The 111,356-nt window shown below is 68.7% G+C and carries 112 protein-coding genes and 1 tRNA gene (2 of these 113 cut by a window edge); 76 read left to right on the forward strand and 37 right to left on the reverse strand.

Going from position 1 to position 111,356, the window contains the following annotated elements; all coding sequences use genetic code 11:
* Positions 1–339: the 3' portion of a hypothetical protein gene (locus ACJMKZ_RS07975; RefSeq protein ID WP_405232658.1), read on the forward strand. The gene continues 24 nt to the left of window position 1, outside the view; the window shows 339 of its 363 coding nt (coding positions 25–363); its start codon lies off the left edge, out of view; its stop codon occupies positions 337–339.
* 49 nt (positions 340–388) lie between these two features.
* Here ACJMKZ_RS07975 and ACJMKZ_RS07980 read toward each other — a convergent pair whose 3' ends face one another.
* From ACJMKZ_RS07980 to pspA, 6 genes are read right to left on the reverse strand one after another with little or no spacing between them, the layout of a single operon-like run.
* Complete coding sequence (locus ACJMKZ_RS07980; RefSeq protein WP_405232659.1) at positions 389–853, reverse strand: DUF6231 family protein; 465 nt, start codon at positions 851–853, stop codon at positions 389–391.
* A 4-nt stretch (positions 854–857) separates the two neighbouring features.
* A complete protein-coding gene (locus tag ACJMKZ_RS07985; protein ID WP_405224659.1) occupies positions 858–1,085 on the reverse strand; it encodes a hypothetical protein in 228 nt (75 codons plus the stop codon).
* The gene (gene pspC, locus ACJMKZ_RS07990) at positions 1,082–1,495 is read right to left on the reverse strand and encodes an envelope stress response membrane protein PspC (protein ID WP_405232660.1); all 414 of its coding nucleotides are present in this window, start codon (positions 1,493–1,495) and stop codon (positions 1,082–1,084) included. Before pspC ends, ACJMKZ_RS07985 begins: the two co-directional genes overlap by 4 nt.
* Positions 1,492–1,782: a PspC domain-containing protein gene (locus ACJMKZ_RS07995; RefSeq protein WP_405232661.1), complete on the reverse strand. Its 291-nt coding sequence runs from the start codon at positions 1,780–1,782 to the stop codon at positions 1,492–1,494. Before ACJMKZ_RS07995 ends, pspC begins: the two co-directional genes overlap by 4 nt.
* On the reverse strand, positions 1,779–2,006 hold the full coding sequence (gene pspB / locus ACJMKZ_RS08000; protein WP_405232662.1) for an envelope stress response membrane protein PspB: 228 nt from the start codon (positions 2,004–2,006) through the stop codon (positions 1,779–1,781). The genes ACJMKZ_RS07995 and pspB overlap by 4 nt, the downstream gene beginning before the upstream one ends.
* Complete coding sequence (pspA, locus tag ACJMKZ_RS08005) at positions 2,007–2,705, reverse strand: phage shock protein PspA (protein WP_405232663.1); 699 nt, start codon at positions 2,703–2,705, stop codon at positions 2,007–2,009. It lies immediately after the preceding gene.
* 190 nt (positions 2,706–2,895) lie between these two features.
* On the opposite strand from pspA, the gene pspF reads away from it, so the two are divergent.
* Both pspF and purT read left to right on the forward strand, forming a co-directional pair.
* Positions 2,896–3,978 (forward strand): phage shock protein operon transcriptional activator, encoded by a 1,083-nt coding sequence (gene pspF / locus ACJMKZ_RS08010; protein ID WP_405232664.1) that lies wholly within the window; start codon positions 2,896–2,898, stop codon positions 3,976–3,978.
* 158 nt (positions 3,979–4,136) lie between these two features.
* Positions 4,137–5,318, forward strand: a complete 1,182-nt coding sequence (gene purT / locus ACJMKZ_RS08015) for a formate-dependent phosphoribosylglycinamide formyltransferase (RefSeq protein ID WP_405232665.1) — start codon at positions 4,137–4,139, stop codon at positions 5,316–5,318.
* Between the two features lie 31 nt (positions 5,319–5,349).
* Here the strand turns inward: purT and ACJMKZ_RS08020 are convergent, their stop codons facing one another.
* From ACJMKZ_RS08020 to ACJMKZ_RS08035, 4 genes are all read right to left on the reverse strand, one after another.
* Positions 5,350–6,282: a hypothetical protein gene (locus tag ACJMKZ_RS08020; RefSeq protein WP_405232666.1), complete on the reverse strand. Its 933-nt coding sequence runs from the start codon at positions 6,280–6,282 to the stop codon at positions 5,350–5,352.
* Positions 6,279–7,136, reverse strand: coding sequence for an ABC transporter ATP-binding protein (locus tag ACJMKZ_RS08025; RefSeq protein ID WP_405232667.1), 858 nt, complete (start codon positions 7,134–7,136; stop codon positions 6,279–6,281). Before ACJMKZ_RS08025 ends, ACJMKZ_RS08020 begins: the two co-directional genes overlap by 4 nt.
* On the reverse strand, positions 7,133–7,516 hold the full coding sequence (locus ACJMKZ_RS08030; RefSeq protein WP_405233157.1) for a GntR family transcriptional regulator: 384 nt from the start codon (positions 7,514–7,516) through the stop codon (positions 7,133–7,135). The genes ACJMKZ_RS08025 and ACJMKZ_RS08030 overlap by 4 nt, the downstream gene beginning before the upstream one ends.
* 111 nt (positions 7,517–7,627) lie before the next feature.
* Entirely contained in the window at positions 7,628–7,807 is a 180-nt protein-coding gene (locus tag ACJMKZ_RS08035) for a hypothetical protein (protein ID WP_405232668.1), read from the reverse strand.
* A 218-nt stretch (positions 7,808–8,025) separates the two neighbouring features.
* Here ACJMKZ_RS08035 and ACJMKZ_RS08040 point away from each other — a divergent pair, with 218 nt between their 5' ends.
* The 6 genes from ACJMKZ_RS08040 to ACJMKZ_RS08065 all read left to right on the forward strand — a co-directional run bounded on the left by ACJMKZ_RS08040 (position 8,026) and on the right by ACJMKZ_RS08065 (position 16,250).
* Positions 8,026–8,655, forward strand: coding sequence for an RNA polymerase sigma factor (locus ACJMKZ_RS08040; RefSeq protein ID WP_405232669.1), 630 nt, complete (start codon positions 8,026–8,028; stop codon positions 8,653–8,655).
* Positions 8,648–9,280 (forward strand): hypothetical protein, encoded by a 633-nt coding sequence (locus tag ACJMKZ_RS08045; RefSeq protein WP_405232670.1) that lies wholly within the window; start codon positions 8,648–8,650, stop codon positions 9,278–9,280. The genes ACJMKZ_RS08040 and ACJMKZ_RS08045 overlap by 8 nt, the downstream gene beginning before the upstream one ends.
* A 60-nt stretch (positions 9,281–9,340) precedes the next feature.
* Positions 9,341–10,318 carry a malate dehydrogenase gene (locus ACJMKZ_RS08050; RefSeq protein WP_405232671.1) on the forward strand — a complete coding sequence of 326 codons (978 nt, stop codon included), beginning with the start codon at positions 9,341–9,343 and terminating at the stop codon, positions 10,316–10,318.
* A gap of 165 nt (positions 10,319–10,483) precedes the next feature.
* A complete protein-coding gene (locus tag ACJMKZ_RS08055) occupies positions 10,484–13,084 on the forward strand; it encodes an acyl-CoA dehydrogenase (protein ID WP_405233158.1) in 2,601 nt (866 codons plus the stop codon).
* 68 nt (positions 13,085–13,152) lie between these two features.
* Positions 13,153–14,595 carry a DUF4286 family protein gene (locus ACJMKZ_RS08060; protein ID WP_405232672.1) on the forward strand — a complete coding sequence of 481 codons (1,443 nt, stop codon included), beginning with the start codon at positions 13,153–13,155 and terminating at the stop codon, positions 14,593–14,595.
* A gap of 182 nt (positions 14,596–14,777) precedes the next feature.
* Positions 14,778–16,250, forward strand: a complete 1,473-nt coding sequence (locus tag ACJMKZ_RS08065; RefSeq protein ID WP_405232673.1) for a hydroxymethylglutaryl-CoA synthase — start codon at positions 14,778–14,780, stop codon at positions 16,248–16,250.
* Here the strand turns inward: ACJMKZ_RS08065 and idi are convergent.
* From idi to mvaD, 4 genes are read right to left on the reverse strand one after another with little or no spacing between them, the layout of a single operon-like run.
* Positions 16,238–16,837 (reverse strand): isopentenyl-diphosphate Delta-isomerase, encoded by a 600-nt coding sequence (idi, locus tag ACJMKZ_RS08070; RefSeq protein ID WP_405232674.1) that lies wholly within the window; start codon positions 16,835–16,837, stop codon positions 16,238–16,240. The two genes, ACJMKZ_RS08065 and idi, sit on opposite strands and share 13 nt — an antisense overlap.
* Positions 16,834–19,083, reverse strand: a complete 2,250-nt coding sequence (locus ACJMKZ_RS08075; RefSeq protein WP_405232675.1) for a hydroxymethylglutaryl-CoA reductase, degradative — start codon at positions 19,081–19,083, stop codon at positions 16,834–16,836. The genes idi and ACJMKZ_RS08075 overlap by 4 nt, the downstream gene beginning before the upstream one ends.
* A 16-nt stretch (positions 19,084–19,099) precedes the next feature.
* On the reverse strand, positions 19,100–20,101 hold the full coding sequence (locus tag ACJMKZ_RS08080) for a mevalonate kinase family protein (protein ID WP_405232676.1): 1,002 nt from the start codon (positions 20,099–20,101) through the stop codon (positions 19,100–19,102).
* The gene (gene mvaD / locus ACJMKZ_RS08085; protein WP_405232677.1) at positions 20,098–21,075 is read right to left on the reverse strand and encodes a diphosphomevalonate decarboxylase; all 978 of its coding nucleotides are present in this window, start codon (positions 21,073–21,075) and stop codon (positions 20,098–20,100) included. The genes ACJMKZ_RS08080 and mvaD overlap by 4 nt, the downstream gene beginning before the upstream one ends.
* Before the next feature lie 182 nt (positions 21,076–21,257).
* On the opposite strand from mvaD, the gene ACJMKZ_RS08090 reads away from it, so the two are divergent.
* The 6 genes from ACJMKZ_RS08090 to ACJMKZ_RS08115 all read left to right on the forward strand — a co-directional run bounded on the left by ACJMKZ_RS08090 (position 21,258) and on the right by ACJMKZ_RS08115 (position 29,012).
* Positions 21,258–22,148, forward strand: a complete 891-nt coding sequence (locus tag ACJMKZ_RS08090) for a polyprenyl synthetase family protein (RefSeq protein WP_405232678.1) — start codon at positions 21,258–21,260, stop codon at positions 22,146–22,148.
* Between the two features lie 21 nt (positions 22,149–22,169).
* Positions 22,170–23,357: a DNA polymerase IV gene (locus tag ACJMKZ_RS08095; RefSeq protein WP_405232679.1), complete on the forward strand. Its 1,188-nt coding sequence runs from the start codon at positions 22,170–22,172 to the stop codon at positions 23,355–23,357.
* Positions 23,358–23,467: 110 nt separating this feature from the next.
* Positions 23,468–25,216: an ExeA family protein gene (locus ACJMKZ_RS08100; protein WP_405232680.1), complete on the forward strand. Its 1,749-nt coding sequence runs from the start codon at positions 23,468–23,470 to the stop codon at positions 25,214–25,216.
* A 16-nt stretch (positions 25,217–25,232) separates the two neighbouring features.
* The gene (locus ACJMKZ_RS08105) at positions 25,233–25,997 is read left to right on the forward strand and encodes a general secretion pathway protein GspB (protein WP_405232681.1); all 765 of its coding nucleotides are present in this window, start codon (positions 25,233–25,235) and stop codon (positions 25,995–25,997) included.
* Between the two features lie 10 nt (positions 25,998–26,007).
* Positions 26,008–27,843 carry a DegV family protein gene (locus ACJMKZ_RS08110; protein ID WP_405232682.1) on the forward strand — a complete coding sequence of 612 codons (1,836 nt, stop codon included), beginning with the start codon at positions 26,008–26,010 and terminating at the stop codon, positions 27,841–27,843.
* Positions 27,840–29,012, forward strand: coding sequence for a trans-sulfuration enzyme family protein (locus tag ACJMKZ_RS08115; protein ID WP_405232683.1), 1,173 nt, complete (start codon positions 27,840–27,842; stop codon positions 29,010–29,012). The genes ACJMKZ_RS08110 and ACJMKZ_RS08115 overlap by 4 nt, the downstream gene beginning before the upstream one ends.
* Here ACJMKZ_RS08115 and ACJMKZ_RS08120 read toward each other — a convergent pair.
* The 3 genes from ACJMKZ_RS08120 to ACJMKZ_RS08130 are packed head-to-tail and all read right to left on the reverse strand — an operon-like array spanning position 29,004 to position 31,454.
* Complete coding sequence (locus tag ACJMKZ_RS08120; protein ID WP_405232684.1) at positions 29,004–29,711, reverse strand: SOS response-associated peptidase; 708 nt, start codon at positions 29,709–29,711, stop codon at positions 29,004–29,006. The two genes, ACJMKZ_RS08115 and ACJMKZ_RS08120, sit on opposite strands and share 9 nt — an antisense overlap.
* Positions 29,712–29,715: 4 nt before the next feature.
* Positions 29,716–30,489 (reverse strand): ABC transporter permease, encoded by a 774-nt coding sequence (locus ACJMKZ_RS08125; protein ID WP_405232685.1) that lies wholly within the window; start codon positions 30,487–30,489, stop codon positions 29,716–29,718.
* 2 nt (positions 30,490–30,491) lie between these two features.
* Complete coding sequence (locus ACJMKZ_RS08130; RefSeq protein ID WP_405232686.1) at positions 30,492–31,454, reverse strand: ABC transporter ATP-binding protein; 963 nt, start codon at positions 31,452–31,454, stop codon at positions 30,492–30,494.
* A 35-nt stretch (positions 31,455–31,489) separates the two neighbouring features.
* Between ACJMKZ_RS08130 and ACJMKZ_RS08135 the strand changes: the two genes are divergently transcribed.
* A complete protein-coding gene (locus ACJMKZ_RS08135; RefSeq protein WP_405232687.1) occupies positions 31,490–32,104 on the forward strand; it encodes a DNA-3-methyladenine glycosylase family protein in 615 nt (204 codons plus the stop codon).
* A gap of 34 nt (positions 32,105–32,138) precedes the next feature.
* On the opposite strand, the gene ACJMKZ_RS08140 is transcribed toward ACJMKZ_RS08135, so the two are convergent.
* Complete coding sequence (locus ACJMKZ_RS08140; protein WP_405232688.1) at positions 32,139–32,762, reverse strand: hypothetical protein; 624 nt, start codon at positions 32,760–32,762, stop codon at positions 32,139–32,141.
* A 125-nt stretch (positions 32,763–32,887) separates the two neighbouring features.
* On the opposite strand from ACJMKZ_RS08140, the gene ACJMKZ_RS08145 reads away from it, so the two are divergent.
* The 5 genes from ACJMKZ_RS08145 (at position 32,888) to ACJMKZ_RS08165 (ending at position 36,245) form a co-directional block, all read left to right on the forward strand.
* The gene (locus tag ACJMKZ_RS08145; protein WP_405232689.1) at positions 32,888–33,475 is read left to right on the forward strand and encodes a hypothetical protein; all 588 of its coding nucleotides are present in this window, start codon (positions 32,888–32,890) and stop codon (positions 33,473–33,475) included.
* A 105-nt stretch (positions 33,476–33,580) separates the two neighbouring features.
* Positions 33,581–34,009 carry a large-conductance mechanosensitive channel protein MscL gene (gene mscL, locus ACJMKZ_RS08150; protein ID WP_405232690.1) on the forward strand — a complete coding sequence of 143 codons (429 nt, stop codon included), beginning with the start codon at positions 33,581–33,583 and terminating at the stop codon, positions 34,007–34,009.
* A gap of 74 nt (positions 34,010–34,083) precedes the next feature.
* Positions 34,084–34,563, forward strand: coding sequence for a ribonuclease E activity regulator RraA (gene rraA / locus ACJMKZ_RS08155; protein WP_405232691.1), 480 nt, complete (start codon positions 34,084–34,086; stop codon positions 34,561–34,563).
* Positions 34,564–34,573: 10 nt separating this feature from the next.
* On the forward strand, positions 34,574–35,482 hold the full coding sequence (gene nudC / locus ACJMKZ_RS08160) for an NAD(+) diphosphatase (protein WP_405232692.1): 909 nt from the start codon (positions 34,574–34,576) through the stop codon (positions 35,480–35,482).
* The gene (locus ACJMKZ_RS08165) at positions 35,460–36,245 is read left to right on the forward strand and encodes an NRDE family protein (RefSeq protein ID WP_405232693.1); all 786 of its coding nucleotides are present in this window, start codon (positions 35,460–35,462) and stop codon (positions 36,243–36,245) included. Before nudC ends, ACJMKZ_RS08165 begins: the two co-directional genes overlap by 23 nt.
* Here ACJMKZ_RS08165 and ACJMKZ_RS08170 read toward each other — a convergent pair.
* A complete protein-coding gene (locus ACJMKZ_RS08170) occupies positions 36,226–36,897 on the reverse strand; it encodes an alpha/beta hydrolase (protein ID WP_405232694.1) in 672 nt (223 codons plus the stop codon). The two genes, ACJMKZ_RS08165 and ACJMKZ_RS08170, sit on opposite strands and share 20 nt — an antisense overlap.
* Positions 36,898–37,060: 163 nt before the next feature.
* Between ACJMKZ_RS08170 and ACJMKZ_RS08175 the strand changes: the two genes are divergently transcribed.
* The 11 genes from ACJMKZ_RS08175 to polA are packed head-to-tail and all read left to right on the forward strand — an operon-like array spanning position 37,061 to position 48,674.
* A complete protein-coding gene (locus ACJMKZ_RS08175) occupies positions 37,061–37,540 on the forward strand; it encodes an arginine repressor (RefSeq protein ID WP_405232695.1) in 480 nt (159 codons plus the stop codon).
* Positions 37,537–38,775, forward strand: a complete 1,239-nt coding sequence (argG, locus tag ACJMKZ_RS08180; protein WP_405232696.1) for an argininosuccinate synthase — start codon at positions 37,537–37,539, stop codon at positions 38,773–38,775. Before ACJMKZ_RS08175 ends, argG begins: the two co-directional genes overlap by 4 nt.
* The gene (locus ACJMKZ_RS08185) at positions 38,772–39,836 is read left to right on the forward strand and encodes a hypothetical protein (protein ID WP_405232697.1); all 1,065 of its coding nucleotides are present in this window, start codon (positions 38,772–38,774) and stop codon (positions 39,834–39,836) included. The genes argG and ACJMKZ_RS08185 overlap by 4 nt, the downstream gene beginning before the upstream one ends.
* On the forward strand, positions 39,833–40,921 hold the full coding sequence (gene argC / locus ACJMKZ_RS08190) for an N-acetyl-gamma-glutamyl-phosphate reductase (RefSeq protein WP_405232698.1): 1,089 nt from the start codon (positions 39,833–39,835) through the stop codon (positions 40,919–40,921). The genes ACJMKZ_RS08185 and argC overlap by 4 nt, the downstream gene beginning before the upstream one ends.
* Positions 40,922–40,929: 8 nt before the next feature.
* The gene (locus ACJMKZ_RS08195; RefSeq protein ID WP_405232699.1) at positions 40,930–42,105 is read left to right on the forward strand and encodes an aspartate aminotransferase family protein; all 1,176 of its coding nucleotides are present in this window, start codon (positions 40,930–40,932) and stop codon (positions 42,103–42,105) included.
* A gap of 22 nt (positions 42,106–42,127) precedes the next feature.
* On the forward strand, positions 42,128–43,135 hold the full coding sequence (locus ACJMKZ_RS08200) for an N-acetylornithine carbamoyltransferase (protein ID WP_405232700.1): 1,008 nt from the start codon (positions 42,128–42,130) through the stop codon (positions 43,133–43,135).
* Positions 43,132–44,076 carry an acetylglutamate kinase gene (argB, locus tag ACJMKZ_RS08205; RefSeq protein WP_405232701.1) on the forward strand — a complete coding sequence of 315 codons (945 nt, stop codon included), beginning with the start codon at positions 43,132–43,134 and terminating at the stop codon, positions 44,074–44,076. Before ACJMKZ_RS08200 ends, argB begins: the two co-directional genes overlap by 4 nt.
* Positions 44,073–45,260 (forward strand): argininosuccinate lyase, encoded by a 1,188-nt coding sequence (gene argH, locus ACJMKZ_RS08210; protein WP_405232702.1) that lies wholly within the window; start codon positions 44,073–44,075, stop codon positions 45,258–45,260. Before argB ends, argH begins: the two co-directional genes overlap by 4 nt.
* 48 nt (positions 45,261–45,308) lie before the next feature.
* Positions 45,309–45,758 carry a hotdog fold thioesterase gene (locus ACJMKZ_RS08215; protein WP_405232703.1) on the forward strand — a complete coding sequence of 150 codons (450 nt, stop codon included), beginning with the start codon at positions 45,309–45,311 and terminating at the stop codon, positions 45,756–45,758.
* Positions 45,755–45,970, forward strand: a complete 216-nt coding sequence (gene lptM / locus ACJMKZ_RS08220) for an LPS translocon maturation chaperone LptM (RefSeq protein WP_405232704.1) — start codon at positions 45,755–45,757, stop codon at positions 45,968–45,970. The genes ACJMKZ_RS08215 and lptM overlap by 4 nt, the downstream gene beginning before the upstream one ends.
* 10 nt (positions 45,971–45,980) lie before the next feature.
* Entirely contained in the window at positions 45,981–48,674 is a 2,694-nt protein-coding gene (gene polA / locus ACJMKZ_RS08225; RefSeq protein ID WP_405232705.1) for a DNA polymerase I, read from the forward strand.
* A 218-nt stretch (positions 48,675–48,892) separates the two neighbouring features.
* Here the strand turns inward: polA and yihA are convergent, their stop codons facing one another.
* The gene (gene yihA / locus ACJMKZ_RS08230; RefSeq protein WP_405232706.1) at positions 48,893–49,516 is read right to left on the reverse strand and encodes a ribosome biogenesis GTP-binding protein YihA/YsxC; all 624 of its coding nucleotides are present in this window, start codon (positions 49,514–49,516) and stop codon (positions 48,893–48,895) included.
* Between the two features lie 220 nt (positions 49,517–49,736).
* Here yihA and ACJMKZ_RS08235 point away from each other — a divergent pair, with 220 nt between their 5' ends.
* The 4 genes from ACJMKZ_RS08235 (at position 49,737) to ACJMKZ_RS08250 (ending at position 53,745) form a co-directional block, all read left to right on the forward strand.
* Positions 49,737–50,351, forward strand: a complete 615-nt coding sequence (locus ACJMKZ_RS08235) for a c-type cytochrome (RefSeq protein WP_405232707.1) — start codon at positions 49,737–49,739, stop codon at positions 50,349–50,351.
* A gap of 100 nt (positions 50,352–50,451) precedes the next feature.
* Entirely contained in the window at positions 50,452–51,306 is an 855-nt protein-coding gene (locus tag ACJMKZ_RS08240; protein ID WP_405232708.1) for a thiol:disulfide interchange protein DsbA/DsbL, read from the forward strand.
* A 211-nt stretch (positions 51,307–51,517) separates the two neighbouring features.
* Positions 51,518–51,838: a hypothetical protein gene (locus ACJMKZ_RS08245; RefSeq protein WP_405232709.1), complete on the forward strand. Its 321-nt coding sequence runs from the start codon at positions 51,518–51,520 to the stop codon at positions 51,836–51,838.
* The gene (locus ACJMKZ_RS08250) at positions 51,808–53,745 is read left to right on the forward strand and encodes a DUF885 domain-containing protein (RefSeq protein WP_405232710.1); all 1,938 of its coding nucleotides are present in this window, start codon (positions 51,808–51,810) and stop codon (positions 53,743–53,745) included. The genes ACJMKZ_RS08245 and ACJMKZ_RS08250 overlap by 31 nt, the downstream gene beginning before the upstream one ends.
* Before the next feature lie 31 nt (positions 53,746–53,776).
* On the opposite strand, the gene ACJMKZ_RS08255 is transcribed toward ACJMKZ_RS08250, so the two are convergent.
* Positions 53,777–54,784, reverse strand: coding sequence for a YeiH family protein (locus ACJMKZ_RS08255; protein ID WP_405232711.1), 1,008 nt, complete (start codon positions 54,782–54,784; stop codon positions 53,777–53,779).
* Between the two features lie 224 nt (positions 54,785–55,008).
* On the opposite strand from ACJMKZ_RS08255, the gene ACJMKZ_RS08260 reads away from it, so the two are divergent.
* The 7 genes from ACJMKZ_RS08260 to ACJMKZ_RS08290 all read left to right on the forward strand — a co-directional run bounded on the left by ACJMKZ_RS08260 (position 55,009) and on the right by ACJMKZ_RS08290 (position 58,948).
* On the forward strand, positions 55,009–55,311 hold the full coding sequence (locus tag ACJMKZ_RS08260; protein WP_405232712.1) for a DUF883 family protein: 303 nt from the start codon (positions 55,009–55,011) through the stop codon (positions 55,309–55,311).
* Between the two features lie 11 nt (positions 55,312–55,322).
* Positions 55,323–55,832, forward strand: coding sequence for a phage holin family protein (locus ACJMKZ_RS08265; RefSeq protein ID WP_405232713.1), 510 nt, complete (start codon positions 55,323–55,325; stop codon positions 55,830–55,832).
* A gap of 36 nt (positions 55,833–55,868) precedes the next feature.
* Positions 55,869–56,288 carry an AI-2E family transporter gene (locus tag ACJMKZ_RS08270; protein ID WP_405232714.1) on the forward strand — a complete coding sequence of 140 codons (420 nt, stop codon included), beginning with the start codon at positions 55,869–55,871 and terminating at the stop codon, positions 56,286–56,288.
* A gap of 27 nt (positions 56,289–56,315) precedes the next feature.
* Positions 56,316–57,407 carry a VOC family protein gene (locus tag ACJMKZ_RS08275; RefSeq protein ID WP_405232715.1) on the forward strand — a complete coding sequence of 364 codons (1,092 nt, stop codon included), beginning with the start codon at positions 56,316–56,318 and terminating at the stop codon, positions 57,405–57,407.
* A 52-nt stretch (positions 57,408–57,459) separates the two neighbouring features.
* On the forward strand, positions 57,460–58,047 hold the full coding sequence (locus ACJMKZ_RS08280; RefSeq protein WP_405232716.1) for a HupE/UreJ family protein: 588 nt from the start codon (positions 57,460–57,462) through the stop codon (positions 58,045–58,047).
* Complete coding sequence (locus tag ACJMKZ_RS08285) at positions 58,044–58,643, forward strand: HupE/UreJ family protein (protein ID WP_405232717.1); 600 nt, start codon at positions 58,044–58,046, stop codon at positions 58,641–58,643. Before ACJMKZ_RS08280 ends, ACJMKZ_RS08285 begins: the two co-directional genes overlap by 4 nt.
* A 101-nt stretch (positions 58,644–58,744) precedes the next feature.
* Positions 58,745–58,948, forward strand: coding sequence for a hypothetical protein (locus ACJMKZ_RS08290; protein WP_405232718.1), 204 nt, complete (start codon positions 58,745–58,747; stop codon positions 58,946–58,948).
* Positions 58,949–58,963: 15 nt separating this feature from the next.
* On the opposite strand, the gene ACJMKZ_RS08295 is transcribed toward ACJMKZ_RS08290, so the two are convergent.
* Positions 58,964–59,662 carry a hypothetical protein gene (locus tag ACJMKZ_RS08295; protein WP_405232719.1) on the reverse strand — a complete coding sequence of 233 codons (699 nt, stop codon included), beginning with the start codon at positions 59,660–59,662 and terminating at the stop codon, positions 58,964–58,966.
* A 274-nt stretch (positions 59,663–59,936) separates the two neighbouring features.
* Between ACJMKZ_RS08295 and ACJMKZ_RS08300 the strand changes: the two genes are divergently transcribed.
* From ACJMKZ_RS08300 to ACJMKZ_RS08315, 4 genes are all read left to right on the forward strand, one after another.
* A complete protein-coding gene (locus ACJMKZ_RS08300; protein WP_405232720.1) occupies positions 59,937–60,503 on the forward strand; it encodes a CIA30 family protein in 567 nt (188 codons plus the stop codon).
* 268 nt (positions 60,504–60,771) lie between these two features.
* Positions 60,772–61,656 (forward strand): LysR substrate-binding domain-containing protein, encoded by an 885-nt coding sequence (locus tag ACJMKZ_RS08305; protein WP_405232721.1) that lies wholly within the window; start codon positions 60,772–60,774, stop codon positions 61,654–61,656.
* A gap of 102 nt (positions 61,657–61,758) precedes the next feature.
* Positions 61,759–62,115: a hypothetical protein gene (locus tag ACJMKZ_RS08310; protein ID WP_405232722.1), complete on the forward strand. Its 357-nt coding sequence runs from the start codon at positions 61,759–61,761 to the stop codon at positions 62,113–62,115.
* Between the two features lie 731 nt (positions 62,116–62,846).
* A complete protein-coding gene (locus tag ACJMKZ_RS08315) occupies positions 62,847–63,923 on the forward strand; it encodes a porin (protein WP_405232723.1) in 1,077 nt (358 codons plus the stop codon).
* 80 nt (positions 63,924–64,003) lie between these two features.
* On the opposite strand, the gene ACJMKZ_RS08320 is transcribed toward ACJMKZ_RS08315, so the two are convergent.
* Entirely contained in the window at positions 64,004–64,681 is a 678-nt protein-coding gene (locus tag ACJMKZ_RS08320) for an exonuclease domain-containing protein (protein ID WP_405232724.1), read from the reverse strand.
* Positions 64,678–66,516 carry a putative nucleotidyltransferase substrate binding domain-containing protein gene (locus ACJMKZ_RS08325; protein WP_405232725.1) on the reverse strand — a complete coding sequence of 613 codons (1,839 nt, stop codon included), beginning with the start codon at positions 66,514–66,516 and terminating at the stop codon, positions 64,678–64,680. Before ACJMKZ_RS08325 ends, ACJMKZ_RS08320 begins: the two co-directional genes overlap by 4 nt.
* A gap of 203 nt (positions 66,517–66,719) precedes the next feature.
* Here ACJMKZ_RS08325 and acs point away from each other — a divergent pair, with 203 nt between their 5' ends.
* The gene (gene acs, locus ACJMKZ_RS08330; RefSeq protein ID WP_405232726.1) at positions 66,720–68,660 is read left to right on the forward strand and encodes an acetate--CoA ligase; all 1,941 of its coding nucleotides are present in this window, start codon (positions 66,720–66,722) and stop codon (positions 68,658–68,660) included.
* 18 nt (positions 68,661–68,678) lie between these two features.
* Positions 68,679–69,332 (forward strand): response regulator, encoded by a 654-nt coding sequence (locus tag ACJMKZ_RS08335; protein WP_405233159.1) that lies wholly within the window; start codon positions 68,679–68,681, stop codon positions 69,330–69,332.
* A 27-nt stretch (positions 69,333–69,359) separates the two neighbouring features.
* Here ACJMKZ_RS08335 and ACJMKZ_RS08340 read toward each other — a convergent pair whose 3' ends face one another.
* Complete coding sequence (locus ACJMKZ_RS08340; protein WP_405232727.1) at positions 69,360–73,223, reverse strand: hybrid sensor histidine kinase/response regulator; 3,864 nt, start codon at positions 73,221–73,223, stop codon at positions 69,360–69,362.
* Between the two features lie 110 nt (positions 73,224–73,333).
* Between ACJMKZ_RS08340 and ACJMKZ_RS08345 the strand changes: the two genes are divergently transcribed.
* From ACJMKZ_RS08345 to ACJMKZ_RS08365, 5 genes are all read left to right on the forward strand, one after another.
* Positions 73,334–73,588 (forward strand): DUF4212 domain-containing protein, encoded by a 255-nt coding sequence (locus ACJMKZ_RS08345; protein ID WP_405232728.1) that lies wholly within the window; start codon positions 73,334–73,336, stop codon positions 73,586–73,588.
* A gap of 9 nt (positions 73,589–73,597) precedes the next feature.
* A complete protein-coding gene (locus ACJMKZ_RS08350; protein WP_405232729.1) occupies positions 73,598–75,328 on the forward strand; it encodes a sodium:solute symporter family protein in 1,731 nt (576 codons plus the stop codon).
* A 100-nt stretch (positions 75,329–75,428) separates the two neighbouring features.
* Positions 75,429–75,896 carry a hypothetical protein gene (locus tag ACJMKZ_RS08355; RefSeq protein ID WP_405232730.1) on the forward strand — a complete coding sequence of 156 codons (468 nt, stop codon included), beginning with the start codon at positions 75,429–75,431 and terminating at the stop codon, positions 75,894–75,896.
* 118 nt (positions 75,897–76,014) lie between these two features.
* Complete coding sequence (locus ACJMKZ_RS08360; protein ID WP_405232731.1) at positions 76,015–77,625, forward strand: peptide MFS transporter; 1,611 nt, start codon at positions 76,015–76,017, stop codon at positions 77,623–77,625.
* A 10-nt stretch (positions 77,626–77,635) separates the two neighbouring features.
* Positions 77,636–79,495, forward strand: a complete 1,860-nt coding sequence (locus ACJMKZ_RS08365) for a DUF885 domain-containing protein (RefSeq protein ID WP_405232732.1) — start codon at positions 77,636–77,638, stop codon at positions 79,493–79,495.
* On the opposite strand, the gene ACJMKZ_RS08370 is transcribed toward ACJMKZ_RS08365, so the two are convergent.
* Together ACJMKZ_RS08370 and ACJMKZ_RS08375 are read right to left on the reverse strand one after the other, a co-directional pair.
* Positions 79,496–80,194, reverse strand: a complete 699-nt coding sequence (locus ACJMKZ_RS08370) for a DUF3047 domain-containing protein (RefSeq protein WP_405232733.1) — start codon at positions 80,192–80,194, stop codon at positions 79,496–79,498.
* A gap of 3 nt (positions 80,195–80,197) precedes the next feature.
* A complete protein-coding gene (locus tag ACJMKZ_RS08375) occupies positions 80,198–81,631 on the reverse strand; it encodes a M20 family metallopeptidase (RefSeq protein WP_405232734.1) in 1,434 nt (477 codons plus the stop codon).
* A gap of 52 nt (positions 81,632–81,683) precedes the next feature.
* On the opposite strand from ACJMKZ_RS08375, the gene ACJMKZ_RS08380 reads away from it, so the two are divergent.
* Positions 81,684–82,196, forward strand: a complete 513-nt coding sequence (locus ACJMKZ_RS08380) for a hypothetical protein (RefSeq protein WP_405232735.1) — start codon at positions 81,684–81,686, stop codon at positions 82,194–82,196.
* Positions 82,197–82,210: 14 nt separating this feature from the next.
* The gene (locus ACJMKZ_RS08385) at positions 82,211–84,790 is read left to right on the forward strand and encodes a tetratricopeptide repeat protein (RefSeq protein ID WP_405232736.1); all 2,580 of its coding nucleotides are present in this window, start codon (positions 82,211–82,213) and stop codon (positions 84,788–84,790) included.
* Positions 84,791–84,860: 70 nt separating this feature from the next.
* Here the strand turns inward: ACJMKZ_RS08385 and ACJMKZ_RS08390 are convergent, their stop codons facing one another.
* From ACJMKZ_RS08390 to ACJMKZ_RS08420, 7 genes are all read right to left on the reverse strand, one after another.
* Entirely contained in the window at positions 84,861–85,190 is a 330-nt protein-coding gene (locus tag ACJMKZ_RS08390) for an antibiotic biosynthesis monooxygenase family protein (protein ID WP_405232737.1), read from the reverse strand.
* Between the two features lie 125 nt (positions 85,191–85,315).
* On the reverse strand, positions 85,316–85,909 hold the full coding sequence (locus tag ACJMKZ_RS08395; protein WP_405232738.1) for a peptidoglycan-binding domain-containing protein: 594 nt from the start codon (positions 85,907–85,909) through the stop codon (positions 85,316–85,318).
* The gene (locus ACJMKZ_RS08400) at positions 85,906–87,579 is read right to left on the reverse strand and encodes a PEP-CTERM sorting domain-containing protein (RefSeq protein WP_405232739.1); all 1,674 of its coding nucleotides are present in this window, start codon (positions 87,577–87,579) and stop codon (positions 85,906–85,908) included. Before ACJMKZ_RS08400 ends, ACJMKZ_RS08395 begins: the two co-directional genes overlap by 4 nt.
* Positions 87,580–87,686: 107 nt before the next feature.
* Positions 87,687–90,593 carry a tetratricopeptide repeat protein gene (locus tag ACJMKZ_RS08405; protein WP_405232740.1) on the reverse strand — a complete coding sequence of 969 codons (2,907 nt, stop codon included), beginning with the start codon at positions 90,591–90,593 and terminating at the stop codon, positions 87,687–87,689.
* Between the two features lie 100 nt (positions 90,594–90,693).
* Positions 90,694–91,116 carry a hypothetical protein gene (locus tag ACJMKZ_RS08410; RefSeq protein ID WP_405232741.1) on the reverse strand — a complete coding sequence of 141 codons (423 nt, stop codon included), beginning with the start codon at positions 91,114–91,116 and terminating at the stop codon, positions 90,694–90,696.
* A 61-nt stretch (positions 91,117–91,177) separates the two neighbouring features.
* Entirely contained in the window at positions 91,178–91,399 is a 222-nt protein-coding gene (locus tag ACJMKZ_RS08415) for a hypothetical protein (RefSeq protein ID WP_405232742.1), read from the reverse strand.
* A 161-nt stretch (positions 91,400–91,560) separates the two neighbouring features.
* Positions 91,561–91,637: transfer RNA gene (locus ACJMKZ_RS08420), tRNA-Arg, on the reverse strand.
* A 152-nt stretch (positions 91,638–91,789) separates the two neighbouring features.
* Between ACJMKZ_RS08420 and ACJMKZ_RS08425 the strand changes: the two genes are divergently transcribed.
* Positions 91,790–92,296 carry a c-type cytochrome gene (locus ACJMKZ_RS08425; RefSeq protein WP_405232743.1) on the forward strand — a complete coding sequence of 169 codons (507 nt, stop codon included), beginning with the start codon at positions 91,790–91,792 and terminating at the stop codon, positions 92,294–92,296.
* Here the strand turns inward: ACJMKZ_RS08425 and ACJMKZ_RS08430 are convergent.
* Together ACJMKZ_RS08430 and ACJMKZ_RS08435 are read right to left on the reverse strand one after the other, a co-directional pair.
* Entirely contained in the window at positions 92,293–93,828 is a 1,536-nt protein-coding gene (locus tag ACJMKZ_RS08430) for a YifB family Mg chelatase-like AAA ATPase (RefSeq protein ID WP_405232744.1), read from the reverse strand. The genes ACJMKZ_RS08425 and ACJMKZ_RS08430 overlap by 4 nt on opposite strands.
* Before the next feature lie 64 nt (positions 93,829–93,892).
* Positions 93,893–94,162 (reverse strand): accessory factor UbiK family protein, encoded by a 270-nt coding sequence (locus tag ACJMKZ_RS08435; protein ID WP_405232745.1) that lies wholly within the window; start codon positions 94,160–94,162, stop codon positions 93,893–93,895.
* Positions 94,163–94,444: 282 nt separating this feature from the next.
* Between ACJMKZ_RS08435 and ACJMKZ_RS08440 the strand changes: the two genes are divergently transcribed.
* The 11 genes from ACJMKZ_RS08440 to ACJMKZ_RS08490 all read left to right on the forward strand — a co-directional run bounded on the left by ACJMKZ_RS08440 (position 94,445) and on the right by ACJMKZ_RS08490 (position 104,629).
* The gene (locus ACJMKZ_RS08440; RefSeq protein WP_405232746.1) at positions 94,445–95,065 is read left to right on the forward strand and encodes a TorF family putative porin; all 621 of its coding nucleotides are present in this window, start codon (positions 94,445–94,447) and stop codon (positions 95,063–95,065) included.
* A 66-nt stretch (positions 95,066–95,131) separates the two neighbouring features.
* Positions 95,132–95,470, forward strand: coding sequence for a P-II family nitrogen regulator (locus ACJMKZ_RS08445; protein WP_405224929.1), 339 nt, complete (start codon positions 95,132–95,134; stop codon positions 95,468–95,470).
* A gap of 29 nt (positions 95,471–95,499) precedes the next feature.
* Positions 95,500–96,774 (forward strand): ammonium transporter, encoded by a 1,275-nt coding sequence (locus ACJMKZ_RS08450; RefSeq protein ID WP_405232747.1) that lies wholly within the window; start codon positions 95,500–95,502, stop codon positions 96,772–96,774.
* A gap of 322 nt (positions 96,775–97,096) precedes the next feature.
* A complete protein-coding gene (locus ACJMKZ_RS08455) occupies positions 97,097–97,561 on the forward strand; it encodes a DUF4124 domain-containing protein (RefSeq protein WP_405232748.1) in 465 nt (154 codons plus the stop codon).
* Between the two features lie 62 nt (positions 97,562–97,623).
* The gene (locus tag ACJMKZ_RS08460) at positions 97,624–98,679 is read left to right on the forward strand and encodes a sensor histidine kinase (protein WP_405232749.1); all 1,056 of its coding nucleotides are present in this window, start codon (positions 97,624–97,626) and stop codon (positions 98,677–98,679) included.
* Positions 98,676–99,407, forward strand: a complete 732-nt coding sequence (locus ACJMKZ_RS08465) for a LytR/AlgR family response regulator transcription factor (RefSeq protein ID WP_405232750.1) — start codon at positions 98,676–98,678, stop codon at positions 99,405–99,407. The genes ACJMKZ_RS08460 and ACJMKZ_RS08465 overlap by 4 nt, the downstream gene beginning before the upstream one ends.
* Entirely contained in the window at positions 99,404–100,321 is a 918-nt protein-coding gene (hemC, locus tag ACJMKZ_RS08470; RefSeq protein WP_405232751.1) for a hydroxymethylbilane synthase, read from the forward strand. The genes ACJMKZ_RS08465 and hemC overlap by 4 nt, the downstream gene beginning before the upstream one ends.
* A complete protein-coding gene (locus tag ACJMKZ_RS08475; RefSeq protein WP_405232752.1) occupies positions 100,318–101,103 on the forward strand; it encodes a uroporphyrinogen-III synthase in 786 nt (261 codons plus the stop codon). The genes hemC and ACJMKZ_RS08475 overlap by 4 nt, the downstream gene beginning before the upstream one ends.
* On the forward strand, positions 101,100–102,482 hold the full coding sequence (locus ACJMKZ_RS08480; protein ID WP_405232753.1) for a uroporphyrinogen-III C-methyltransferase: 1,383 nt from the start codon (positions 101,100–101,102) through the stop codon (positions 102,480–102,482). The genes ACJMKZ_RS08475 and ACJMKZ_RS08480 overlap by 4 nt, the downstream gene beginning before the upstream one ends.
* On the forward strand, positions 102,479–103,693 hold the full coding sequence (locus ACJMKZ_RS08485) for a heme biosynthesis HemY N-terminal domain-containing protein (protein ID WP_405232754.1): 1,215 nt from the start codon (positions 102,479–102,481) through the stop codon (positions 103,691–103,693). The genes ACJMKZ_RS08480 and ACJMKZ_RS08485 overlap by 4 nt, the downstream gene beginning before the upstream one ends.
* A gap of 39 nt (positions 103,694–103,732) precedes the next feature.
* Positions 103,733–104,629: an SDR family oxidoreductase gene (locus tag ACJMKZ_RS08490; RefSeq protein WP_405232755.1), complete on the forward strand. Its 897-nt coding sequence runs from the start codon at positions 103,733–103,735 to the stop codon at positions 104,627–104,629.
* Positions 104,630–104,663: 34 nt separating this feature from the next.
* On the opposite strand, the gene ACJMKZ_RS08495 is transcribed toward ACJMKZ_RS08490, so the two are convergent.
* A complete protein-coding gene (locus tag ACJMKZ_RS08495; RefSeq protein ID WP_405232756.1) occupies positions 104,664–105,302 on the reverse strand; it encodes a nucleotide-binding protein in 639 nt (212 codons plus the stop codon).
* 118 nt (positions 105,303–105,420) lie between these two features.
* Between ACJMKZ_RS08495 and dapF the strand changes: the two genes are divergently transcribed.
* The 8 genes in view from dapF to ACJMKZ_RS08535 are tightly spaced (at most 29 nt apart) and all read left to right on the forward strand, a layout consistent with a single transcriptional unit that may run on beyond the window.
* Complete coding sequence (gene dapF / locus ACJMKZ_RS08500; RefSeq protein ID WP_405232757.1) at positions 105,421–106,272, forward strand: diaminopimelate epimerase; 852 nt, start codon at positions 105,421–105,423, stop codon at positions 106,270–106,272.
* Complete coding sequence (locus ACJMKZ_RS08505; RefSeq protein WP_405232758.1) at positions 106,269–106,976, forward strand: DUF484 family protein; 708 nt, start codon at positions 106,269–106,271, stop codon at positions 106,974–106,976. Before dapF ends, ACJMKZ_RS08505 begins: the two co-directional genes overlap by 4 nt.
* A gap of 12 nt (positions 106,977–106,988) precedes the next feature.
* Positions 106,989–107,894, forward strand: coding sequence for a tyrosine recombinase XerC (gene xerC, locus ACJMKZ_RS08510; protein WP_405232759.1), 906 nt, complete (start codon positions 106,989–106,991; stop codon positions 107,892–107,894).
* Between the two features lie 29 nt (positions 107,895–107,923).
* Positions 107,924–108,481, forward strand: coding sequence for an ATP-dependent protease subunit HslV (hslV, locus tag ACJMKZ_RS08515; RefSeq protein WP_405232760.1), 558 nt, complete (start codon positions 107,924–107,926; stop codon positions 108,479–108,481).
* 1 nt (position 108,482) lies between these two features.
* Positions 108,483–109,820, forward strand: coding sequence for an ATP-dependent protease ATPase subunit HslU (gene hslU, locus ACJMKZ_RS08520; RefSeq protein WP_405232761.1), 1,338 nt, complete (start codon positions 108,483–108,485; stop codon positions 109,818–109,820).
* A 12-nt stretch (positions 109,821–109,832) separates the two neighbouring features.
* Complete coding sequence (locus ACJMKZ_RS08525; protein ID WP_405232762.1) at positions 109,833–110,195, forward strand: gamma-butyrobetaine hydroxylase-like domain-containing protein; 363 nt, start codon at positions 109,833–109,835, stop codon at positions 110,193–110,195.
* A 14-nt stretch (positions 110,196–110,209) separates the two neighbouring features.
* Positions 110,210–110,968 (forward strand): bifunctional demethylmenaquinone methyltransferase/2-methoxy-6-polyprenyl-1,4-benzoquinol methylase UbiE, encoded by a 759-nt coding sequence (gene ubiE / locus ACJMKZ_RS08530; protein ID WP_405232763.1) that lies wholly within the window; start codon positions 110,210–110,212, stop codon positions 110,966–110,968.
* 12 nt (positions 110,969–110,980) lie between these two features.
* Positions 110,981–111,356 carry the 5' portion of a ubiquinone biosynthesis accessory factor UbiJ gene (locus ACJMKZ_RS08535; protein ID WP_405232764.1) on the forward strand. It continues 236 nt past the right edge of the window, so 376 of the gene's 612 nt are visible here — the first part of the coding sequence; the start codon lies at positions 110,981–110,983; its stop codon lies beyond the right edge, outside the window.

Raw genomic sequence — 111,356 nt, forward strand, 5'->3', positions numbered from 1 at the left:
GTTCTCGGTCTCGCGGGCTTCGCTGTCGCCGCGCAGGCGGAATGCGTGTACCCCGAGCAGAACGTGGAGATGCCGGACGGCACGACGGCCACGAAGGAAGAGATGATCGCCGCGCAGAAAGCCGTGAAGGTCTACATGGCGGACATGGAAACCTACCTCGCCTGTCTCAAGGAAGAGCATGCCGCCGCGGCCGCCGAGGCCGGCGACGTAGACGAGGAAGTCGCCGCCAAGCGCGAGGCGATGTTCACCAAGCGCCACGATGCCGCGGTGGACCAGATGCACCTGGTGGGCGCCCGCTTCAACGAGCAGGTCCGCGCCTACAAGGGCCAGAGCGAGTAGAGACACCGACCGGCCCGGCCGGCCGTGGCGACAGGCGGCCGCGGCCGGCTCACCAGCGGTACTTGTCGAAATTCTCGGGATTCGCCCAGTTCTCGGGCGAGTTCCATTCCCGCTCCCGGTTGAAGCTGTCGCGGTCGTAGAGATACGCACCGCCGTCCGCGTCGGGGCTCGGGTGGCGCTCGAATCCGAGGGCGAGCATCCGGCGGGGCTCGAAGCGCCGGGCGGCCTCGCCGGCCACCAGCAGACGCCGGGTGTGCAGATCGCGCAGGCGCCCCAGCAACGTCTCGTCCGCGGCCGCTAGCTCGAGCACGAGCCCCAGGTCGTAGACGCCCAGGCCGTCCAGATCGGCAACACCCGCGTCGGCAGGCAGGCTGTCGCAGTCCCGTCCGGCCAGCGCGTGGGCCCCGATCACCAGCAGGGATGCGGTCTCCGGCAGGGCCTCCAGCTCACCGGCCACCGTCAGCGGCGCGTCGTCCGCGCCGCCGGCCTGCCCGTGGGACGGCTCCCCGCTCATGCCCTCAGAGCCGGTTGATCTCGCGGCGGAGGCCTTCCTGGGGATCGGTCACGATGCGCTCCAGCACCCTCACACGCTCCTCCAGTTCCCGGAGTCGTGCGAGCGTGGCTTCCCACTCCTCGTCCCGCTTCGGGTCCTCTTCCCGCCGGTGATGGCGGAGGTACTCCTTCGCGATGCCCGCCAGCAGCACTATCGCGACCAGAGCAATGACGAAGATATGGGCAGAACTCATCGGTCAATACCTCCCGGTCCGCGGCGCGCCTCCAGTTCCCGGAACTCCCGGTCCAGGTCGAAGCGCGGCGAGGTGACGTAGCGCTCCATGCGGGCGAGGCGGCTGTCCAGCCGCTGGAAGCGGCGGCGTATCTCCGCCATGGTCGCCTGGGGTGACGAGCGCAGCGCCCGGCGGAAATCCGGATCCTCGCGCGGCGCTTCCGGCGCCATGGACCGGTAGGGTATCAGCAGTGCGATGCCGAAGTAGATCAGCAGCGTCATCGGCGCCGATATGAAGAACGCGACGACGGCGAGGATGCGCGTGACTTTCAGGTCGAAACCGAAGTAGTCCGCGATACCCGCGCATACGCCGAAGATCATGCCGCGCTCGCGGTCGCGGAAGAAGCGTCTCTCCTGGATTCTCTCACTCACAGACGGTCTCCCATGCTCGTGCCGCGACGCCAGAACTCACGTTCGCGGTGATGATCGCGCACGCTCAGCGGCCGGTCGCGCAGCAGCAGGGCGGCCACCAGGTAGGTGAGCCCGACCGGCACCGGCGCGACCAGCAGGGCGACCAGCGCCACCCCGCGTACGAGCAGAATGTTGACGTCGAAGTAATCGGCGATGCCGGCGCAGAGGCCTAGTATCAGGCCGTTCTCCCGGTCCCGATAGAGTCGCCGCAGGCGGCCGCCGAGCTCGTGGAACGGGTTCTGGTTCATGTCTTTCTCCTCCAGTCCGGCACCTCGTCGTCCAGGATGGTCTCCAGCGCGTTCAGCCGGCTCTCCATGTTCTGCGACAGCGTCCAGATCTCCTCGAGCATCTCCTCTTCGGTGCCGGAGAGCTCGCGGGACTTTTTCCACTTCGTTACGTAGTGGAGGATGATCCACAGCGGCAGAACGATCGTGACGAAGAGGATTCCGAGTATGTACATCGTCTCGCCCATTTATGCCTGATTCCCGCCTTCGGTCGCGCTGCCCGCCTGCTTGCCTGCACGCCGGCGCTTCAGCTCGGCGAGCTCCCGGTTCACCGCTTCCTCGGCTTCGAGGCTGGCGAACTCGTGCTCCAGCCCCTTCGGCTGGCCCATGTCGTAGGCCTCGACGCGCCCTTCCACATCGTCCATGCGGCGCTCGTACTGCTCGAAGCGCACCAGCGCGTCCTCGATCTTGTAGTCGTGGATCTTCTTGCGGGCCGCCAGGCGGCTGGTCGCGGTCTTGTGGCGCGAGACCAGCGTCTTCTGCCGCGCCTTCGCGTCCTTGAGCTTGGCCTCGAGCCGCGCGATGTCCTCGTTCAGCCGGGTCAGGCCCTCGTCCACCTGGGCATAGTCGGCCCGCACCTGCTCGGCCGCCGCGGCCACCTGGGACTTCTCCACCAGCGCCGCCTTGGCGAGGTCCTCGCGTCCTTTCTCCAGCGCCAGCTCCGCCTTGCGCTCCCAGTCCACCTGCTCCTCCTCCAGAGCGCCCAGCTTCCGGTTGAGCTCCTTCTTGTCGGCGATGGAGCGGGCCGCCGCCGAGCGCACCTCGACGAGGGTGTCTTCCATCTCCTGGATCATCAGCCGGACGATCTTCTCCGGATCCTCCGCCTTCTCCAGGATGGCGTTGATGTTGGAGTTAACGATGTCGCTGAATCGCGAAAAAATGCCCATAGCGCATTCCTCAGTTGTTTGCCTTGCCTCCTGGATATAGCAGGTTCCGTGCCAGATCGGCCGAATGATCACAACCCATTGATTTATATATCAATAACGTCCCGGAACGCAGTATCTGAAATAGTACAAGAATAGTGGTTTACGCTAACTATTAGTATAAATAGAAATTTTATAGCAAAATTGGCGAATAATGGACGACCGCCAGAAACAACCCATCATCGGCGAGGCCCCGGCGTTCCTGGAGATGCTCGAGCACGTCTCGCGGGCCGCACCGCTCGCGAAGCCGGTGCTGGTGGTGGGCGAGCGCGGCACCGGCAAGGAGCTGGTCGCCTCCCGGCTGCACTTCCTGTCGGAGCGTTGGGAGCAGCCCCTGGTCAAGGTGAACTGTGCGGCGCTGACCGAGAGCATCCTGGAGTCGGAGCTGTTCGGACACGAGGCCGGTGCGTTCACCGGCGCGGTCAGAAAACACGTCGGTCACTTCGAACGCGCAGACGGCGGCACGCTGGTGCTCGACGAACTGGCCACCGTCCCCATTCGCACCCAGGAGAAGATCCTCAGGGTGATCGAGTACGGAGACTTCGAGCGCGTCGGCGGCAGCGAGACCCTGCAGGTGGACGTGCGCATCGTCGGTTCGACCAACGAGGACCTGCAGGCCCGGGTCGCCGACGGCCGCTTCCGGGCCGATCTCCTGGACCGGCTGGCCTTCGACGTGATCACGGTACCGCCGCTCAGGGAGCGGCTGGACGATATCCTGCCGCTGGCCTACACCTTCGCGGTCAACATGACAGCCGAGCTGCGCCGCTCCTACTTCCCCGGCTTCACGGCCCGCGCCGCCTCCGCGCTGCTCCGTCACCACTGGCCGGGCAACGTCCGGGAGCTGAAGAACACCGTCGAGCGCTCCGTATACCGGAGCGAGGACCCCGATGCGAAGATCGCGGAGATCGCCTTCGACCCCTTCGACTCCCCGTTTCGGCTGCGCGCGGAAGCGGACGAAGAAGAGTCCTCCGCGCCATCGCCCCCTGCGGCCCGGGACAAGCCGCGTCTGCCCACCGACCTCAAGGAGCGGCTCGCGGAGCTGGAGATATCGCTCGTGCGGACCGCGCTCGAGAAGGCGCGCTACAACCAGCGCGTGGCCGCCGGCCTGCTCGGCCTGACCTACCACCAGTTCCGCGGCTGCCTGAAGCGCCACGACATCCCATCCCGGCCGGACGGGGCCGTACGGCGCCAGTCCCGCCGCCGCAGGCCGGCCGCTACACCTGCGGAAACCGACTGAGCGCGACACTAGAGTGAGCGCACCGTGAATCGGGTTTCGGCAGCCGGGTCTCGATGGGCTACTATCTCACTTCAGGCTCCTCCGGCCCTCCAGGCCACCAGGGCACCGACACTCACGCAGACGACGCCAGACCGCGAGCAGCGACACCAAGACCGCCCATGAAGAAAATCGGCACGGCACTCAGCGAGCATGCCACCCGGATGATGCTGCTCGGCTCCGGCGAACTCGGCAAGGAGATAGCAATAGAGGCGCAGCGTTTCGGCGTGGAGGTGATCGCCGTGGACCGCTACGCCAATGCGCCGGCCATGCACGTGGCGCACCGCTCCCACGTCATCGACATGCTCGACCCGGTGGCGCTGCGCCAGGTGATCGAGGACGAGGAGCCGGACTTCGTCGTCCCGGAGATCGAGGCCATCGCCACGCCCGTGCTGCAGGAGCTCGAGGAGACGGGCCACTGCATCATACCGACGGCCCAGGCGACCCGGCTGACCATGGACCGGGAAGGCATCCGCCGGCTGGCGGCCGAACACCTGGAACTGCCGACTTCCGACTACCGCTTCGCAGGCACCGAGGCGGAGTACCGGCAGGCGATCGAGGCCATCGGCCTGCCGTGCGTGGTGAAACCGGTCATGAGTTCCTCGGGCAAGGGGCAGAGCGTCGTCCGGGAAGCCGGAGAAGCCGACGCCGCCTGGGAGTATGCCCTGCAGGGCGGTCGCAACGCCGGCGGCCGCGTCATCGTCGAGAGCCTGATCGAATTCGACTACGAGATCACGCTGCTCACGGTGCGCCACGACGACGCCATCAGCTTCTGCGAGCCCATCGGCCATCTGCAGCTGCAGGGCGACTACCGGGAGTCGTGGCAGCCCCAGCCCATGAGCGAGACCGCACTGGAACGCGCCCAGCGGGTCGCGGGGTCCATCGTGGGCGCGCTCGGCGGCCGGGGCGTGTTCGGCGTCGAACTGTTCGTCAAGGGTGATCAGGTCTGGTTCAGCGAGGTCTCGCCGCGGCCCCACGACACGGGCATGGTGACCATGATCTCCCAGTACAACTCCCAGTTCGCGCTGCACGTCCGCGCCATCCTCGGCCTGCCCATCCCGGTGATCCGCCAGCTCGGGCCGTCGGCCTCCTGCGCCATCGTGGCGGAAGGCGACTCCGACAACATCCGCTTCAAGGGTGTGGACAAGGCACTGCAGGAACCGGACACCAGCCTGCGCCTGTTCGGCAAGCCGGAGATCCGCGGCTCGCGGCGGCTGGGGGTCGCACTCGCGAGAGGCGACAGCATCGAGGAAGCCCGGGACAAGGCGCGCCGCGCCGCCGGCGCCGTCATCTGCAAGTTCTGAGCGACCCGGCCCGGGTCGACGCCGGCAGCGGTCAGCCGTTCTCAGTCTCGTCCCGGTAGCGGCGGAAATAGATGGCGCCGGCCGTGAACCCGGCCGCCACCACCAGGCCGCCCCACAGGCCCGGCGTCGCCAGGAACTTACCGGGGTCCACCAGCGAGAGCAGGTCCACGTTCCCCGTCAGCCGGCCGGGCATGTCCCCGAGGGCGATGTGCAGGTCTTCGCCGCTGAAACTCGCCTTGATCCATTGCATATACGAGAGACGACCGAGAGCGACTCTCGCGAACAGGTTGGTATCGAACAGCAGGCGCTCGACCAGGGGAATCACGAAGAACGGCAACACGGCCCACAGGAAGACGTTCTTCTTCGCGAAAGCGGAGCAGAACAATCCCCAGGCAATATAGGGCAGGAACCACAGCGCCGCCCCGATGAGCAGGTACACTGACAGTATCCAGATCTGCAGCAGCGGCACGGGCCGCCAGACCAGTTCCCAGGCGCTGCCGCCGCCGATCCAGACAGCGACGGTCGACAGACACAGGATGACGATATGGGTCGCCGCGACGAAACCGAAGGTGATCACCGGCGCCACCAGCGCGGCGGTGATCAGCTTCGAGAGCACCACCTCGGTATCGGTGAGTGGCAGCGACTTCCAGAACAGGATGCTGCGGTCCTTGCGCTCCGCGTACAGGGCGTCGATGGAATAGAAGAAGACGAGAAAGGCGAGGCCAACGACGAACACCGTGGACGGGCCCACGGCCAGAGCCGCGACACCGGCCGCCGAGCCCACCTGACCACCGACCTGCATGCCGGCAACCATGTTCTCGAAACCGACGATTCGTCCGCCGCCGGTCACCAGTGCCGTGGCGACACCGAGGGCGACGATGCAGGCGATCACCATCGGCGTCAGATACAGGGCGCGATGTTCCCAGAGCTCGCGCTGCACCAGGAAATAGGTTCTGCGCATCATGCCCTCGCCCCCCGCAGCTTCGCGACGAACAGGTCGGCGAGACCTGGCGTCTTCACTTCGCCCAGGCCCCGCAGGCGGTCGCGGTCCACGCCTTCGAATGTGAGCACCTTCTTGCCGAAAACATCGCGCCACGCGATCGGCTGCAGCGCCAGCGCCTCTTCCGCCCGCTCACCGCTCGTGGTCAGTTCCGTGTAGCGGGCCGCCACGTCGTCGACGGTCTCGTGCAGTACCAGACGGCCGTCGTCGATGAACATCACGTCGGTGAGGATGTGTTCGATCTCCTCCACCTGGTGGGTGGTGACGATGATGGTCCGCTGCTCGTCGAAATAGTCGTTCAGGATGGTAGTGTAGAACTCCTTCCGGAACAGAATGTCCAGCCCCAGAGTCGGTTCGTCCAGCACCAGCAGCTTCGCGTCGATGGCCATGATGATCGACAGGTGCAGCTGGGTGACCATGCCTTTCGAGAGTTCCTTCACCCTCGCGTCGCGGCGCACCGGAGTGCGCTCGAGGAAGGCATCCGCCTCCCGGCGGCTGAAGTTCGGGTGGACGGCCCCGACGAAGTCGAGCAGGTCGCTCACCCGGATCCAGGGCGGCAGCACGGCCACGTCCGCGACGAAACAGATGTTCTGCATCAGCTGCTTGCGCTGACGGAACGGGTCGAGTCCGAGTACGCGCAGCTCGCCCTCGCAGTCCGTCAGGCCCAGCAGCGTCTTCAGCAGCGTGGTCTTGCCGGCGCCGTTCGGGCCGATCAGGCCGACGATGCGGCCCGGCTCGACGTCGAAGCTGACGTTGTCCACCGCGCGGGTCGAACCGTAGCGTTTCGATACGCCGCGCGCCTGCACGACCGCCGTCATGATCCGCCGCCCCCCTCGTCCTTCGCCTTTTCCGCCCGCGCCAGAAGGTCCGCCGGGTCCAGCTCCAGGCGCTGCATGGTCGCTACGACCTCGGGCCACTCCTGCTGCAGGAACCGCTCGCGCTCGCCCTTCAGCAGCCGGTCCCGGGCGCCCGGCAGCACGTACATGCCGCGCCCACGGCGCTTCTCGACGAGTTCCTCGTCCACCAGTTCCTGGTAGCCCTTCAGCACGGTCAGCGGATTCAACCGGTACTCGGCCGCGACGTTGCGCACCGACGGCAGCGCGTCGCCGTCCTGCAGCACGCCTTCGAGGATCATCGCCACGACCCGGTCACGGAGCTGGCGGTAGATCGGCTGGTTGTCGCTCCAGTCAGCTTCCATCAGCTCCCTGCCCCGGGGACCGGCCATATCGGCCATATCGGCCATACCGGCCCCGGTAGTGTCCGTAGCGGACCCGATCTGCGCTGTACCCGCACTCACTCATCCCTCCGCTCAGCCTTTGCCGGCCTCCAGAAAGAGGATGTGGTCCGGGCCGGAAGGCATATCCGCGCCGTCCTCGCCGCCCGACCTCAGCTCGCTCGCCACAAGCGCCATCGCCATCAGCATGAGCACCGCAAGGCCGAGCGTGAGTCTGCCGCCTGTCTCCGGTCCGCTCTCCTGTCCGCCATTCATCTCTTCAGCCTCTCTGTCCCCGGTTCGTTCCCTGTTTCGGTCCAATTCCGTCCCTCTTCCGTTCGCTGGCAGGCGACTCTGCGCCCACGTGAACGGGTGTTGTAGTCAACTATAACACCAAACGCGGGGAAATCAAGACCTGCTTCACAGCCCGGCCGGACGAACCCCGCCGGGCGGCAGCGACCGTTCATACGGGAGTGAGCAGCGAGGAGCCGTACGTGCCCGACGCCGATGCCGTTACGCCGCCGCGGGCGGTCGCATACACTGGCCCGATGACGCCATCGGACCCGGACGTACGGTTGATGCTGCGTTACCGGGACGGTGACGCGAGCGCCTTCGACGCCCTCTACAGCCGGCACAAGGACGGCCTCTACCGCTATCTCCTGCGCCTCTGCCTGGACACGACCACGGCTGAGGACCTGTTCCAGGAGGCCTGGGGCAAACTCATCGCGGCGCGCCACCGCTACCGGCCGACGGCCCGCTTCTCCACTTACCTCTACCGGGTCGCTCATAATTGTTTCGTGGATCACTACCGGCGCCATCGCAGCCGCGGCCGGGAGGAGGACGCCGATGCCGTGGCGCTGACGGCTCGCGACGGCGACCCCGGTCGGGAAACCGAGCGCGCGCTGGCGCGGGCCCGACTGGAGCGCCTCCTGGCCGCGCTGCCGTCCGAGCAGCGCGACGCGTTCCTGCTGCGTGAGGAGGGCGGGCTGTCGGTCGCGGAGATCGCCGAGGTGACCGGCGTGGGTACCGAGACGGCCAAGAGCCGGCTGCGCTATGCCTACCGCAAGCTGCGGGAAGGGTTCGCGCCGCTGGCCGAGGACGCGGGGAGACGAGACGATGGCTGATCCCGGTCAGGCTCCCGGCAAGGACGATCGCACCGGCCGCGACCCGGCGACGGTGGTCGACGAGACGGTGTCCCGCGCATACCGGGAACTCGCCCGCGAACGTCCGCCGGCCGCGCTGGACGAGCGCATCCGGGCGCGGGCCCGCCGGGCGCCGCGCGCACGGCCCTGGCAGCGGCCTCTGGCCATCGCTGCGACTCTGGCGCTGGCGGTGGCGCTGGTCCTGCAGGTCGCCACGCCGCCGGACGACGGACAGCCGGCTCCCCGCCGGGAAAGCGAACCGGGCAGCCCCGTCGGAGACGCCGTGCCCGAAAAGGCAGCCCCGGACGCGCCGGCCGCTTCGGCACCGACGCCACGCTCCGCGGTTCCTGCCGCACTGCAGCCCGACCGCGCCGATGCCGGGCAGGCGGTGTCCGAACTCGGCCGTGCCAGCCGCAAGGCGGCGCAATCGCTGGCCGGCAACGCCGCCGCAACGGCGTCGACTCACTGCACGGACCACGTCGCGGATGCCGACGCCTGGCTGGCCTGCATCGCCGAACTGGAGGCTGCCGGGGAGCAGGCCGCGGCGGAGCGGGAGCGCCGGGCCTGGGCCGCCCGCCACGGGCCGGAGGCCGACCCGGCCGACTGAGTCGGGACAGCCGACCGTGCTAGAATCCGGGCCCCCGCAGGGCAGTCAGGTGTCAGCAAAATGAAGAAACCCGTCCACGTCACCATCACCGGAGCTGCAGGTCAGATCGGCTATCAGCTCGCTTTCCGTATCGCCTCGGGCCAGATGCTCGGCGCCGACCAGCCGGTTGTGCTGCAGCTGCTGGAGATAGCGCCGGCGCTGCCCGCCCTCGAGGGCGTGGTGATGGAGCTGGAGGACTGCGCGTTCGATACGCTCGCCGGCGTGAAGGCCACCGACGACGCGAACGTCGCTTTCAAAGACAGCCAGTTCGCGCTGCTGGTGGGCGCCAAGCCCCGCGGGCCCGGCATGGAGCGCGCCGACCTGCTGCAGGAGAACGCCAAGATCTTCTCGGTGCAGGGCAAGGCCATCAACGAGCACGCGGATCGGGACATCCGCGTGCTGGTGGTGGGCAACCCCGCCAACACCAACGCCCTGATCACCCAGGCGAACGCCCCGGACATCGACCCGGGCCGTTTCACCGCCATGACCCGCCTGGACCATAACCGGGCGATGGCCCAGCTGGCCGCGAAGCTGGATGCCCACGTCGGCGACATCAGCCGCCTGACCATCTGGGGCAATCACAGCGCCACCCAGTATCCCGACGTCAGCCATGCAGTCGTCGGCGGCAGGCCCGCCGCGGACCGCGTGGACGAGGCCTGGCTGAGCGGCGAGTTCATCCCCACGGTGCAGCAGCGCGGCGCGGCCATCATCAAGGCGCGGGGCGCCTCGTCGGCGGCCTCGGCGGCCTCGGCGGCCATCGACCACATGCACGACTGGTGGCTCGGCACCCCCGGCGACGACTGGGTGAGCATGGCCATCCCCGCCGACGGCAGCTACGGCATCGAGCCCGGCGTCATCTACTCCTACCCGGTGCGCTGCGCCGACGGGGCCTACGAGATCGTGCAGGGCCTCGACATCAGCGAATTCAGCCGCGCGCGCATGGACGCTACCGACGCCGAGCTGCGCGAGGAACGGGCCGCCATCGAATCCCTGCTCTGAGGCGCCCGCTCCCTCGTCACGCCTCCGACAGGCCCGTCGGGCGCCTGCAGCCGCCCGACCGGCTCCGGTATAGTGCCTATTGATGGACCGCTGTCGCCGTGACAGCGTGGTACACGGGTGCGTGTGCGCCCGAGTAGAGAGGATGCAATCGTGGCGGATTTTCTGATCGGACTGTTCTGGTTCCTGCTGTTCTTCGGCGGAGCGATCGCGCTCGCCTACCACCGGGTGGACCTCAGGACATCGACCATGGCCGCCGGCGTGGCGCTGGTCCTCTACACCTTCCTGGGCGACGGCCACTTCCTCTGGCTGCTCCTGCTCTGGGTGTTGTTCGCCGGCATGGTGGCGCTGAACTTCGAGGACCTGCGCCGCCAGCGGATCACCCGGCCGGTGCTGGACGTCTACCGCACGATGCTGCCCAGCATGTCGGAGACGGAGCAGGAAGCCCTGGAGGCCGGCAGCGTATGGTGGGACGGCGAGCTGTTCACCGGCCTGCCCGACTGGGACCGGATGATGTCGATGCCGCCGCCGAAACTCTCGGAAGAGGAACAGGCATTCATCGATGGCCCTTGCGAAGAGCTGTGCCGCATGCTCGACGACTGGGAGATCACCCACGAGCTCGGCGACATGCCGCAGGAAGTCTGGGACTACATCAAGAAGCACAAATTCTTCGCCATGATCATCCCGAAGAAGTGGGGCGGCCTGGAGTTCTCCGCCTACGCCAACGCAATGATCCTGGCCAAACTCGCCTCCCGCAGCGCGACCGCCTCCTCCACCATCGGCGTGCCGAACTCCCTCGGCCCCGCCGAGCTGCTGCTGCACTACGGCACCGAGGAGCAGAAGAAGCGCTACCTGCCCGGACTGGCCAGCGGCGAGGAGATCCCCTGCTTCGCGCTCACCTCACCCCAGGCCGGCTCCGACGCGGCAGCCATCGTCGACACCGGCGTGGTCTGCAAGGGTGAATACAACGGCGAGGAGATCGTCGGTATCCGGCTCAACTGGGACAAGCGCTACATCACGCTGGCGCCGGTCGCCACGGTGCTCGGCCTGGCGTTCAAGCTGAAGGACCCGGACGGCCTGCTGGGCGGCCCGGAGGACTACGGCATCACCGCGGCCCTGGTGCCCACGGACACGCCGGGGGTCGAATTCGGCCGGCGCCACTTCCCGCTGAACATCCCGTTCCAGAACGGCCCCACCACAGGCAAGGACGTGTTCGTGCCGCTGGACGCCATCATCGGCGGGCCGGAGATGGCGGGCAAGGGCTGGAAGATGCTGGTGGAGCTGCTGTCGGTCGGCCGCGGCATCACCCTGCCCTCGAGCGCCCTCGGCGGCGGGCAGGCAGCGGTCTACGCCACCGGCGCTTACAGCCGCATCCGCACCCAGTTCCACCTGCCGGTGGCGAAGTTCGAGGGCGTGGGCGAGGCGCTGACGCGTATCGCCGGCTACACCTACATAATGAGCTCGGCAGTCAGCGTCACCTCCGGCGCCATCGACCAGGGCGAGAAGCCCGCGGTGCCCTCCGCCGTGCTGAAGTACCACTGCACCGAGCTCGGCCGGAAGATTGCCAACGACGCCATGGACGTACACGGCGGGAAGGGCATCATGCTCGGGCCGAAGAACTATCTCGGCCGGGGTTATCAGGCGGCGCCGATCGCCATCACCGTGGAAGGCGCCAACATCCTGACCCGCAGCCTGATCATCTTCGGTCAGGGCGCGATCCGGTGTCACCCCTTCGTCCTGAAGGAGCTGCACGCGGCGCAGGACGAGGACCGGGAGCGCGGTCTGCGGGAGTTCGACAAGTCGCTTTTTGGCCATGTGGGTTATGCCATCAGCAACGCCGCCCGGTCGTTCTTCCTGGCGCTCACCCATGCGAAGTTCAGCCGTGTGCCGCTGAACACGCCCACCAGACGCTACTATCAGAACATCAACCGCTACAGCGCGGCGTTCGCCCTGGTGGCCGACTTCGCCATGCTCACGCTCGGCGGCAAGCTGAAGCAGCGTGAACTGCTCTCGGCGCGGCTGGGCGACGTCTTCAGCAGCATGTATCTCGCCTCCTGCGTGCTGAAGCACTTCGAGAACCAGGGCAGGCGCTCGTCCGACCTGCCGCTGGTCGAGTGGTCGGTGCGCACGCTGATGTACCAGGCCCAGGAACAGCTGCACAGCTTCCTCAGGAACTTCCCGAACCGACCGGTGGCCGTCCTGCTGCGCGCGCTCATATTCCCGCGGGGACGCACCTATTCGTCGCCGGCGGACGAGCTCGGCCAGCAGATCGTCGACCTGGTGATCACGCCGGGCGAGACCCGCGAGCGGCTGGCGGCGCAGGCGTACCGGGCCAAGGTGCCCGGCAGCGAGCTCGGCCTGCTGCAGGAAACCCTGGAGATGGCGCTGGAAGTCGAGCCCATCGAGAAGAAGCTGCGCGAGATGGAAAAGGAAGGCCGTATCAAGGCCGAGTACCTGCCGGACCAGGTGGCCGAGGCGCAGGAGGCCGGCTATCTTGGCGAGGAGGAAGCGGCGAAGCTGCTCGCCTATCACGACAAGGCGATGGCCATCATCCACGTGGACGACTTCCCGCAGGATGCATTCGCGTGCGGCAAGGGCGGGAGCGCCGGCAAAGCCACCGGGCCGGGCAGTAAGAAGAAAAAGAAGAAGGCCACCCGGCGGAAGAGCAAGGCGACGAAGAAGAAACGCGCCACCCCGGCCAGCGCCACGACGGCGGTCGCCGAAGGCAGCGAAAGCAGCGAGGACAGCGGAGCCGGCGACACGGACTAGGGCCGCGCTCTGCGCGGCTCTGAAACCGGCGCGGCACGGGGACGCCGGCGCCGCGGGAAGGGGATAAGGTGGAAGAGCCGCGCGTCATCTACGAGGTTACGATCGCCTGCGATCCCGCCGTTGACGCCGAATTGCGCGACTGGCTGCCGGACCACGTGGGCGCCATGGTGGAGCTGCCCGGCTTCACCGGTGCCCGCATCCTCGACGTGGTCCCGGGCGCCGAGGACGAGTGGCCCACGCACACCGTGCACTACACGCTCACCGACCGGGCTGCGCTGGAGGAGTACTTCGCCAGTCATGCCGAGCGCATGCGCGAGGCCACCGAACGGCGTTTCGGCGATTCGGTGCGCATCGCGCGCCGTGTTCTGACCGCGACCGGCACGGGCGACGACAAACTGGCCCCGCCCCGCTGCCTGAATTGCGGCCACGTCCTGCACGGCCAGTACTGCGGCATCTGCGGCCAGCGTTCCAGCAGCCGCCTGATCAGCTTGTGGGGTCTGATCACCGAAGGTCTCGGTGACCTGCTGGACATGGACTCGCGCCTCTGGCGCACCCTGCGGGCGCTGCTGCTAAGACCCGGCTACCTCACCGCCGAATACCTGGAAGGCCGACGGGCGAGGTTCATGCCTCCGTTTCGCATGTACCTCGCCTTCAGCCTGCTGTTTTTCATCACCGCCTTTTTCGGCATGGACGACATCCAGGTGGTATTCGACGCGGACGCGGATCAGGCGGCCCAGGAGGCGTCACGGGAGGCGGCCGCGGAACTCGCCGCCGGACTCCGTGACGGCATTGCCGGCCGCGTGCCGCCGGAAGAGATCGAGCGCCGGGCCCGTGAGCTGGAGCAGGCGATCGGGACGGCCCGCAACGTGCGCCACGGCTGGAGCGCAGCGCCCGCGGATGGCGAAGGGCCGGCGCCCGCCGATGGCCAAGAGTCGACGCCCGCTGACGTCAACGGCGAGGCCGCGACACAGCCCGCCGGGCAGGAGGAGGATCTCACCGGCGTCTGCGACGATATGGAGTTTCGGATTAGCGGCTGGCTCGGCGAGCGGCTCACCGAGGCACGGCTGCGCGAAGCTTGCCGGCGGGTGGTGGCAGACCGTGGGCGCAATCTCGCCCGTGCTCTGGCGGATGATCTGCCCACGGCATTATTCGCCTTCCTGCCGGTACTCGCTTTCGTGCTGAAGGTTCTTTATCCGCTGTCCCGGCGGTATTACGTCGAGCATCTGCTGTTCATCGTCCACTATCAGTCCTTCGTTTTCCTCGTATTGACCCTGCAATTGGGGCTGGCCAGATTGATCGATCTGGTCGGAGGGGTCACGTGGCTGGCACCGCTAACCGGCGTCGTGGTCGCGTTCTACATACCCGTGTACCTGTTTCGTTCGATGCGTCGCGTCTATCGACAGGGCTTCTTCACCACCTTCGTGAAATTCGTGGCGCTGTCGACGGCCTACTTCCTGGCCTTCGTGCTCATGATGGCCGCGACCTTCGTGGTGGCGGCCCTCAGCCTGTGAGCCTGGCGGCGCAGTCCCGGCGCGCTCAGCCGCCGGCCGGGTACGGCCCGGGTATCGCCGCGGCGCGATGCTTCGGGCTAGAATGTCGGCCGCCGGGACTTGTGTCCGGAGCGCGGTAGCGCGACAATGCAGTAAATGCCGTAAAGGCAAGTTGACAGTCGTAAGTGTAAACCTATCAGTCCATGACAAAAAAACCCATAGGAATCAGTGGACTCGCAGCTTATGTCCCGCCTTACCGCGTCTGGCTGGAGGACTGGTGTGAGTGGACGGGCGCGCCATGGCCGAAGATCAGCAAGGTCGTCGGGCGCAGTTTCCGGATGCGTGGCCAGCGCCACAGCGTCTACACCATGGCCGCCACGGCCGTGCTGCGGCTGATCCGCCAGTACGACGTCGACCCCGGCAGGGTGAAGTTTCTCGGACTCGGCACGGAGTCGAGCACCGACAACTCGGCGGGCGCGATCATCGTCAAGGGCATGGTCGACAAGGCCCTCGCCGCCCAGGGCAAGCCGCCGGTAGCGCGCAGCTGCGAAGTGCCGGAGTTCAAGCACGCCTGCCTCGGCGGCGTGTACGGCATGAAGGGCGCCATCCGCCACCTGGCGCTGGACGGCGCGGGCAGCCAGGCCATTGTCGTCTGCGCGGATATCGCGGAGTACGCCCGCGGTTCCAGCGGCGAGCAGACCCAGGGCGCAGGCGCCGTCGCGATGCTGCTGGAAGAGGATCCGAAGCTCGCCGTGGTGGACCTGACCCAGGCCGGTTCGGCCTCCGATTACCGGCACATCGATTTCCGCAAGCCGATGCTGCGCTTCTGTGGCCAGGACCGCAGCGAGACCCATCAGGTGCAGGACTTCCCCGTCTTCAACGGCAAGTATTCGACCACCTGTTATCTCGACGAGACGCTGCAGGCGCTCGCCGACATGTACGAGAAACGGGGCTTGAACCCTGCTCCCTACCTGCGCTCGCTGAAGGCCGTCTTCATGCACCGACCCTATCGGCGCATGCCTGAAACCGGCTGGGGAGCGGCGTGGATCTGGGCGCTCGCCCACGGCGGCGAGGAGGAGCGCGCCGTCCTCGACGGCTACTGCCGGGAAGCGCAGGTGGACACCGACCAGCTCGTGGCCGAACTGCATGCCGAGCCGGCCCTGGCCGAACTGGCCACGGAGGGCGGCGTGAACATCGAGGCGTATCCGCTCACGATGGAGGTGCTGCGCATCTTCCGCGGCACACCGGACTACCAGGAGATCGTGCTCGACAAGCTGGTGCTGGGGTCGGAGACGATGCGCGACCTCGGCAACCTGTACACCGCCGCTCTGCCGGCATGGATGGCCGCCGGTTTCGAGGAGGCCATGGACAGCGATCTCGACCTCACCGGCGAGGAGATCCTGACGCTCGGCTACGGCAGCGGCGATGCGGCCGAGGTGATACCGATCACGATGTGCGAGACCTGGCGCGAGGCTACGGCCCGCATCGGCTTCCGCCGGTGCCTGGAACCCGCGCTGGACCTGAGCCAGGCCCAATACGAAGCACTCCATGACGGGCGCAGGGTTCAGGGGCTCGACTACCTGCCGAACGACGAGTTCATCATCGAGCGGGTGGGCAACCGGGAAGACCGCCAGTTCCAGGATCTCGGCATCGAGTACTACCGCTACGTCGGCTGAGCGGCCGCTCCCAGCCGCTCCAGGATCCGTGCCAGCGTGCCGGCGTGCTCGCCGGTCAGCCGCTCCCACTCCATGCGGAACCAGGGCGTGTAGCGCTCGGGGTGCCCGGCGAGTTCCGCCGTGAGCGTATCCGGATCCACGAACCGCCATTCCGCCACTTCCGTCTCGTTGGCCCGCACAGGCTCCGACGTGACGCCGGCGTACACCCAGCAGAGCTCGTGTTCCGACCCGGCGTCGCCGTAGCGGGCCTGGTAGACGAACTTGTAGACAAAATCGAGCTCGGCCGCGATGCCCAGCTCCTGGGCCAGGCGCCGGTGCACCGCCTCCTCCATCGCCTCGCCCGCCCGCGGATGGCTGCAGCAGCTGTTCGACCAGTAGCCGGGCCACAGGCGCTTGTCCCCGGCGCGGCGCTGCAGCAGCAGCCGCCCGGCGGTGTCGAAGACGAACAGCGAGAACGCCCGGTGCAGCACGCCGTCGCCGTCGTGACAGCGCGCCTTGGACAGGGTGCCCAGCGCGTTGTCGTCCCCGTCGACGAGAATCAGCGACTCGGAATCGTCGGAGACGACGTCGTGGGCCTGCTCCGTCATGCTTCACCCCGGTCGCCGTGCAGCTGCAGCGTGCGGAAGCCGGCATTCTCCAGCGCCTCGGCCACCGGGCCGGTGCCATCGGGGCAGAAGGCCACTATGGAGCCGCCGCCGCCGGCGCCGGTGAGCTTGGCGCCGTGCGCGCCTGCGTCCCGTGCGATGCCGATCATCTTCTCGAGCACCGGCGCGGAGACGCCCAGTGCATTCAGGATGCCCTGGCAGATGTCCATGCGGTAGCCGAGTTCCTCGGGCTGGCCGCGCTCCAGCGCGCCCACCGACTCCAGCGTGAGCTGGTCGATCTCGTCGAACAGCCGGGTGTAGCGTTCGCGATCCCGCTCGTAGCCGGCGCGCACGCGGGACACCATGTCCGAGGTGAGGCTGCGCACCTCGCTCATCGCCACCACGAGCGGCAGATCGCCCGTGTCGACGAACCGGTTCACTGCCGGCTCGCGGCGGTAGAGCAGCGTGCGGGAATACGTGGCCACCGTATTGTCCACCCCCGAGGGCGTGCCGTGTGCGAGCTTCTCGCATTCGAAAGCCAGCGCGTTCACCGCGGCATCGTCCAGGCCGAGGCCGAAACAGCGGTCCAGCGCCCGTACGACGGCCACGGCGATCGCGGCCGAACCGCCCAGCCCCATGGCCGGCGGCAGGTGGGGCCGCAGCATGATGTCGATGCCCCGGCCGGCCACGCCGAGTTCGCGCACCGCCAGCCGCAGACAGGCATCGAGCAGGTTGTCGTCCGGTGCATCGGGGTCGATCGCGCGGTCCACGTCCCATTCGGGCACGCGCAGGCGCAGCGCATCGCCTTTCTCCCGGGCCACCGCATGCACCGCCAGCGGCAGCGGCGCGGCCAGCGCATGCCGGCCGTAGACCACGGCATGCTCGCCCAGCAGGATCACCTTGCCGGCCCCGCTGCTGGCCTCCGCCAGGAAGGCCTCTTCCTGCTCCCGCGTCTCCTCGGCCACGGCGTGGATGAGCTCGCTCGCTTTCCACGGTTTGATCTCGCCGCTGGCCACGAGCTCGTTCACCACCCGGTCGAAGTGCTCCGGCGGCGCCCCCGCCGCCGAGACGACGCTGCGCGCGTGCAGCGTCATGTGCCCACGCTGGATGCCGTCGGTGGCAAGCGCTTTCAGCGCCGAGAGATTCTGGGCCAGGCCCACCGCGCAGAGGATGCCGGAGAGTTCCTTCGCCGTGTGCACGTCGAGCAGGCGCAATGCGAAACGCGCCACCGGATTGGCGCTCAGCGTGCCGCCGACGATGCCGGTCTTCAGCGGCAGGGTCAGCTCGCCTGAGAGAGCGCCCTCCTCGTCGGTCTGCCAGCGGGTCAGGGCCCGATAACTGCCGTCCCGGCAGGCCCAGGCGTGGGCCGCCGCCTCGATGGCGCGCCAGTCGTTGCCCGTGGCAATCGCCACCGGGTCCACCCCGTTCATGATGCCCTTGTTGTGAGTGGCCGCCCGGTAGGGATCGACGAGGGCGATGTCGTTCGCCAGGACAATGGCGTCGCGCACCTCCTCGCCCCGCTCGCCGAGGCGCTCGACCGGTATGCGGCAGGTCGCGGTCACCAGCGCGCCGTCGGTGAGATTGGAGAGTATGCGCAGGTGTACGCGGCCGCCGGTGATCGATTCCACCAGCGCCGCCACGCCCTCGCACAGCGTGTTCACCTGGTTGGCGCCCATGGCGTCGCGCGTGTCGGCGTCGAGGTGCAGCACGACCAGCGGCCGCCCGTCCGGGAGGCTCAGTGCGCGCAGCCCGATGCCGCGGACGCCGCCGCCACGCGCCACCATGTTCGGCTGCAGGCTGTTGGCCCGCTCGATGATCTCGGCCTCGGCCGCGCGAAGTTTCGCGACGGCGGCATCGGCGTCGTCCAGGCCGACGATGTGCAGCTGTCCCGCCAGCAGCGGTTCCTCCGCCTGCACCGCGAATCCGCCGGACTCCCGCACGAGCCTTGCCGCCGAGGACAGCGCCGCCACGATGGAGGGTTCTTCGACTGCCATCGGCACCACCACCTCGCGGCCGCCGATCAGGAAGTTGGGCGCGATGGCGAGCGGCAGACCGGCCACGCCGATCACGTTCTCGATCATGCGGTCGGCCGCTTCCGGCGTGAGCCCGCCCCGCATGCTCTCCAGCAGGCGCACATCGTCCTGGGTGATGATCTGCATGTCGGCCAGGCGCCGGCGGCGTTCGGCGACATTGAGCCGGTACAGCCCGGGCACGCGGGAGCTCTTGGTATTTCCTGGCTGGTCGTTCATGGGGTGTCCGGGCCGGTCATTCTACCGTGGCGAGGCCGCCGTCGTCCGGGCGGAGTGGCAGCGGTCGGAAACCGGCGCGGTCCGCTGCCGCGCGGAACGACTGCAGTTGCCGTCGGTCGCCGGCGAGTGCCAGACCCAGGTCGCCGCCGCCCGCGCCACTCGGTTTATACACAACGCCGGCCCCGTCAGCCAGCCGGGCGAGTTCCGCGTGCCCGCCGCCGCCGATGTCGATGCCGGCCGCCTCGCCGAGGCCGTCGAGGGCGCGGGCCCAGGCGGCGGTGGCGTCGAGGACGGCCTGCGTGTCGCCGGCCTGCCAGGCGTCGGCCGCTTCCGCCGCACTCCGGACCAGGCGGTCGGCACGTCCGGCGGCCGCCCGCGAGCGGCGCCAGTCACGGTAGCGACGCACCCGCGGCGTGGTTTCGGACGAACGGCCGGTCCAGACGAACAGCGCCTCCAGCCCGTCGGGCCAGCGCAGCCGCTCCACCGAAGGAGGATCGCCGACGACGAAACGGATCAGCCCGCCCGCGATGGAAGCGGCGATGTCCAGCCCGCTGCCTTCGCCACCCTGCAGCCGCCGGTGCGCCTCGCAGGCCAGAGAGTCCTCGAACGTCCTGCCGAAGTGCCCGCACAGCGCCGCGGTCAACGCGACGGTCAGCGCAGCGCTGGAGCCGAGGCCGAGCTTGTCGGCGCCGCTGTAGAACGCTGAGGTATCGAGCCGCAGGGCGAACGGCCGGTTCGTGGGCAGCGGCCCGTCCTGCGCCAGCGTTTCCATGACCGCGCCGAGCAGGCGGTAGTCTTCGGCCGCGGGGTCCGCCTGCCAGTCGAGCGTTCCGTCGCCGGCGAGGGTGAATGACGCCGGCGCGATCCCGGGACCGAGCGCCTGCACCCGGCAGGCCGCCGCCGGCTCGACCGTGACGTGCGCGCGGCGGTCGACGGCCATCACGACGGCGGGCGCGCCGTCCAGCACCGCGTACTCGCCGGTGAGCACCAGCTTGCCCGGGGCGTCGGCGCCGCTCACCCGGACTCCGTGATTTCCGGCGCTCCGCCGAGCCCGGCCCGCAGGAGGCCGGTGACGCCGGGCACCGCGGTCAGCACCGTCGCAACCGCTTCGGCTGCCTCCGGCAGGCACACTGCCTTCACCTGCGGACCCGCATCCACGGTGAAGAACGCGCCGTGGCCGGCCTCGCGCAGTTCGCGCACGGCGTGCAGGCAGGCCAGCGTGGCGGGCTTCCAGTAGAGGATGCCCGGCCGGGACGAGAGCGTGAGTGCGTGCATCTTCAGGGAGCTGTATTCGGATACCGCGGCGAGGCGCTCGAAGTCGCGCCCGGCGACCGCGGCAGCGGCCTCGTCGAGATCGTGCTCCTGCGCCGCGACCCACGCGCCGTAATACGGCGAGGTGGTTTCGCTCGCCAGCATCGCCGCGGTGGAGCCTACCGGCTTCGGCCCCGGATCCGTCACGGCGATCACCACCTCGAGGGGCCAGTCCTTCGCGTCGGCCAGCGGCGTCACCGAGATGTCCGTCTCGCCGGCACGCGGCCGGTCCAGCCGGACGAAGCCGCCATAAAGCGAGCGGGCGGCGGAGCCGGAGGCGGCGCCCGCGAGCCGTGCCAGAACCGCCGTGTCGAGGCCGGTGCCGGCGGCGGCATCCGCGGCGGCCACCAGCGCGGCGAAACCGGAGGCGGACGATGCCAGACCGGCGGCCACGGGGAAGTTGCTCTCGCTCTCCACCCGCGCGAAAGGACGGACGCCAGTGCGCTCCCGGAAGCGGTTCAGGCAGGCGGCCACCCGCTCGCCGGCCGGGCCGCCGTTCTCACCGTCGAGTACGACGAGGTCGGCGTCCAGTCTGTCGTCGAAGGCCACCCGGGTGCGGGTACGCAGTCGGTCCAGGGTGATCGACAGGGAGCCGACCGCCGGCAGATTGCGCCGGCTGTCCTGCTTGCCCCAGTATTTCACCAGGGCGATGTTGGGGTGCGCTACGGCGGTGGCCCGCATGGAGAAAGACCGTCAGGGAATCTGCCGTGATTATCCCATGGCCGGCCGGCGCCCGACAGCGCGAACCGGCGTGATAAAGGCCCACGGGGCGTCCAGGCATCGGCGCCGGTTTCGGTGTAGGCTTCGGCCGACGCGAATGCCGGCCCGCGCCGGACCGACGCAATCGGGAGCCACCGAGAACCATGACTTTCGCCGACCGCATGGACAGCTACACGGCACGGGTGGACGCCGCCATGGATCGTACCCTGCCCGCAGCCGACCGGCTGCCGTTGCGCCTGCACGAAGCCATGCGCTATGCGACGCTGAACGGCGGCAAGCGCATCCGGCCGCTGCTCGTCTATGCCAGCGGCGAGGTGCTGGGTGTGGACGTCCGCCACCTGGACCCGCCGGCCATGGCCATCGAATTCCTGCACGCGTTCTCGCTGGTCCACGACGACCTGCCCGCCATGGACGACGACGACCTGCGCCGCGGCAAACCCACGGTGCACCGGCGCTACGACGAGGCCACCGCCATCCTCGCCGCCGACGCGCTGCAGCCGCTGGCATTCCAGGTGCTGGCCGAGGCGCCGCCGCCGCCGGCCGGCCCGGCGGCGCAGCTGGCCGTGATCGAGCTGTTCACCCGGGCCTGCGGATCGCTGGGAATGACGGGCGGCCAGGCCATCGACCTCGAGTCCGAGGGCCGGCGACTGGACCGGGACTCGCTCGAGCACATGTTCCGGCTGAAGACCGGCCGGCTGATCGCCGCTTCCATCCTGACCCCGCCACTGCTGGCGGTCGACACGAGCGACGAGGCACGCCACGCGCTGGCCACTTTCGCCGAGTGCCTGGGCCTTGCCTTCCAGATCCGCGACGACATCCTGGACGTGGAGGGGGAGACGGAGGTGATCGGCAAGACCGCCGGGGCCGACGCCAGCCACGACAAGGCCACCTGGCCCGGCCTGTTCGGCCTCGATGAGGCCAAGCGCCGTTGCGACGAGCTCTACGCGGCGGGCACGGCGGCGCTCGACCACTTCGGCGAGGCGGCCGAGCCACTGCGCTGGCTGGCCGACTTCATCATCCATCGGGCCAGCTGAGGACGCGTCGCCGCGCCGGCCATGAACGAATACGAATACGGCGAGCGCCAGCGCTGGATCCTCCACGTCGACATGGACGCCTTCTATGCCTCCGTGGAACAGCGCGACCGGCCCGAGCTCCGCGGCCTGCCAGTCATCGTCGGCGGCAGCTCGGCACGCGGCGTGGTGGCCGCGGCGAGCTACGAGGCACGGCGCTACGGTATCCGCTCCGCCATGCCCACGCGGGAGGCGCTGCGCCGCTGCCCGGAGGCGATCTGCGTGAAGGGACGCATGGAGCACTACCAGGCGGTATCCCGCCAGATCTTCGGCATCTTCCGCCGCTACACGCCGGTGGTGGAAGGCCTGTCCCTGGACGAGGCCTTCCTCGACGTCACCGGCAGCCTGAATCTCTTCGGCAGCGCCATGGAGATCGCCCACGCCGTCAAGGACGACATCCGCGCCGAGACCGAACTGTGCGCGTCGGTCGGCATCGCGCCCAACAAGCTGGTAGCCAAGATCGCCTCGGACCTCGACAAGCCGGATGGACTCGTACTGGTGACGCCCGGGAACCTGCGCGAGACGCTGGACCCCCTCCCGGTGGAGACCCTGCCGGGCATCGGCCGCCAGACGCTCGCGCGGCTGCACGCCCTCGGCGTGCGCAGCATTGCCGATCTGCGCACGGCCGCCGCCGAGACCCTGCGACCGGTGTTCGGACGCTATACCGGGCGCGCGCAGGAGCGGGCCGCCGGCATCGACGATCGGCCGGTGGTGGTGCACCGCCCGGAGAAGTCCATCAGCGCCGAGCAGACCTTCGACCAGGACCTTGAATCCATCGAGGAGCAGGAGCGCCGGCTGCTGCGGCTCGCCGAACGGACCGGCGCGCGCCTCCGGGCGAAGCGGCTGGTCGCCGGCACGGTGCAGGTGAAGATCCGTGCCGCGGACTTCACCACCTATACCCGCCAGACCCGGCTGCACCCCCCGGGCAACGCCACCCGGTCGTTGTTCGAGACGGCGCGGGAGCTCCTCGCGGCGTGGCGGGACGAGTACCCCGGCCGCAGCATACGGCTGCTCGGCGTGGGCGGAGCGGAACTGACCGCCGCCGAACAGCTCGACCTGTTCGACACCGCCAGCGACGGCGGCGGCAGCGGGCTGGACCAGACCGTGGACCGCATACGCGAGCGCTTCGGCAGCGCCGCGCTCAGCCGGGCCCGCAGCATGGACCGGGAGTGAGCGGGATGCGTATCGCCTGCGTATCGCCTGTGTATCGGCGATGGCATCTGCAGCATATAGATGTCGGGGCTTGGGTTAGAATGGCTGGCCGGACCTGATATGGCAGGACCATGTATACGAGCTTCTTCGGACTCACGGAAAAGCCGTTCACGATAACGCCCGATCCGCGTTATCTGTTCATGAGCGAGCGTCACTCGGAGGCGCTCGCTCATCTGGTCTATGGCGTCACCGAGAGCGACGGCTTCATCCAGCTGACCGGCGAGGTGGGCACCGGCAAGACGACGCTGGTGCGCAGCCTCCTGCAGAAGCTGCCGAAGCGCACCGAGGTGGCCGTGGTACTCAACCCCCAGCTCACCGCCCGGGAGTTCCTGGTGGCCATCTGCCGGGAGCTCGGCATACCGCAGCCGGAAGAGCGTGACAGCCTGCGCGCGCTGGTGGACGCGCTGAACGAGCACCTGCTGGCCGCCCACGCCGAGGACCGCCGCACCATCCTGGTGGTGGACGAGGCCCAGAACCTGGCGGCGGAGGTACTCGAGCAGGTGCGGCTGCTCACCAATCTGGAAACCACCCGGCAGAAGCTGCTGCAGATCATCCTGATCGGCCAGCCGGAACTGCGCGAGCTGCTGGCCCGCAACGATCTGCGCCAGCTCGCCCAGCGCATCACCGCCCGCTATCACCTGGAACCGCTGGACCGGAACGAGACCGTCCGCTATATCGAGCACCGCCTGAAGGTGGCCGGCGCCGTCACCGACCTGTTCACGCCCGCGGCCAAGCGGGAGGTGTACCGGCTCTCCGGCGGGGTGCCGCGGCTGGTGAACGTCATCTGCGACCGCTCGCTGCTCGGCGCCTACAGCCGCGAGCGCCGGCAGGTGGACAAGACCCTGGTCCGGCGCGCTGCGGCGGAGATCTCGGGCCAGCGGGAGAACCCGTTCTGGCAGCGGTGGCTGCTGCCGCTCGCGGGCACTGCCGCACTCGCCACCCTGGCTTTCAGCGCCTGGTATTATCTGGCGCCGACGGATGACCAGCCTCCGGCCCGTCCGGTGGTCCGCATGATCGGACCGCCCGGTGCCGCCGCCGGACCCGCGGGCGCCGCCCCGTCGCCGATCGCCGCGGCGGAGGCCTCGTCACAGCCGCGCCCGGCGACGGCATCGCAGCCGTCGCCGGACGAGGGAACGCCCGCCGGCGAATCCGGCCCGGCTGTCGGCGCGGAGGCCGGGGTGGACAACGAGCCCGACCCTTCGCTGGCAGCTATCCTGCGCGACAATCCCGAAGCGACGGACAGCGTCCGCGCCTTCGCGACCCTGTTCGACATCTGGACGGCCGGCTACGACCCGGAGGCCGGCGCCGCCTGCGACCAGGCCGGGCGACAGGGCCTGCAGTGCCTGTTCCAGCGCGGCACGTGGAACACGCTGCGCCAGTTCGACCGCCCGGCCATACTCACCCTCACCGACGAGGACGCGGCCGATCACCGGGTGGTGCTGGCGTCGCTGAACGACGAGACCGGTGTGATCCTGCTCGGCGGACAGCGCTACGAATTGCCGTTGTCCGAGATCGGCGACTACTGGTACGGCGATTTCGTGCTGCTGTGGCGGCCGCCCTTCGGCGACGTCGTGGCTTATCAGTACGGCATGCGCGGCGACGGCGTGCGCTGGCTGCGGCGCAGCCTGAGCGAGATCCAGGGGCGGCCGTTCGGCGACGAGGATTCCGACTACTTCGACCGCGATCTCGAGCAGCGCCTGCGCGAATATCAGCGCAGCCAGCGCCTGCAGGTGGACGGCATTGCCGGCCAGCAGACCCAGATCCTGATCAACTCCGACCTCGGCTTGGCACAGACGCCGCGCCTCACGGTCAGCGGATGACGCAGGGGCGGATGCCATGTCCTTCATACTCGACGCACTGAAGAAATCGGAGAACGAGCGCCAGGGCCAGCGCGGACTCGGCGTGGCCGACGTGCCGGTGGCGCGCGAGGCGCCCGGCGCACCCGCCTGGATCTGGTGGCTGCTGGGGCTCCTCGCCGTGAACGTGATCGTCCTGCTCGCGGTGCTGCTGCGGCCGGGGGCGGAGCCGACCGCCGACGCGGCCACGGACACGCCGGCTGCAGGGCCCGCGGAGACCCGGCCGGCAACCGTGCCCGAGAGAGTGGCGCCAGAACTCGCCGCCCTGGTCGACCGGACGCGGACCGAGAGACTGAACGCCACGCCACCGGAAACGGGGTATGGAACCACCGACGAGGCGCCGCAGCGGGCCGCGGCGTCGACCGACAATCCATCGGCCACTGATCCTCCCGCCGTTGACCGATCCGCCCGCGCCGAACCGGCATCGCCCGACCGGGACGTCGCCCTGCAGCCGCCAGCGGCCGCAGCGACCTCACGCGCCGGAGCCGGCGCGGGCGGCGAGGCAGAGGCGCTGGCCCTGCCCACCCTGGACGAACTCAGGGTGCGGGGCGATACCGGCCTGCCCGACCTGCATCTGGATATCCACGTCTGGAGCGAGCAGCCGCGGGGTCGCTTCGTCTACGTCAACACGACGAAGTACCGGGAGGGCGACGACCTCACCGAAGGGCCGCGGGTGGCCTCCATCGTCCGGAACGGGGTCGTGCTGGAGCACAACGGCCGCCGCTTCCTGCTCCCCCGCGACTAGGGAGGACGGCGTGAACGGAGCGGGCGACGCGGCGGCGGTGGAGTATCTGGACGGCAGGCACCTGAGCCTCGCGCTCAGCGCTGGTGTGCACCGGGTGCTGGAGAATCAGGACCTGCTGAACCGCATCAACGTGTTCCCGGTGGCGGACGGCGACACCGGCACCAACCTCGCGCTCACGCTATCGGCCGTGCGCGGCGCTCTGCAGGGTGCCGAGCAGCTGCCGGCCAACCGGGTACTCATCCGCGTGGCCGACGCCATGCTGGACGGCGCCCGGGGCAACTCCGGGGCGATACTCGCGCAGTTCTTCCAGGGCGTGAGCGACGCGGCCGTCGAGGTGCCCCGCATCACGCCGGAAGCCTTCGCCCGGGCGGTGACGGTGGGCTCCGAGTACGCCAGGGACGCCCTCTCCGAACCCCGGGAGGGCACCATCCTGTCCGTCGTCGCCGCGTTCGCGTCGAGACTGCGCGAGCAGCTCGGTCACATGCCGAAGATCGATTTCCCGAGCCTGCTCGGCAGCGGCCTGGAAGCCGCGCGCAAGGCGCTGGCCGAGACCACCCACCAGCTGGAGGCGCTGCGCAAGGCCGGCGTCGTCGACGCGGGCGCCCAGGGTTTCGTGGAGATGGTGGCGGGCATGCTGGACTACGTCCGCGACGGCAAGATCGTGGACCTGGACGAGGCGGATTTCATCTCCAGCGTCGACGAGTTCAGCGCCACCGCCGGGGAAGACAGCGATCTCGACTATCGCTACTGCACCGAGTGCATGGTGACCGGCGAGGAGATCGACCGGCGCAAGCTGAGGGAGCAGCTGTCGGCGCTGGGCGCGAGCCTGGTGTTGGCCGGCACCCGCCGCAAGGCCAAGATCCACATCCACGTGAACGAGCCGGAGGAGGTATTCCGCGTCGCCGCCGGCTACGGCGCAGTCTCCGCCGAGAAGGCCGACGACATGCACCGCCAGCAGCACGCCACACACGGCGCGGGCGTGAAGGTGGCAGTGATCACCGACAGCGCGGCCGACATCCCCGAGGAGGAGATGGAACGCCTCGACATCCACGTGGTGCCCATGCGGATCAGCTTTGGCAACCAGGGTTACCTGGACAAGGTGAGCATCACGCCGGACGAGTTCTTCGAGGAGCTGAAGACGAACCCGGTGCACCCCACCACGTCCCAGCCGGCGCCGGGCGACTTCCGCCGGCAGTACCAGTTCCTCGCCAGCCATTTCCCCGACGTGGTCTCGGTGAGCCTGACGGGCAAGGTGAGCGGCACCCTGGAGGCGGCACGCTCCGCCGCCGAGCGAGTGCGCGCCGACGGCCGCATCCACGTCGTCGACAGCCTGAACGTCTCGCTCGGCCAGGGCCTGGTCGCCATCCATGCGGCCGAGTGCGCGCGGGCCGGCCTGGACGCCGCGGCGGTGGTGGCCGAGACCGAGTGGGCCGTCGCCCATACCTGGAGCTTCGGGCTGGTGCAGGACCTGCGTTACGCCGTGCGCGGCGGCCGCGTGCCCCGTTCGCGCAAGATCGTCGCCGAGTGGCTGAACCTCAACCCGGTGCTGCGAACGACTCCCGACGGCCAGGTGACCTCGGGCGGCGTGATCTTCGGCCGCGCGAACCGGCTGCCGAAGTTCGTCCGCTACGTCGCCAGACGCGTGGCACCCGGCCGGCGATACCGCCTGGCCGTGGCCCACGCCCAGTGCGGCGAGGAGGCCGAGGAGCTGCGCCGCCGGCTGGAGGCCCGGCTCGACCGGGTGGAGCAGTCCTGGGTCACGGAGCTCGGCACCGCCATCGGCGTGCATGGCGGGCCCGGCACGCTGGTGGCCTCGCTGCAGGAACTGCGGGAGCCGGGCAGTTGAGCGACGGCCATGACCACAGCGAGCGCGACCGGCTGCTGCACCTGGAGACGCTGGGCATCCATGCAGGCCGGGAACCCGACCCGGCCACGGGCGCCTCGGTCACCGGCTGGCAGCCGGCCACCACCTTCCGGCGCGGGAATCCGGCCGGGCTCTCCTACATCCGCGACGACTCCCCGAACCGGCTGCAGGCCGAGGCCGCACTCGCCGCGCTTGAGGGCGGCGACGCCGCGGTGGCCTTCGCCTCCGGCTCCGCCGCCTCGTTCGCGGTTTTTTCCGCCCTGCCCGAAGGCAGCGAGATCGTCTGCACCGAGGACGCCTACTGGGGGACGCGCCAGCAGCTGACCGAGCTCGCACCGCGCTGGGGCATCGTCACCCGTTTCGTCGACACCTCCGACCTGCAGTCGCTACGTGCAGCCATCACGGGACGCACCGAAGTGGTCTGGCTGGAGACACCCTCGAACCCGCTGCTGCGGGTGAGCGACGTGCGCGCCATCGCCGAGAGCGCCCACGCGGCCGGCGCGCTGCTCGCGTGCGACAACACGCTGGCCACGCCGGTGCTCCAGCAGCCGCTGGCCCTCGGCGCCGACCTCGTGATGCACAGCACGACCAAATACCTGGGCGGCCACAGCGATCTCATGGGCGGGGTGGTGATCGGGCGGCACGGACCGGTGATGGAGGCGGTGCGCCGCCATCAGCGCGTCGCGGGGGCGAGTCCCTCGCCCTTCGACTGCTGGCTGCTGCTGCGCAGCCTCGCAACGCTGGCCGTCCGGGTGCGCGGCCAGTCAGCAGGGGCCCTGCGCATCGCCGAGGCGCTCGCCGATCACGAGGCGGTGAGCGGGGTGCTCTACCCGGGGCTGCCGCAGCATCCCGGCCATGCCCTCGCTGTCCGCCAGAGCCTCGCGGACGCCGAACCGGGAAGCCCGCTGCCGCTGGGCGCCATGCTGTCCATCCGTATGGCCGGCGGCGCCGAGCAGGCCAAGGCGGTCGCAGGACGCACGCGGCTGTTCACGCAGGCGACCAGCCTCGGCGGCGTCGAGAGCCTGATCGAGCATCGCGCGCCTGTGGAGGGACCCGGGACGCTGACACCGGACGACCTGCTGCGCCTCTCGGTGGGCCTGGAGCATCCGGACGACCTGCTGGCCGACCTCGAGCGGGCGATCTCAGCCTGATCCGGTCTCGTTCAGGCGCTCGTCGCCGGCGGGCTCCACCAGCGACGCATCCTCGTTGCGCGGGCTGTTCACGCGGCGGCTGACCGGCCAGGCGCGCAGCGCCACGGCCGGGTCGGCCAGAGAATCGCCGTCGCCTGCCGGATCTTCGCCCGCGAGCCACGCAGCCGAGCGCTCGGGGCCGAGCACCAGCGGCATGCGGTCGTGCAGCCGGGCCATGACGTCGGTGGGCGCCGTCGTCAGGATGGTAAAGGTCTCCAGCGGGCCCTCGGCTTCGTCGTCCGCGCCGGCCTTCGGTTCCCAGTGCTCCCACAGTCCGGCCATGGCGAAGGGCTCGCCGGCCGCCGCCGAAACGAACCAGGGCGTCTTGCCGTCGGAGCCTGCTCGCCACTCATAGAAGCCGTCTGCGGGCACGAGGCAGCGGCGACGGCTCCAGGCCGCGCGAAAGGCGGGCTTGTCGGCGGCGGTCTCGGCACGGGCGTTTATGAGCCGATTGGCGATCTTCGTGTCCTTCGCCCAGAACGGCACCAGTCCCCAGCGCAGCATGGCCGCGTACCGCCCGCCGTCCTCGCCTGCGCGGATGACCGGCACGTGCTGGGTGGGCGCGATGTTGTAGCGGGGCTCGAGCGGCGGCGGATCCTCCACGCCGAACACCGCGGCCATGGCCTCGCGGGCGGAATAGAACGCGAATCGTCCGCACACGGCCCTACTCCCGGATGCCCACGCCCCGGTTCATCAGCACGAGGCTCACGGTGAACAGCAGTACGACGAAGCCGCAGACGATGAGGTAGGCGATGCCGATGGGAATGTCCGAGGCGCCGAGTACCCCGTAGCGGAAGGCGTTCACCATGTACAGGATGGGGTTGGCCAGGGAGACCTTCTGCCAGAACTCGGGCAGCAGCGAGATGGAGTAGAACACGCCGCCAAGATAGGTGAGCGGCGTCAGGACGAAGGTGGGAATGATCGAGATGTCGTCGAACTTCTTCGCGAAGACGGCGTTGATGAATCCCGCCAGCGAGAACACCACCGACGTGAGTACCACCATGGAGAAGGTGACGAACGGATGCTGCACCGTCAGCCGCGTGAAGGCCAGCGCGATGATCGAGACCAGCGCACCCACCATGAGCCCGCGCACGACGCCGCCGGCCACATGGCCCAGGATGATCGTGGCGTTCGACATGGGCGAGACCAGCATCTCCTCGATGTGGCGGCCGAACTTGGCGCCGAAGAACGAGGACACCACGTTGCCGTAGGAGTTGGTGATCACCGACATCATGATCAGCCCCGGCGCGATGTACTGCATGTAGTTGTAGCCGTCCATCGCGCCGATGCGCTTGCCGATGAGCGTGCCGAAGATGATGAAATACAGCGTCATCGTGATGGCCGGCGGCACGATGGTCTGCACCCAGATGCGCATCACGCGCGTGAATTCCTTGTACACGATGGTCCGGAGACCGACCCAGTTGGCACGCAGGTCCATGCTCAGGCCTCCGCCGCCGCGGCCCGCGCCGCTGCCTTCATCTCGGCCGCCGCGCCCTTGTTCTCCACCAGGCCCATGAACAGCTCCTCCAGCCGGTTGGCCTTGTTGCGCATGCTGACCACGCGCACGCCCGCATCCGAGAGGGCGGCGAAGACGTCGTTCAGGCTCTGGCGCTTCTCGAGCATCACCTCCAGGTCGCCGTCCGGGCGGAGCGTGAGCTCGTACGGCTCGAGCCGGGGCGCGGCGTCCAGCGGCTCGGCGGGCGTCAGCACGAACACCTCCCGGTTCAGCTTGCGCAGCACGTCGGCCATGCTGGCATCCTCGATGATGCGGCCCTCGTCGATGATGGCGACGTGCCGGCACAGGCTCTCGGCCTCTTCCAGGTAATGGGTGGTGAGGATGATGGTCGTGCCCTCGGCGTTGATCTTCTGCAGGAAGGTCCACATCGAGCGGCGAATCTCGATGTCGACGCCCGCGGTGGGCTCATCGAGGATCAGCAGCTTCGGCTCGTGCACCAGCGCACGGGCGATCATCAGCCGGCGCTTCATGCCGCCGGAGAGGTTGCGCGCGATGTCGTTACGCCGGTCCCAGAGCTTCAGCTCGGTGAGGTAGCGCTCGGCGCGCTCGTAGGCAAGCTTGCGGGGCAGTCCGTAGTAGCCGCCCTGGTTCACGACCGTGTTCAGGACCTTCTCGAACAGGTTCAGGTTGGTCTCCTGGGGCACGAGGCCCAGGCAGGCCTTTGCCTGTTCCAATTCGTCGTCGATACTGTGGCCGTAGATACGGACCTCGCCGCTGGTCTTGTTCACCAGCGAGGTGATGATGCCGATGGCCGTCGTCTTGCCGGCGCCGTTCGGCCCGAGGAGCGCATAGAAGTCGCCCTCCTCCACCTCGAAATTGATGCCCTTCAGCGCCTCCACGCCGTTGGGATAGACCTTCCTGAGGTCCCTGATACTGAGTGCACGCATAACGCGCCATTGTAGAACCTATGAGGAAGCGCCGCATGGACCAGCGCATCGACACGGCCGAATTTCCCCGGGAGGTGCGGGCGCTGGCCCGGGCCGCGCCCGAGTTCCGGCCCGTGCTCCGCCGCCACGGTATCCCGGCCTTCTGGCGCCGGCCGGAGGGCATCGAGACGCTCGTGCGTATCATCCTGGAACAGCAGGTGTCGCTGACCGCGGCGGCGACGCTGTACCGCCGCATCCGCGGCGAGCTGGGCGGCATCTCGGCGCGGCGCCTGGTGGCGGCGGGCCCGGAGCGGCTGCATCGCCTCGGCATGACCCGGCAGAAGGCCCGCTACTGCCACGCGCTGGGCGAGGCGGTGCAGAGCCGACGCCTGTCGTTCGCGGCGCTGGCGCGCGCCGGGAACGACGAGGCAATCGCCGCACTGACCGCGCTGCCCGGCATCGGTCCCTGGACGGCCGGCGCCTACGTCATGGCCGCCATGCGCCGGCGCGACGTCTGGCCGCCCGGGGATCTCGCGCTGGAACGGGCCATCGAGCGGCTGCTGCCGGAAGCGGACACGGCGGCACTCGCGGCCGGCGGCGAGCGCTGGCGGCCGCGCCGGGCGGTGGCCGCGCGCCTGCTGTGGCATTACTACCGAGCCGAGATAGTCTGACCGGGAGACTTACCCGACGCCTGCCGGCGGCCGGTCAGCCGAAGCGCCGGCGCGCTGCCTGCAGGCGGGAGGCCGCGGCCCTGAGCGGCAGCGTGGCAGGCAGGCGCTGCTGCAGCTGCAGTCCGGCCGCCCGCACGGCACGGCGACGCAGCGGCACCAGCTCCGCGCAGCGCAGCAGCTCGGGCCAGAAGCCGGCCACGGACGCATGCACCGGCCGCAGCCGGGCTGCCTGGGCATGGGCGACGGCCGCGAGCGCCGGTTCGTCCAGGCCGGCGAGTTCGTCGCACCAGGCCGCGTCCACTCCGCCGAGCAGGCGCGCCGCGAAGGGCCGCCGCCAGGCAAGCCGCCGGAGCAGCGACAGGCTCATGTAGAGCACCAGTTCCACGCTGGGCGCAGCCCCGCGGAACAGCTCGAAGGTGCCCGGATCCGCTCCGCCGCCGACGTCCACCGCACGGACGCTGCAGAGCAGGAACGGGCTGCTGGCAGCCTCGGCCCTGTGCGCGGGCGTGAGCCGCCGCAGCATCTCCCGTGCCGTGGGCTCCAGGCGCTCCAGCTGCCGCGCTGCGTGCCGGTCGTTACTGCCGAGGAACTCGAGATAGCTGCGGTTGATAGCGGCGAGATGCCGCAGATCGTTGTCTTCCAGTGCCTTGTAATTCATGTCCCACCCCTGTTTGCCACATCTATGACTTATTGACCATATTGGTCTATTTTTCTCATTTGTGATCCTAACGAAAAAATGATGTCATATATGTTCGAAAAATTACATAAATGGAGGGCAAATGGATGGAGGTAACCCGGAATCGCTATGAAACCGAGCGGCTGCGCTTCGAACTGGCGCTACGCATGATAGGCCACGAGGCCCGCACCCAGACCATCAGTCTGTGCACCGGGCTGTCCCACGACCGGATCCGCAAGATCTACAGCCGCTACTTCCCGGCTGGCCGCGGCGGCGTGCGGCGCCGGCGCGGGAAGTCGCCCCGCCAGACCGTGCCGTTCGTCCGCAACGCCGTGCACCAGCTCGAGGCGACCACGCTCACCTACCTGTTCGTACAGGGCGGGCTGCTCCAGCTCGCCGGCGACGGGGTCTACGCCCGCTGGCAGCGCCCCGACGTCGAATACGGCCACAGGGCGTGTCGCTCGTACGAGACCTACCAGCTGCTGCATCCCCGCTGCCTGTTCAGCTTCGAGTGGGCCTGGAACCTCCTCCAGGCGCTCAGCGGCGACGGCGAGCTGGGCCTCACGCGCTGCAACGACTGCGGCCTCGATTATCTCCACGACCGCTACGGCCTGAACTTCCATCAGTGTCCGGCCTGCGAGATCCGCACGGGGCGCAGCCGGCGGCCGGGACACGGCACCTTCGCGCGCAGTTGAGCCCGGCAAATCGTCCCGACCGGAGTAGAATGGCCCTGTGCCGGCACGCCCGGCGCGATAAGCGATAACAACAACACAAGCTGCACAATGCAGAATAGAAGGGGTATGACCGTGCTCGATGAATTCAAGAAATTTGCCATGCGTGGCAATGTCGTCGATATGGCGGTGGGTATTGTCATCGGCGCCGCCTTCGGCAAGATTGTCAGTTCTCTGGTCAGCGACGTCATCATGCCGCCTATCGGACTGCTGATGGGGGGTGTCGATTTCTCCAATCTCTACGTCAATCTCGGTCCCGGCGAGTTCGAGTCGCTGCTGGCGGCCGAGGCGGCCGGTGCGCCGCTCATCAAGTACGGCGTGTTCATCAACACGCTGCTCGATTTCGTCATCGTGGCGTTCGCCATCTTCATGGTGGTTCGTGCCATGAACCGCATGAAGAAGAAGGAAGTGGAAGCGCCGGCAGCCGCGCCGCCGGAGCCCCCCGCCCAGGAGAGGCTTCTCGCCGAGATCCGCGACCTCCTGCAGAAGCAGAGCTGATAAAGTCAGCGGTCGGGNNNNGTCGGGCCGGTCCGCGCGGACCGGCCCGACCGTCTGATCCGTAACGTGCCGAGATGACGATAAAGACAGCAGACCTTTGTGACCAGCACGCGGATCGCGTGTATATCGCCGACCCGATCTTCCGACGCTTCGGCGGCCGGCCCGCGTTCGGCGGGCCGATCACGACGCTGCGCGTCTTCGAGGACAACGTGCTGGTGCGCTCGGCCCTGGAGGAGCCCGGGGACGGCCGGGTGCTGGTGGTGGACGGCGCCGCCTCCATGCGTTGCGCGCTGCTGGGCGATCAGCTCGCCGCGCTGGCGGCCGACAACAGCTGGGCCGGCGTGGTGGTGAACGGCTGCATCCGGGATTCCGCCGACATCGCCGCCATCGACATCGGCGTGCGTGCGCTCGCGACCATGCCGCTGAAGAGCCGCAAGCTCGGGCGGGGCGAGCGGGACGTGACCGTGGCCTTCGCCGGCGTCGCGTTCGAGCCCGGCCACCATCTCTATGCCGACGAGGACGGACTCCTGGTCAGCGCCGACGCCCTCGTCTGACGGCGGGCTCATGACGGCGACCCTGTCCCACAACACCTTCGCCGGCGCCTATGTCGACCGGGCCGGCGAGCGGCGGGTGGACAAGGACTGGCAGCGCGACGCGCTGACCCGGCCGGGCACCGTCTTCGTGCCGGTCTGGCAGGGCCGCTGCCCTGCGGCCGAGGCCGACGGCCGCGCCTGGCTGCTCCGTTACGCGGATCTGCCCCTGGAGCCCCGTCTTGAAGACCTGGTGTTCCTGGGCGTCTTCCGTGATGCACCGGCCTTCGCGCTGGAAGTGGACGAGCCGGTGCTGCCGGCCGCCGGCGGCGTGGCGTACCGGGACCTGCGCACCCTCGGCGGCATCCTGCCGGCGGACGAGGCCAGCCTGATGGCGCATGCCCGCGCCATGATCCTCTGGCACCAGGCCCAGCGGCACTGCGGGCACTGCGGCGCGGCCACGGAGCCCGATGCCGGCGGCTACGCACGGATCTGTACCGGGCCGGAATGCGGCCGGCGCATCTTCCCGCGGGTGGACCCCGCCATCATCGTGCTGGTGGAAGCCGGCGAGCGTTGCCTGCTGGGCCGCCAGCCCACCTGGCCGGAAGGTCGTTACTCGACCATTGCCGGCTTCGTCGAGCCGGGCGAGAGCCTGGAGGAGGCCGTGCGCCGGGAGGTCTTCGAGGAGACCAACGTGCGGCTGGCCGAGGTGCGCTACGAGTCTTCCCAGCCGTGGCCCTTCCCCTCCGCGCTGATGCTGGGATTCCGTGCCGCCGCAGAATCCGGCGACATCGTGCTGAACGACGGCGAACTGGAGGATGCCCGCTGGTTCACCCGCCACGAAATCCGCGCAGGCTGGCCGAAGCTGCCGCCGCGCCTGTCCATCGCCCGCCGGCTCGTCGACGACTGGCTCGAGGAGGATGGCGGCAGCGACGTCGCCTGACATGTGTCTCATCGTCGCCGCCTGGCGTATGCACCCGGAGCTGCCGCTGATCCTGGCCGGCAATCGGGACGAGTTCCACGCCCGCCCCGCCGAACCCGCCGACTGGTGGCCGGAGCAACCCGGATTGCTGGCCGGCCGTGACCTCGAGGCCGGGGGCACCTGGCTCGGCGTCACCCGCAGCGGGCGTTTCGGCGTCGTTACCAACTTCCGGGAAGGCTCGCCCCGGGGCGGCGAGGTCTCCCGGGGCCTGCTGCTCACCGACTGGCTGGCGGGCGACAAATCGGCCGACGGGTTCGCCTCCCGACTGGAACGCGAGGAGCAGCGCTACGCCGGCTTCAACCTCCTGTTCGGCGATGCGGCGACGCTGCGCTACCACACCAACCGGGGAGCGGTGAGCCGGGAGCTCGAACCCGGCATCCACGGCGTGAGCAACGCCCTGCTCGACACGCCGTGGCCGAAGTTGGTCGTCACCCGGGAGCGCCTGAGCGCCCGGCTCGAGGCGGGGCGCAGCGAGCCGGACGACATCCTGGAGATACTGGCCGACACCCGACCCGCGGGCGAGGACGGCGAGGCGGACCCTGGGCTGGATCCGGCCGTCCGCCGGGTACTGTCCGCGCCGTTCATCCTCACGCCGACCTACGGCACCCGCTGCTCCACGGTGCTCGTGTTCCGCGCCGACGGCAGCGCCGAGTTCGTCGAGCGGCGTTTCGATCCCGACGGCGAGGCCACCGGCGAGACCCGGGTCAGCTTTCGGCTTGCCTGAAGCGCTCCTGCAGCCATGCGGAGATATCCGCGATCTCCGCCGGGCAGACGGCATGCGGCATGTCGTAGGTCTGCCACTCGAGGGGATAGCCGGCGGCGCCGAGGGCCTCGCGGGTCTGTTCGCCGAGCGCAACCGGTACCATCGGGTCCTGGCGGCCGTGGGCCATGAACACCGGCAGGTCCCGGTTGGCGGCGCTGCCCTCGGCGGCCAGCGTCTCGCCCAGTGGCATCCAGGTGGAAAGCGCGATCAGGCCGGCGAGGCGCTCCGGATAGCGCAGCGCCGTGTGGATGGCGATGGCTCCGCCCTGGGAGAAGCCGGCCAGTACGATGCGCGCGGCGGGGATGCCCCGTTCCTTCTCCCGCTCGATCAGCTCCACGGTGCCGGCGGCGCTCTCGCGGATGCCCTCCTCGTCCTGCCGGGCCCGGCGGTCGATGGCGACGATGTCGTACCAGGCGCGCATGCGCATGCCGGCATTGATGGTCACCGGCCGGACGGGAGCGTGGGGGAAGACGAAGTGCAGCGCCAGGTCCTGCGGCAGGCGCAACTCCGGCACCACCGGCTCGAAGTCGTGGCCGTCGGCCCCCAGCCCGTGCAGCCAGATGACGGCGCCTGCCGGCTCGCTGCCGGTTTCGATCTCGACGGTCTCGAGCATGTCTCCTCCCGTTGCGCGTGTGCCCGGTATCCGAGGGTCGCAATGATCGCAATTGTCGCGACACCGGAGCGCGCAGGTTAACCGGAAAATCATGCGCCGGCAGCCTTGACCCGCTATGCGCATTCAAGTACAAATATGCGCAAATTTATTCACACTACCCATCATGCCCGCCAGCGCCGAACAACAGATCGAGCGTCGCCGCGCCATCGCGGCGATACTGCGTGAGCGCCCCGTCGCCACCCAGGGCGAACTGGTGCGCGTGCTGCACCAGCTCGGCTTCGAGGCGACGCAGTCCAGCGTCTCCCGCGACCTGCGCATCCTCGGCGCGGCCAAGGAGGCCGACGGTTACCGGCTGCGCACGGCCGGGCCCGCAGTGGCCGGCTCCTCGACACCCGGCAATGCCTTCGACGAGGTGGCCGGTTTCGTGCGCGCCGTGAAACGCGCCGGCGCCAACCTTGTGGTGGTGCAGACCGGTATCGGCGCCGCCCAGCGGGTGGCGGTGGCGCTCGACCGCACCCGCTGGCCGGAGATCGTGGGCACGCTCTCCGGCGACGACACCATCTTCGTGGCCACGCCCGGCGCGGCGGCGAGCGCGCGACTGGAATCCCGACTCAACGACATTTTCGCGGAGCGAACCCCATGAATGCCCAGCCTACCTCTTCCGGCCAGGACTCTCCCATCCTGCTCGCCTACTCTGGCGGGCTGGACACCTCCTTCTGCGTACCCTGGCTGAAGGAGAACTACGGTCGCCCGGTCATCACCGTCACGGTGGATACCGGCGGCATCGACGAGGACGCGCGGCGGGAACTGGCGGCGCGCTCCGAGGCCCTGGGCGCCGCGGAGCACCTGCTGATCGACGCCCGCCAGGCCTTCTTCGACGAGGTGCTGCGCTGGCTCATCGCCGGCAACGTGCGCCGGGGCGGGCTCTATCCGCTGTGCGTGGGCGCCGAGCGCGGCATCCAGGCGGCGCGCATGGCCGCGGCCGCCGCCGAGCACGGCGCCGATACCGTGGCCCACGGCTGCACCGCGGCCGGCAACGACCAGGTGCGCTTCGAGGTGGCGCTGCGCACGTTGAATCCGTCGCTCGAGGTGCTGGCGCCGGTGCGCGACAACAGCTGGGCGCGGCAGGATCAGCTCGCCTACCTGGAGGACCACGGCATGCCGGTGCCGAAGTCCGGTTCGGCCTACTCCATCAACCGGGGCCTCTGGGGCGTGACCATCGGCGGCCGCGAGACGCTGGATTCCCGGGGCTCCGTCCCGGAGGAGGCCTGGGTGCTGTCGGCGGGCGCACTGGCGTCGGCCCGCGCGCCGGAGAGCCACCGCATCGGTTTCGAGCAGGGCCGCCCGGTCTCCATCGACGGCGAGAAGCTGGAGCCCGTGGCGCTGATCGAGCAGCTGGAGACCCTGGGCGGCAGCTTCGCCATCGGCCGCGGCATCCACCTGGGCGACACCATCCTGGGCACCAAGGGGCGGGTGGCCTTCGAGGCGCCGGCCGCGGATATCCTGCTGACCGCCCACCGGGAACTCGAGAAGCTGGTGCTGAGCGGGCCCCAGCAGCGCATCAAGGACACGGTGGCCGCCGCCTACGGCGACTTCGTGCACGAGGGCCGCCAGCTCGACCCGGTCTGCCGGGACATCGAGGCGCTGCTCGCCTCGTCCCAGGCGCGGGTGACCGGCGAGGTGACGGTCCAGCTGCGGCCCGGCAGCGTCTTCGTGGAGGGCGTCACGTCGCCATATTCGCTGATGGCCGCCAGCAAGGGCGTCTACGGCGAGGCGGCCGGCGAGTGGACGCCGGCGGACGCGCTCGGCCATGCCCGCATCCTGTCGCTCACCGGCATGCTGCAGACCCGCGCTGCCCGTCAGGCGGAGGACGAATGATGCGCAGCGTCGTCGTCGACAAGATCGCCTCGGTGGCCCAGCACCACGAGCTGGGCCGCGAGCTGCGCCTGTCGGAGGAGATCCCCTGCGAGGAGGGCGTGCTCGTTGCCGTGGAGGTGCTGAACAACAAGACCCGCTACAACACCATGGAACTCACCAGCGGGCGCATGGCCACGGTGAAGCGGGGCGACGTCATCGTCGGCGCACTCGGCCACCGCAAGGCACTCCGGGGCTATTCGGGCCACCTGCCGAAGACCCTGGCCGCAGGCGACACCGTGCAGCTGCTGAACATCGGCGGCGTGCTCGGCATCTGCGACTCCGCCAACCCGGACGTCGGCCCCCCGTTCGACTGCCGGGTGCTCGGCACCGTGCTCACATTCCCCTATCTCGGCGAGCGCATCGGCGTGCCCGCCCGGGTGGGCGAGTTCCCGCTGGACTACGAGGCGGGGCTCGACGTGCGCGGCGTGCCCGTCATCGCCCTGGCCGGCACCTGCATGGACTCCGGCAAGACGGCGGCGGCCTGCGCCATCGTCAGCCGGCTGCGCCACAACCGCCACCGGGTGGCGGCAGGCAAGGCCACCGGTGTGTCGCTGCGCCGGGACGTGCTGGCCATGGAGGACGCCGGCGCGGAGGACGGCCTGCTGTTCATGGACTTCGGCGTCGTCACCACCAGCGCATCGAACGGGCCGGCGCTCACCCGCTCGCTGCTGAACAAGCTCGCGGAGGAGCGGCCGGACGCCATCGTGATGGAACTCGGCGATGGCATCCTCGGGCCCTACGGCGTGTCGGCCATCCTGAACGACCCGGCCCTGAAGGACGCCTTCACGGCGGTGGTGCTGTGCGCCAACGACCCGGTGGCGGCCTGGGGCGGCGTGAAACTGCTGCGCGAGACCCACGGCATCGAGCCGGTGGTGGTTACGGGCCCGGCCACGGACAACGCGGTGGGCATCGACATGATCGTCGAGGACCTGGGCGTGGAGGCCATCAACGCCCTGACCGACGGCGTGCGCCTCGGCGACCTGGTGGCAGGCCATGTCGGCCTCGGCGGAGAACGCCTGTGAGCGCCCGGGCGGAGGTCACGAACCCGGCCGCGACCATCCCGACGCTGGTACTCGGCGGCACCGGCTACGTGGCAGGCGAGTTCCTGCGCCTGCTCACCGCCCACCCGAACCTGACGCTGGCCGCGGCCGTCTCCGGCAGCCGCGCCGGCGAGCCGGTGGCGGTCACATTCCCCCAGCTCGGCGCCGCGTACGGGGACGCCGCATTCGTCGGCCCGGACGAGGTGCCGGCACTGCTGCAGCGGCATGAGGAGCTGGCGGTTTTCTCCGCGGCCCCGCACGGCGCCTCGGCGCCGATGCTGGCGCAACTGCTCGCCGATGCCGGCAGCGCGGGCAGCCGCCTGCACATCGTCGATGCCTCGGCGGATTTCCGGTTCCCCGCCCGCGAGGCCTTCGAGGCGGTCTACGGCCAGGACCACGGCGCACCCGAACTGTTCGACGCGTTCCGCTGCGCGGTGCCCGAGCACCTGGCCGGGACCGACACCGACCATGCGGCGCATCCCGGCTGCTTCGCCACCTCGGTGCTGCTGGGAGCGGTGCCGCTGCTCGCCGCCGGCCTGATCCACCCCACCTTGTTCGTGACCGGCATCACCGGCAGTACCGGCTCCGGCCGCAGCCCGACGGCGACCACCCATCATCCGGAACGCCACAGCAACCTCTTCGCCTACAAGCCGCTGGCGCACCGGCATGCGCCGGAGATCGCGGCGCTGTCCGAGGCGGCCAGCGGTGTCGCCGCGAACTTCAGTTTCATCCCCCACTCCGGTCCGTTTGCCCGCGGCATCCACTCCACGCTGCAGGCGCCGCTGGCCGCCGGCGCCGACCGGGACGCGCTCGCCGCCGCGCTGACCGACTACTACCGGGACGCGCCCTTCGTGCGCATCGTGGACGGCACGCCCCGGGTGAAGGACGTGGCCGGCAGCAACTACGCCCACATCGGCGTGGCCGCGGACGGCTCCACGGCCGCCGTGTTCGTCGTCATCGACAACTTGCTGAAAGGGGCCGCCGGCGGCGCCATGCAATGGATGAACCGTCTGTGGTCGCTGCCGGAGACCGCGGGTCTCACGCAGCCGGCCCCCGGCTGGATATGAGGGCGCCCATGGAAGAGAACCGCAACGCCGCAGCCGTCGAGGCCGCCTGCACCCTGCCGGTATATCCCCATCTGCCCATCGAACCGGTCAGCGCCCACGGCGTCTACCTGGAGACGGCCGACGGCCGGGAGATCCTGGACTTCTACGGCGGCCATGCCGTGACCGCACTCGGCTACGACCATCCGGCGCTGATCTCGGCCATCGAGCGGCAGATGAAGACACTGCTGTTCCAGAGCAACATGTCGCCGCTCGCCGTGCGCGCGCGTGCCGCCGAGAAACTGACCGCCTTCGCGCCGGATCACCTCACCCGCGCGCTGTTCGTGAACAGCGGCGCCGAGGCCAACGAGAACGCACTCAGGATCGCCTGTCTCGCCACCGGGCGGCGCAAGGTGGTGGCCGTGGAACACGCTTTCCACGGCCGCAGCACCGCGGCGGCCGCCGTGACCTGGGGCAGCCGCAAGCGCTGGTATGCCTTCCCCAACCTGCCGTTCGAGGTGGTCTTCGTGCCCCGCGACGACGCCGAGGCGGCGCGCCACGCCGTGGACGACGGCACGGCCGCCGTCATCGTCGAACCCGTGCAGGGCGTAGCCGGGGCCTTCGACCTGGCGCCGGAGTTCCTGCGGGCGCTGGGCGACGCGGCGAGAGCCCACGGTGCCGTATTCATCGCGGACGAGGTGCAATGCGGCACGGGTCGCTCCGGGCTGCCCTTCGCCATCCAGCACGCGGGCGTCGCGGCAGACATCGTCACGGCCGCGAAGTCGCTCGGCGGCGGCTTCCCCTGCGGCGCGCTGCTCACCACCGAGTCGCTGGCGGCGGAGCTGCGCGCCGGCGACCTGGGCACCACCTTCGGCGGCGGGCCGGTCGCCTCCGCCGCCATCGAGGCGGTGGTGGACACCATTACCGGCGAGGGGCTGATGGACAACGTGCGCGAACGCGAAGCACAGATTCGTTCGACCTGCGTGACGGGACCCGTGGCCGGCATCCAGGGCAAGGGGCTGCTGCTCGGGCTTCGTTGCACGGTGCCCGCGGCCCGGGTGCGCGACGCGCTACTCGAGCGTGACATACTCACGGGGACCAGCGGCGATCCCGCCGTGCTGCGGTTGCTGCCGCCCTACGTAATCGACACCGCCCACGTCGAGCGCCTGGCGCGGGCGCTCGCCGACATCCAGATCTCCGACGAATGAACGACCACTCCGGAACGACAACATGAAGACATTCAACGACCTCGCAGAGCTCGAGCGCGAAGAGATCGCCGAGCTGATCACGCTCGCCGGACGGCTGGAGCAGAGACCCGAGCCCCGGGCGCTGGAGGGCAAGGTGCTGTCGCTGCTGTTCCTCTCCCCGAGCCTGCGCACGCTGGCCTCCTTCCAGGCCGCGATGGTGCGTCTCGGCGGCGGCTCGTTCGTAATCTCGCCGGACATGTCCATCCACGGCCTGGAGACCCGCCACGGCATCGTGATGGACGGCTCCGCCGCGGAGCACATCAGCGAGGCCGTTCCGGTAATCGCCTCGTACGGTGACGCCATCGGCATCCGCGTGTTCGCGGAGCGGCGCAATCTCGAGGAGGATCTGGCCGAGAAGCAGTATCGGGAGCTCGAAGCGCTGATCGACACGCCGCTGATCAACATGGAATCGGCGGTGAATCACCCCTGCCAGAGCCTCGCCGACTGGAAGACGATGGACGATCTCGCCATTCCGACCGAGGGCGGCAAGTTCGTGCTGTCCTGGGCCTATCATCCGAAGGCGCTGCCGCTGGCGGTACCGGCGGCCACCGTGCACATGGCGGCCGCCCGGGGCATGGACGTGACCGTGCTGCGGCCGGAAGGCTTCGAGCTGCCGGAGCCGATCATGGCGAAGGCGAAGTCCGCCGCGGAGGCGAGCGGCGGCTCCCTGCGCGAGACCGACGACCGCGCCGAGGCCATGGAGGGCGCCCACGTCATCTACGCCAAGTCCTGGTCGTCCACCCGCCACTACGGCGACCGCGTGGAAGACGACAAGCTGCGCCGCGAGCACGTGGACTGGTGCGTGGACGAGCCCTGGTTCGCGAACGCCGCCGAGGACTGCCGCTTCATGCACTGCCTGCCGGTACGCCGCGGCGTCGTGGTGGCCGACCGGATCCTGGACGGCCCGCGAAGCGTGGTGATACAGGAAGCGCGCAACCGCATGCTGGCCCAGATGGCCGTGCTGCACCGGATGCTGGGAGGCGGAGCATGATCGGCAAACGCGAACGGGCCATCGTCGTCTCGGCACTGAAGCATGCCGCACCCTACATCCGGCTGTTCAAGAAGAAGGTCTTCGTGCTGAAGGCCGGCGGCGACGTCTTCGTGAACCCCGCCTCCACCCGTGCGCTGATGGAACAGGTGGGCATCCTTTACCAGGTGGGCATCCGGGTCGTGCTCGTGCACGGCGGCGGCCCGCAGTCCACCGAGCTCGCCAGGGCGCTCGGCTTCGATCCGAAGTTCGTCGCCGGGCGTCGCGTCACCGACGCCGACTCGCTGAACGTCGCCGCCATGGTGCTGAACGGCCAGATCAACACCCGCATCCTGGCCGCCTGCCGGGACCTGCAGATCCCGGCCGTCGGCATCAGCGGCGTGGACGCCGGATTGATCCGCGCCCACCGCCGCCCGCCCGTTCAGGAAGGCGAGGAGTCCATCGATTACGGCTTCGTCGGCGACATCGACAGCGTCGACGCGGAAGTGCTCTCCAAACAGCTGGATAACGGCCTCATGCCGGTGGTGAGCCCACTGTCCGCCGACGCCGACGGCACGCTGCTGAACATCAACGCCGACACGGTGGCCGCCGCGATCGCTGCGGCGCTGGATGCGGAGAAGCTCATCCTCGCGACCGGCGCCCCCGGCATCCTGGCGGATTCGTCCGACCCGGGCTCGCTCATCTCCTATCTGGACCGCAAGGGACTCGAGAAGCTGCGGGCGGACGGCGCACTGGCCGACGGCATGCTGCCGAAGGCGGCCGCCATCACCCAGGCCCTCGAGCACGGCGTGCAGCGCGTCCACGTGATCTCCCACAAGGTGGAGGACAGCCTGCTGCTGGAGGTCTTCACCAACGAGGGCACCGGCACGCTGGTGGTGAACGACATCGGGGCACTCACGCCGGAGGAGCAGCACCCTTCGCATCATGCCGGGGGCGAGGCTTGAGCCGGCTCTGGGACAAGGGCGCGCCGCTCGACGAGCGGGTGCTGCGCTACACCGCCGGCGAGGACCACCGGCTCGACGAGCGGCTCGTCGCCCACGACGTCCGCGCCTCCGTCGCCCACGCGGAGATGCTGAATGCCTGCGGGCTGCTCGGCGACGACGACCTCGCCGCCATCCGCGATGGCCTCACCCGCCTGGGCGCGTCCCACGCCGCCGGCGAATGGCGCATCGGGCTGGCGGACGAGGACGCCCACACCGCGCTCGAGCGCCGGCTCACCGATGCCGTCGGCGAGGCCGGAGGCCGGGTTCATCTAGGCCGCTCGCGCAACGACCAGGTGCTGGCGGCGCTCAGGCTGTACCTGAAGGACGCCGCCGCCACGCTGGTGGCCGGCGCCGAGTCGCTGGCGGCGGCACTCGATCGCCTCGCCAAACGCCAGGGCAACGTCGAACTCCCGGGCTACACCCACCTGCAGCAGGCCATGCCCAGCTCCGTCGCCCTGTGGGCCGGCGGGTTCGCGGCGGCGCTCAGGGACGACGCGGAGGGGCTCCGTGCCGCCGGCCGGCGCATCGACAGGAACCCCCTCGGCAGCGCGGCCGGCTACGGTACGCCCGGCCTGCCGCTGGACCGGCAGCAGACGGCGGACGCGCTCGGCTTCGCCGAAGTGGAAGAACCCGTGACGGCCGTGCAGCTGTCCCGGGGCAAGGCGGAGAGCGGCCTCCTGTTCGAGATCACCCTGACACTGCAGGACACGGCGCGGCTCGCCGCCGACCTCCTGCTGTTCTACACCCAGGAGTTCTCCTACGTGAGCCTGCCGGAGGCATTCACGACCGGCTCCTCCATCATGCCGCAGAAGCGCAACCCGGACGTGCTGGAGCTCGCGCGCGCCGCGCCGGCCACCGCTCAGGCCTGCCTGGATGAATGCCTGATGGTCACGGCGAAGCTCACTTCGGGTTACCATCGCGACCTGCAGCGCCTGAAGCCGCCGCTGTTCCGCGGCATCGATATCGCCGACGACACGCTGGTGATCATGGCCGCGCTCCTCGACGGCGTGGGCTTCCGGCCGGAGAACGTCCGGCTCGACCCCGGCGTGCATGCGGCGGGCGAAGCGAACCGGCTGGTCACGGAGGAAGGCATCCCGTTCCGCGAGGCCTACCGGCGCGTCGCCCGGAAACTTTCAGAACACTGAGGACCTTCCGGTCAGTAACTCCGGGCCCGGCCCGGCAAGGGTAGCGACATGATCTGGTTCGGCGGACGCCGTCCCGCGCTGGAGGAAGTACAGAAGCTCCAGAAAGGCACCATCAACGAACACATCGGCGTCAAGGTCTCCGAGATCGGCGACGATTATCTTTGCGGCACCATGCCCGTGGACGAGCGCACCCGTCAGCCCTACGGCGTGCTGCACGGCGGGGCCACCGTGGTGCTCGCCGAGACCCTCGGCAGCATCTCGGCCGCCCTCAGCGTGGACCCGGCCCGCTATCGCTGCATGGGCCTGGAGGTGAACGCGAACCACCTGCGCGCCGTACGCGAAGGCATCGTCACCGGCACGGCCCGCCCGTTCCACCGGGGCCGCGCCACCCAGGTCTGGGGCATCGACGTGACCGACGAGGAGGGCCGGCGCACGGCCGTGTGTCGCATCACCATGGCGGTGCTCGACCTGCAGGCACGGGCGGAGGCCCGGGGATGACGGCCCCGCGGCTGCACCGGTCCGTCCGGCTCGCGGTGACCGTGGCGGCGCTGGCCGCGGCGGGCGGCGGCCTCGCCGGCTGCGGGCAGAAGGGCCCCCTCTACCTGCCGGGGGAGAGCCCGCAGCAGGTCGAACCGGGCATCCCCACGGGCGGGGGCGGCCCGGGCGCGACGGAAGAAGAGCCGGAAGAAGACGCTGCCGCGGAACGATGAGAGGGCGACGATGAGCGAACGCGAGAAGCTGGTGCTGGTCGACGGGTCCTCGTATCTCTATCGCGCCTTCCACGCCCTGCCCCCGCTGACCACCGCCGCCGGCGAACCCACAGGCGCGGTGCTGGGCGTCCTGAACATGCTGAACAAGCTGGTGCGCGAGGAAGAACCCCAGCACATCGCCGTGGTGTTCGACGCGCCGGGCAAGACCTTCCGCGACGAGATGTTCGAGGAGTACAAGGCCAACCGCCCACCCATGCCCGACGAGCTGCGCTCACAGGTGCTGCCCCTGCTTGAGGCCGTGGAGGCCATGGGCCTGCCGCTGCTGCGCATCGACGGCGTGGAGGCCGACGACGTCATCGGCACGCTCTCGCGGCGCGCGCTCGACCGCGGCATGGAGGTGCTGATCTCCACCGGCGACAAGGACATGGCCCAGCTCGTCAGCGAGGGCATCGGGCTGGTGAACACGATGTCCGATACCCGGCTGGACCGGGACGGGGTCAAGGAGAAATACGACGTCTGGCCCGAGCAGATCGTCGACTGGATCGCGCTGGTGGGCGACACCTCGGACAACATCCCCGGCGTGCCCCGGGTGGGCGCCAAGACGGCCGCGAAGTGGCTGAACCAGTACGACAGCGTCGACGAGATCGTCGCCGATGCGGACAACATCAAGGGCAAGGTGGGCGAGAGCCTGCGCGAACACCTGGAGGAACTGGAGCTCTCACGCCGGCTGGCCACCATCCGCGACGACGTGGAGCTGGATGTCGAGCCCGACGGACTGGCGCCGGGCGAGCCGGATGTGGAGCGCCTGCGCGGACTCTACCAGCGGCTCGAGCTACGCACGCTGCTGCGCCAGCTGGACGAGGCCTTCGGCGCGCCGGCACCCGCCGCCGACAAGCCGGGCACCGATTACGAGCTGGTCACCGACGAGAAGGCCCTCGACCGCTGGCTCCAGCGCATCGACGCCGCCGAACTGACGGCGCTCGACACCGAGACCGACAGCCTGAACTACATGGCCGCCAGACTGGTCGGCATCTCGCTCTCCGTCGAACCCGGCGCGGCCGCCTACATCCCGGTGGGCCACGACTACGCCGGCGCGCCGGAACAACTGGACCGCAAACGTGTGCTGGAGCGCCTGCGTCACTGGCTGGAAGACGAGTCGAAGCCCAAGGTGGGTCACCACCTCAAGTACGACGCCCACGTCTTCCGCCGCTACGGCATCCGCCTGGCCGGCATGCGTTACGACTCCATGCTGGAGTCCTACGTGCTGAACAGCACCGCCACCCGCCATGACATGGGCTCCACCGCCCGTCACTACCTGGGGCTGGAGACCATCCCCTACGAACGGGTGGCCGGCAAGGGCGCGAAGCAGATCACCTTCGATCAGGTCGCACTGGAGGAGGCGCTGCCCTACGCCGCCGAGGACGCCGACGTCACCCTGCAGCTGCATCTGCGACTGTGGGATGAGCTCGCCGAGACCGGCCGGCTGCGGGAGGTCTACGAGGAGATCGAGCAGCCGCTGGTGCCGGTGCTGACCGAGATGGAGGAGACCGGCGTGCTGCTGGACTGCGGGTTGCTCAGGACCCAGAGCCGGGAGCTGGCGGAGAAGATGCGTGCCGCCGAGGAGAAGGCCCACGAGATCGCCGGCGGCCCGTTCAACCTGGGCTCGCCCAAGCAGCTGCAGGAGATCCTGTTCGAGCGCCAGGAACTGCCGGTGATCCGGAAGACGCCGAAGGGCCAGCCCTCCACGGCCGAGGACGTGCTGCAGGAGCTGGCCGCCGACTACGAGCTGCCGGAGGTGATCCTCGAATACCGCGGCCTGTCCAAGCTGAAGAGTACGTATACCGACAAGCTGCCCGAGCTCGTCGGCGAGGACGGCCGCATCCACACCTCCTATCACCAGGCGGTGGCGGCCACCGGTCGGCTGTCCTCGTCCGACCCGAACCTGCAGAACATCCCGATCCGCACGCCGGAGGGCCGGCGCATCCGCCAGGCCTTCGTGGCGCCTGACGGCTACCGCATCCTCGCCGCGGACTACTCCCAGATCGAGCTCCGGATCATGGCCCACCTCTCCGGCGACGAGGGCCTGCTCTCGGCCTTCGCCGACGATGAGGACATCCACCGGGCGACGGCGGCCGAGGTCTTCGACACGGCGCTCGACGCCGTCACCGGCGAGCAGCGCCGCTCGGCCAAGGCCATCAACTTCGGCCTCATCTACGGCATGTCGGCCTTCGGCCTCGCCCGCCAGCTGGCGATCCCCCGGGCCGACGCCCAGGCCTATGTGGACCGCTACTTCGAGCGCTACCCCGGCGTGCGCGCCTACATGGACTCCACCCGGGAACAGGCCCACGAGAAGGGCTACGTGGAGACCGTCATGGGCCGGCGCCTGTACCTGCCCGAGATCAACTCCCGCAACGTGCAGCGCCGCCAGTATGCCGAGCGGAGCGCCATCAACGCGCCGATGCAGGGCACCGCCGCCGACATCATCAAGCGCGCGATGATCGACGTGCACCGCTGGCTCGCGGGGGAGGCCGTGGACGCCCGCGTCATCATGCAGGTGCACGACGAGCTGGTGCTGGAAGTGGCGGAGGCCGAGGCCGGCGCCGTGGCCGCCGGCCTGGTCGAGCGCATGAGCCGGGCGGCGGAACTTGCCGTGCCGCTGAAGGTGGACACCGGCGTCGGCGCCAACTGGGACGAGGCCCACTGAGCGGATTCTCTACCCGGCCAAACGCGGCCAATTCCCGCGACCGGCCGGGAACTCACCCCGCCGATCCCCGTCAAACGGTACCGAGTGGCCCCAATCCACTCACCCGCTGACCTCCCTCGGCGGGACTGCAACACGGTCACCCCAAGCCTGTTGCACACATGGCCCCGGCGCGTATCCCCTGTTTCAAACGCGTCGGGGCATTTTTTTATGGCATTCTTTTATGGCGCTTCCCGCTGCGCTCCTGCCGCCGCCTCCGCGGTGCGTGCCAGCATGGCTTCCAGGCGCTGCCGCGCCTCCGGCACGCCTTCCCGCTTCAGCGCGGAGAAAAGCTGCGCCGTGGCAGCCCCGTCGAGCTCCCTGCGCACCTTCGCCAGCTCCGACGCGGCCTGGCCGCGCTTCAGCTTGTCCGCCTTGGTCAGCAGCACGTGCACGGGCACGTCGATCCCCTCGGCGAGGTCGAGCATCTGCCAGTCGAAGTCGGTCAGCCGCCGGCGGATATCCACGATCAGGAACAGTCCGGCCAGGCTCCGGCGCTCGGCGAAATACGCACTCATCAGCCCGCGCCAGTGGCGCTGCATGGAGGCCGACACCCGGGCAAAACCGTAGCCGGGCAGGTCGACCAGGCGGGCCTCCTCCCACAGTTCGAAGAAGTTCACCAGCTGGGTGCGGCCGGGGGTCTTGCTGGTGTGCGCGAACTGCCGGCGGTTGACTATCGTGTTGATCGCGCTGGATTTTCCCGCGTTGGACCGGCCGGCAAAGGCCACCTCGCGGCCGCTGTCCGGCAGGAACTGGGAGGGGTTGTGGGCGCTGGCGAGAAAGCGGGCGGCAGGGTATTGCGACATGGGCGTACAGACCCTTCGGCAGGCGCCTTTTCATGTATAATTCAGGGTTTGCGCGAGTCTATCACGCTCCCTGTGCGGGCCGGGCCGGCCGCCGCCCCAAAAGCTGAATTCGAGATCCGGATGCAGCCCGGCGTCCGGCCGAGACTGGATCACTGCAACGGTTTGGAATGGTTGGAACTGAATGATGCCTGAGACTTTGCTGCCGACTTTTCTGCGGAATTTGCTGAGACCGGCCTGCCTCGCTACCCTCCTGCTGCTCGGCACCGGCGCCGCCGCCGAGAGCCTGGTCGACGGGTCGGCCGAGGCCGGCAAATCCAAATCCACCACCTGCGCCGCCTGCCACGGGGCCGACGGCGTCAGCGTGAATCCCGAATGGCCCAATCTGGCGGGGCAGAACGCGCGCTACGTCTACGAGCAGCTGCTGGCGTTCCAGAACGGCGACCGCGAGAACGTGCTGATGTCCAGCCAGGCCATGGGCCTGTCCGACCAGGACATGAAGGACCTGGGCGTCTATTTCGAGGCCCAGGACCTGCCGCCCCACGCGGTCGCGAATCCGGACCTCGTGGCCATGGGCGAACGCCTCTACCGGGGCGGCGACCAGGAAGCCGGCATCTCGGCCTGCATCGCCTGCCACGGCCCGCGGGGGCTCGGCAATCCGGCAGCCGCCTATCCCAAACTCCGCGGCCAGCACGCCACCTACACCGCGTCCACGCTCAAGGACTACCGCTCGGGCGAGCGCAAGTCGGGCATGAACAAGGTCATGAACAACATCGCCGAGCGCCTGGACGACGAGCAGATCGAGGCGCTCGCCTCCTACGTCCAGGGCCTGAATTAAGGCGCTGAACTCGACCGTCGCGCGCCGGTCGAACAGCGGACGGACACCCTCACAGACACGACCATTGCCCACGACCATGGCCAGAGACAGAAGGGACATCATGAAGCCGAGACTCCTCCTACTGCCCCTGACACTCGCCACGCTCGCCCTCGCCGCCTGCGGCCAGGAGAGCGAGGCGCCCGCGCCGGACACGGCGGACAGCCGTCCCGCGGCGGAAGACGCGGCTCCCGCCCCCGAGGCGGCCGTGGCCGAATCCGCCGCCCAGGAAGAAGCCCAGCCGGTGCTGGAGTCCGCCGGCGAGACCGCCGATGAGGCGCCCGCGGACGACCGCGCGCTGCGACTGGCGGGCAGCGGCGGCAACAAGGAACAGAGCGAGACCCGGTTCACCGAAGGCCGGCACTACACCCGCCTGATGCCCGCCCAGCCGACCGTGACCGGCGGCGACAAGATCGAGGTTGCCGAGGTGTTCTGGTACGGCTGCGGCCACTGCGCCACGTTCGACCCGATCATCGAGGACTGGGCGGACGACATCCCCGCCGACGTGGTCTTCGTGCGTATCCCGGCCGTCTGGAACCGGACGCTGCAGACCCACGCGCGGGCGTTCTACACCGCCGAGGTGCTGGCCAGGACCGGCGCGCTCGAGGATCACGAAGGCCTGCACAAGGCGTTCTTCACCGAGTATCACGGCAACGGCAACACGCTGGCCACCGAGGGCCGCCTGAAGGAGTTCTTCGCCCGCTTCGGCGTGGACGAGGAGAACTTCGACAAGGCCTGGAACTCGTTCGAGGTGGACCAGAAGCTGCGCCGCGCCGCCGACCTGAACCGCCGCTACGGCATCACCGGCGTACCGGCCATCGTGGTGAACGGCAAATACCGCACCGGCGGTCAGGAAGCCGGCGGCTACGACACGCTGCTGGAAGTGATCGACGAGCTGGTGGCCACCGAGCGAACCTGATCGGCCCACCTGATCGTCCGGTCGTCCGGTCCTTGCGAAGCGTCGTCACGCGACATCACAACCGGGAACGTCTCGCCCACCCGTCGCCGGGCCGGCGAGGAAGAAGACCGCTGCCGCTCGGGCCGAGTTGCAGCGGTTTTTTTGTTTTGAGAGTGTGCCGGGGCCAGGCCGGCATCAAACGGGGCGCCCGACGCCCGCCGAAGGAGAGACTATGGACGCGCTTGCATTCAGCCTGAAGACCGCCGACGGCAAGGAACGGACCATCGAATTCCCGCTGCATCCGGAGACCGGTGACCCGGCGGCGGTCGGCGATATGCTGGAAGCGCTGCTCGAGACGCTCAGCGAATACGTGACCGCCGACACCCCGGTGAGCAACGGCGACGTGGTGCAGGCACTGGCCATGGTCACCTCCATCCGCCTCGGCATGCTGCCGGTGCCGATGGAGAGCGCCAGGGCCCTGTTCGACAACCTGCTCGAGCAGGCGTCCGCGGCGGAGCAGCAATGGCACGCCGGCGCCGGCGGCCGGGCCTGAGCGGGCCCGGCGACCGCAGCCCGATGCCCGCCTGCCGCACGGCTCGCCGCCCGGCGGCGACCGCCATACGGAGCTCGGCGCCGGTCTCCGTTCTCGCCATCCTGCTTGCCGTCGCGCTGCCCGCGCCGGCGACCTCGGCGGAGACGGCGGAGATGGCTGAGGCCCGTTTCGAGGCTCTGGCCGCCCGTTATCTCGATGAGATGCCGGCGTTATCGCCGGTCACTGCCACCCGTCTCGGCGATCATCGATTCGACGGCGAGCTGGACCGCCTGACGCCGGAGGCCCGTGCCGCGGAGGCCGCATTCTATCGCGGCGTGCTGGAGGAACTGGCCGCCATCGACCGGGACGACCTCTCCCGGGCCGCACGGGTGGATGCCGGCCTGCTGGAGCACGAGGCCCGCTATGCGATCTGGCGGCTGGAGGAGCTCCGGGACTGGGCCTGGGACCCCCTCGTCTACACCGGACTCGCGGGCAGTGCGATCTATGCCCTCATGGCGCGCGAGTTCGCGCCGCTCGAGGAGCGTCTGGCGGATGCGACCCGCCGGCTCGAGGCCATGCCCCGGTTCCTGGCAGAGGTCCGCGCCACGCTCGAGCCGTCCCGCGTCCCGCCGGTGCATGCCGAAACCGCCGTCGCCCAGAACCGGGGCGTGCTGACGGTCATCGACGCCATGGTGCTGCCGGCCGCCGATGCGCTTGACGCCGATGCGCGCCAGCGGCTCGCGGCGGCGGTGGACACCGCCCGGGCCGCCATCGGGGAACACCAGGTCTGGCTCGAGGAGGCGCTGCTGCCGGCGGCCGCCGGTGACTTCCGGCTGGGCCGCGAGCTATTCGAGCGCAAGCTCGCCTTCGCCCTCAATTCGCCCCTCGGCCGTGCCGAGGTCCGCGAACGGGCAGAGCGAGAATACCAGCGGGTGCGGGGCGAGATGTACGAGGTGGCAAAGGCCGTCTACGCCGGGCGCTACCCCTACACCCAGTTCCCGGACGCGCCGACAGAGCACTTCAAGCAGGCGGTGATCCGCTCCGCCCTGGAGGTGGCTTACGACGCGCTGCCGGAACGGGGCGAGATCGTCGAGGTGGTGAAGCGTCAGCTCGCGCAGACCACCGCTTTCGTGCGCGAGAAGAACCTCGTGCGGATTCCCGAGGAGCCCATCGAGATCATCGTCATGCCGGAGTTCCAGCGCGGCGTCGCCGTGGCCTACCTGGATCCGCCGGGTCCCCTCGACAAGGGACAGAAGACCTTCTATGCCGTGGCGCCCCTGCCGGAGGACTGGACCGAGGATCAGGTGGAGTCGTTCCTGCGGGAGTACAACCTGTATTCGCTGCAGGACCTCACCATCCATGAGGCCATGCCGGGGCATTACCTGCAGCTGGCCCACGCCAACGAATACCCCTCCGTGCTGCGTTCCGTGCTCTCGTCGGGCCCGTTCATCGAGGGCTGGGCCGTATACGCCGAGCGGCTGATGATCGACGAGGGCTACCTCGGCGGCGATCCGCTGATGCGCCTCATCAACCTGAAGTGGTATCTGCGCGCCGTGGTCAACGCCATCCTGGACCAGGCCATCCACGTGGACGGCATGACCCGGGACGAGGCCATGCGGCTGATGGTCGAGGGCGCTTTCCAGGAAGAGAGCGAGGCCGCCGGCAAGTGGACCCGGGCACGGCTCACCTCCGCCCAGCTGTCCACCTATTTCGTGGGCTACCAGGAGCACGTCGACCTGCGCCGTGAGGTGGAGGCACGCCAGGGCGAGGACTTCAGCCTGCGCCGTTACCACGACCGGCTGCTGTCGTTCGGCTCGCCGCCCGGACGCTACGTGCGCGCCCTGATGCTGGACGAGCCGATTCCCGAACCTGCTGCGCGGCCCGCCCCCGGGCCGGGCCCGCAACCGTCGCCCGCCGGCACGCCCTGACGGCCCGGCCCCGACGCCCGGCCGGACACCTTCACGCGAGCACGATCAGGAAGAAGGCGGCCAGGCACAGCGTCTCGGCGACCACGAGGCCGATGGCCTTCGGGCCCACGGCGGCGAGGTCCTTCAGCGAGGTCTTCATACCCAGCGCCGCAATGGCGGTGACCAGGCAGCCCCGGGAGAGTCCGATGAGCCAGTCCCGCGCGCTCTCCGGCACCAGCCCGTAACTGCCGACGACCACCAGCACCACGAACACGATCAGGAACACCGGCAGGGTGGAGCGCAGCGTGCCGCCGGCGCTCCCGGAACGGCGGTGGGTCGCCGCCAGGATCAGGAACACCACCGGCACCAGCATGGAGACCCGCAGCAGCTTGGTGAAGGTGGCCACGTCGCCCGCCTCTTGGGACACCATATAGCCCGCCCCCACCACCTGGGCCACATCGTGGATGGTGCCGCCCAGGAAGATGCCGGCCGAGGTGTCGTCCATGGCGAAGTAGGAGACGACGATCGGATAGACGATCATCGCGATGGTACTGAGGCCCGTGACTGCGACCACCGTGAACACGGTGTCCCGTTCCAGCCGGGCATGCTTCGGCAGCACGGCGGAGATGGCGAGCGCCGCCGAAGCCCCGCAGATGGCCGTCGCGCCCGCGGTCAGCATGCCGAAGGACCTGGGCATGCGCAGCAGCATCGCCAGGACGAGGCCGATGCCGACGGTGCCGGCCACGCCGGCGACCACCAGTACCAGCGGCAGCGTGCCCAGCGCCGCGATGTCGTCGAAGGTGATGCGCAGCCCCAGCAGTGCCACGCCGATCCTGAGCACGCGCTTCGACGAAAACTCGATGCCCGCGGCCGTCCGCGTTCCCGGCTCCGAGAGGAAGTTGAACGCGATCCCGAGCAGCAGCGCGAGCAGCATGACCGGCCCGCCGTAGTGCTCGGCGATGAACTCGGCCGCCATGGCAACCGTGACGGCGATGGCCAGCCCCGGCAGAACGCCGCGGGCCGAGTCGACGAATCGCGAGGCGGTGGGGTCGGCCGGCATGGTGCCGGGGAGCCTACGGCCACCCGCCCGCGGAAGCAACCGATTGCGGTCGACCCCCTGCGCCCTATTGAGTTTTCGCAATACCCGCCCCCCGCGGACGGGCATAGAATGAAGTCGGGTGTGAGTACGGGCTGGCGCAGCTGCCGGGACGACGAACGCACCCGGCAGCCTCGACGCCGGCCACGGAAAGCGGAATGCGGAAGGAACCGAAGAGGCAGAGAACAATGGCAAACACGAACACCGACTTCGACAAGGAACTGGACCAGCTACGTTCGGACATGGCCGACCTGCGCAAGGACATGGCAGCGCTGGTCAAGACCATGAAGGAAGCCGGCGTCAGCGAGGGCCAGCACCTCTACGAGGAGGCGGCCGAACGGGCAAAGCACGCCCGCGACGAGGCCCGCAAGCGGGCCACGGACGCTTACGGCGCCATCGAGAAGGAGGTGGAGGAGCGCCCTTTGACGAGCATCCTCACCGCTTTCGGCACCGGCTTCGTCATGGGGCTGATCCTGGACCGCAGACACTGAGCGGCGCCCTCGTGGAAGGACTCCAGAGGCTGGCCGCCCGCATCGCGGAGCGCTTCCAGAGCTGGTGGCAGCACCAGGCGGTGGCCGCCGTGCTGCTGGCGGTCTGCGCCGTGATCGTGCTGGCCGCGATCGGCTTCGCCGTCACGTCAGGCTACCTGGCATTGCGTGTCGCCATGCCCGCCTGGGCGGCGGCGCTGGTCACCGCCGGCACCCTGCTGGTCCTGGCCCTGATCGCGGGACTGGTCGCGAACAGCTACGCGCGGCGGCCGCTGCGCCGGCCCGACGGCCCCCATGCCGGACAGCCGCATGCCCGACCGGACGAGCCCTCTCCGGTGGAACTCGCGTCCCGCATGGGGCGCAGCCTCGGCGAGAATCTCAGCCGGCGCGGCGTGCGCTCCACCGATGTGGTGATCGCCGCCCTTGTGGCGGGTGTCGCACTGGGCGTGGCGCCGGCGCTACGGGAGCGTTTAGGCAGCAAGGACGACGACGAGGAGAGGCGGCCGGGACGGCGGCGGCGCTGACGGCCGGATGACCGGCGGCGCAACACAACCCGCGCGGTGGATGACCGTGTTCGGGACTGTGCTGCTAACAGCGCTGACGGTGCTGTCGGCGTCATCGCCGGGCTGTTCTCCTTCGTCCCCTACATCGGCCCCATCGCCTCCATCGTTCCCGCGCTGTTGATCGCCCTGACCGAGTCCCTGCCCATTGCGCTGTGGGTCACGGTGGTCTACGTGGCCGTGCAGTTCATCGAGGGCGATTTCCTCACGCCACTGATCCAGCGGCGCGCCGTCTCGCTGCCACCTGCGGTACTCTTGCTGGCACAGTTCGCGCTGGGGTTGTTCTACGGCCTGTTCGGGGTGCTGCTGGCCACGCCGCTCGCCATCGTGGTGATCGTGGTGGTGCAGATGCTCTGGGTGCAGGGCTTGGTCGGGGAGCCGATCCGGGTGCTCGGCGACCACAGCCCGCCGGCGCGCTGACGACATCGCAGCAGGAGGACGAACTTCATGGGGAGACGCGCCGCGCTCCGCGCCGCACTCGCGCTCTGGCTGGCGGCGACGACTGCGGCCGCCGCTGGCGATAGCCGTAACAATAACGGTAACGGCAACAGCAGCGAGGGCGCCGTTTCACCGGTCACCACCTCGGACTGGCGGGAGGCCGTGGTCAGCGTCACCGACCTCGACCGCACCGCCCGCTTCTTCCTGGAGATCGGCGGCTACGAGGCGAAATGGCGCGGGGCCCTCGGCGAAGGCGCCATCGCCGCCTGGGGTCTGCCGGAGACGGCGACCGGGGAGGCACTGCTCATCGGCCCGCCGGGCTACGACAGCGGCCTCGTCCGGCTGGTGCGCTTCGACAACGCCGGGCCGAGGGTGCCGATGCGCCCGGGGTCCCGCGCCTGGGACACCGGCTGCTACTTCAGCCTCATGGTCCGCATGAAGGACATGGAGGCCGTCTACGCGGATGCCATACGCCTCGGCTGGTGGACGGAAACCCCGATCACCTATCTCGAGTGGGGCGCGTCGAAACTGAACGTGGTCATCTACCGGGGTCCGGACGGGGTCCAGGTGCAGGGGTACGAGCGCCTGGCGCCGCCCCTGCCCGGGGCCATCCCCGAGTTCGAGCGCATGACCGGGCCCTTCAACGTGATGCAGATGGTGCACGACCGGGACGCCGCATACCGCTTCTTCACGGAGGTTCTCGGCTTCGCCACCTTCTTCAACGGCCCGCCCTACGTCGCCGATGAACCCACGCCGATGCCGCTGGGCATCCCGGTGAACCTGACGACGAAGATCCCCTACCGGGCCGCGATAGTCTTTCCCACGCCGGGCGAATTCGGCCGCATCGAGATGATCGAGATCATGGGGCTGGACGGCCGGGATTACGCCGACCGCTGCCATGCGCCCAACCTCGGCATCCTGGCCGTGCGCTTTCCGGTGGAGGACGTCGACTCAGCGCTGGCGACGATCGAGGCCCGAGGATGGACGATCGCCGCGCCGATCCGGAAACTAGCGCTGGAACCCTGGGGCGCCGTGCGTCTGTTCGACGTGAAGACGCCGGACGGCGCTGTCGTCCAGTTCTTCGACAGGGCGCCGGAATAGCGGTCACGACGCCTCGGCGCGCACACCCGGGCAGGAGGAGGGAGACCGGACCATGACCCTGATACGAACCATCATCGCCACGCTGTTTCTGCTGCTGCTCGCCGACGCGGCCCTGGCCCACGAAGCGGAAGGCTTCGCCGGCGGCTTCGTCAGCGGTCTTCTGCATCCGCTGTTCGGCTGGGATCACGTCGTCGCCATGATCGCCGTCGGCCTGTGGGGCGCGTTCCTGGGCGTGCCGGCCATCTGGCTGCTGCCGGTGGTATTCCCACTGGTGATGGCCGTCGGCGGCGCGGCGGGCGTGGCGGGCATGCCCTTGCCCGCCGTGGAAGCGGGTATCGCGGCATCGGCTCTCGTCCTGGGCGCCATGGTCGCCCTGGCCGCGCGGCCGCCGCTGTGGGCCGCCGCCGCCATCGTCGGCGTCTTCGCCGTATTCCACGGCCATGCCCACGGCACCGAGCTGCCGCACGCGGCCGGCCCGCTGGCCTACAGCGCCGGCTTCGTCATCTCGACCGGCCTGCTGCATCTCTCCGGCATCGCCCTCGGCCTCGCCGCGCGCTGGCGCGCCGGCCGCGTCGCCATACGGGCCGGCGGCGGAGCGATCGCGCTCGCGGGGGTGGGCTTCCTGACCGGCGTGCTGTGATACCGAAGGCGGCCCTGCTCCTCGCAGCGGCTCTGGGCGTCCTGCCGGCCACGGCCCATGCCCACAGCCCCGTCGAGGGGATGAACGAGTTCTATAATGGCGTGCTGCATCCGCTGCTGGTGCCGGCCCACGTACTGCTCATACTCGCCACCGGCCTGTTCCTCGGGCAGCGGGGGCCGCGGGAGAACCGGCTCGCCCTGCCCGCCTTCCTCCTGGCCGCCGCGGCGGGACTGGCCCTGGCCGGATCCCCCATGGCTCCCGATACCGTCCGGGCGTTACTGCTGGCCGGCACGATGGCCATCGGGCTGCTGATTGCCGTCGGCCGCAGGGCGCCGCTGCCGCTCTATCCGGCCGCGGGCGCCTTCGCGGGCCTCTTCCTCGGGCTCGACTCCACGCCCGAGGCGCTGGAGGGCCGGGAGCGGATAGTGGCGCTGGTCGGCACCGGCGTCGGCCTCAACCTCTGGCTGATCTACGCCTGCGGAATCGCGGATTTCTTCAGCAAGAAGCCCTGGCAGCGCATCGGGCTGAGGATCCTGGGCTCATGGGTGGCGGCCAGCTCCCTACTGGTGCTGGCACTGACCGCCTCGTCTCGCTGACCCCCGCCCGGCAACCGAGGGTCCGGAACCGTGAAGTGACTCGCGGCGGCGGACGCGGGTCGGAGCTAACGTTCACCTGGTCGATGGAATAGGACGCGCCGATGCAGAGTCTATGGTTGCCCGCGTGGCTGTATCGCCTGCTTCCGCTGCTCTATCTCGCCGGCGGCGGCCTGATGTTTCACCTGTTCGGCGACGAGACCATGGGACGATTCAGCGGGCTCCTGCTGTGTGCCGCCGGGCTTCTGATCTGGGGTCTGCGACTGTATGCGCGGAGAGCGGCTGCCCGGCGAGACCCCCGAGCGTGAGGGCGCGGCGTACGATCAGCCGAACAGCCCTTCCACGAATGTCGCCCAACCTGCGGAGCCCGCAATGACGAGCTTCGCAAGCATCGCGGCCGCGAAGAGCGCGACGCCGGCGAGAGTCGCCCAGTGCGTCCGACGGCGCGTGCGGATGTCGTAGACGATCAACGCCGCCAGCAGCGCCAGCTCGATCACGAGAATCATCGGGGCGGGAAGCCCGGCCGTGGCGACCAGCCGCGCGACGGCCGGATCCATGATCAGTATCCCCGCAAGCAACATGAATCGCTTGTGCGCAGCGGCGTTGTGTCGATTGACGAAGGCGAGCGCGAACGCGGCCGTGAAATTCACGATATCGGTGAACGGGAACATCACCGATGCCGCCGGCGGCAGGCCGGCGATGCTCCAGTCCGGGCGGGCGTAGGCACCGCCGATGACGGCGAACCCGAGCACGACGATGGCCAGCGCGAGGATGAGACTCGCCGCCCCGATGCGCCGGTGCAGCCGCGGGTTGCCGGCACCGATCAGCCGCGCCTGGGCGATGAACAGCACGAACCAGCCGGCGAATATGGCGCCGTGAACATGCAGCAGGACCGGCATGGCAGCCGGCCCGCCCGGGCGCGAAAGCGCGGGCGGCACGAAGCCGGCTATCACCAGCGCGAGGAGCACGAGACCCATCACCGGGAAGAAGACTTCGCCACGTCGGGCGTTCGCAGTCGTCACAACGCACCGGTACCGTGGGCGGCCGGCACGTCGCGGCGAAGCTTCCATTCGGAGAGATTACGATTGACCATGAAACGACTCCCGGCGCCGCCGCAGGCGCGGAACGGCCGCAGTATAGCCGACGCGATTCCCCGGTTGCCGCGGCAGACCAGTCCCCGCAAACTGCACGAATGAACACGGCTCTCCACCGTACCGGGTTACCGGCACTCGGCTCGGGCATGACCCGGCTCGTAACGCGTTCGCGCGCCCCTGGCCGGTGATCGGGCGTGCCCTCTTGCTCGGACTCGTGCTGATGACGGCTGCGGGGACACCGTCCGACGGCGAAGACACGGCCCGGCAGGGCCGGCTGGTGACGGACTTCACCCGTGCGAGTGCCGATCTGGGCTGGTACGTCGTGAACGACAACGTCATGGGCGGACGCAGCGAGGGCGGGTTCGAGCTGCAGCCGGGGGAGCTGCGCTTCTCGGGTAGCACCAATACCCGGGGCGGCGGTTTCAGCTCGATCCGCACCGGGCCGCTGCAGCTGGACCTGTCTCGGTATGACGCGATCCGCCTTCGCGTGAGGGGGGACGGTCGCCGCTACACGTGGCGCCTGACGACGGACGCCCGCCATTACGGCCGGCCGGTCGCCTACTGGGCCGACTTCGATACGGTTGCGGGCGACTGGCATACCGTCGACGTGCCGTTTTCGCGTTTCGTGCCGAGATTCCGCGGCACCGAGCTGGCCGGACCGCCGCTCGACATGAGCGCCATTGCCGGCATGGGCCTGATGATCTACGACAAGCACGACGGACCGTTCGAGCTGCAACTCGCGACCATTCATGCCGTAGCCGGCCACTGAGCATCGACGAGGTCGCCGGGGCGCGCGCAGGCCTCGGCATTCGGCGGCAGAAGGGCGTGGCGGCAAACGCCCGGCGTGAGTTCGGCACCGCTGCGGTGCATTCGGTTGTTGCATTGCACCACCTGCAGGCGGAACTCGAGCCTGCAGGTCCGTCGAACAAGCGATTGGTCGGGCCGCGTGCCTGGCATATTTCTTGCTTAAGTTTTTCGTTGCCCTGCCCACGGTCGACCCGGGCGAGAGGGCGTCGCTTTCGCGTGCACGACAGATCATGCGCTTGCCGTCCCTGAATCACCTGCGAACCTTTCAGCTGGCAGCTCGCCATCTCAGCTTCAAGAATGCTGCCGAAGAGTTGTTCGTGACTCCCTCGGCTGTCAGCCATCAGGTCCGCGCGCTCGAGAGCCGGCTCGGCGTGACGCTGTTCAACCGCAGGACCCGGTCGCTGGAGCTCACGGACGCCGGGCAAGCGTACTTCTCCACGCTCGACACGCTGTTCGCGCGGCTGGAATCGGAGACCGATCAGCTCCGTGACCGCTACGGTCGCGACATCCTGCGGCTCTCGCTGCCGCCGTTCTTCGCCAGCGAAGCGCTGCTGCCCGCGATCGCCTCCTACCAGGAACAGCATCCCGCCACGGATATCCGCATCGTGACCCAGCCCAGCAGCATGGACGTACACCCGGCGGAGGCGGACATCTCGATCCTGGTGGGGAACGGCCAGTGGCAGGGTCTGGAGGCGCACCGCCTGTTCGCCCACCGCTTCGTCGTGGCGTGCGCACCGTCACTGCTCGCCGAGATCGGCCTGCGGTCAGCCGACCAGCTCGACGGACAGACACTGATCGTGCACGAAGGCAGACGCAACGCGTGGGACCGCTGGAGCGACTCGGTCGGCGTCCCCCGGATCCGTCCGGGCAAGCTGATCCGCCTGGACTCCATGTCGGCCATCGCCCGCGCCGCCGAGAAGGGACTCGGCATCGCGCTGGTGTCCTGGCCTCTCGGCAAGGCCTGGTTCGACTCCGGCGGCCTGACCCGTGTCTTCGAGGAGGAATTCGACACTGGCGACAGCTTCTTCCTCGTCCTCAGACCGGAAGAGAGCGCCCGTCAGGAGGTGCAGAACCTGAAGACCTGGCTGCTGGACAACTTCTACACGGACGAGTGAGCAGGATTCGTCCGCCGACGAGAATTGACCGTTTGTCGCCGCCGCTGCAGCGCCATAGCCTGACTCGCGTCCCTGGAACAACCGTCGTGAAGGAGCTGCCCGATGAATCGTATGTTGCCGAGAGCCGTGCTGGCGGTCGCTTTAACGGCCGCTGGGGCCGGGCTGGCGAACGCCGGTGCAACGGAACGAGACGCGGTCGAGGCCTGTACCGCCAGGCTGATCGAGGGCATCGGCGAGCTGCAGGGCGCGCCGCCGGCCTACGAGATCGCCGGCCGTCACGGCACCGATGAGGACTTCACCAGCGAACTCTTCCGGTCACCGGCCGGGGCGCGGAATTACCGCTACACGCTCGAAGTCACCGGCAAGGCGGGCGGCCCTGTCCTCTGGAAGGGCGAATGCGTTGTCGACAGCCGCGCCAGAGTCAGATGGCTGCGCATCACCGACACGACGGCGCGCTAGGCCGGAGACCCGGCCCTGCACCCCCATGATCCATCGCTCAGCGAAAATCCCGGGTCCGGCGTGCTGCGGATTCTCTCCCCCGAAATCCGCAGCCGCCGACCCTGGGTACCCGAGCCACGCAGCTCCCGATCACGCGCCGCATCCGTTGGCGGCACCGCGCTAGCGCCCGGCCGTGGTCTATACCGACGTCTACTTCCTGGGCGCCGCGGGGGCAATGGGAGCTCTCCTCCTCGCGACGTCGGTCCTCTGGATTCGGCACCGGTATCCGCTCCGGCGCGGCAGCCGGGGAGACGGCCCGCCCGCGCAGCACGGCCATCCCCGGACGGACACCCCGGCACGAGAGCAGATTCCGTAATCTGACGATTTCCGACGACGGAAATGCGAATGATTCCAATTACGGCAGTAAATCGTCGCCCCTGAGGCGGGGCAATCCCGCTTGTCGCCTGGCCGCAACGGATTGCTATCAGTTAAATACCTTATTTACAGGTAGTTAGCACGTATACCAAAGTCCTGTTGTGCCGCCGATTCAACCTTTCTATATTGGCGGCTGCATGTTTCCCGACTGTACCGGAATGGTATGGGGACGGGCATGTGCGACGCGCGGCGCGCGGTGTTTTTGAGGGGGAGACGAAGGCTCTGGTACGGCCCTCGTCTCAGCGCGCCGCAAACCAGGTAGCCGCGACAGAGGTGAAAGCCGTTGCCGCTGCTGCCGGAAAACACAGGAGACTGGCATGGGTACAAAGAATCATCGCATCGGCGCTTTCGCCGCCGCTCTGTCCATGACGATTTTCCTGGGAGCGGTCCAGCCCGCCCAGGCCGAATGGAAAATCGAGTCGGAAGACGGCAACAGCAGCATCAAGTTCGGTTTTCTGGCGCAGATGCGCGGAGAATTCATCGATCCAGACGTCGGCAACAGCCAGAAAGATCTGTTTTTCCGGCGGCTGCGCCTGCTCGCAGGCGGCAAGATCAACGATCAGTGGTCGTTCTTCTTCGAGACCGACACACCGAACCTCGGCAAGGGCGACAGCGACGACTTCTTCATGCAGGACTTCGTCGTCACCTACAAACCGAACAGCGACGCGTTCATGCTCGACTTCGGTCAGCTGCTGGGTGCAGTGACATACAACTCGAGCCAGTCCGCCGTTTCCCTTATGGCGACCGATTACGGTTCGACGAGCTTCGTCTGGGCCGGTGCGCTCGACACGAAAGTCGGCCGCGATTACGGCGTCAGGGCACGCGGTTACGTCTTCGACGATCACCTGGAGTACCGGGCATCCATACTGCAGGGTAACCGGGGCGCGGATTCGAGCAATTCGCTCAGGTTCCTCGGTCGCCTGATGTACAACGTGTACGGCGCCCAGAAGGGGCTGTTCTACACCGGCACCACCCTGGGCACGAAGCGGCTGCTGTCGTTCGGCGTGAGCTATGATACCCAGGAGGATTACCAGACGACGAGCTTCGACGCTTTCTGGGATCAGCCGGTGGGTGGCGGAAACGCCTTCACGTTACAGGCGAGCCTGAGCAACATTGACGGCGACGACTTCCTGCCGTCACTGCCCGAGCAGGACAACATCATGGTGGAAGCCGGCTTCTACTTCTCTTCCATGAAGCTCCTGCCGTTCGTCCAGTACACCAGCCGGGACTTCGACTCGGCAGCGCTCGATGACGTCGACAAGACCATGATCGGCATCGGATATTTCTTCCGCGGTCACGGTGGCAACGTGAAGCTCTCGTACGCCAACGTCGATTCCGACAACGGCGTCGACCAAGACGAGATCTGGCTGAACCTGCAGGCGTTCAGCTTCTGATCTGACAGCGCCGACCAGAACGGCGGGCGCCGGCACACCGCGGGCGCCCGCCGTCACTCCGACAGCCGCGGCGGCTCCGATCAACAGAGCAGATCCCGCAGCCTGATGCTCGCGCGCCCGCCGCGCTCCGCCACCATCGCCAGCAGCAGTTCCGCCGTGGCGATGGCGTCGCCCAGTGCATCGTGCTGTGCGTATTGAGGCAGCGAGTAGGCCCTTCTGAGATCACCGAGACGGAGCGACTGTTTCTCGTCCAGGTGATGCCGTCGGCTGTGCACCCTGCGCTCCAGCGCCAGCGTGTCGACCACCGGCACGAGCAGCGGACCGCCGAAGTGTCGTCGGCATATCCGATCCAGCAATGCCTTGTCGAGACCGGCGTAATGCACGACGAGCACCCGCCGGCGCAGAACCCGGAGCAGACGCTCCATGACGTGGCGGGCGTCCTCACCGGCCTCGCACAGCGTGTCGGTGAGGCCGTGTACGGCGGCGCTCTCGCCCACCTCGCCGGGCGGGCGAACGATGGCCGATTGCGCGGTGGCCATCTCGACCCGGCCACGACGGATCACCACCCAGCCGATACTCAGCATCTCGGCGCTGCGGGCGTCCACCCCCGTGGTCTCGATGTCCAGGCACGCAAACTCCGTCTCGGCGAAGGTTGCGGCGGTGCGTGGTATCGGCGAACGCAAAAGCCGCTTGTAGGCCGTGTCTTCCGCCCGTCTCGCGGCCCGCCAGCGCTGCAGCCTCAGCGCCAGACGCCTCATGCCAGGTGGAATCGGTTCAGGAGCGCGGCCTGACTGGTACGAATCTGGGAGAACGCCGCCTTCAGGTTCTGGCGCGCCAGCGGCGAGAGCTCCGACGGCGAGAGGTAATTGTCCGGCTCCTCGCCGCGGCTCATCTGCCTGCTCTGATGCTCGAGCCGGAGCTCTTCGATGAGGTCGAGGGCGTCGATCAGACTCTCGGCATCCGACTGACTCAGCTCCCCCTGGTCGGCCGCCGCCTGCAGGCGGTTGCGCGTACTCACACGCATACGTCCCGCGGCGAGACTGCGGATACGCGCGGTTTCCACGATGGGTATGATGCCGTGCAGCTTCAGATTCAGCGTGTTCTTGTGCTCGCCCGACTTCTCCAGCACAAACTGACGGAAGAAACCGAGCGGCGGCTGGAAGTTCATGGCGTTCTTCGCCATCAGCGCGAGAAACAGTTCGTTCTTCTTCGCCGCTTCCCTGATGCTCTCCCTGATCGGCTCTACGAGTTCGGCATCGCCATCCACCGTGCGAAGGTCGAAGAAGATATTGGCATGCATGAGAGCCTTCTCCTCCGGCACGGTGATCCACTGGCGGAATTGCTCCTTCCAGCGGCTCACCGTGATCCGCCACGAGGGATTGCTCGCCATGACCTCTCCCGGGCAGTAGACCCAGCCGCAGCGATCGAGCCCTGCATTGACGAACTCCGCGAGCCGTTCGAAATAGGCCTCCGCGCGGCTGTCCGCACCGTCCTCCAGCACGAGCGCATTGTCCTGGTCGCTGCGCGCCGACTGCTCGTGCCGCGCCTGGGAGCCGAGCGCGATCCACGCATACCGGCAGGGCGGCGGACCGAGTTCGTCGCGGACCATACTGATCAGCTGCCGCGTCACGCTGTCCGTGATCGCCGTGATGAACTTCCCAAGCTGCTCGGCCGCGACGTCCCCCTGGACCTGTCCGGCGATCAGGCCCGGCAGCCGGGAACAGACCTCGACCAGCCCGTCGACCGTGTGTTGCCGCCCGATGTCGCCGACGAGGTAGAGCGGATGCTCGGTCTCGAGACGCATGAAATCGCTGCGGGCCACCATACCGATCAGCTCGTCGTCGTCGGTAATCGGCAGATGGTGGATGACGTTCTGCATCATCACGAGCGCCGCCTCGTAGGGGTGCGCGTCGGCGTCCAGCGAAATCGGCGATCGGGTCATGATCTCCGCTACGGGACGGTCCGGAGCATGGTCCTCGGCGACCACCCGGGTGCGGAAATCGCGATCGGTGACGATCCCCGTCATGCTGCCCTGTTCGGTGATGAGCATGGCCGATACCCGCTCTTCGACCATTTTCCGTGCCGTCTCGCGGATGGTCGCATCGGCGGAGATCGTAACCGGCCGGCGGCCGACGAGCTGGCGCACGGTCCGCGTCTCGGTGCCGCGCACCGGACCGGCGCCGGGTCGCGTGGTCAGCCGGTCGGACAAAGCACGGATGAACCAGGTATCGAAGTCCGGATTCCCGCGTCGCAGCGCCGCGAACGCATTACCGGCCAGGTGATAGATCAGCGTATCTTCAATGGCAACCGAGTGATTGCGCGTCGGGGCGTTGTTCATAAGCGAGGGGAAACCGAAACTCTCCCCCTCGGCGAGCCGGGTGACGAGATCGTCGTTCTGATCCCGGAGTTCGACCGCACCGCTGCGCACGACGTGTAGCTCGTCGTTCATGGTGCCGATCTCGAGAATATCCTGGCCGCGCCGATAGTAGGCCACGGAGACGGCCCGGGCCGCCTGCAACAAATGCGTCTCGTCCAGCTGATCGAAGCCGGGCAGACCCGACAGGAACGCCTGTATCTCCGGGATCTCGTTCATGCACCGATTCTGCCACGATCGCGCGGCAATCGCCCGGCAATGAAGAGCCCGGAAGCCGGCCCGCATATCCGGCCGGACCCCGGGTGACGGCAGCCGGTGACCGGCTAGACCAATGTCTAATGCCTTGCATCACGGCACGCCGCAGAATAGCCGAATGTGCGACGCAAACCACGTCGTCGGCGCATCAATGAGCGGAGGTTGTCATGAGCGAGGTTCATCCGGTCAACGCCTACTACCGGAAGCACGGTTTCGTCGACGAAGAGCAGTATCGCGAAATGTATCGCCGCTCCGTCGAGGACAACGAAGGCTTCTGGCGGGAGCACGCATCGATCGTGGACTGGTCGAAGCCGTTCACGGTCGTGAAGGACGTCTCCTACGACGCGGCGGATCTGCACATCCGCTGGTTCGAGGACGGTGAGCTCAACGCCTGCTACAACTGCCTCGACCGCCACCTCGCCGACCGGCGCGACCAACCCGCCATCATCTGGGAAGGCGACGATCCCGCCGTCGACGCGACCATCACCTACGGCGAGCTCCACGCAAGGGTCTGCCGATTCGCAAACGTCCTGAAATCCATCGGTGTGAGCAAGGGTGACCGGGTCACCATTTACATGCCGATGATCCCGGAGGCTGCGATCGCCATGCTGGCGTGCGCGCGCATCGGCGCCGTCCACTCGGTCGTGTTCGGCGGATTCTCTCCGGATGCACTGGCGGGACGCATCATCGACTGCGAATCCAACGTCGTCGTGACCGCCGACGAGGGACGGCGGGGTGGACGCAGGGTGCCGCTGAAGGCGAACGTGGACGCGGCAGCCGACCGCGACGGCGTGACGACGCTGGAGAAGGTGCTGGTCGTGCGCAATACCGGCGCCGAGGTGGACTGGACCGACGGCCGCGACGTCTGGCTGCACGATGCGGAGGAGACGGTGGACGCGGACTGCGCACCGGAGCCGATGAACGCCGAGGACCCCCTGTTCATCCTCTACACGTCGGGCTCGACCGGCCAGCCCAAGGGCGCGCTGCACACCACGGGCGGCTACCTCGTCTACGCGGCGTTCACGTTCCGGTACGTATTCAACTACGAACCGGGTGACGTCTACTGGTGCACGGCCGACGTCGGCTGGGTGACGGGCCACAGCTATATCGTCTACGGGCCGCTCGCCAATGGCGCCATCACCCTGATGTTCGAGGGCGTCCCGAATTACCCCGACGCAAGCCGTCTCTGGGAGGTCTGTGACAAGCACGACGTGAACATCTGCTATACGGCGCCCACGGCCATCCGCGCCCTCATGCGCGAGGGCGACGAACCCGTCAGGAAGACCTCCAGGGAGTCGCTGAGACTACTGGGGTCGGTGGGCGAGCCGATCAACCCGGAAGCCTGGGAGTGGTATTACGAGGTCGTGGGCGACGGCCGCTGCCCCATAGTCGATACCTGGTGGCAGACCGAGACGGGCGGCATACTGATCAGCCCGCTGCCCGGCGCGACGCCGCTGAAGCCCGGTTCCGCCACACGGCCGCTGTTCGGCATACGCCCGGCGCTCGTGGACGGCGAAGGCGCGATACTGGACGGGGCCGCTTCCGGCAACCTGGTCATCCTCGACAGCTGGCCGGGGCAGATGCGCACGGTGTACGGCGACCACCAGCGTTTCATCGATACGTATTTCAGCACCTTCCCGGGACGCTACTTCACCGGCGACGGCGCCCGGCGTGACGAGGACGGCTACTACTGGATAACCGGGCGCGTGGACGACGTGCTGAACGTCTCGGGCCACCGCATGGGGACGGCCGAGATCGAGAGCGCACTCGTCGCTCACGAGGCGGTCGCCGAGGCGGCCGTGGTCGGCTATCCCCATGACATCAAGGGCCAGGGCATCTACGCTTACGTCACGCTGATGGAAGGCATCGAGCCGAGCGACGAGCTGGGGGCGGCGCTGCGTCAGTGGGTACGGAAGGAAATCGGACCGATCGCCACACCGGATCTGCTGCAGTGGGCGCCGAGCCTGCCGAAGACGCGTTCGGGCAAGATCATGCGCCGCATCCTGCGCAAGGTCGCCGAGAATGACTACGGTACGCTGGGCGACACGTCGACGCTGGCAGACCCGGCGGTGGTCGACGAACTGATAGAGAATCGCAGGAACCGATAACGACATTTGTCAACGGAGATGACGCCGGCGAGTGACAGCACCTTCATTGTCGCGGACGATCACCCGCTGTTCCGCGAGGCGATGATTCAGGCCGTCCGAAACTGCGTGGGAGAGGCACACGTGGTGGAGGCGGACAGCCTGCAGACGTTGCAATCGGCCGTCGAAGCCACGCCGGACGCCGATCTGCTGCTGCTGGACCTGAACATGCCTGGCGTCAACGGCTTCTCGGCTCTCGCGTGGATCCGCAGTACCTTCGAAACGCTCCCGACGGTGATCGTCTCCGCGACCGACGACCCCGCGGTCATACGCCGGGCTATCGCTCACGGCGCGAGCGGCTTCATCCCCAAGTCCTCGGCCATCTCGCGCATCGAATCGGCGATCAACGCCGTACTCGAAGGCGAAGTCTGGCTGCCGGACGGTGTCACCCTGGACAACGAGGCGCTCGGCGGCGAGGAGGCCGATATCGCTTCGGCGCTGGCCGATCTGACGCCGCACCAGTTCCGTGTGCTGCTGATGCTCGCCGAAGGATTGATGAACAAGCAGATCGCTTACGATCTCGGCGTCTCGGAGGCCACCATAAAGGCCCACGTCACCGCCATCCTGCGCAAGCTCAGGGTGACGAACCGCACCCAGGCGGTGCTGGCCATGCAGAAACTCACCGTCGAGGAATGAGTCCTTCGCGGACGGCCGCCGCCCGACTCAGCCGATGATGCGCGTCACCAGCGCCCGCAGCGCTGCCGGCTTGAGTGGCTTGCGTAGCAACGTGTGACCCGCGGCCTGCACCCTCTCGGCAACCTCGGATCCGTGATCGGCCGTCAGGATGATGGCGGGGATGTCCGGCCTGGTCATCGCCCGCAGCGTCTCGATGACCTGGATGCCCGTGATGCCGTCATCGAGATGATAGTCGACCAGAAGTACCGCCGGGATCTCGCCGCTGTCCTCGCGCAGCGTCCTCACCAGACGGCTCGCCTCCTCCAGATTCCCCGCCTGCAACGGGCGTGCGCCCCAGCGGGCGAGCAGCCCGTGCATCCCCTCCAGGATTTCGGGTTCGTTGTCCACGCACAGGACGTGCTGACCGTCCATCGAGGAAGCCAGACGGGGCGCGGAGCGGGCATCCGTCCGGGGCCGCGCAGCGGCCGTCCCGCGGGGCACGATGATCTCGAACCGACTGCCCACGCCGAGTTCGGAGCGCAGTTGCACGGGATGGTCGAGGAGGCGCGCGATGCGCTCCACGATCGCCAGTCCCAGGCCGAGGCCGCGTTTGGCGCGCTCGTCGCTCCCGGCCAGACGACGGAACTCCTCGAAGATCGTCTCGCGATGCTCGGGCGCGATACCGATGCCGGTATCGAAGACCTGAATGGCGACATCCGCCCCGCGGCGGCGACAACCGACCAGGACGCCGCCGACACGCGTGTAGCGCCGGGCGTTGCTGATGAAGTTCTGCAGGATACGCCTCAGCAGCGCGATGTCCGTGTGCAGCCAGAGCCGGGTGGGTACGAAGCGCAGCGTGAGACCGGCCTCCGCGAACGACTGGCCGAACTGCTCCTCCAGCGTGGCGAACAGCTCTGCGGCGGGGAAATGTTCACGCTTCGGCCGGGGTGCGCGCGTATCCAGACGGGCGATATCGAGCAGCGCACTCAGCAGGTCCTCGACGGCGATCAGTCCGCTCTCCACCCGGGAGACGAGGCGGCGCTGTTCCTCGTCCATGCCCTCGCTCTTCTCCTCCAGCAGGGCTGTGAAGAGTTTCGCTGCATTCAGGGGCTGCAGCAGATCGTGAGCCGCCGCGGCGAGGAACCGGGTCTTGGAAGCGTTCGCCGCCTCGGCCTGCGCCTTGGCGTCGGCGAGCGCCGCCATCGCGCGCTTCAGCTCGACGGTGCGATCCTCGACGCGCTGCTCCAGCATGGCCTTGGCCTCGACCAGACCCAGCTCCGCCCGTCGGCGATCCGTGATGTCCTGGAATACGGCGTAGACGCCGATCACCGCGCCCTGTGCGTCCACGTCGGGGATGTAGGTGCCGAGGGTATAGCGGCTGCGGCCATCGGCGCCGGTAATCTCGAGCTCGAAGTTCTGCTTGTCGCCGGCGAATGCGGCCTCGAGCCAGTGGGACCGTGCCACGAGCTGTGAGGCGTCCAGCACCGCGGAGAGCGGCGTGCCCATGAGTTCCTCGCGGCTCATGCCGACGTAAGCGAGATAAGCCTTGTTGGCGAATCGATAGCGCCGTCCCGCATCGACGTAGGCGATCATGGCCGGCGCATTGTCGGTATAGGTGCGCACCTGCCTCTCGCTCAAGCGCAACGCCTTCTCGGTCTCCTTGGACTCGGTGATGTCGTGGTAGGTGGTCACGTAGCCGCCGTCGGGCATCGGCTGGCCGCGGATCTCGATCACGCGACCGTCAGAGAGCTCGCTCTCGTAGCGGAACGGCGAGACGTCGCGGGTGCGACGCGCACTGTTCAGTATCTGCTCCTCCGCGCCGCTGCGCCCGGTGCGACCGCGCTCGGCGTTGTAGCGCATCAGTTCCGCCACGGGCTTGCCGACACTGAGCAGCCCGGCCGGGTAGCCCATGATCTCCTCGTAGCGTGAGTTCCAGCCGACCAGTCGCTGGGAGGCATCCACCACGCTCACGCCCTGGCTCAGATTCTCCAGTGTCGCCTCCAGCAGGCGGCGATTGAACCGTATCGCGGCCGAGGTTTCGTCGAGCAGCAACAGGACGTCGCCGATTTCCATGCCCGTGCGGCGCAGCGCCGTCGTCATGACGATACGCGCCGAAGCCGCGCCCACCGAACCGGCCAGCAGACGCTCGGTGAACTGCAGCACGGCACGGTCGGCGTCGCCGGACGCTGCACTGCCGCCGCCGCTGCGGGCGAAATCCGCGAAGGCGCGCCGGGCGTTCTCCTCGCCGACGAAGCGTCCGGCGAGCGCCTGCAGGTCGGCGACCCTGATGTCGCGCGCACCAAAGGGCGCCGCCCCGAGACCGCTGACGGCGCCGGATTCGGTGAACGCGCGTGCCTGGATCTTCTCGGCCAGCGACTGGCGCGAGGCCAGCGAAACCAGCGTGAAGATCCCCAGATTCGCGGCCAGCGACCAGAACACGCCATGGCCGAGCGGATCGGCACCGAGCTCGACGATCAACGCCTCCGGCCGGGCCCACGCCAGCCCGAGCGGACCTTCCTCCAGCAGGCTGCTGCCCCATGACCCGGCCCGCGCCAGTGACGGCACCAGCAATGTCCAGGCCCAGAGCGCGAAACCGGTAACGAGCCCGGCCATGGCGCCCGCCCGGGTGGCCCGGGGCCAGTACAGGCCGAGCAGCAGCAGGGGCGCGAACTGAGCGGCCGCGGCGAACGCGAGCAGGCCGATGGAGGCGAGTTCCGTGGACTGGTCCATCGCGCGGTAGTAACCGTAGGCCAGCAGCGCGATACCCACGATGGCGATCCGGCGCACCGCGATCAGCAGCCGCGGGTAGGCGCGCAACTCCCCCCGCCCGGTCCGGCGCAGGACCAGCGGCATGACAATCTCGTTGCTCACCATCGTCGACAAGGTGACGCTCGCCACGATCACCATGCCGGTAGCGGCAGAGAAACCGCCGAGGAACGCGAGTACGGTGAGCCAGTCGGGACCTGCCTGCATCGGCAGTGCGAGCACGTAGACGTCGCCGCCGTAGAGTCCCGGTGGCAGCAACTTCAGCCCGGCGAGCGTGATCGGCACGACGAACAGACAGAACAGCGCCAGATACAACGGGAACAACCAGCGCGCCGAGCGATTGTCCACGTCCTCGCGCAGCTCGACGACCGTGACATGGAACTGGCGCGGAAGACACAGGATGGCGGCACTCGCCAGCAGTGTCTGGGTGAGAAATCCCGCCGGCAGGCCGTCGACGGTGAACGGGTTGCCGCCGACCGGCGGCGGGCTCGGCCCGTCCGCTCCCAACAGGAAGAGCGCGAACACCCCGACCGCCGCGAAGGCCAGCAGCTTCACCACCGACTCGAAGGCGATGGCGAGGATCATGCCGTGGTGATGCTCGGCGGCATCCACACGGCGCGTGCCGAATAGAATGGCGAACAGCGCGAGCGCTCCGGCAACGAGCAGCGCGCTGTCCCACTTCCCCGGGGCGCCGTCGCTCACCGTCTCGAGTCCGGCCACGATGGCCTTGAACTGCAGGGCGATATAGGGGATGGAGCCGACGATCGCGATCACCGTCACCAGCACCGCGAGATTTCTCGCCTTGCCATAGCGCGCGGCGATGAAATCGGCGATGGAGGTGAGATTCTGCCGCTTGCTGATGGCGATGATGCGCCGGATCAGGCCGAAGCCGAACAGGAAGACGAAGGCCGGGCCGAGGTAGATGGGCAGGAAACTCCAGCCTCCCTGGGACGCGCTGCCGACCGCGCCGTAGAAGGTCCATGACGTGCAGTACACGGCGAGCGAGAGGCTGTAGACCAGCGGTCCGGTCCAGCGCCCGTAGCGCTGCACGTCCACGCGGTCGCCCCACGAGGCAATCGCGAAGAGCAGCGCCACATAGGCGACCGAAATCGCCAGCAGTAACCACCAGCTGACCAAGCCACTCATCCCCCACCGTTGGCCCGGTCCTAATACTAACGTCTTATGCCCGCGAACAGCTCCCTTTGCTAAGTTCGATGCTCGGCAAGAACAGGCGGCAATACGCCACAGGGGGAAATATGTCTGACCGCAAGGAATACTGGCGGCGGAATCTGCGACTCGTCGCGGTGTGTATGGTCATCTGGTTCATCGTCTCCTACGTGTTCGGGATCATCCTCGTGGAGCCCCTGAACAACATCCGGATCGGCGGCTACAAGCTCGGCTTCTGGTTCGCCCAGCAAGGTTCGATCTACACGTTCGTGGTGCTGATCTTCTTTTACGCCAAGCGCATGAACAAGCTGGACCGCGAGTTCAGCGTGCACGAAGACGAATAGGAGCCGGCCATGACACTGCAGACAATGACCTACCTCATCGTCGGCGCCACCTTCGCGCTGTACATCGGCATCGCCGTCTGGGCGAGGGCCGGTACCACCAAGGACTTCTATGTCGCCGGCGGCGGCGTGCACCCGATCTCCAACGGCATGGCGACGGCCGCCGACTGGATGTCCGCCGCCTCGTTCATCTCCATGGCGGGGCTGATCGCGTTCATGGGCTACGGCGGTTCCGTCTTCCTCATGGGCTGGACCGGCGGCTACGTGCTGCTCGCCATGCTCCTCGCGCCTTATCTGCGCAAGTTCGGAAAATTCACGGTGCCGGAGTTCATCGGTGACCGCTACTACTCGCGCACGGCACGCATCGTCGCCGTGATATGCCTGATCGTCGCCTCCATCACCTACGTGATCGGGCAGATGAAGGGCATCGGCGTCGCTTTTTCACGCTTCCTCGAGGTGGACTACGACCTGGGGCTGGCCATCGGCATGGGCATCGTGTTCGTCTACGCCGTCATGGGCGGGATGAAAGGCATCACCTACACCCAGATCGCCCAGTACTGCGTGCTGATCCTCGCCTATACGATCCCGGCGATCTTCATCTCGCTGAACCTCACGGGCAATCCCATCCCGCAGCTGGGACTGGGCTCGACCATGGCCGGCTCGGAGACCTTCCTGCTGGACAAGCTCGATCGCATGGTCACCGACCTCGGTTTCGACCAGTACACGACAAATGCGAGGATCAGCCTGCTGAACATGTTCATGTACACCATGTCACTCATGATCGGCACGGCCGGGCTGCCTCACGTCATCATCCGCTTCTTCACGGTGCCGAAGGTGAAGGACGCCCGCTCCTCCGCCGGCTGGGCGCTGGTGTTCATCGCCATCCTCTACACCACGGCCCCGGCCGTGGCCGCGATGGCGCGCCTGAACCTGATGGAGACGATGGAACCGGCCGAAGGTCAGTACCTGGTCTACGACGAACGTCCGAGGTGGTTCGAGAAGTGGGAGGCCACCGGCCTGCTGGACGTGACGGACAAGAACGACGACGGTCGCATCCGCTACTCGGCCGATCCCGCGGTCAACGAGCTCACCAAGGTGGACAACGACATCATGGTGCTGGCCAACCCGGAGATCGCCGGGTTGCCGAACTGGGTCATCGCCCTCGTCGCGGCGGGCGGCCTGGCAGCGGCGTTGTCCACGGCGGCGGGACTGTTGCTGGCCATCTCATCGGCCATATCCCACGACCTGCTGAAGGGTGTATTCATGCCAGAGATCACGGAACGCCAGGAACTCCTGGCCAGTCGCGTGGCCATGGCGGGTGCCATCCTCCTGGCAGGTTATCTCGGCTTCAATCCACCCGACTTCGCGGCGGGAACCGTGGCCCTGGCCTTCGGACTCGCGGCCTCCTCGATCTTCCCGGTGCTGATGATGGGCATCTTCAGCCAGCGGATGAACAAGGAGGGCGCCATCGCCGGCATGGTGAGCGGCCTCGGGGTGACACTGCTCTACGTTTTCCAGCACAAGGGGATCATGTTCATACCGGGCACCGAGTATCTCGGCGGCATGTCTGAGAACTGGTTCTTCGGCATCGAGCCGAACGCCTTCGGCGCCGTCGGTGCCATCGTCAACTTCGCCGTCGCATTCGCGGTATCGCGGTTTACGACCGAGCCACCGGAGCATATCCAGCACCTGGTAGAGGAGATCCGGGTGCCCATCGGAGCGGGGACGGCAACCGGACACTGACGTACGAGTGTCCGCAGGGAAAGGGGCTCCGCTGGGAGCCCCTTTTCTTTTATGCTTGCCCCACGCCGGAGGGGCGGAACGCAGCGGAGCGAGAGCAATCATGTGGAAGAACTGGCACGTCGTGGCCGCGATGCTGGTGGCGCCGATACTCGCCATCCTGGCCTGGTTCGCGGTGGACTGGTTCGTGGCCGAGCGGCCCCACGCGGCCCGGCCTGGCCAGGACTATCCTCTGGTCGCCAAGCCGAATTGCCGATGGCCGAGCGGCAGCTGCGACCTGGAAAACGAGACCTTCCGCCTGACGCTCATCCCGACGGCGCTCGATGCCGCGGCGCTCCGGCTGCGGATCGAGTCGCGCTTCCCCCTGAGCGCAGCCACTGTGGGACTCGCGCCGACGGCCGGCGCCTCCTCGGAACCCGTGGCGTTCTCCCCTCAGGATGAGACAGCGACGATCTGGTCGGGCACGCTGCCGGCGCCCCGGAGCGAGGGCGCCGCCCTGCAGGTCGTCGTGAACGCGGCCGGCAGCCGCTATTTCGCCGAGGTCCCCGTCGTCTTCCTGGCCGAGGAGTAGCGCTGCGCCGGCGCACAGGACCTCGACCCCCGCCCACAATCCGGCCGCCAGAAGGTAGGATAGGCTCCCTCCGCCGTCCGTCGGCGTCGATTCCGTTCTCGCAAAGGGGAGCACCCGGATGAGTCAACCCGAACCCGCCGCCGGCACACCCGGCAAGACCTTCTTCGGCCATCCCGCCGGCCTGGGCACGCTGTTCTTCACCGAACTGTGGGAGCGCTTCAGCTACTACGGGATGCGCGCGCTTCTGGTGCTGTTCATGGTCGCGAGCATCGCCGAGGGCGGCCTGGGTTTCGACGATGCGACGGCAACCGCCATCTACGGGCTGTACACCGCCGGCGTGTATCTCGCCGCGCTGCCCGGCGGCTGGCTCGCCGACCGGGTGTTCGGGCAGCAGGACTCCATCTGGTACGGTGGCATCATCATCGCGGCGGGTCACATCGTGCTCTCGCTGCCCGGCTTCGGACTCGTAGGCGAGGCCTACGGCTTCTTCTTCGGCCTGATCCTGATCGTGGTCGGCACGGGACTGTTGAAGCCGAACATCTCCAGCTGCGTCGGCGAACTCTATCCCGAGGGCGGCGCCCGCCGGGACGCCGGCTACGTGCTCTACTACATGGGTATCAACCTGGGCGCGTTCCTAGGCCCGCTGGTGTGCGGCTTCCTGCGCGTGAACATGGGCTGGCACTGGGGCTTCGCCGCCGCCGCGGTCGGCATGATCGCGGGCCTGGTGGTCTACCGGGCCACCCAGAAACACCTCGGCGACTTCGGCAAACAGCCGTTCCCGACACCGCCCGGCGACGAGCGCAAGGTGCGCAGCCTGAAGCTGGCCATCTACGTGGCGACGGCGGCGCTGTTCCTGCTCGCGGTCCTGGGCCTGGAAGGCCTGATCGCCTTCGATGCCGTCGGTCTCGCCGCGACCACGGTCTATGTGATCGTCGCCGTCGCGGTGCTGTTCTTCGGCCGCGTGCTGTTCGACCCGAAACTCACCCGGCTGGAGCGTAACCGCACGATCGTACTGGTAGCGCTGTTCATCGGCGCCGCGCTGTTCTGGTCCGGGTTCGAGCAGGCGGGCTCGTCGCTGAACCTGTTCGCCGAACGCTACACCGCGCGGGAGATGCTCGGACTCGTCATCCCGCCGGAGGTGTTCCAGTCCCTGAACCCGCTCTACATCCTGATCCTGGCGCCGTTCTTCTCCGCGCTGTGGATCAACCTGGGCCGGCGCAACCTGGACCCTTCCATCCCGCTGAAGTTCGCGCTGGGTTTCCTGCAGCTCGGCCTCGGCTTCGGCTTCATGTGGTTCGCCGCCTCGCTGATCCAGGACGGCGGCAAGGTGCTGCCCGTATGGCTGCTGATGACCTATCTCTTCCACACCACGGGGGAGCTGTGCCTGAGCCCCATCGGCTTGTCGGCCACCTCCAAGCTCGCGCCGCGCAGCTACTACAGCCAGATGATGGGCATGTGGTTCTTCGGCGCCGCGCTGGGCAATCTGCTGGCCGGGCTGCTCGCCGGCGAGTTCCGGGGCGACAACGTGGCCGAGTTCCCGGAACGCTATCGCCAGATCGTGATCTTCTGCACGGTGGTCTTCCTCGGCTTCCTGATCGCCACACCGTGGCTGAAGAAGATCGCCGCCCTCGACCGGGTGGAAGACGAGGATGCGCGCTACACCCGGGAGGACGAGCCCGGCGCCTTCGACGCCGATGTGCCCACCCACACCGACGACCGTCCCCGCTGAAGGAGGCCCCATGCTCCGCCGTTCGACCCTGCCGCTCGCCCTCGTACTGATCGCCGCCGGCTGCGGCGGCCCGCCGACCGGGGAAGACACCGCCCCCGCGCCCCGCGCCCCCGCGGCCGGGGAACGGACCGCCGCGCCGGCGGCGGAGGCGGCCGCCGAGACGCCGGCCGAGCGGCTGGACCGCCTGTTCGCCGAGTATTGGGACGCCTGGCTGGAGCTGAACCCGGTACAGGCGACATTTCTCGGCGATCACCGCTGGGACGACCGCTGGCCGGTCAGCATCTCGCCGGCGCATATCCGGGCAGAGCGGGAACTGCTCGAGCGCGGCCTCGCGGCTGCCGGGGCCATACCCGCCGACAGACTCGGCCCGGACCGCCGGCTGAGCCGGGAGCTGTTCCTCTACGAGCTGCGCGACGAGCTGGCCGGCCATGCCTTCCCCCGCGAACTCACGCCGGTCAACCAGTTCTACAACCCGGCCAACCGCCTGGCGAGGCTCGGCTCCGGCAAGGGGCCGCAGCCGTTCGAGACGGCCGCCGACTACGAGGAATTCCTGGGCCGCATCGACGGCTTCAGCGACTGGGTGGACCAGGCCATCGTCAACATGCGCAAGGGCATGGACGCCGGCATCGTGCAGCCGGCCATCCTGATGAAACGCACCCTGCCGCAGCTCGAGGCACACATGGTCGAGGAACCTGCGGAGAGTCTGTTCTACGGCCCGGTCGACGAATTCCCGGATACGGTGCCGGAGGAGGAACGGGACCGGCTGCGTGAGGCCTACGCGGCCGCGATCACGGAGCGGCTCGTGCCCGCCTACACCCGCCTGCACGCCTTCATCCGCGACGAGTACCTGCCGGCCGCGCGGGACTCCGCGGGGCTGGGCGCGCTGCCCGGCGGCGAGGACTGGTACGCCTGGCTGGTGCGCCACCACACCACCACAGACCTGACGCCGGCGGAGATCCACCGCATCGGCCTGGACGAGGTCGAGCGCATCCACGGCGAGATGATCGCGGTCAAGGAGGAGGTGGGCTTCGAGGGCGACCTGCAGGACTTCTTCGAGCACCTGAACACCGATCCCCGCTTCTACTTCGCGTCCCGGGAGGAGATGGTCGCCGCCTACGAGGCGCTGCGGGACAAGGCCGACGCGGCAGCGCCGCGGCTGTTCAGCAGCATCCCGAAGGCCGAGTACGAGATCAGGCCCGTGGAGCGCTATCGGGAACAGTCCGCCGCGAAGGGCTCCTACCAGCGCCCGTCCGCCGACGGCAGCCGTCCCGGCATCTTCTACCTGAACACCTGGCGGCCGGAGGCGCGCCCGCGCTGGGCGGCCGAGGCACTGTTCCTGCACGAGGCCGTACCCGGCCATCACTTCCAGCGCTCCTCCAACCTGGAGCTGGAAGACGTGCCGGACTTCCGCCGCCACGGCGGCGTCACGGCCTTCGCGGAAGGCTGGGGGCTGTACTCGGAATCGGCGCCGGTGGGCGAGGCCATGGGCTTCTACGAAGACCCCTACCAGCGCTTCGGTCAGCTGAACGCGGAACTGTGGCGGGCCATCCGGCTCGTGGTGGACACCGGCCTCCACGCCAAGGGCTGGAGCCGCCAGGACGTGCTGGATTACATGTACGCCAACTCGGCGGTGCTGGAGACGCGGGCAGTGTCCGAAGCCGAACGCTTCATGGCCATCCCGGGCCAGGCGCTGGCCTACAAGATCGGCCAGCTGAAGATACTGGAGCTGCGCCGACGGGCGGAGGCCGCGCTGGGCGAGGACTTCGACATCCGTGCCTTCCACGCCAAGGTGCTGGAAGAAGGCGACCTGCCGCTGGACATCCTGGAAGCCCGCATCGACGCCTGGCTGGCCGCGGAAGCCGGGAACTGATTACTGGTCGCCGATGGCCGACGGCGGCGCAGCCGTAAAGCGGATATCCGCATACCACGCAGTCATCGATCCGCCGGCATCGTCGGCGTCTGTCATGATGGCGATACCGTCCAGGCTGTCGATCTCCTCGCCGAACGCGGCGCGCCAGTCGGCGCGGACGTCGCGCGCGTGGACGACCCACTCGCCGGCCCTCGCCTCACCGGCATTCACGGCCAGCATCCGCACGTTGTCGCCGGCGTAGGCATTCGGCCAGCGCGATCCAGCGGGCTGCGCGCTGGACCAGACGTAGTTGAGCGCGCGGGTGCGCCAGAACGCGAACCCGCCGCGGCGCACCACATAGATGCGGGCCGGGTAGTCGTCGCCGGACTTTGCCGTCTCGTCGATGCCCTCGCCGTAGGTTCCCTCTACCCGCCAGCGCCAGCGCAGATACGGCGTCTCGGCCAGGTCGATCTCCGTGCGCCGGTACAGCGCACTGGCCGTGCCGTCGGCCTCGGCCCGCACCGCGACCTGCCCGTCAACCGGCACCACCTGGTAGTCCGTGTTGCCGACGAAGCTGCGCTCCTCCCAGCCGTCGAGGCCGCGGGTGAAATCGCCAGGGAAATTCTGCTGCGCGGCGACGGCCGCGCAGCCGGCCAGCCCCAGGACAAGGACCGCGACGCATCCATGCCGTGGCGTCGTTTGCCCGGGACGTGCCGGCACCCGTCAGGCCGCGCGCTCGTCCGCCCCCGCGTGCTCGGCCGCGTAATCGGCCAGCACCCGGGCGACGCAGGCCGTGACCCGCTTGCCGGTGGCGATGTGCAGGAACTCGTTCGGCCCGTGGGCATTGGACTGGGGGCCGAGCACGCCAGTCACCAGGAACTGGGTCTCGGGGTACTTCTCGCCCAGCATGTTCATGAACGGGATAGATCCGCCCTCGCCGCGGTAGCAGACGGGCTGCCCGAAGAAGGACTCCGAGGCGGCCTCCAGGCTCTGCGCGAGCCAGGGCGCCGGCACCGGCGCGGCCCAGCCGCTGCCGGGTCCCTCGATGTCGAAGACTGCTCGGGCACCGTAGGGCGGATCGGCCTCCAGGATCTCTTTCAGCCGCCGGGCCGCCGCAGCGGCGTCGACCGTGGGCGGCAAGCGCAGCGACAGCTTCAGCGTGGTGTGGGTCCGCAGGACGTTGCCCGCGCTGGCGGCCTCGGGCAGGCCTTCCGCGCCCACTATCGACAGCGCCGGACGCCAGGTGTTGTTCAGCACCAGTTCGGCGACGTCGTCGGTGACCGGGCCAGTGCCGTTCGCATACGGGAAGGTCCGCCAGATCTCGTCGCCGAGCACCTCGGCGGCGCGGCGCACCTGTTCCAGGCGCTCGCCTTCGGGCTCCGCCAGGAACTCGGGCACGTTTATCTCGCCGGTCCGGGCGTCCTCGATACGCCCGAGCAGCGCGCGGGCGATGCGGAAACTCGAAGGAACGATGCCGCTGGCCGTGCCCGAGTGCACGCCCTCGGTGAGCACGTCCACCCGCAGATCGCCGACCACGATGCCGCGCAGCGAGGTGGTCACCCAGAGCTGGTCGTAATTGCCGGCGCCGGAATCCAGGCACACGATCAGGCCCGGCGTGCCGATGCGCTCGCTCAGGTGATCGAGATAGGCGGGCAGGTCCGGGCTGCCGCTCTCCTCCGAGCCCTCGATCAGCACGATGCAGCGGGGATGCGGAATGCCCTGCCTCTGCAGCGCCTCGATGGCGGCCAGCGAGCCGTAGGCCGCGTAGCCGTCGTCGGCACCGCCGCGCCCGTAGAGCCTGCCGTCCTCGATCACCGGCTTCCAGGGTCCCAGATCGTCGCGCCAGCCGGTGAACGGCGGCTGCTTGTCCATGTGCCCGTACAGGAGCACGGTCTCCTCCGTGGCGCCCGGGATCTCCATGTAGAGCAGCGGCGTCCTGCCCTCCAGCCGCACGATCTCCCAGGTCATGCCCTCGATGTCGCGGCCCGCGCACCACTCGGCGATGTGATCCATGGCCCGGTCGATGTGACCGTTCGCCTGCCACTCGGGATCGAACAGGGGCGACAGGGCGGGGATGGTGATGTAGTCCTCCAGCGAAGGGACGATCTCGGCGTCCCACACGGAGTCGACGAATTCCGTTGTTCTCGCGGTGTCCATGATCCTCTGCCCAACCGGTCTGTTGCTGCGATGTTCGGGCCGGCAGAATATCATGCGTCACGGCACACTGCGGTTCGGAGAGGCCATGCGCCGCCTGCTGAAGTTTCTGCACACGATGAGCACCATCGGCATCACCGGCGGACTGGCCGCCTACATGCTCGTGCTCGCGACCGCGCCGCCGGTCGAGTCACTGGAGGCCTATGCGGCGATGCGCGAGAGCCTGGCCATGCTCTCCAAGTGGCTGATCCTGCCCTCGATGCTGATCGTCGTGCTGAGCGGCCTGCTGGCCATCGCCGCTCACTTCCCTTTCGCCGAGGCGCCCTGGGTGTGGGCGAAGGCGCTGGCCGGCATCCTGGTGTTCGAATCCACGCTGATGGCGATCGACGGCCCGGCCCAGCGGGCGGCGGCACTGAGCGAGAAGGCGCTGGGCGGTGAGATCGCCTCCGCCGAACTCGCCGGCCTCGTCAGCGACGAGTGGGGCGCCTGGTGGATACTGCTGGGACTGTTCACGGCCAACGTCTTACTCGCCATCTGGCGGCCGCGGTTCGGGCTGAAGGGCAAGTAGGCCGGAGAATCGGGATGGAACGGGAACGCTGGCTCCGAATCAGGGAAATCTACCGCGAGGCGCTCGACCGCCCCGAACCCGAACGCGCGGTTTTCGTGCGCGAGGCCTGCGCCGGCGACGAGGCGCTGGCCGAAGAGATACTGGCCCTGCTCGAGACCGCCGGCGGCGCGACGGAGGCCTTGGGTGACATCGTGGGCGAGGCCGCCGGCACGGCATCGGCGGGCTGGTGGAGCGGCTCCGTGGCCGGCGAGCGGATCGGACCCTACCGCCTGCTCGACGTCATCGGCGAAGGCGGCATGGGCCAGGTCTATCTCGCCGAGCGCGCCGACGATGAGTTCGAGCAGCGCGTCGCCATCAAGATGGCCAACTGGCTGCGCGCCAGCCCGCAGGTGATCGAACGCTTCCGCCTGGAGCGCCAGATCCTGGCCAACCTCGAGCACCCGAACATCGCCCGCCTGCTGGACGGCGGGCGCACCGAGGCCGGCGTGCCGTACATCGTCATGGAATACGTGGACGGCGTCTCGATCGTCGACTACGCGGCCACGCGTTCCCTGGAGCGGCGTCTCGACCTCTTCCTCGCCATCTGCGATGCGGTGCAGTACGCGCACCGCAAGCTGGTGGTGCATCGGGACATCAAGCCCTCGAACATCCTGGTGGGCGGGGACGATGTGCCGAAACTGCTCGACTTCGGCATCGCCAAACTGCTGGACCCGGCGGATAACGAGGCGCTGACCCGAGCCGAGGCCCGCATCATGACGCCGGAGTACGCGAGCCCCGAGCAGCTGAGCGGCCAGCCGGTCACGACCGCCACCGACGTCTACGGCCTCGGCATGATCCTGTACCGGCTCATGGCCGACGCGCTGCCCTTCGATCTCGGCGCGCGCACCTCTCCCGAGATCCGTGAGATCGTCTGCCACACGGAACCGGTCCTGCCCAGCCGCGCCGCGGCGGCCGCCGGCAAGCCGGAGCGGGCCAGCCGGCTCAGGGGTGACCTGGACAACGTGATCATGATGGCTCTGCGCAAGGACCCGCAGCGCCGCTATGCCACGGTCAAGGAACTCGCGGACGACATCCGCAACTACCGGGCCGATCAGCCGGTGCGCGCGCGGGGCGACGGCTGGGCCTATCGCACGGGGAAATTCCTGCGCCGCCATCGCGCGGCAGCGGCGGCGGTCGTCATCGTCGTCGGCGCCATCGCCGCACAAACGGTGTTCTACACCCAGCGGCTCGCCGAGGAACGGGATACTGCCGTGCGAGAGCGCCAGGTGGCCGAGAACACGACCGAGTTCCTGGTCGATCTGTTCGAAGTGTCGGACCCCGCCACCGCCCGGGGAGAGACGGTCACCGCCAGGGAGATCCTGGACCGGGGCGCCGTGCGCATCCGCGAGGAGCTCACCGACGAGGACGACGTGCGCGCGCGCATGCTGCAGACCATGGGCCGGGTCTACGAGCGCCTGGGGCTGTACGACGACGCCAGGGAACTCATGGAGGAGGCCGTACTGCTGAACCGCGAGTTGCTGACGCCGCAGGACCGCCGTCTCATCGACTCCCTGAACGAGCTGTCCTGGCTGCACTACCGCCGCGAGGACTGGTCCGCCGCACAGCAGCTCGCCGAGGAGGCGCTGGCGCTGCAGCACTCGGCCAGCGGCCGCGACACCCCGGAGATGGCCCGCTCCCTGAACCTCCTCGGCACGATCACGTACTACCTGGACGACTACGGCGGCTCCATCGGCTACTACCGCCGTGCCCTGGCCGTGCTGGATGCCCCGGAGTGGCGCGACAGCGACCTGCGCGGCACGACGCTCAATCACCTGGGCATCGTCTACTCGACGCTGTCCCGCTTCGACGAGGCCGAGGCCGTGTATCGGGAATCCCTGGAAATACGCCGCCGCGTACTCGGCAAAGACCACCCGGACACGGCTACCGCCTACGTCAACCTCGGCGCGCTCTATGCCAACATGAACCGCTACGACGACGCCCTGGAATACGCCAACCGCGGTCTCGAGATCGACCGCAGGACCAAGGGCGACGACCACGTGGACGTGGCCTTCGACCTGAACCTGCTCGGCAGCATCGAGCGCCAGCGAGGCAACCTGGAACGAGCTCTGGACCATGCGCTGGAGGCGGCGGCCATCTGGCGCGCCGCGGCCGGGCCGACGCACTCGCGCTACGCCCGCTCGCTGGACCAGCTCGCCGATGTCTATCGGCGGCTCGGTCGCCTCGACGAGGCGCAGGAGAGCGGGCAGCAGGCGCTGGCGATATTCCGGGACGAGTACGGCGCCGATCACACCCTGACCTCGAACGCCCACTACACCCTGGGACTGATCTATACCGACAGGGGCGACCCCGCCGCAGCCCGCGAGCACCTGCAGCGGGCCCTCGACATAAGGGTGCAGGCCTTCGGCGAGTCGCATCGGGAAGTCTGGAACGCCATGCACCGGCTGGCGAAGCTGGACCTGGACGCCGGCGATGCGGCCGCCGCGCTCGCCCGGGCCGAACAGGCCATCGCCCTGATCGAGGACGCGGGACTCACCGAGCTGGATATCTACCAGTGGCTGGGCGGGCTGCGCGAGGCGAGCCTCACGGCACTCTGACCATTATCCGATGCTCGTCTGTCGGCCGCCTGGCCGTCGTCCTGCGATCGCCTGACAATCAGCCTGACAATCAGGCCCGGCCGTCGTCCCCGGCCGGCGGCTCCACGACCCACTCCGGGTCCTCGAACTCGCCGACCACGCGGATGTCCACGTGTTCGGCCTCCGCGGCGATGATCTCCTGCACCCGCTCGTGCGGTGTGGACTCCATCGCGTCCCGCGCCTCCTTGGACTCCCAGCTGGCGATGGCGAGCAGTACGTGCGGGTCGTCGATCTTACGGTGCAGGCGCGTGCCCCTGGCGCCGGTCGCCCGCTGGATGATGCGGCTCGCGCGCACCCAGGCATCGGCGTACTGCTCGGCGGTGTAATGGGGCCTGATGTGGACCTCGAAGACGAAGATCATTGCGGCGTGCTCCGGCTGGCTGCATGCCCTCACCGTAGCGCGAGCGTCCCCGCCTGCCAACGGACCGGCGCGGCGGCAGCGGCAATGGCGACAGCCATTGCCGCCACACCGACCCGTTCAGTCGCTCAGGAGTCCGTGCCCGCAAACAGCTTCCACAGGGTCGCCTGATCCGGGAAACCCGTGGGCTCGTAGCCGATACTCGCCTGGTAGGACTGCACGGCCTCCAGGGTCGCGGCATCGTAGTTGCCGGAGGCCGGCCCGTCGTAGTGCCCGCCCTCGCTCAGGCGGGTCTGCAGCCGGGCAACCGTCTCCCGGTACAGCCGGGTGGCCTTCCCGTCCACGCGCACGTTCAGTATCGGCGAGGCCTCGCGCAGACGCTGGTCGCGCAACTGCTCCGCGATGGAACTCACCACGGTGAACAGGCGATGTTGCGGGTTGTCCTCGCAGTGCCCCTCGATGACCGTGACCAGCAGCTCCGTGGACTGGAACGTGGTGATGTCGTAGGTGGACTCGGAGAGCTGGTTGTAGGCCGTGATGTAGCCGTCGATCCAGCCGCCCATCATCACGTAGGCATCCGAAGCGGCCGCTTTCTCGGCGAGGAAGGTCGCGCAGTCGACGACGCCGGCGCCGCGCACGGCGTGACGTGCCTCGTCGTCGCCGGCGAAGGCCGGTTCCGCGGCGAGCAGCCCCAGCGACAGATACAGGATCACGAGTTTCATGCCAATGCTCCTCCGTTTGCAGGAATGGTCTCCGGTTCCGCCGCAGACCGCCGGCGATTGGCGGCCAGGGCCAGCAGCAACAGGCCCAGCAACAGCAGGCCGAGCGAACCCGGCTCGGATACGGCAGTGGCCTCGCCGACGTTCACGAGGAAAGAAGAAGCCTGGTATTCACCGAAACCGCCCAGGCCGAAATCGAGGTCGAACAGCGACAGGCGCCCGATATCGAACTCCTCCACCAGCGAGCCAAGGCCCCAGGAACGGTTGAACGTGTAGTCGCCGAGGATGCCCAGGTCCTTGCCGATGGAGATGCCGAAGGTCAGGAGGTCGATCTCGAGCAGCCCGTTGAGGTCCAGCAGCAACTCGTTCAGGAAGCCGGCGACGTTGCGCTGGCCTTCGTAGCCGAGGTAGAACGTGGGCGTCACCAGGGTCTCGCCGAGTCCGAACATGAAGTCCGGCAACGCGTTCCATTCGAGCCCGCCGACGAAGTCCACCATCTGTCCCAGGTAGTCCACAGGCCGCGAGAAGGCGAGGTCCACCATCAGCGTGGGCGTCAGCGTGAACTCCTGGCGCAGGTCCAGCGCTGGGCCGAAGTCCACGTCGACGAAGTCCCAGCTGGCGGAGCCGAAGCCCAGGTCCAGAGAACCGCCGTAGAGGTTCTGGGTGGCGCCCTGGGTGGCGACGAGGGACACCAGGTTGTCGAAGTCGAGCGTCAGGTTGATGAGGTCGTCCTGGCCGCTGGCGAACAGGCTCGTGCCGTCGGTGCCGTCGTAGCTGGCGTTCGGCTGGGGCAGGAAGAGATCCACCTCGGCGAGTCCGCCGGCCAGCGGGATGTCCTCGGCCGGCAGTCCGGTCGGCAGCGAGACGCCGCCGGCGCCGAGCACCGCCTCCAGCAACGGGTCGCCGCCGAACCACTCGATGCCGCCCTCGCCGTCCTCGTTGAACGAGACGAGCGGCAGGTCGGGGTCGACGTTCATGCTGGCATTGATGGGGACGCAGCCGCCGATGCAGGCCTCGCCGCTGATTCCGGCATAGATGTCGAAGACGAGACCCGAGGTGAGCACGATGGTCGGGAACTGACTGGTGAGGTCGTCGCCGGTGAGATCGGCGGTCGGGTTCAGGTTCACCAGCCCGCCGTTGGCGCCGGCTTCGATCGCATCCGGGATCGTCGCCGTCACGTTGTCGAAGCCCACGGCCGCGTCGACGGAACCGCTGTCGATGGTGACGCCGAACTCGAAGCCGACCCTGCCGTCCGTCGCCAGGGTGACCTCGGCGCCGACGGGCACGGCGGAGATCGGGTTCGAAATAGTCCGGGACGGCGCGTCACCGATACCCGGGATGCCGATGGCGCCGTTGATGCAGGTGTCTCGGGAAAGTCCGGTCGCGGTGCAGGTGGCGAGTGCTCCGGACCATAGCGTGTATGCCGGATTGGTGATGGTCCCACCGGTACCCGGGAAGTTGTTGATACTGCCGAAGGAAGTGCTCTCGTCCCATTCCAGGCCGAAGAAATACTCCTCGTCCAGCTGGAACGCCTCGCCCGGGCCCCACATGCTCTGGTCCTCGCTCTCGAAGCCGAGTGATCCCGGGTCGTAGATGGCGGGATCCGCCGCGGCCGTCGTGGCCAGCGCCCAGGCCGCGAGGCAGGCGGCCATCCTGTTTATTGTTGTTTTCATCGCTACGCTCTCCCTACCGTTGACGGTCGGCGGCGTCTTCCGCGCCGCCGGATCGGGGCGGCAGACCGCCCCTTATCCTGTAAAGCAGGAAACGGAGGGAAAAACGATCACGAAGGGTCGGCGGGACCTCGGGGCGCGCCGCCGGAGGCCTGCTGCCCGTCCAGTGCGGCCAGAACGTCCGCCCGTTCGGCGAACGCCTGCCGCCACGCCTCGAAGATCGCGCGCCGCGCCGGGGCGGCATCCTCGTGCAGGGCTTGCGCTTCCGCGGTCCGGCCGGCAGCGGCCAGCGCCTCGGCCAGCGCGAGCCTCAGCTCCAGGATGCCGAGGTGGTCATCGTCGAGTTGGCGGCGCTCGAACTCCAGGGCGCGCTCGAGCAGGGTGACGGCGGCGGGGGCATCACCGGCGGCGAGTTCGGTCCTGCCGAGCCAGCCGAGGGCCTCGGCAACGTACGGGTGCTCGGGCCGGCCCAGCGCATTCTTCCCGTCGACCACCGACTGCAGCCACTGGCGGGCGTCGGCGTAGTCCCCGGCGGCGAATGCCGCCCGTGCCACGGCGGTGCGCGAACGCCAGGTGCTCGGATGCTTCTCGCCCAGCGCGGCAATTCGGATCGCGAGCGCGCGTTCCATCAGCGCCCGCCCCTCGGCGAGACGGCCACGCTTCAGCGCCACGTTGCCGCTGGCGATGAGCGTGGGCGCGACATCCGGGTTGTCGGGCTCGAGCGCGGCCTGCTGAATGGCGGCGGCGCGCTCGAGCACGGCCGCGGCGAGGTCCAGCTCGCCCATCTCCTCCAGCAGGAACGCGTAACCGGTCAGGGAGAAGGCGAGTTCCGGGTGATCCGCGCCCACCGCCTCCACCTGAAGCAGAATCTGGCGCTCGAAGATCTCGCGGGCTGCGACGAACTCGCCGAGCTGGTTGCGGGTGGTCGCCAGCGAGTAGAGCGTCAGCGGGAGGACAGGGTCCGCGCGGCCGACGCTCCGGATGCGCCGCTCGATGGACTCCTCGTAGGTCTCCGCCGCCTTGCGGTAGTCCCCCATCTCGTAGAAGACGAGGCCCGTATTGTGCAGCGTGCTCGAGATGGCGGCGTCGGTCGGCGCAGGCTGCGCTTTCTGGATGCGCAGGATCTCGCGATAGAACGTGGATGCCTGCCTGAGTTCGCCGCGCCGCCAGTGGCACAGGGCGAGCGAGTTGATGCCCGGCGCGAGTGACGGATCGTCGGCATCCAGCAGCGCGTGGCGTATGTCGTAGGAGCGCTGCGCCCAGCGGCACATGGTCTCGTTGTCGCCCTCCGCATTGGCCACGGCCGAGAGCATGCTCGCGACCTGCGCCACGGGCATCGAGACGCTGCCCTGTTCGTGCTCCCGTATCGCGAGGGAGCGCTCCAGCGATTCCCGGGCACCGTCGTAGTCACCGGTGATGCGCAGGATCTTGCCCTGCACGTACAACGCCATCGCCACGTCCGGGTGGTCGGCCGGAAGCCCTGCTGCCAGCAGCGCGAGCGCCTCGTCGATCAGCGTACCGGCCTCCTCCGTGCGGCCGATTGACGAGTAGACGTCGGCGATGGTCGTGAGGAGGCGTCCCTGCACGCGCGGGGCGAGATCGGCATCGGCGCGGATACGCTCGGCACCCTGCCGGACGATGTGGTCGAGGGTGACCGTGCCGTCCTGACCGCGGTAGGGGTTGCGGGCATCGAGCAGGGAGACCAGGAAATCGGCGGTCTGCTGGGCCGTCGTGCGCTCGGCGGCGAGCTGTGCCGTGTAGAAGGTCGTGAGCCCCACCACGGCCGCCAGCAGCGTGGCGGCGATGCCCACCGGCAGCCGTTGGCGGCGCAGGAACTTGCCGGCCACGTAACCGAAACTGTCCGGACGCGCCTGCACGGGCAGGTTCGCCAGGTAGCGGCGCAGGTCGTCGGCGAGCGCGGACACGGATTCGTAACGGCGCTCCGGCTCCTTGCGCAGAGCCTTCAGCAGGATGACGTCGAGATCGCCCTTCAGCGCACGGCGCTGCCGCTCCACCCAGCGCTCGCTGCGGCCGTCCGTCCGGCGCTCGGCCTCGCGGGGCCGCTCGGAGGTCACGGCCGCACTGGGCCGCTCCGCGGGCGAGTACAGGATGGCGCGGGCGACGTCGGCGGGTCGCTCCGACGTCTCGGTGTAAGGCATCCTCCCGGTCAGCAGCCGATAGGCGAGCAGCCCGAGGCCGTAGACGTCCGCGGCAGTGGTGATCGGCTGGCCGGCGATCTGCTCGGGGCTGGCGTATAGCGGCGTCATGATGCGCTGACCAGCACAGGTGAGATCGTTGCCGGCGGCGTCCTCGTCCAGCAGCTTCGCGATGCCGAAGTCGACGAGCTTCGGCACGCCCTGCCGGTCGATGAGGATATTGCTCGGCTTGATGTCGCGGTGGATCACGAGCTTGCGATGGGCGTACTGCACGGCATCGCAGACTTTCAGCAGCAGGCGCAGGATTCCCTCGTTGTCCAGCGCGTTGTCGCGGCAGTAGTGCTCGATGCTGACACCGTCCACGTACTCCATGGCGATGTAGGGCACGCCGTCGTCCAGCATGCCGCCGTCGATCAGCCGCGCGATGTTGGGGTGTTCCAGCGAGGCGAGGATGCGGCGCTCCTCCACGAACCGGGCGGTCGCGGTCGGATCCAGGCGATGGGGCGGCAGCAGCTTTATCGCCGCCGTCTGCTCGAAGTCCGCATCGACCCGGCGCGCCAGGTAGACCGAGCCCATGCCGCCGTCTGCGATCTTGCGGCGGATGCGCCACGCCCCGATCCGGCGTCCGTCCATGGAGGCGGCAAGATCGGGCTCCAGCGAGCCGGCTACCTCGCGGATGGCACTGCCGATATCCTCGGTCTGCTCACCGTCGTAGGCGAGCAGCTGCGCGACTTCCTCGTACAGCGCCGCATCGCCCGCACAGGCCTCGCGCAGCCAGGCGTCGCGCTCCGACTCGTCGCGTTCGAGAGCGGATTCGAGCAAGGCGTTGATGCGCTGCCAGCGCTCCTGGTCGTCGGTCATGCGGGCCCCCGCGTCAGGATCCTGCCCCTTATAGCAGCTTCGGGGCCGGGAAACGGTCACGCCTGCCCGCAGGGCGGGTTCTATCCCCCGGCCGGCGCGATCATCTGAGGCGAACGACTCGCCCGTGGAGTTCACGGATGCGCTCGGAATTCGCCTGCAGTACCGGCGTCTGGCGGCGCAGCCAGAGTGCCCGCTCGTCCATGATGGAGGCCATGGTCTGCCAGCACATCATCGGATTGATGTCCCAGTCCCAGAGAATCTCCTCGAAGCGCTCCTCCGTGTCCCGGATCCCTCGGCGCGTCCGGCTCGCTTGCAGATCGTCCGGGAGATGGCTCTGCACGATCACGTCGGCGGGCCCTGAGAATTCCACGGAGAGAGGCCGGTCCGAGCCCGCCTCGTAGCGATCCAGGCTGTCGCGCAGGTCCCGCAACCAGGCGAGGCGGCCCTCCAGCGTCGCGATAGTCTGATCGACGTCCCGCTGGGGCATGCGCCAGACGCGTAGCGCCCGCGAGTAGATCTGCACAAGATCAGCGTAGTGCCACTGGTCGTAGATCTCGATGATCGCCTCCTCCCGTCAGGCGTCGTCAGCGTCCGCCTCGGCGCGGCCGACGGCATGGGAATCGTCCGAGTCGATTCCCCCGGATATCGAAGACCTCCATGCCCGGGAAACGCCGCAGCACCCGTGCGAGCGTGCCGACGGGCACGTGGCTCATGCGTCGCTCCGCGGGCACCACGAGCAGAGCCAGTCCGTTCCAGCGCCGGATCAGGTGGGGCTCGGTCGAGAAATAGCGGTTGCTGCGGCTCACGGGATAGTTCTACCGCGTGCGGCCGCCTATGGCGACGGAGCAACCTCTGGAAATGCTGTGGAAATCGTGGGGTTCGCGCGGACTGTGCATCGAACCCGTTTCCGGGTCACTAGTCCCGGACAAGGTGTAAACCATGTGGCCGGAATACACCTTGAGAGAATTGGCGCGCCCGGCAGGATTCGAACCTGCGACCTCTGCCTTCGGAGGGCAGCGCTCTATCCAGCTGAGCTACGGGCGCCTTGTCGAAGGGGCGGCAATGATACCGGTCCGGCCTCGCACGGTCCAACACTGCGAAAAGCGGCCGCCACCGGTATAATGGTGGGCTGATGAGTCCCCTGTCCGAAGCCCGGCGCCGGCGCATCCCCGGCACCTCGATACTGGAGTGATCTCTTGAGCACGCACGACCGTCGCTTCTTCGACATCTTCATGCTGATTCTCGGCATCCTGATCGCCGTCGCGGTCGGTATCTACCTGCTGGCCGAGTCCATCACGGACCGCACGCCCGGGGCCGAGTCGGAGGCCGTGTTCCAGGCCGAGGTGAAGCAGCGCATCGCGCCCATCGGCGAGGTGGTGATGCCGGGCGAGGAGGCCGCCGCGCGGGCCGAGGCAGAGACAATGACGACGCCGGAGCCGGTGGCCGCGACGCTGTCGGGCCCTCAGGTCTACAACCAGGCCTGCATCGCGTGTCACGGCGCCGGCGTGGCCGGCGCGCCGGTGGTAGGCGACGCCTCCGTCTGGCAGGCACGCATTGCCAAGGGCATGGAGACGCTCTACGACCATTCCCTCAACGGCTTCCAGGGCGATGCCGGCTACATGCCGCCGAAGGGAGGCCGCACCGACCTCTCCGATGAAGAGGTGATGGCCGCGGTCGATTACATGGTGGAAGAGAGCCGCTAGGTACGGGTCTGCCGGGTCCGCATCCCCGCGGCACCCGAAATCGTATTCCTGAAACTCACCGCCTCGGCGAGGTGATCGCTGCCGATCGCCTTGCTGCCGGACACATCCGCGATGCTGCGGGCCACCCGGATCACCCGGTGGCATGCCCGCATGGACAGCGCCATGCGGTCGGCGGCCGCCGCCAGCAGCCTGCGGCAGGCGTCGTCCAGGGGCGCATGGGCCGCGAGCTCCCGGCCGTCCAGTGCGGCGTTCAGCTTCCCCGCCCGGCCGATCTGGCGCCGGCGCGCCGCGGCGATCCGCGCGGCCACAGCCGCCGTGGGCTCGCCGGAGGACTGGCCCGATCGCAGCACCTCCGGGGGCAGCCGGGTGACCTCCACGCCGATATCGATGCGGTCCAGGAACGGGCCGGAGACGCGGCTGCGGTACATCGCAATCTGGCCGGGCGTGCAGCGGCACTCGTGGCGGGGATCACCCCGGTAGCCGCAGGGACAGGGGTTCATGGCGGCGACGAGCTGGAAGCGCGCGGGGAAATCGGTCTGGCGCCGGGCGCGGGATATGGTGATGTGACCCCGCTCGATCGGCTCCCGCAGCACTTCCAGCACCGGGCGCTGGAACTCGGGCAGCTCGTCCAGGAACAGGACCCCGTTATGGGCCCGGGAGATCTCGCCCGGCATCGGCGTGCTGCCGCCGCCCACCAGCGCCGGTGCCGAGGCCGTGTGGTGCGGCGCCCGGTAGGGCCGCCGGCCCCAGTGCTCCCCGTCAAAGGGCCGTCCTGCGACGGAGTCGACCGCCGCGGTCTCCAGCGCCTCCTCCTCGGTGGGCGGCGGCAGCAGGCCGGGCAGCCGGGAAGCCAGCATGCTCTTGCCGGTGCCCGGCGGGCCGATCAGCAGCAGGTGGTGACCGCCGGCCGCAGCCACCTCCAGCGCGCGGCGCGCCCGTGACTGCCCGATCACGTCCGCCAGGTCCTCGCAGGCGTTGTCCGCCAGCGGCGGCAGCCCCGTCTCCAGCGCCGGCAGCCGGGGTTTGCCGCGCAGGTGCGCGACGACTTCGGTCAGGCTCGACGCCGCGAACACGGTGGCCCCGCGGATCAGCGCCGCCTCGCGCGCGACGGCCGCGGGTACCACGAGCGCCCTTCCCGCAGCCGTGGCGCAGACCGCGGCCGGCAGTATCCCGGGTACGGCCCGCAGCTCTCCGTTCAGACCGAGTTCGCCGTAGAACTCGCAATCGCCGAGCGCCCGGGCCGGTAGGTGCCGGCGGGCGGCGAGGATGCCCAGCGCGATCGGCAGGTCGAAGCGGCCACCCGACTTGGGCAGGTCCGCCGGGGCGAGATTGACGGTGATGCGGCTCTGGGGGAACTCGAAGTCGCTCTCCAGGATGGCGCCCCGGACCCGGTCGCGGGCTTCGCGTACGGCCACCTCGGCCAGGCCGACGATGGAAAACCGCGGCAGGCCGCCGGACAGATGCACCTCCACGGTCACCGGGGGCGCCTCGAGGCCGTTCTGGGCCCGGCTGTGGAGCGTGGCGACTCCCATCCGCCCTCCCTGGCAGACTTACCTTGCAGATTCGACGTCGGGTGCCGGGCGCGCCGGCGCGGATTCAGTCCTGGTCGCTCTCGCTCTCGCCGTTGCCGCCCTGGGCTTCCAGCTCGGCGACCCGCTTCTCCAGTTCCTCGAGCAGTGAGCGGCTGCGGGCCAGCACGGCGGCCTGAACCTCGAACTCCTCCCGGGTCACCAGATCCATGCGGGCGAGCGCGGTGCGGAGCATCGCGCGGAAATTCTCCTCCAGGTCGCCCTGCACCGAGCGCAGACCCTGGGGTACGGCCGCCGCAAGCCGGCTGGCGAGGCTGTCTATGGTCTCTCTTTCCATACGGCACTGTTTATCTCAGCCGGCGGTGAAACGCCAGGCCCGAATCGGGTCGCTCCGTCCCGAAAGGGCGCCCCTTCTGCGTCCATGATGATGCAGGGCAGCAAAAATTCTGCACCAGAATGGGGCGAATCAGTGTATCACCAGACCGTAACCTGTTGATTTTATGAGTGGTTACAGCTTGGCACGGATTCTGCTTAGAGAAGCCCGCATTGGCACCGGCCCGGTCGGCTGCCGGGCGAACGATCACTCGACAATTACTACAAGCATCAAGCAGAGGACAGTATGAAACTCATCAACAAGACGGCTTTAGTGGCGGCCGGACTGCTCACGAGCGGTGTCGCGATGGCAGATTTCTCCGCCAACGCGGGTTGGGTCAGCGAATACCACTTCCGCGGCATCTTCCAGAAGAACTCCTCGGCCTACGGCGGCCTGGATTTCGAGCAGAACGGCTTCTACGCGGGTACCTGGGCCGCAGACGTGGGCGACGGGCTCGAGGTGGACGGCTACTTCGGCTACGGCGGCGAGTACGAGGGGTTCAGCTACGGCGTCGGCTTCACCGGCTACTACTACACCGGCGACTTCGACGACACGTACCAGGAGATCAACCTCTCCCTCGGCTACGACTGGCTCAGCGTCGAGGCGGCATTCGGCGAGTACGAAAACTTCGACGGCCCCACCCAGGACTACACCTACTACGCTATCACCGGTGAGTACGGGGGCTTCTACGGCAAGTATGGCGGCTTCAGCCAGGACTTCGAGGGCAATTACTTCGAGTTCGGCTACGGCTGGGACTTCTCCGGCGTCGATCTCTCCGTCTCGCTGATCCTGGCCGACGACGATCTCATCGGCGAGTCCGACGAGACCATCGTCTTCGGTATCGGCAAGTCCTTCGATCTCGACTGACAGGCCGGGGAGCGGCCGCCCCGGCGTGCCGCTCACGGATCATCCAAAGCAACAGGGGTACACGCAATGAAGCTGATCACAGCGATCATCAAGCCCTTCAAACTAGATGACGTCCGCCAGGCGGTGGCCGACATCGGCATACAGGGCATCACAGTAACGGAAGTGAAGGGCTTCGGCCGGCAGAGAGGCCACACCGAGCTCTATCGCGGCGCCGAGTACGTCGTCGACTTCCTGCCGAAGGCGAAGATCGAACTCGCCGTGGACGACGACATCGCCGAGCAGGTGATCGAGGCGATCACCAACACGGCCCGCACGGGCAAGATCGGCGACGGCAAGATCTTCGTCACCACCCTCGAACAGGCGATACGCATCCGCACCGGTGAGACCGGCGCGGAGGCCGTCTGACCGTATAACGATAAAGGGAGGCTCCCCCAGTGGAAGAACTCACACAGTTAAGCGGGCAGGTGACCGAACTCGCCTATGCCCTGGATACTTTCTACTTCCTGGTGATGGGCGCGCTGGTCATGTGGATGGCCGCCGGCTTCACCATGCTCGAATCGGGACTCGTCCGTGCCAAGAACACGGCAGAGATCCTGACCAAGAACGTCGGCCTGTATTCGATCGCCTGCATCATGTACATGGTGGTCGGCTACAACATCATGTACCCCGGCGATGCGGTATCCAGCTGGTTTCCGGGGATCTCCTTCTTCCTCGGCGCCGACAACACCGCGGAAGACGTGATCGCCAGCGGCGGAGACATCTACTACTCCGGCCTGTCCGACTTCTTCTTCCAGGTCGTGTTCGTGGCCACCGCCATGTCCATCGTCTCCGGCGCGGTCGCCGAGCGCATGAAGCTCTGGTCGTTCTTCGCCTTCGCGGTGGTACTGACCGGCTTCATCTATCCCCTCCAGGGCTACTGGAAGTGGGGCGGCGGCTTCCTGGATCAGGCCAACTTCCAGGACTTCGCGGGCTCGGGCGTGGTGCACATGACCGGCGCCGCCGCTGCGCTCGCCGGGGTCATCCTGCTCGGCGCGCGCAAGGGCAAGTACGGGTCGAAGGGCGAGATCAACGCCATCCCGGGCTGTAACCTGCCGCTGGCCACCCTGGGCACGCTGATCCTGTGGCTCGGCTGGTTCGGCTTCAACGGTGGTTCCGAACTGATGGTGTCGAATGTCGGTGAAGCCAACGCGGTTTCCATGATCTTCGTGAACACCAACATGGCCGCCGCGGGCGGCCTGGTGGGCGCGCTGATCCTGTCGCGGCTCTGGTTCGGCAAGGCGGATCTGACCATGGCCCTGAACGGTGCCCTGGCCGGACTCGTGGCCATCACGGCCGAACCGCTGACGCCGACGCCGGGCGTGGCCACCATCATCGGCCTCGTCGGCGGTCTGCTGGTCGTGGGTTCCATCGTGTTCCTCGACAAGCTGCGCATCGACGACCCGGTGGGCGCCATCTCGGTCCACGGCGTGGTCGGGATGTGGGGCCTGCTGGCGGTGCCGCTGACCAACGACGGCGCCACCTTCGGCGCCCAGCTGCTCGGCCTGGTGACCATCTTCGCCTGGGTATTCATCGCCAGCTTCATCGTCTGGTTCATCCTGAAGGCCACCGTCGGCATCCGGGTGAGCGAGGAGCAGGAGTACGAAGGCGTGGATCTCAGCGAGTGCGGCCTCGAGGCCTATCCCGAGTTCGTCAAGGGAGGCGGCGAATAGGAGAAACAACACAATAATCACCAAGGGTATCCGTCGGCGTCATCCGGTCCCCCTCCCGGTGCCGGCGGATACCCACCTGCAGCGGCTGTGGCACGCAGCCGATGTTGCCGGGCCCCTTCAGGGGCCCTTTTTTTTGTGCCCGCGCCGGTTTCGCGCGCGGCAGCCGGCAGCCGGACATGTCAGTGTAAACATAATGAGCGGCGGGCCCGCACGCCGGAATGGGAGTTGGTTCACTTAATGCGGAGGCCCCCGGTGCTAGACTCCTCCCATCGCTGGCTGGAACCTCACGCAACGACCAACCTGGGAAAGACGAATCTGGGACATGAATGGACTGATCCGGACAGGGCTTATCGTTCTCGGCGCCGCCTTCTTCCTGGCGACGCCGGTAGCCGCAGACGTCTACATGTGGCGCGACGCCGACGGCACCGTGCACTACGGTGACAAGCCGGGCAGCGAGGACGCGAAGAAGCTCGACATCGAGACCCGGCAGACGGACCGGGCAACGGTCGCCAGGCGCTACGAGCAGCGGCAGAGCGCCCGCACCGAGTCCAATGCGGCCATGGCGGAGCGTCGCGCCGAAGCGGGGCAGCAGGCAGCCGACGCGGCGGCCGAGCGTGAGCAGAAGGCCGCGCGCTGCGAAGAGGCGCGGGAGCGGCTGCGCAGTTACGTCAATTCCCGGCGGCTGTACCGGCTGGACGACGACGGCGAGCGACAGTACCTGGACGACGCCGAGATCGCCCAGGCCCGCGCGAAAGCCGAGGAAGCGGTCAACGAGCACTGCAACTGAGGCCCCCGCCGGTCCCGTGACGCTGGGGTAGAATCCCTGCGCAGGGGCGAGCGGAGTTCACTGTGGCGGCATTGGGCGAGGAGACCAGCGACGGCCAGTCCTACCTGCCCGACTTCTGTTCGGCCAGGGCGGTGCTCGTGGTGGTGCTCATCGCCGAGATCGTCGCCCTGATCCTTACGCTGGCAGGCACGGCCGAGGGCGAGTCTTTCCTGCTCGGTCTCTCCAAGAACTCGCTGTTCGTCCTCTGGATCGCGCTGACCAGCGCGGCGGGCCTTTGCCGGGCCCGCCGCTGGCTGGCGGGCATCAACGTCGTCACCGCGCTCAGCCTCTGCTTCGTGTTGCTCCAACTCGTGACCCTGCTGGTCTCGGAATGCGCCTGGTGGCTCGACCGCGTGTACGCCAGCGCATTCCTGCAGACCGAGAGCCACGGCTGGTTCCTGCTGCGCAATCTCGGCATCAGCGGTCTCGTCTCGGCGGTCGCGCTGCGTTATTTCTACGTGGCCGGCGAATGGCGGCGCAACGTGGAGCTGGAGGCCAGGGCGCGCATCCGGGCGCTGCAGGCGCGCATCCGGCCGCACTTCCTGTTCAACAGCATGAATACCATCGCGGCGCTGATCGGCAGCAATCCCGGCCGGGCCGAGGAGGCCGTCGAGGATCTCTCCGACCTCTTCCGCGCCACGCTCGCCGAGGCCCAGAGCATGATCCCGCTGAAGCAGGAGCTCGAGGTGGCGCGTATCTACCAGCGCATGGAGCAGCTGCGCCTCGGCGAGCGCCTGGTGGTGAACTGGGACGTAGCAGAACTTCCCATGCGCGCCCGCATCCCGGGACTGATGGTGCAGCCGCTGCTCGAGAATGCCATCTATCACGGCATCGAACCGCTGCCCGAGGGCGGCACGGTCTCGGTCAGCGGCCGCAGGGACGACGGCGACGTGGTGCTCACCATCTCCAATCCGCGGGCGCCGGGCGCAACACGCCGGGCAGGCAACCGGCTGGCGCTGGACAACATCCGTCAGCGTCTCGAACTCGCCTTCGGCCGCCGCGCCGGCGTGGACGTGGACGAGAGCGAGGAGCGCTACAGCGTGACGCTGCGCTTCCCCGCGGAGGAGCCGGAACCGTGAGGATACTGATCGTCGACGACGAGCGGCCGGCCCGCGAGCGGCTCGCCGACCAGCTCGGCGGGATGGAGCGCTGCGAGATCGCCGGCCAGGCGGCCGACGGCCGGAAGGCGCTCGAGCTCTGCGAGCGGCTGCGCCCGGACGTGGTGCTGCTGGACATCCGCATGCCGGGCATGGACGGCATCGAGGCCGCGCGGCACATGGCCCGGCTGCCCGATCCGCCGGCGGTGATCTTCACCACGGCCTACGACGAGTACGCCATCGAGGCGTTCGAGGCCGAAGCGGTCGGCTATCTGCTGAAGCCCATACGCCGCAGCAAACTGGAGCAGGCCCTGGGCCGCGCGGCGCGACTGACAGGCGGCCAGCTCTCCGGCATCGCGGACACCGGCCAACGGCGCCGCCACCTGTGCGCCCGGGTACGCGACGAGCTGCGCCTGATCCCGGTCGCCGACATCTACTACTTCCAGGCAGACCAGAAATACGTGCGCGCCTGCCACCGCCACGGCGAGGACCTGCTCGACGAATCGCTGAAGTCGCTGGAGGAGGAGTTCGCACCGGATTTCTGCCGCATCCACCGCAATTCCCTGGTCGCGCTGGAGTACCTCGAGGCGCTGGATAAGGATGCCGACGGCAAACCGGTGGTACGCTTCCGCCGCACCGGACATACCCTGCCCATCAGCAGGCGCCATGTCGGGGAGATCCGCCAACGACTCAAGGGAGGCATTCAATGAGGGTGAGAATCGCGACGAGGGAGAGTGAACTGGCACTCTGGCAGGCCCGCCATGTGGCGGAGCGCCTTGACGCGCTGCCCGAGGTCGAAGCCGTCGAGCTCGTACCGATGACCACGAAGGGCGATCGCATCCTCGACCGCACCCTCAGCAAGATCGGCGGCAAGGGCCTGTTCATCAAGGAGCTGGAAGTGGCCATGGAGGCGGGCAAGGCCGACATCGCCGTGCATTCGATGAAGGACGTACCCGGCGAGATGCCGCCCGGCTTTGCCCTGCCGGCCGTGCTCGAGCGCGAAGACCCGCGGGACGCCATGGTGGGCAGCACGCTGGACGCCCTGCCCGCCGGCGCCGTCGTCGGCACCTCGAGCCTGCGGCGCCAGTCCCAGGTGCTGGTGCGCCGGCCCGACGTGACCGTCAAACCACTGCGCGGCAACGTACAGACCCGTCTCGGCAAACTGGACGCAGGCGATTACGACGCCATCATGCTCGCCGCCGCCGGCCTGAAGCGGCTCGGACTCGACGAGCGGATCGCCGAATGCGTCGATCCCGGGGTCATACTGCCGGCCAACGGCCAGGGCATCGTCGGCATCGAATGCCACGAGGACCGCGCCGATCTGATTGAGGTGCTGCGCAAGCTCGAGCACGCCGAGGCGCGGCTGGTCGTGGCCGCCGAACGCCGGGTGGGTGTCGCCCTCGGCGCGGACTGCCATTCCCCCATCGCCGTGTACGCCACCACGGCGGGCGAGCGCATCACGATCCTCGCCCGGGTGATCGCCACCGACGGCTCGCGGATGCTGGAGGACAGCATCGAGGGTGCCGCTGTCGACGGCGAGTCCCTGGGCGCCACGCTGGCGGACCGGCTGCTCTCGGCCGGTGCCGGCGAGATCCTCGCCGCAGCGGAATCCGCGACGGCATGACCCGGCCTTCGCTGGCCGGCGCCGGTGTCCTCGTGACCCGGGCCCGCGACCAGGCGGGTCCGCTCGTCGCTGCTGTCGAGGAGGCGGGCGGCGTGGCCTGGCTGCTGCCGGCGCTCGAGATCGCACCCCTGGCCGGGCCGGAGGCCGGCGGCCGGGCGCCCGATCTGGTCGTCTTCGTCAGCCCCAATGCGGTACGCCACGGCGCCCGTTTCCTGTCGCTGCCCGACTGCCGCTGCTACGCCGCCATCGGCCCCGCCACCGCCGAGGCGATGAGCCACGCCGGCCGGGCGCCGGACCTCACGCCTGCGGGCGGCTACGACAGCGAGAGCCTGCTGGCCGCGGCCGAACTCGCCGACATGAGCGGCTGGCGCGTACTCATCGTGCGTGGCCGCGGCGGCCGGGAGCTGCTCGCCGATACCCTGCGCGAACGCGGCGCCCGGGTCGACTACGCGGAGGTCTACGAACGCCGGCTGCCGCAGCCGGACGCCGGCGAGATCGAGGCGGTCATTGCCGCCTGGCGCGAGGGCCGGCTCCGTTACGTGACCTGTCTCAGCGTCGCCACGCTTCGTAACCTGGCGGAACTGCTCGGGGAAAAGGGCGCGGCGGTACTACGGGGAGCCACACTGGTGAGCGCCAGCGATCGTGTGTTACAACTCGCCGTACGCGAAGACATCGCTGTGGACACCCTGCTTGCGCAAGGCCCGGAGCCGTCCGACCTCGTCCGGGCCATGATCTTGGCGATGGTCTTCCCCGACGGGGATACCGGACAGAGCAGATCATGACTGAGCAAGAAAAGCCCGGGTCGAAGACCGCAGCGGACGACAACGCCCGGGACGACGCCAGGAGCGACGCCAGGGACGACGTCGAGGACGAAGCCAGGGCCGGCACCCGGGAAGCGTCGGAGTCCGCGGACGACGCGGCGGAATCCGCCGCCGCAGCAGCCTCAGCCGCCTCGCACGAGGAATCCCCGGCAGTAGACGCAACCGACGCGCACGAAGGCGGAGACGCCACGGCACCCGTACCCGGCGGCAACGGTGAAGAAGGCAGCGGCGGCGGCAAGTCCGCCGCGCTGGTCGCCTGGCTCGCACTCGTACTCGCGCTCGGCGCAGCGGGCTTCAGCGGTTACCGCTGGTGGCTTGAGCGCAGCGCCGGCGCCGAGACGGCCGGCCTGGCATCGGCCGTGGACGCGCTGGAGACGGAAACGGCGGACAATGCGGAGGCCGTGTCGGAGCTCCGCGGCCGACTGTCCTCGCTGCAGCAATCGCTGCAGCAATCGGTGCAGCAGGCGCAGCAGGCGGCGCGCCAGGCCGCCGATGCGGACGAACTCGTGCGGCTGCAGCGGGAATTCCGGGAGAGCCGGGACATCGTCGAGTCCCTGCCCGGCCGCATGGAGAACCTGGAAGAGTCCATGGCCAATCTCCAGGGCGTATCGGCCGGCGCCCGTGATGCCTGGCTCGTTGCCGAGGCCGAGTACTACATGCAGCTGGCGAACGCCCAGGCGCAGCTCGCCGGCAACGCGGAGCTGGCGGCGTTCGCGCTCGAACTGGCCGATCGCCGCATCCGCGAGCTGGGCGACCCGGTCTACACGCCGGTACGCCGCGAACTCGCCGACGAGATCACTGCGCTCCGGGCCGTGGAGGACGTCGACATCGAAGGGGTCACACTGACGCTGGCGAGCCTGGCGGACGTGATCCAGTCACTGCCTCTGGACGAGGAGGTGACGCCGGAGGATCGGCCGCGGCCGGAGATCGACGAGCAGCAGAGCGGGTTCAGCCGCGCCTGGACCGCGGTGAAGAACGCCTTCTCGGACATGGTCAGCGTGCGCCGCACCAACGAACAGCTGGAGCCGCTGCTGTCGCCGGAGGCGCAGTATTTCCTGCGCACCAACATCGCGCTGCAGCTGCAGACGGCGCGCCTCGCGCTGCTGCAGGGCGAAGGCGCGATATTCCGCCAGAGCCTCGAGGACGCCCGCAGCTGGCTGGAGCGCTATTTCGACACGGACGCGAAAGCGGTAAGCGGCGCCGTCGAGACCATCGCCGAACTTGCCGACAGCCCGGTCGCTGCGGAGCTGCCCGACATCTCGGCGTCGCTGCGGCTGTTCCGCCAGCGCCAGGCCGTGGCCCAGGGAAGTGGCCAGGGAGCCGACGAGGGAGCCGAATGAAGTTCGGGGCCTGGGTCGTCGCCACGCTGATCCTGGGCGCCCTGGGCGCACATCTCCTGTTCACCGACCCGGGCTATGTGGTCATCAATATCCGCGGCTGGCTGATCGAGATGTCGGTGCCGATCCTGCTGGCCCTGATCCTCGCCACGATGCTCGCTCTCTGGCTCGGCTGGGAACTCCTGAAGGCGCCGAAGAAGCTGGGCGAGAAAGCCGGGGAATTCCGTGCCCGCCGCGCCGGCCACCAGTTCACCAGGGGCCTGATCGAGGTGGCCGAGGGCAATTTCTCCAGGGGCGAGAAGCTGCTGACCCGGCGCGTGAACCGGGCGGATGCCCCGCTGCTGAACTACCTGGCCGCCGCGCGGGCGGCCCAGCTCCAGGGCGACGGCGAACGCCGGGACAAATGGCTGCGGCTCGCCTACGAGGAGACTCCGGATGCCGCGAACGCCGTACTCCTGACCCAGGCCGAGCTGCAGCTGGCCGCAGAGGAATACGAGCAGGCGCTGGCGACGCTGCGGCGCCTGCAGGAGAACGCGCCGAACCACTCCCAGGCCCTGTTCCTGCTCGGCCGGCTCTATCGGGAGCTCGAAGACTGGGATCAGCTCGCCGACCTGCTGCCGAAGCTCAGGAAGCAGGGACGCATCCCCGCCGGCACGCTGCAGGAATGGACCCGGGAGGTGCATCGGCGCAAGCTCGAGCAGGCGGGAGACGATCCGACCCGCGTGACCGCGGTGTGGAAGAAGATACCGAAGTCGCTGCGCGACGACGATGTGCTGATCGCCGCCTACGTCGACGCCCTGGCCCGCGCGGGGGGTGAAGAGGTGGCCGAGGCCGAACTGCGGCGGCGGCTTCGCGGTCGCTGGTCGACGGAGCTGGCCCGTCTGTACGGCAAGCTGGAGACGGCCGACACCGGCCGCCAGCTTCGCCACGCCGAGAACTGGCTGAAGCAGCATGGCGAAGACGCCGCCCTGCTGCTGACCGCCGGCCGCCTGTGCATGCGCCAGGAGCTCTGGGGCAAGGCCAGGAGTTATCTGGAGACCGCGCTGGCCATCGGGCCCACGCCCGAGACCTACGAACTCTACGGCCGCCTCCTCACCCGCCTGGGCGAGGGCGAGGCCGCGGCCGACGCCTACCGCTCCGGCCTGAACATGGTGGCCGTCTCGGACCGGCTCGCACTGCCACACCTGGGCAAAGCCGGCGACGAGCGCCCCTGAGGCGACATGGGGCGGAAATGAGCCGGATATGAGCGCATAGTGACCGCCCCGCTGACGCTGATCGTAGGCGCCGGCTACACCGGCCGGCGGGTCGCCCGCCGTCTGGCGAAACGGGGCGTCGCCGTGCACTGCCTCACCGGCTCCGCTGCGTCCGCCGCCGCACTCGCCGAGGTCGGCATCGCGGCCGCGGCGCTCGACCTCGACGAGTCCGTCGCGCTGTCGCGGCTGCCGGGCGGACCGCTGCGGGTGCTCTATCTCGTCCCGCCCGCGGAGGGTGAGGGTGGCGACGATCCGCGCCTCGCGCGCTTCCTCGCGGCGCTGCCGCGGCAGCCGGAACGCTTCGTACTGGCCAGCACCAGCGGCGTGTACGGCGACTGCGGCGGCGCACTGGTGGACGAGCAGCGCCCCCCGGCACCGTCCACGGAGCGCGCCCACCGCCGGGTGGCGGCGGAGACGACGCTCAGACGCTGGGCCGACGCGCAGGGGGTGAGCTGGGTGATCCTGCGCATCGCCGGCATCTACGGCCCCGGCCGGCTGCCGCTGGAGGCGATCCGCTCGGGTCAGCCCGTGATCCGCGAGGAGGACGCCTCGCCGGGCAACCGCATCCACGTCGACGACCTGGCGCGCGTGTGCCTTGCTGCGCTGGAACCGACCGCACCGGGTGGCATCTACAACGTGGCGGACGGCAGCGGCGAGAGTTCCGGGGCATTCTTCCGGCAGGTGGCGGAGGCTGCGGGCCTGCCGGCGCCGCCCGCGGTCAGCCGGGAAGAGGCGCGGCGGCAGATGTCACCGATGCGCTACAGCTTCCTCGCCGAATCGCGTCGGCTCGACACGCGGCGTCTGCGCGAGGCGCTGGGCGTGGATCTTGCCTACGACGACCCGGCAGCGGGCATCCGGGCGAGCCTGGAGGAAGCCGGCGCGCCGCAGGAGGGCTGACGCCGGAGCCTGTCGCCCGTTCAGTCGCCGGCCGTCAGGGCCGGCTGCGGCGGGAGTTCAGCCACTCCATTAGCGGTTCCCACTGATCCCACTCCGGCCAGGCCAGATACTCGGGCAGCTCCGCGACGCCGAGCCCCCGGGTGTAGGCGCGGATGTAGTTCTGGGCCTCCCGGAACCAGGCCACGTAAGGCACCTTCAGGCTCTCCAGGTATTCGTCCAGGTCGCCGGCGATCAGGGTGTTCTCGCGTACCCGGTTGGCCACCACGCCGATGCGCGCCTTCTTGCGCTCCACCTTGCCGACGCCCAGGAGTTCGTCGATGAAGCGGTTGGCCGCCTGCATGTCGACCGTGGACGGGAGCACGGGCACGATGATGGTCTCGGCGTGATTGATGAGCGAGGTCAGTTCCGGTCCGTGGGAGCGGGCCGGTGCGTCCATCACCAGCACGTCGGCGCTGCGGGGCAGGTGCTTCAGCCCCTCCTCGAACGCGGCGAGGCCCACGATTTCCGGATAGCCTTCCGGCCGGCGCTCGAGCCAGTCCAGGCTCGAGCGCTGCGGGTCGTAGTCCGCGAGCGCGACGCTCTTGCCCTCGTTCGCATAGTAGGCGGCGAGATTGGTGGCGAGCGTACTTTTGCCGCAACCGCCCTTCGGGTTCAGCACGATGATCTGACGCATGTTGTCTCCCTGCGCTTCGTGTTGGTTTTGTGCAGTTTATGTAAAGTATCGCTGCGCCGCTAGAAAGTCCACGCGACACCGGCGCCATTGTCGCGACGAATTGACCTACAGTACGCCCATGCAGCAGCCCTTCGTGAAAATGCACGGCCTCGGTAACGACTTCATGGTGGTGCGCGACCAGCCCGATGCTGCACTGCCCGACGCCGCCGCCATCCGCCGACTGGCCCACCGCCGCGAGGGCGTGGGCTTCGACCAGCTGCTCTGGATAGAAGCGCCGCGCAGCGCCGGCACCGATGCGTGGTACCGGATATTCAACGCCGACGGCGGCGAAGTGGAGCAGTGCGGCAACGGTCTGCGCTGCATCGCGCGCCTGCTCGGCGAGGCGCCGGGCGCCCCATCGATGCTGCGCCTGGAGTGCCGTGCCGGGATATCCGAGGCGCGCATCGCCGGGCCCGGCGTCACCGCCGTCTCCATGGGCGAGCCCCGGTTCGCGCCGGCGGACATACCGATGACAATAGAGGCGGCGGTGACGAAGACGGCGGAAGCGGAAACCGGCACGTACCGGCTGGAGGCCGGCGGCCGCACCGTCGAGTTTGCGGCGCTGTCCATGGGTAATCCCCACTGCGTGCTGCTGGTCGACGACGTGGAGCGCGCACCGGTGACCGAGCTGGGGCCCGCGCTGGAGCATCACCCCGCCTTCCCCGAGCGCTGCAACGTTGGCTTCCTGGAACCCCGCGGGCGCGACCGGGCCCGCCTGCGCGTATGGGAGCGCGGGGTCGGCGAGACCCGGGCCTGCGGCAGCGGCGCCTGCGCCGCGATGGTGGCCGGCCGACGTCGCGGCCTGTTCGGCGACGAGGTGCGCGTCGGCCTGCCGGGCGGCGATCTCGTGGTAAGCTGGCGCGGCCCCGGTGAGGTCGTCTGGCTGACCGGCCCGGCCGAGTACTCCTTCGAGGGAACCGTCGCCCTATGAGCACACAGCGCAAACCAGAGCCCATGGTGGACAGTGCCAACGAAGAGGCCGTGGAGGACTATCTCCTGCACCATCCCGAATTCTTCGAGAACCATCCCCGCCTGCTCGACACACTGCGCGTGCCCCATGCGGCGGGCGGCGGCGCCGTCTCGCTGGTGGAACGCCAGGTGGCGACGCTCAGGCAGAAGAACCTCAAACTCGAGCGCAAGCTGCGCGAACTCCTGGAGGTGGCACGCGCCAACGACCGGCTGGCCGGCCGTATCCACACGCTGGCGATCGCGCTCATGGCCGCGGACAGCCGGGAGGAGACCCTGGCCTGCATCGCGCGGGAACTGCGCACGGGCTTCGGGGCGGATCACGCCGTGATGGTGCTGTTCGGCGACCCGGCGGACTACGCGGGCGTCGGCGAACGGCGTTTCCTGCACGTCATCGGTCGGGACGACCCTCGGCTGGGCCCGTTCGAGACGTTTCTGTCGGCCGCCCGCGCCCGCTGCGGCCGGGTGCGCGACAGCCAGCGTGAATTCCTGTTCGGCGCCGCCGCCGACGAGGTGGGCAGCATGGCGCTGCTGCCCCTCGGCGAGGGGGCCGGGCTCGGTTTCATCGGCATTGGCAGCGTCGATGCGGACCATTTCCACCCGGCCATGAGCATCGACTTCCTCACCCGCATCGGCGAGCTCGTGGCCGCGGCCGTGAGGCGTTACTGACCGGTCGGCCCCTTGTCGCCGGAAGAACGCCAGCGCACCGACGCCTTCCTCGAGCACCTCGCCTTCGAGAAGCGCTGCTCCGCGCATACCGTGGCCGGTTACCGCCGGGACCTGGCGGCCCTGGTCGAGTATTGCGAGCGCGCCGGCCACGGCGGCTGGCGCGATCTCACGACCCACGATATCCGCGCCTTCGCCGCCGCCTGCCACCGACGCGGACTCTCGCCCCGCTCCATCCAGCGGCGGCTGTCCGCCGTGCGCAGCTTCTTCCGCTACCTGATCCGGGAGAGGGTGCTGAAGCGCAACCCGGCCGCCGACGTCAGCGCGCCGAAGGCGGGCAAGCGCCTGCCGGGCACGCTGGACGCCGACCAGATGGCGCGGCTGCTGGAGTTTCCCGGCGACGACCCGCTCACCGTGCGGGATCGGGCCATGCTCGAGCTCCTGTACTCGTCGGGGCTGCGGCTGGCGGAGCTGGTGGCCCTGGACCTGCACGACGTGGACGCATCGGACGCCACGGTCACGGTGACCGGCAAGGGCGCCAAAACCCGCATCGTGCCGGTGGGCCGCCGCGCGCTCGAGGCACTCGCGGAATGGCAGCGGATCCGGGTGCGGATGGCCGGCCACGAGGAGCGCGCGCTGTTCGTCAGCCGCCGCGGCACCCGGCTGGCGCCCCGCTCCGTGCAGGAACGCATCGTCCACTGGGCGAAGCGCCAGGGCATGGACCGGAGCGTCTATCCGCACCTGTTCCGCCATTCGTTCGCCTCCCACCTGCTGGAGTCGAGCGGCGACCTGCGCGCAGTGCAGGAACTGCTGGGCCATGCGGACGTGTCCACGACGCAGATCTACACCCACCTTGATTTCCAGCACCTGGCCCAGATATACGACCGGACCCATCCCAGGGCGCGCAACAACCGCAAATAGCCGGCGCCCGCAACAGCGAAGGCAGATCCATGGAGCAGTACAGAGGCACAACCATCGTCTCGGTGAGGCGCGGTGGCCGCGTGGCCATCGGCGGCGACGGCCAGGTCAGCATGGGCGACACCGTCATGAAGGGCAACGCCCGCAAGGTGCGCGCCCTCGCCGACGGCAGCGTGATCGCCGGCTTCGCGGGCGGCACGGCGGATGCCTTCACCCTGTTCGAGTATTTCGAGCGCAAGCTGCAGCAATACGGCAACCTGACCCGCGCCGCCATCGAGCTGGCCAAGGACTGGCGCACCGACCGGATGCTGCGCCGGCTCGAAGCACTGTTGTGCGTCGCCGACCGGGACACCTCGCTGATCATCTCGGGCAACGGCGACGTGATCGAACCCGAGTTCGACCTCATGGCGATCGGCTCGGGCGGACCCTACGCCCAGTCGGCCGCCCGGGCGCTGCTGGAAAATACGGATCTGGGCGCCCGGGAGATCGTGGAGAAGTCGCTCGAGATCGCCGGCGACGTCTGCGTCTACACCAATCGTTTCATCACCATCGAGGAACTCCCCGGCGACGCACGAGCCGGGGCCGAATGACATGTCTATGACCCCCAGGGAGATCGTCCAGGAGCTGGACAAGCACATCGTCGGCCAGGACAACGCCAAGCGGGCCGTGGCCATCGCGCTCAGGAACCGCTGGCGCCGGGTGCAGGTGCCCGAGCCGCTCAGGAGCGAGATCACGCCGAAGAACATCCTCATGATCGGCGCCACCGGCGTCGGCAAGACCGAGATCGCGCGCCGCCTGGCACGCCTCGCCCGGGCACCGTTCATCAAGGTGGAGGCCACCAAGTTCACCGAGGTGGGCTATGTCGGCCGAGAGGTGGACTCCATCGTCCGCGACCTGATGGACGTCTCCATAAAAATGACCCGGGAGGCCGAGATGGCCAAGGTGCGACACCGCGCCGAGGACGCCGCCGAGGAGCGGGTGCTGGATGCCCTGCTGCCGCCGCCGCACCGCGGGGTGGGTTTCGCCGCGGAGCAGCAGCAGCCCCCGGAGGCCAGCGACACGCGGCAGAAATTCCGCAAGAAATTGCGCGAGGGCGACCTGGACGAGCGCGAGATCGAGGTGGAAACCCAGGCCATGCCGGCGGGCGTCGAGATCATGGCGCCGCCGGGCATGGAAGAGATGACCAGCCAGCTGCAGAGCCTGTTCCAGAATCTCGGCCAGGGCCGGCGCACGTCCCGCAAGCTGAAGGTCCGTGAAGCGCTGAAGATCCTCACCGAAGAAGAGGCGGCGAGGCTGCTGGACGACGAGGAGGTGAAGGCCCGCGCGCTGGAGGCCGTGGAGCAGCACGGCATCGTCTTCATCGACGAGCTGGACAAGGTGGCCAAGCGCTCCGAGAGCATGGGCGCCGACGTGTCCCGGGAAGGCGTGCAGCGCGACCTGCTGCCGCTGGTGGAGGGCTGCACGGTCAACACCAAGTACGGCATGGTGCGCACCGATCACATCCTGTTCATCGCCTCCGGCGCCTTCCACGTTGCGAAGCCCTCCGACCTGATCCCGGAGCTGCAGGGACGTTTCCCCATCCGGGTCGAGCTCGATTCGCTGAAGGCGCCCGACTTCGTGCGCATCCTCACCGAGCCGGATGCGTCCCTCACCCGCCAGTACCGCGCGCTGCTCGACACGGAGGGCGTGGAGCTGGAGTTCACCGAGGAGGGCGTGGAGCGCATCGCGGACGTGGCCTTCCGCGTGAACGAGAACACCGAGAACATCGGCGCCCGCCGCCTGCACACGGTGATGGAGCGGCTGCTGGAGGCGATCTCCTACGAGGCGGCGGACAGGAGCGGCCACACGCTCTCGGTCACGGCGGAGTACGTGGACGAGCATCTCGGCGAACTGGTCCAGGACGAGGACCTCAGTCGCTACATTCTCTGAGAGGTCAACCCGATGGAAGACGCACCCACCGAGCTACGCCTGCGCCGGCAATCCCGACTGCTGACGGTCAGCTTCGCCGACGGCGCGAGTTTCGGCCTGCCGTTCGAGTACCTGCGCGTGTACTCGCCGTCGGCGGAGGTGCGGGGCCACGGCCCGGGTCAGGAAACGCTGCAGACGGGCAAGGAGAACGTGCAGATCACCACGGTCCAGCCCGTCGGCCATTACGCAGTTCGACTGGTCTTCGACGACGGTCACGATACCGGCCTGTACCGCTGGGGTTTCCTGCGGGAACTGGGCGAGAACAGGTCGGAACTCTGGCAGGACTACCTCGACCGGCTCGAGGCCGCGGGGTATGCTCGCAATCCCGCTGAGTGACCGCCCGCCCCGCCATGAGCAAAGAGAAGACCAGCGACAGCGAGACCCATTTCGGCTACCGCCGGGTGGCGGCCGACCAGAAGGCCGACCTCGTCCGCGGCGTCTTCGATTCCGTGGCCGAGCGCTACGACCTCATGAACGACCTCATGTCCGGCGGCATCCACCGGCTGTGGAAACGGCGGACCGTGAGCGAGGCCGCCGCCCGTCCCGGCCAGTGCGCACTGGACCTGGCCGGCGGCACCGGCGATCTGGCGATGAGCTTCGCCCGGCAGGTAGGGGAGACGGGGCACGTGGTGCTGGCGGACATCAACGCGGCGATGCTGCGCCAGGGTCGCCGGCGCATGCTCGACGCCGGCATCATCGGCAACGTGAGCATGGCCCAGGTGGACGCGGAGAACCTGCCGTTCGCCGACGACAGCTTCGACCTGGTCACCATCGCCTTCGGGCTGCGCAACGTCACGCACAAGGAGGCGGCGCTGGCCTCCATGTTCCGTGTGCTGAAGCCCGGCGGCAAAATGCTGATCCTGGAATTCTCCCGGCCGGCCGACGCCCTGCAGCCGCTCTACGACCTGTATTCCTTCCGCGTCCTGCCGCTGCTGGGCCGCATGGTGGCGGGCGACGCGGACAGCTACCAGTACCTGGCCGAGTCCATCCGCATGCATCCCGACCAGGAGACACTGCTGGGCATGATGGGTGACGCAGGATTCGAGCGCTGCCGCTACGTCAATCTCACCGGGGGCATCGCCGCCCTGCACATCGGTTACCACCTCTGAGGCCCGTTCGCCGTGGATCCCCTGGAAACCCTGTTCCGGCCGGCGCTCACCCTGGTGAACGCCCAGATCGCCCAGAGCACGCCGGCACGGGACCTGTGCGAGGAACTCGACGGCCGGGTGATCGCGGTGCGGGTGCGGGATTCGTTCCTGGCGCTCTATGTCCGGGTCACGGCCGCCGGCCTGGAGCTGCACACCGACTACGTGGATGATCCGGACACGGTCATCACGGGCTCGCTGCTGGCGCTGCCCCGGCTGCTCGCCGGCGGCGCCGCCGAGGCGATCCGCAGCGGCAGCATCGAGATCGACGGCGACACCGAGACGGCCACCCGCTTCCGCGAGCTGCTCCGCTTCGCGCGGCCGGACGTGGAGGAACGGCTCTCGGGCGTGC

The organism is Lentisalinibacter salinarum (assembly GCF_040706555.1).
In the GTDB taxonomy this organism is placed as follows: domain Bacteria; phylum Pseudomonadota; class Gammaproteobacteria; order Steroidobacterales; family Woeseiaceae; genus Lentisalinibacter; species Lentisalinibacter salinarum.

Excerpts from the sequence above, each read along its gene's own strand:
- lptM (WP_405232704.1), top strand. The coding sequence starts at position 45,755 with ATGACGGCCCCGCGGCTGCACCGGTCCGTCCGGCTCGCGGTGACCGTG.
- ACJMKZ_RS08025 (WP_405232667.1), bottom strand. The coding sequence starts at position 7,136 with ATGACGGCGGTCGTGCAGGCGCGCGGCGTATCGAAACGCTACGGTTCG.
- ACJMKZ_RS08090 (WP_405232678.1), top strand. The coding sequence starts at position 21,258 with ATGACTTTCGCCGACCGCATGGACAGCTACACGGCACGGGTGGACGCC.
- argG (WP_405232696.1), top strand. The coding sequence starts at position 37,537 with ATGAATGCCCAGCCTACCTCTTCCGGCCAGGACTCTCCCATCCTGCTC.
- ACJMKZ_RS08365 (WP_405232732.1), top strand. The coding sequence starts at position 77,636 with ATGCTCCGCCGTTCGACCCTGCCGCTCGCCCTCGTACTGATCGCCGCC.
- ACJMKZ_RS08505 (WP_405232758.1), top strand. The coding sequence starts at position 106,269 with ATGAGCACACAGCGCAAACCAGAGCCCATGGTGGACAGTGCCAACGAA.
- ACJMKZ_RS08525 (WP_405232762.1), top strand. The coding sequence starts at position 109,833 with ATGGAAGACGCACCCACCGAGCTACGCCTGCGCCGGCAATCCCGACTG.
- hslU (WP_405232761.1), top strand. The coding sequence starts at position 108,483 with ATGTCTATGACCCCCAGGGAGATCGTCCAGGAGCTGGACAAGCACATC.
- ACJMKZ_RS08435 (WP_405232745.1), bottom strand. The coding sequence starts at position 94,162 with ATGGAAAGAGAGACCATAGACAGCCTCGCCAGCCGGCTTGCGGCGGCC.
- ACJMKZ_RS08400 (WP_405232739.1), bottom strand. The coding sequence starts at position 87,579 with ATGAAAACAACAATAAACAGGATGGCCGCCTGCCTCGCGGCCTGGGCG.
- ACJMKZ_RS08250 (WP_405232710.1), top strand. The coding sequence starts at position 51,808 with ATGGCACGCCGGCGCCGGCGGCCGGGCCTGAGCGGGCCCGGCGACCGC.
- ACJMKZ_RS08430 (WP_405232744.1), bottom strand. The coding sequence starts at position 93,828 with ATGGGAGTCGCCACGCTCCACAGCCGGGCCCAGAACGGCCTCGAGGCG.
- ACJMKZ_RS08030 (WP_405233157.1), bottom strand. The coding sequence starts at position 7,516 with ATGGAAGCTGACTGGAGCGACAACCAGCCGATCTACCGCCAGCTCCGT.
- hemC (WP_405232751.1), top strand. The coding sequence starts at position 99,404 with ATGAGGGTGAGAATCGCGACGAGGGAGAGTGAACTGGCACTCTGGCAG.
- yihA (WP_405232706.1), bottom strand. The coding sequence starts at position 49,516 with ATGTCGCAATACCCTGCCGCCCGCTTTCTCGCCAGCGCCCACAACCCC.
- dapF (WP_405232757.1), top strand. The coding sequence starts at position 105,421 with ATGCAGCAGCCCTTCGTGAAAATGCACGGCCTCGGTAACGACTTCATG.
- ACJMKZ_RS08390 (WP_405232737.1), bottom strand. The coding sequence starts at position 85,190 with ATGATCTTCGTCTTCGAGGTCCACATCAGGCCCCATTACACCGCCGAG.
- ACJMKZ_RS08245 (WP_405232709.1), top strand. The coding sequence starts at position 51,518 with ATGGACGCGCTTGCATTCAGCCTGAAGACCGCCGACGGCAAGGAACGG.
- acs (WP_405232726.1), top strand. The coding sequence starts at position 66,720 with ATGAGCGAGGTTCATCCGGTCAACGCCTACTACCGGAAGCACGGTTTC.
- mvaD (WP_405232677.1), bottom strand. The coding sequence starts at position 21,075 with ATGCGGGCCACCGCCGTAGCGCACCCCAACATCGCCCTGGTGAAATAC.
- ACJMKZ_RS08355 (WP_405232730.1), top strand. The coding sequence starts at position 75,429 with ATGTGGAAGAACTGGCACGTCGTGGCCGCGATGCTGGTGGCGCCGATA.
- ACJMKZ_RS08105 (WP_405232681.1), top strand. The coding sequence starts at position 25,233 with ATGTCCTTCATACTCGACGCACTGAAGAAATCGGAGAACGAGCGCCAG.
- ACJMKZ_RS08075 (WP_405232675.1), bottom strand. The coding sequence starts at position 19,083 with ATGAACGACCAGCCAGGAAATACCAAGAGCTCCCGCGTGCCCGGGCTG.
- ACJMKZ_RS08045 (WP_405232670.1), top strand. The coding sequence starts at position 8,648 with ATGGCTGATCCCGGTCAGGCTCCCGGCAAGGACGATCGCACCGGCCGC.
- polA (WP_405232705.1), top strand. The coding sequence starts at position 45,981 with ATGAGCGAACGCGAGAAGCTGGTGCTGGTCGACGGGTCCTCGTATCTC.
- ACJMKZ_RS08325 (WP_405232725.1), bottom strand. The coding sequence starts at position 66,516 with ATGAACGAGATCCCGGAGATACAGGCGTTCCTGTCGGGTCTGCCCGGC.
- ACJMKZ_RS08305 (WP_405232721.1), top strand. The coding sequence starts at position 60,772 with ATGCGCTTGCCGTCCCTGAATCACCTGCGAACCTTTCAGCTGGCAGCT.
- ACJMKZ_RS08485 (WP_405232754.1), top strand. The coding sequence starts at position 102,479 with ATGAAGTTCGGGGCCTGGGTCGTCGCCACGCTGATCCTGGGCGCCCTG.
- ACJMKZ_RS08350 (WP_405232729.1), top strand. The coding sequence starts at position 73,598 with ATGACACTGCAGACAATGACCTACCTCATCGTCGGCGCCACCTTCGCG.
- hslV (WP_405232760.1), top strand. The coding sequence starts at position 107,924 with ATGGAGCAGTACAGAGGCACAACCATCGTCTCGGTGAGGCGCGGTGGC.
- ACJMKZ_RS08255 (WP_405232711.1), bottom strand. The coding sequence starts at position 54,784 with ATGCCGGCCGACCCCACCGCCTCGCGATTCGTCGACTCGGCCCGCGGC.
- ACJMKZ_RS07980 (WP_405232659.1), bottom strand. The coding sequence starts at position 853 with ATGAGCGGGGAGCCGTCCCACGGGCAGGCCGGCGGCGCGGACGACGCG.
- ACJMKZ_RS08480 (WP_405232753.1), top strand. The coding sequence starts at position 101,100 with ATGACTGAGCAAGAAAAGCCCGGGTCGAAGACCGCAGCGGACGACAAC.
- ACJMKZ_RS08475 (WP_405232752.1), top strand. The coding sequence starts at position 100,318 with ATGACCCGGCCTTCGCTGGCCGGCGCCGGTGTCCTCGTGACCCGGGCC.
- ACJMKZ_RS08125 (WP_405232685.1), bottom strand. The coding sequence starts at position 30,489 with ATGGACCTGCGTGCCAACTGGGTCGGTCTCCGGACCATCGTGTACAAG.
- ACJMKZ_RS08445 (WP_405224929.1), top strand. The coding sequence starts at position 95,132 with ATGAAGCTGATCACAGCGATCATCAAGCCCTTCAAACTAGATGACGTC.
- argB (WP_405232701.1), top strand. The coding sequence starts at position 43,132 with ATGATCGGCAAACGCGAACGGGCCATCGTCGTCTCGGCACTGAAGCAT.
- ACJMKZ_RS08290 (WP_405232718.1), top strand. The coding sequence starts at position 58,745 with ATGCAGAGTCTATGGTTGCCCGCGTGGCTGTATCGCCTGCTTCCGCTG.
- ACJMKZ_RS07985 (WP_405224659.1), bottom strand. The coding sequence starts at position 1,085 with ATGAGTTCTGCCCATATCTTCGTCATTGCTCTGGTCGCGATAGTGCTG.
- ACJMKZ_RS08320 (WP_405232724.1), bottom strand. The coding sequence starts at position 64,681 with ATGAGGCGTCTGGCGCTGAGGCTGCAGCGCTGGCGGGCCGCGAGACGG.
- purT (WP_405232665.1), top strand. The coding sequence starts at position 4,137 with ATGAAGAAAATCGGCACGGCACTCAGCGAGCATGCCACCCGGATGATG.
- ACJMKZ_RS08315 (WP_405232723.1), top strand. The coding sequence starts at position 62,847 with ATGGGTACAAAGAATCATCGCATCGGCGCTTTCGCCGCCGCTCTGTCC.
- ACJMKZ_RS08360 (WP_405232731.1), top strand. The coding sequence starts at position 76,015 with ATGAGTCAACCCGAACCCGCCGCCGGCACACCCGGCAAGACCTTCTTC.
- ACJMKZ_RS08240 (WP_405232708.1), top strand. The coding sequence starts at position 50,452 with ATGAAGCCGAGACTCCTCCTACTGCCCCTGACACTCGCCACGCTCGCC.
- ACJMKZ_RS08140 (WP_405232688.1), bottom strand. The coding sequence starts at position 32,762 with ATGAATTACAAGGCACTGGAAGACAACGATCTGCGGCATCTCGCCGCT.
- ACJMKZ_RS08395 (WP_405232738.1), bottom strand. The coding sequence starts at position 85,909 with ATGAAACTCGTGATCCTGTATCTGTCGCTGGGGCTGCTCGCCGCGGAA.
- ACJMKZ_RS08280 (WP_405232716.1), top strand. The coding sequence starts at position 57,460 with ATGACCCTGATACGAACCATCATCGCCACGCTGTTTCTGCTGCTGCTC.
- ACJMKZ_RS08375 (WP_405232734.1), bottom strand. The coding sequence starts at position 81,631 with ATGGACACCGCGAGAACAACGGAATTCGTCGACTCCGTGTGGGACGCC.
- ACJMKZ_RS08275 (WP_405232715.1), top strand. The coding sequence starts at position 56,316 with ATGGGGAGACGCGCCGCGCTCCGCGCCGCACTCGCGCTCTGGCTGGCG.
- ACJMKZ_RS08260 (WP_405232712.1), top strand. The coding sequence starts at position 55,009 with ATGGCAAACACGAACACCGACTTCGACAAGGAACTGGACCAGCTACGT.
- ACJMKZ_RS08310 (WP_405232722.1), top strand. The coding sequence starts at position 61,759 with ATGAATCGTATGTTGCCGAGAGCCGTGCTGGCGGTCGCTTTAACGGCC.
- ACJMKZ_RS08065 (WP_405232673.1), top strand. The coding sequence starts at position 14,778 with ATGACAAAAAAACCCATAGGAATCAGTGGACTCGCAGCTTATGTCCCG.
- ACJMKZ_RS08195 (WP_405232699.1), top strand. The coding sequence starts at position 40,930 with ATGGAAGAGAACCGCAACGCCGCAGCCGTCGAGGCCGCCTGCACCCTG.
- ACJMKZ_RS08130 (WP_405232686.1), bottom strand. The coding sequence starts at position 31,454 with ATGCGTGCACTCAGTATCAGGGACCTCAGGAAGGTCTATCCCAACGGC.
- ACJMKZ_RS08455 (WP_405232748.1), top strand. The coding sequence starts at position 97,097 with ATGAATGGACTGATCCGGACAGGGCTTATCGTTCTCGGCGCCGCCTTC.
- ACJMKZ_RS08175 (WP_405232695.1), top strand. The coding sequence starts at position 37,061 with ATGCCCGCCAGCGCCGAACAACAGATCGAGCGTCGCCGCGCCATCGCG.
- ACJMKZ_RS08440 (WP_405232746.1), top strand. The coding sequence starts at position 94,445 with ATGAAACTCATCAACAAGACGGCTTTAGTGGCGGCCGGACTGCTCACG.
- ACJMKZ_RS07995 (WP_405232661.1), bottom strand. The coding sequence starts at position 1,782 with ATGAACCAGAACCCGTTCCACGAGCTCGGCGGCCGCCTGCGGCGACTC.
- ACJMKZ_RS08035 (WP_405232668.1), bottom strand. The coding sequence starts at position 7,807 with ATGAATGGCGGACAGGAGAGCGGACCGGAGACAGGCGGCAGACTCACG.
- ACJMKZ_RS08340 (WP_405232727.1), bottom strand. The coding sequence starts at position 73,223 with ATGAGTGGCTTGGTCAGCTGGTGGTTACTGCTGGCGATTTCGGTCGCC.
- ubiE (WP_405232763.1), top strand. The coding sequence starts at position 110,210 with ATGAGCAAAGAGAAGACCAGCGACAGCGAGACCCATTTCGGCTACCGC.
- ACJMKZ_RS08165 (WP_405232693.1), top strand. The coding sequence starts at position 35,460 with ATGGCGGCAGCGACGTCGCCTGACATGTGTCTCATCGTCGCCGCCTGG.
- pspA (WP_405232663.1), bottom strand. The coding sequence starts at position 2,705 with ATGGGCATTTTTTCGCGATTCAGCGACATCGTTAACTCCAACATCAAC.
- ACJMKZ_RS08095 (WP_405232679.1), top strand. The coding sequence starts at position 22,170 with ATGAACGAATACGAATACGGCGAGCGCCAGCGCTGGATCCTCCACGTC.
- ACJMKZ_RS08100 (WP_405232680.1), top strand. The coding sequence starts at position 23,468 with ATGTATACGAGCTTCTTCGGACTCACGGAAAAGCCGTTCACGATAACG.
- pspB (WP_405232662.1), bottom strand. The coding sequence starts at position 2,006 with ATGGGCGAGACGATGTACATACTCGGAATCCTCTTCGTCACGATCGTT.
- ACJMKZ_RS08185 (WP_405232697.1), top strand. The coding sequence starts at position 38,772 with ATGATGCGCAGCGTCGTCGTCGACAAGATCGCCTCGGTGGCCCAGCAC.
- ACJMKZ_RS08405 (WP_405232740.1), bottom strand. The coding sequence starts at position 90,593 with ATGACCGACGACCAGGAGCGCTGGCAGCGCATCAACGCCTTGCTCGAA.
- ACJMKZ_RS08050 (WP_405232671.1), top strand. The coding sequence starts at position 9,341 with ATGAAGAAACCCGTCCACGTCACCATCACCGGAGCTGCAGGTCAGATC.
- ACJMKZ_RS08200 (WP_405232700.1), top strand. The coding sequence starts at position 42,128 with ATGAAGACATTCAACGACCTCGCAGAGCTCGAGCGCGAAGAGATCGCC.
- ACJMKZ_RS08135 (WP_405232687.1), top strand. The coding sequence starts at position 31,490 with ATGGACCAGCGCATCGACACGGCCGAATTTCCCCGGGAGGTGCGGGCG.
- ACJMKZ_RS08215 (WP_405232703.1), top strand. The coding sequence starts at position 45,309 with ATGATCTGGTTCGGCGGACGCCGTCCCGCGCTGGAGGAAGTACAGAAG.
- ACJMKZ_RS08380 (WP_405232735.1), top strand. The coding sequence starts at position 81,684 with ATGCGTCACGGCACACTGCGGTTCGGAGAGGCCATGCGCCGCCTGCTG.
- nudC (WP_405232692.1), top strand. The coding sequence starts at position 34,574 with ATGACGGCGACCCTGTCCCACAACACCTTCGCCGGCGCCTATGTCGAC.
- rraA (WP_405232691.1), top strand. The coding sequence starts at position 34,084 with ATGACGATAAAGACAGCAGACCTTTGTGACCAGCACGCGGATCGCGTG.
- ACJMKZ_RS08020 (WP_405232666.1), bottom strand. The coding sequence starts at position 6,282 with ATGATGCGCAGAACCTATTTCCTGGTGCAGCGCGAGCTCTGGGAACAT.
- mscL (WP_405232690.1), top strand. The coding sequence starts at position 33,581 with ATGACCGTGCTCGATGAATTCAAGAAATTTGCCATGCGTGGCAATGTC.
- ACJMKZ_RS08495 (WP_405232756.1), bottom strand. The coding sequence starts at position 105,302 with ATGCGTCAGATCATCGTGCTGAACCCGAAGGGCGGTTGCGGCAAAAGT.
- ACJMKZ_RS08335 (WP_405233159.1), top strand. The coding sequence starts at position 68,679 with ATGACGCCGGCGAGTGACAGCACCTTCATTGTCGCGGACGATCACCCG.
- ACJMKZ_RS08385 (WP_405232736.1), top strand. The coding sequence starts at position 82,211 with ATGGAACGGGAACGCTGGCTCCGAATCAGGGAAATCTACCGCGAGGCG.
- ACJMKZ_RS08170 (WP_405232694.1), bottom strand. The coding sequence starts at position 36,897 with ATGCTCGAGACCGTCGAGATCGAAACCGGCAGCGAGCCGGCAGGCGCC.
- idi (WP_405232674.1), bottom strand. The coding sequence starts at position 16,837 with ATGACGGAGCAGGCCCACGACGTCGTCTCCGACGATTCCGAGTCGCTG.
- ACJMKZ_RS08345 (WP_405232728.1), top strand. The coding sequence starts at position 73,334 with ATGTCTGACCGCAAGGAATACTGGCGGCGGAATCTGCGACTCGTCGCG.
- pspF (WP_405232664.1), top strand. The coding sequence starts at position 2,896 with ATGGACGACCGCCAGAAACAACCCATCATCGGCGAGGCCCCGGCGTTC.
- ACJMKZ_RS08145 (WP_405232689.1), top strand. The coding sequence starts at position 32,888 with ATGGAGGTAACCCGGAATCGCTATGAAACCGAGCGGCTGCGCTTCGAA.